General features: G+C 41.0%; 99 protein-coding genes and 1 pseudogene (1 of these 100 cut by a window edge). 41 read left to right on the forward strand and 59 right to left on the reverse strand.

Annotated features, from left to right (window positions below; all coding sequences use genetic code 11):
* Nucleotides 1-144: 144 nt before the first annotated feature.
* The 17 genes and pseudogenes from AC1XUO_RS06330 to AC1XUO_RS06410 form a co-directional block, all read right to left on the reverse strand.
* The gene (locus AC1XUO_RS06330) at nt 145-1062 is read right to left on the reverse strand and encodes a helix-turn-helix domain-containing protein (protein WP_483328925.1); all 918 of its coding nucleotides are present in this window, start codon (nt 1060-1062) and stop codon (nt 145-147) included.
* A 13-nt stretch (nt 1063-1075) separates the two neighbouring features.
* Entirely contained in the window at nt 1076-1813 is a 738-nt protein-coding gene (locus AC1XUO_RS06335) for an SDR family oxidoreductase (RefSeq protein ID WP_483328926.1), read from the reverse strand.
* 11 nt (nt 1814-1824) lie between these two features.
* Complete coding sequence (locus AC1XUO_RS06340; protein WP_483328927.1) at nt 1825-2727, reverse strand: NmrA family NAD(P)-binding protein; 903 nt, start codon at nt 2725-2727, stop codon at nt 1825-1827.
* Between the two features lie 487 nt (nt 2728-3214).
* Nucleotides 3215-5092 (reverse strand): PAS domain-containing sensor histidine kinase, encoded by a 1878-nt coding sequence (locus AC1XUO_RS06345; protein WP_483328928.1) that lies wholly within the window; start codon nt 5090-5092, stop codon nt 3215-3217.
* A gap of 497 nt (nt 5093-5589) precedes the next feature.
* On the reverse strand, nt 5590-6294 hold the full coding sequence (locus tag AC1XUO_RS06350; protein WP_483328929.1) for a hypothetical protein: 705 nt from the start codon (nt 6292-6294) through the stop codon (nt 5590-5592).
* Between the two features lie 260 nt (nt 6295-6554).
* Entirely contained in the window at nt 6555-6788 is a 234-nt protein-coding gene (locus AC1XUO_RS06355) for a hypothetical protein (RefSeq protein WP_483328930.1), read from the reverse strand.
* A gap of 63 nt (nt 6789-6851) precedes the next feature.
* Nucleotides 6852-7016 (reverse strand): SDR family NAD(P)-dependent oxidoreductase, encoded by a 165-nt coding sequence (locus AC1XUO_RS06360; RefSeq protein WP_483328931.1) that lies wholly within the window; start codon nt 7014-7016, stop codon nt 6852-6854.
* A pseudogene (locus AC1XUO_RS06365) lies at nt 6992-7291 on the reverse strand (SDR family NAD(P)-dependent oxidoreductase); the annotation flags it as partial. The pseudogene AC1XUO_RS06365 and the gene AC1XUO_RS06360, both read right to left, overlap by 25 nt.
* A 78-nt stretch (nt 7292-7369) precedes the next feature.
* On the reverse strand, nt 7370-7804 hold the full coding sequence (locus AC1XUO_RS06370) for a Crp/Fnr family transcriptional regulator (protein ID WP_483328932.1): 435 nt from the start codon (nt 7802-7804) through the stop codon (nt 7370-7372).
* A gap of 175 nt (nt 7805-7979) precedes the next feature.
* Nucleotides 7980-8315 (reverse strand): hypothetical protein, encoded by a 336-nt coding sequence (locus tag AC1XUO_RS06375; protein WP_483328933.1) that lies wholly within the window; start codon nt 8313-8315, stop codon nt 7980-7982.
* A gap of 71 nt (nt 8316-8386) precedes the next feature.
* A complete protein-coding gene (locus AC1XUO_RS06380; RefSeq protein ID WP_483328934.1) occupies nt 8387-8860 on the reverse strand; it encodes a hypothetical protein in 474 nt (157 codons plus the stop codon).
* Between the two features lie 4 nt (nt 8861-8864).
* Entirely contained in the window at nt 8865-9371 is a 507-nt protein-coding gene (locus tag AC1XUO_RS06385; protein ID WP_483328935.1) for a hypothetical protein, read from the reverse strand.
* Between the two features lie 207 nt (nt 9372-9578).
* Nucleotides 9579-10046, reverse strand: a complete 468-nt coding sequence (locus AC1XUO_RS06390) for a DUF1905 domain-containing protein (protein WP_483328936.1) — start codon at nt 10044-10046, stop codon at nt 9579-9581.
* A gap of 125 nt (nt 10047-10171) precedes the next feature.
* On the reverse strand, nt 10172-10753 hold the full coding sequence (locus AC1XUO_RS06395; protein WP_483328937.1) for an HdeD family acid-resistance protein: 582 nt from the start codon (nt 10751-10753) through the stop codon (nt 10172-10174).
* Nucleotides 10754-10814: 61 nt separating this feature from the next.
* The gene (locus AC1XUO_RS06400) at nt 10815-13202 is read right to left on the reverse strand and encodes a phosphoketolase family protein (protein ID WP_483328938.1); all 2388 of its coding nucleotides are present in this window, start codon (nt 13200-13202) and stop codon (nt 10815-10817) included.
* A 3-nt stretch (nt 13203-13205) separates the two neighbouring features.
* The gene (locus tag AC1XUO_RS06405; RefSeq protein WP_483328939.1) at nt 13206-14408 is read right to left on the reverse strand and encodes an acetate/propionate family kinase; all 1203 of its coding nucleotides are present in this window, start codon (nt 14406-14408) and stop codon (nt 13206-13208) included.
* 175 nt (nt 14409-14583) lie between these two features.
* Nucleotides 14584-17235 (reverse strand): cation-translocating P-type ATPase, encoded by a 2652-nt coding sequence (locus AC1XUO_RS06410; protein ID WP_483328940.1) that lies wholly within the window; start codon nt 17233-17235, stop codon nt 14584-14586.
* Between the two features lie 216 nt (nt 17236-17451).
* On the opposite strand from AC1XUO_RS06410, the gene AC1XUO_RS06415 reads away from it, so the two are divergent.
* Nucleotides 17452-18465 carry an AI-2E family transporter gene (locus AC1XUO_RS06415; protein WP_483328941.1) on the forward strand — a complete coding sequence of 338 codons (1014 nt, stop codon included), beginning with the start codon at nt 17452-17454 and terminating at the stop codon, nt 18463-18465.
* Between the two features lie 152 nt (nt 18466-18617).
* On the opposite strand, the gene AC1XUO_RS06420 is transcribed toward AC1XUO_RS06415, so the two are convergent.
* From AC1XUO_RS06420 to AC1XUO_RS06435, 4 genes are all read right to left on the reverse strand, one after another.
* A complete protein-coding gene (locus AC1XUO_RS06420) occupies nt 18618-19631 on the reverse strand; it encodes a chemotaxis protein CheB (RefSeq protein WP_483328942.1) in 1014 nt (337 codons plus the stop codon).
* Between the two features lies 1 nt (nt 19632).
* Nucleotides 19633-22809: a chemotaxis protein CheB gene (locus AC1XUO_RS06425; protein WP_483328943.1), complete on the reverse strand. Its 3177-nt coding sequence runs from the start codon at nt 22807-22809 to the stop codon at nt 19633-19635.
* A 353-nt stretch (nt 22810-23162) separates the two neighbouring features.
* Entirely contained in the window at nt 23163-23951 is a 789-nt protein-coding gene (locus AC1XUO_RS06430; protein ID WP_483328944.1) for a helix-turn-helix domain-containing protein, read from the reverse strand.
* Nucleotides 23952-23983: 32 nt separating this feature from the next.
* Entirely contained in the window at nt 23984-24940 is a 957-nt protein-coding gene (locus tag AC1XUO_RS06435; RefSeq protein ID WP_483328945.1) for an SDR family oxidoreductase, read from the reverse strand.
* A gap of 488 nt (nt 24941-25428) precedes the next feature.
* On the opposite strand from AC1XUO_RS06435, the gene AC1XUO_RS06440 reads away from it, so the two are divergent.
* On the forward strand, nt 25429-26823 hold the full coding sequence (locus tag AC1XUO_RS06440; protein WP_483328946.1) for a purple acid phosphatase family protein: 1395 nt from the start codon (nt 25429-25431) through the stop codon (nt 26821-26823).
* 15 nt (nt 26824-26838) lie between these two features.
* A complete protein-coding gene (locus AC1XUO_RS06445; RefSeq protein WP_483328947.1) occupies nt 26839-27192 on the forward strand; it encodes a hypothetical protein in 354 nt (117 codons plus the stop codon).
* 63 nt (nt 27193-27255) lie between these two features.
* Here the strand turns inward: AC1XUO_RS06445 and AC1XUO_RS06450 are convergent, their stop codons facing one another.
* On the reverse strand, nt 27256-28062 hold the full coding sequence (locus tag AC1XUO_RS06450; RefSeq protein WP_483328948.1) for an alpha/beta fold hydrolase: 807 nt from the start codon (nt 28060-28062) through the stop codon (nt 27256-27258).
* Between the two features lie 194 nt (nt 28063-28256).
* On the reverse strand, nt 28257-28997 hold the full coding sequence (locus AC1XUO_RS06455) for an NUDIX hydrolase (protein WP_483328949.1): 741 nt from the start codon (nt 28995-28997) through the stop codon (nt 28257-28259).
* A 226-nt stretch (nt 28998-29223) separates the two neighbouring features.
* Here AC1XUO_RS06455 and AC1XUO_RS06460 point away from each other — a divergent pair, with 226 nt between their 5' ends.
* Together AC1XUO_RS06460 and AC1XUO_RS06465 are read left to right on the forward strand one after the other, a co-directional pair.
* Nucleotides 29224-32679, forward strand: coding sequence for a ThuA domain-containing protein (locus AC1XUO_RS06460; RefSeq protein WP_483328950.1), 3456 nt, complete (start codon nt 29224-29226; stop codon nt 32677-32679).
* Between the two features lie 73 nt (nt 32680-32752).
* On the forward strand, nt 32753-33127 hold the full coding sequence (locus AC1XUO_RS06465; protein ID WP_483328951.1) for a hypothetical protein: 375 nt from the start codon (nt 32753-32755) through the stop codon (nt 33125-33127).
* 120 nt (nt 33128-33247) lie between these two features.
* On the opposite strand, the gene AC1XUO_RS06470 is transcribed toward AC1XUO_RS06465, so the two are convergent.
* Nucleotides 33248-33712, reverse strand: coding sequence for a response regulator (locus tag AC1XUO_RS06470; protein ID WP_483328952.1), 465 nt, complete (start codon nt 33710-33712; stop codon nt 33248-33250).
* Nucleotides 33713-33982: 270 nt separating this feature from the next.
* Here AC1XUO_RS06470 and AC1XUO_RS06475 point away from each other — a divergent pair, with 270 nt between their 5' ends.
* From AC1XUO_RS06475 to AC1XUO_RS06485, 3 genes are all read left to right on the forward strand, one after another.
* Nucleotides 33983-34162, forward strand: coding sequence for a histone H1 (locus AC1XUO_RS06475; RefSeq protein ID WP_483328953.1), 180 nt, complete (start codon nt 33983-33985; stop codon nt 34160-34162).
* Between the two features lie 196 nt (nt 34163-34358).
* Complete coding sequence (locus AC1XUO_RS06480) at nt 34359-35729, forward strand: glycoside hydrolase family 28 protein (RefSeq protein ID WP_483328954.1); 1371 nt, start codon at nt 34359-34361, stop codon at nt 35727-35729.
* Between the two features lie 613 nt (nt 35730-36342).
* The gene (locus tag AC1XUO_RS06485; protein WP_483328955.1) at nt 36343-38904 is read left to right on the forward strand and encodes a TonB-dependent receptor; all 2562 of its coding nucleotides are present in this window, start codon (nt 36343-36345) and stop codon (nt 38902-38904) included.
* Between the two features lie 137 nt (nt 38905-39041).
* Here AC1XUO_RS06485 and AC1XUO_RS06490 read toward each other — a convergent pair whose 3' ends face one another.
* The 4 genes from AC1XUO_RS06490 to AC1XUO_RS06505 form a co-directional block, all read right to left on the reverse strand.
* The gene (locus AC1XUO_RS06490; RefSeq protein ID WP_483328956.1) at nt 39042-39233 is read right to left on the reverse strand and encodes a hypothetical protein; all 192 of its coding nucleotides are present in this window, start codon (nt 39231-39233) and stop codon (nt 39042-39044) included.
* Between the two features lie 35 nt (nt 39234-39268).
* Nucleotides 39269-39658, reverse strand: coding sequence for a response regulator (locus AC1XUO_RS06495; RefSeq protein ID WP_483328957.1), 390 nt, complete (start codon nt 39656-39658; stop codon nt 39269-39271).
* On the reverse strand, nt 39655-40707 hold the full coding sequence (locus AC1XUO_RS06500) for a helix-turn-helix domain-containing protein (protein ID WP_483328958.1): 1053 nt from the start codon (nt 40705-40707) through the stop codon (nt 39655-39657). Before AC1XUO_RS06500 ends, AC1XUO_RS06495 begins: the two co-directional genes overlap by 4 nt.
* Nucleotides 40708-41069: 362 nt before the next feature.
* Entirely contained in the window at nt 41070-42836 is a 1767-nt protein-coding gene (locus AC1XUO_RS06505) for an ABC transporter ATP-binding protein (RefSeq protein ID WP_483328959.1), read from the reverse strand.
* Nucleotides 42837-43067: 231 nt separating this feature from the next.
* On the opposite strand from AC1XUO_RS06505, the gene AC1XUO_RS06510 reads away from it, so the two are divergent.
* Nucleotides 43068-44312: a hypothetical protein gene (locus AC1XUO_RS06510; protein ID WP_483328960.1), complete on the forward strand. Its 1245-nt coding sequence runs from the start codon at nt 43068-43070 to the stop codon at nt 44310-44312.
* A gap of 263 nt (nt 44313-44575) precedes the next feature.
* On the opposite strand, the gene AC1XUO_RS06515 is transcribed toward AC1XUO_RS06510, so the two are convergent.
* The 3 genes from AC1XUO_RS06515 to AC1XUO_RS06525 all read right to left on the reverse strand — a co-directional run bounded on the left by AC1XUO_RS06515 (nt 44576) and on the right by AC1XUO_RS06525 (nt 46521).
* The gene (locus AC1XUO_RS06515; protein ID WP_483328961.1) at nt 44576-44968 is read right to left on the reverse strand and encodes a GreA/GreB family elongation factor; all 393 of its coding nucleotides are present in this window, start codon (nt 44966-44968) and stop codon (nt 44576-44578) included.
* A 169-nt stretch (nt 44969-45137) separates the two neighbouring features.
* The gene (locus AC1XUO_RS06520) at nt 45138-45467 is read right to left on the reverse strand and encodes a hypothetical protein (protein WP_483328962.1); all 330 of its coding nucleotides are present in this window, start codon (nt 45465-45467) and stop codon (nt 45138-45140) included.
* A 79-nt stretch (nt 45468-45546) separates the two neighbouring features.
* Nucleotides 45547-46521, reverse strand: coding sequence for a hypothetical protein (locus tag AC1XUO_RS06525; protein WP_483328963.1), 975 nt, complete (start codon nt 46519-46521; stop codon nt 45547-45549).
* 454 nt (nt 46522-46975) lie between these two features.
* On the opposite strand from AC1XUO_RS06525, the gene AC1XUO_RS06530 reads away from it, so the two are divergent.
* Nucleotides 46976-47302 (forward strand): hypothetical protein, encoded by a 327-nt coding sequence (locus AC1XUO_RS06530; protein WP_483328964.1) that lies wholly within the window; start codon nt 46976-46978, stop codon nt 47300-47302.
* Nucleotides 47303-47442: 140 nt separating this feature from the next.
* On the forward strand, nt 47443-48345 hold the full coding sequence (locus AC1XUO_RS06535) for a metallophosphoesterase family protein (RefSeq protein ID WP_483328965.1): 903 nt from the start codon (nt 47443-47445) through the stop codon (nt 48343-48345).
* A 101-nt stretch (nt 48346-48446) separates the two neighbouring features.
* On the opposite strand, the gene AC1XUO_RS06540 is transcribed toward AC1XUO_RS06535, so the two are convergent.
* Nucleotides 48447-50894 (reverse strand): TonB-dependent receptor, encoded by a 2448-nt coding sequence (locus AC1XUO_RS06540; protein WP_483328966.1) that lies wholly within the window; start codon nt 50892-50894, stop codon nt 48447-48449.
* A gap of 272 nt (nt 50895-51166) precedes the next feature.
* On the opposite strand from AC1XUO_RS06540, the gene AC1XUO_RS06545 reads away from it, so the two are divergent.
* Nucleotides 51167-52288, forward strand: coding sequence for an AraC family transcriptional regulator (locus AC1XUO_RS06545; RefSeq protein WP_483328967.1), 1122 nt, complete (start codon nt 51167-51169; stop codon nt 52286-52288).
* Between the two features lie 128 nt (nt 52289-52416).
* Nucleotides 52417-54288: a serine hydrolase domain-containing protein gene (locus AC1XUO_RS06550; protein ID WP_483328968.1), complete on the forward strand. Its 1872-nt coding sequence runs from the start codon at nt 52417-52419 to the stop codon at nt 54286-54288.
* Between the two features lie 87 nt (nt 54289-54375).
* Here AC1XUO_RS06550 and AC1XUO_RS06555 read toward each other — a convergent pair whose 3' ends face one another.
* From AC1XUO_RS06555 to fucP, 3 genes are all read right to left on the reverse strand, one after another.
* Nucleotides 54376-55392: a zinc-binding alcohol dehydrogenase family protein gene (locus AC1XUO_RS06555; protein ID WP_483328969.1), complete on the reverse strand. Its 1017-nt coding sequence runs from the start codon at nt 55390-55392 to the stop codon at nt 54376-54378.
* A 72-nt stretch (nt 55393-55464) separates the two neighbouring features.
* Nucleotides 55465-56253 (reverse strand): SDR family oxidoreductase, encoded by a 789-nt coding sequence (locus AC1XUO_RS06560; RefSeq protein WP_483328970.1) that lies wholly within the window; start codon nt 56251-56253, stop codon nt 55465-55467.
* A 43-nt stretch (nt 56254-56296) separates the two neighbouring features.
* Nucleotides 56297-57550: an L-fucose:H+ symporter permease gene (fucP, locus tag AC1XUO_RS06565; RefSeq protein WP_483328971.1), complete on the reverse strand. Its 1254-nt coding sequence runs from the start codon at nt 57548-57550 to the stop codon at nt 56297-56299.
* Between the two features lie 155 nt (nt 57551-57705).
* Between fucP and AC1XUO_RS06570 the strand changes: the two genes are divergently transcribed.
* Nucleotides 57706-58590 (forward strand): AraC family transcriptional regulator, encoded by an 885-nt coding sequence (locus AC1XUO_RS06570; RefSeq protein ID WP_483328972.1) that lies wholly within the window; start codon nt 57706-57708, stop codon nt 58588-58590.
* Between the two features lie 69 nt (nt 58591-58659).
* Entirely contained in the window at nt 58660-59574 is a 915-nt protein-coding gene (locus tag AC1XUO_RS06575) for an RpnC/YadD family protein (protein ID WP_483328973.1), read from the forward strand.
* 100 nt (nt 59575-59674) lie between these two features.
* On the opposite strand, the gene AC1XUO_RS06580 is transcribed toward AC1XUO_RS06575, so the two are convergent.
* Nucleotides 59675-60544 carry a tetratricopeptide repeat protein gene (locus AC1XUO_RS06580; protein WP_483328974.1) on the reverse strand — a complete coding sequence of 290 codons (870 nt, stop codon included), beginning with the start codon at nt 60542-60544 and terminating at the stop codon, nt 59675-59677.
* A gap of 314 nt (nt 60545-60858) precedes the next feature.
* On the opposite strand from AC1XUO_RS06580, the gene AC1XUO_RS06585 reads away from it, so the two are divergent.
* A complete protein-coding gene (locus AC1XUO_RS06585) occupies nt 60859-63837 on the forward strand; it encodes a glycosyltransferase family 117 protein (RefSeq protein WP_483328975.1) in 2979 nt (992 codons plus the stop codon).
* 64 nt (nt 63838-63901) lie between these two features.
* On the opposite strand, the gene AC1XUO_RS06590 is transcribed toward AC1XUO_RS06585, so the two are convergent.
* The 4 genes from AC1XUO_RS06590 to AC1XUO_RS06605 all read right to left on the reverse strand — a co-directional run bounded on the left by AC1XUO_RS06590 (nt 63902) and on the right by AC1XUO_RS06605 (nt 66847).
* Nucleotides 63902-64339, reverse strand: coding sequence for an SRPBCC family protein (locus AC1XUO_RS06590; protein WP_483328976.1), 438 nt, complete (start codon nt 64337-64339; stop codon nt 63902-63904).
* A gap of 41 nt (nt 64340-64380) precedes the next feature.
* Entirely contained in the window at nt 64381-64698 is a 318-nt protein-coding gene (locus AC1XUO_RS06595; protein ID WP_483328977.1) for an ArsR/SmtB family transcription factor, read from the reverse strand.
* Nucleotides 64699-64870: 172 nt separating this feature from the next.
* The gene (locus tag AC1XUO_RS06600; RefSeq protein ID WP_483328978.1) at nt 64871-65497 is read right to left on the reverse strand and encodes a YiiX/YebB-like N1pC/P60 family cysteine hydrolase; all 627 of its coding nucleotides are present in this window, start codon (nt 65495-65497) and stop codon (nt 64871-64873) included.
* 24 nt (nt 65498-65521) lie between these two features.
* Complete coding sequence (locus AC1XUO_RS06605) at nt 65522-66847, reverse strand: cytochrome P450 (protein ID WP_483328979.1); 1326 nt, start codon at nt 66845-66847, stop codon at nt 65522-65524.
* Between the two features lie 59 nt (nt 66848-66906).
* Between AC1XUO_RS06605 and AC1XUO_RS06610 the strand changes: the two genes are divergently transcribed.
* Both AC1XUO_RS06610 and AC1XUO_RS06615 read left to right on the forward strand, forming a co-directional pair.
* A complete protein-coding gene (locus tag AC1XUO_RS06610; protein ID WP_483328980.1) occupies nt 66907-67572 on the forward strand; it encodes a class I SAM-dependent methyltransferase in 666 nt (221 codons plus the stop codon).
* 190 nt (nt 67573-67762) lie between these two features.
* The gene (locus tag AC1XUO_RS06615; protein ID WP_483329569.1) at nt 67763-67852 is read left to right on the forward strand and encodes a DUF3817 domain-containing protein; all 90 of its coding nucleotides are present in this window, start codon (nt 67763-67765) and stop codon (nt 67850-67852) included.
* 129 nt (nt 67853-67981) lie between these two features.
* Here the strand turns inward: AC1XUO_RS06615 and AC1XUO_RS06620 are convergent, their stop codons facing one another.
* On the reverse strand, nt 67982-69172 hold the full coding sequence (locus tag AC1XUO_RS06620; RefSeq protein ID WP_483328981.1) for an esterase: 1191 nt from the start codon (nt 69170-69172) through the stop codon (nt 67982-67984).
* A gap of 440 nt (nt 69173-69612) precedes the next feature.
* On the opposite strand from AC1XUO_RS06620, the gene AC1XUO_RS06625 reads away from it, so the two are divergent.
* Complete coding sequence (locus AC1XUO_RS06625; RefSeq protein ID WP_483328982.1) at nt 69613-69762, forward strand: hypothetical protein; 150 nt, start codon at nt 69613-69615, stop codon at nt 69760-69762.
* A 56-nt stretch (nt 69763-69818) separates the two neighbouring features.
* Here the strand turns inward: AC1XUO_RS06625 and AC1XUO_RS06630 are convergent, their stop codons facing one another.
* Nucleotides 69819-71147, reverse strand: a complete 1329-nt coding sequence (locus tag AC1XUO_RS06630) for an acetyl-CoA hydrolase/transferase family protein (protein WP_483328983.1) — start codon at nt 71145-71147, stop codon at nt 69819-69821.
* 421 nt (nt 71148-71568) lie between these two features.
* On the opposite strand from AC1XUO_RS06630, the gene cysC reads away from it, so the two are divergent.
* On the forward strand, nt 71569-72174 hold the full coding sequence (cysC, locus tag AC1XUO_RS06635) for an adenylyl-sulfate kinase (RefSeq protein ID WP_483328984.1): 606 nt from the start codon (nt 71569-71571) through the stop codon (nt 72172-72174).
* Between the two features lie 82 nt (nt 72175-72256).
* Here the strand turns inward: cysC and AC1XUO_RS06640 are convergent, their stop codons facing one another.
* Nucleotides 72257-73105 carry an SDR family oxidoreductase gene (locus AC1XUO_RS06640; protein WP_483328985.1) on the reverse strand — a complete coding sequence of 283 codons (849 nt, stop codon included), beginning with the start codon at nt 73103-73105 and terminating at the stop codon, nt 72257-72259.
* Nucleotides 73106-73340: 235 nt separating this feature from the next.
* Nucleotides 73341-74252, reverse strand: a complete 912-nt coding sequence (locus AC1XUO_RS06645) for an AraC family transcriptional regulator (RefSeq protein WP_483328986.1) — start codon at nt 74250-74252, stop codon at nt 73341-73343.
* A 240-nt stretch (nt 74253-74492) separates the two neighbouring features.
* Here AC1XUO_RS06645 and AC1XUO_RS06650 point away from each other — a divergent pair, with 240 nt between their 5' ends.
* The gene (locus AC1XUO_RS06650; RefSeq protein WP_483328987.1) at nt 74493-76421 is read left to right on the forward strand and encodes an AAA domain-containing protein; all 1929 of its coding nucleotides are present in this window, start codon (nt 74493-74495) and stop codon (nt 76419-76421) included.
* 145 nt (nt 76422-76566) lie between these two features.
* On the opposite strand, the gene AC1XUO_RS06655 is transcribed toward AC1XUO_RS06650, so the two are convergent.
* The 4 genes from AC1XUO_RS06655 to adhP all read right to left on the reverse strand — a co-directional run bounded on the left by AC1XUO_RS06655 (nt 76567) and on the right by adhP (nt 79861).
* Nucleotides 76567-77268, reverse strand: a complete 702-nt coding sequence (locus AC1XUO_RS06655) for a tryptophan-rich sensory protein (protein ID WP_483328988.1) — start codon at nt 77266-77268, stop codon at nt 76567-76569.
* Between the two features lie 89 nt (nt 77269-77357).
* Nucleotides 77358-77603 carry a FixH family protein gene (locus tag AC1XUO_RS06660; protein WP_483328989.1) on the reverse strand — a complete coding sequence of 82 codons (246 nt, stop codon included), beginning with the start codon at nt 77601-77603 and terminating at the stop codon, nt 77358-77360.
* 117 nt (nt 77604-77720) lie between these two features.
* A complete protein-coding gene (locus tag AC1XUO_RS06665; RefSeq protein ID WP_483328990.1) occupies nt 77721-78560 on the reverse strand; it encodes a universal stress protein in 840 nt (279 codons plus the stop codon).
* A 266-nt stretch (nt 78561-78826) separates the two neighbouring features.
* Nucleotides 78827-79861, reverse strand: a complete 1035-nt coding sequence (gene adhP / locus AC1XUO_RS06670; RefSeq protein WP_483328991.1) for an alcohol dehydrogenase AdhP — start codon at nt 79859-79861, stop codon at nt 78827-78829.
* A gap of 354 nt (nt 79862-80215) precedes the next feature.
* Between adhP and AC1XUO_RS06675 the strand changes: the two genes are divergently transcribed.
* The 14 genes from AC1XUO_RS06675 to AC1XUO_RS06740 all read left to right on the forward strand — a co-directional run bounded on the left by AC1XUO_RS06675 (nt 80216) and on the right by AC1XUO_RS06740 (nt 94137).
* Nucleotides 80216-80983, forward strand: coding sequence for an Ig-like domain-containing protein (locus AC1XUO_RS06675; protein ID WP_483328992.1), 768 nt, complete (start codon nt 80216-80218; stop codon nt 80981-80983).
* Between the two features lie 95 nt (nt 80984-81078).
* Complete coding sequence (locus tag AC1XUO_RS06680; protein ID WP_483328993.1) at nt 81079-81984, forward strand: magnesium transporter CorA family protein; 906 nt, start codon at nt 81079-81081, stop codon at nt 81982-81984.
* Between the two features lie 119 nt (nt 81985-82103).
* Nucleotides 82104-82952: a ThuA domain-containing protein gene (locus AC1XUO_RS06685; protein ID WP_483328994.1), complete on the forward strand. Its 849-nt coding sequence runs from the start codon at nt 82104-82106 to the stop codon at nt 82950-82952.
* A gap of 63 nt (nt 82953-83015) precedes the next feature.
* Complete coding sequence (locus tag AC1XUO_RS06690) at nt 83016-83693, forward strand: response regulator transcription factor (RefSeq protein ID WP_483328995.1); 678 nt, start codon at nt 83016-83018, stop codon at nt 83691-83693.
* A complete protein-coding gene (locus tag AC1XUO_RS06695) occupies nt 83690-84943 on the forward strand; it encodes a sensor histidine kinase (RefSeq protein ID WP_483328996.1) in 1254 nt (417 codons plus the stop codon). The genes AC1XUO_RS06690 and AC1XUO_RS06695 overlap by 4 nt, the downstream gene beginning before the upstream one ends.
* Before the next feature lie 170 nt (nt 84944-85113).
* Complete coding sequence (locus tag AC1XUO_RS06700; protein WP_483328997.1) at nt 85114-85494, forward strand: hypothetical protein; 381 nt, start codon at nt 85114-85116, stop codon at nt 85492-85494.
* A 463-nt stretch (nt 85495-85957) separates the two neighbouring features.
* The gene (locus AC1XUO_RS06705; RefSeq protein ID WP_483328998.1) at nt 85958-87472 is read left to right on the forward strand and encodes a Do family serine endopeptidase; all 1515 of its coding nucleotides are present in this window, start codon (nt 85958-85960) and stop codon (nt 87470-87472) included.
* Between the two features lie 84 nt (nt 87473-87556).
* On the forward strand, nt 87557-88120 hold the full coding sequence (locus tag AC1XUO_RS06710; protein ID WP_483328999.1) for a DUF4136 domain-containing protein: 564 nt from the start codon (nt 87557-87559) through the stop codon (nt 88118-88120).
* A gap of 105 nt (nt 88121-88225) precedes the next feature.
* Nucleotides 88226-89671, forward strand: a complete 1446-nt coding sequence (locus AC1XUO_RS06715) for a hypothetical protein (RefSeq protein WP_483329000.1) — start codon at nt 88226-88228, stop codon at nt 89669-89671.
* 234 nt (nt 89672-89905) lie between these two features.
* Entirely contained in the window at nt 89906-90583 is a 678-nt protein-coding gene (locus tag AC1XUO_RS06720) for a response regulator transcription factor (protein WP_483329001.1), read from the forward strand.
* Entirely contained in the window at nt 90580-91845 is a 1266-nt protein-coding gene (locus AC1XUO_RS06725; protein WP_483329002.1) for a sensor histidine kinase, read from the forward strand. Before AC1XUO_RS06720 ends, AC1XUO_RS06725 begins: the two co-directional genes overlap by 4 nt.
* A gap of 72 nt (nt 91846-91917) precedes the next feature.
* The gene (locus tag AC1XUO_RS06730) at nt 91918-92745 is read left to right on the forward strand and encodes an HAEPLYID family protein (protein WP_483329003.1); all 828 of its coding nucleotides are present in this window, start codon (nt 91918-91920) and stop codon (nt 92743-92745) included.
* Between the two features lie 60 nt (nt 92746-92805).
* Nucleotides 92806-93246, forward strand: coding sequence for a PepSY-like domain-containing protein (locus AC1XUO_RS06735; protein WP_483329004.1), 441 nt, complete (start codon nt 92806-92808; stop codon nt 93244-93246).
* A 261-nt stretch (nt 93247-93507) separates the two neighbouring features.
* A complete protein-coding gene (locus tag AC1XUO_RS06740; protein WP_483329005.1) occupies nt 93508-94137 on the forward strand; it encodes an HD domain-containing protein in 630 nt (209 codons plus the stop codon).
* 89 nt (nt 94138-94226) lie between these two features.
* On the opposite strand, the gene zwf is transcribed toward AC1XUO_RS06740, so the two are convergent.
* From zwf to tkt, 5 genes are all read right to left on the reverse strand, one after another.
* Complete coding sequence (gene zwf / locus AC1XUO_RS06745; protein ID WP_483329006.1) at nt 94227-95741, reverse strand: glucose-6-phosphate dehydrogenase; 1515 nt, start codon at nt 95739-95741, stop codon at nt 94227-94229.
* Nucleotides 95742-95767: 26 nt separating this feature from the next.
* Nucleotides 95768-97201, reverse strand: a complete 1434-nt coding sequence (gene gndA / locus AC1XUO_RS06750; protein WP_483329007.1) for an NADP-dependent phosphogluconate dehydrogenase — start codon at nt 97199-97201, stop codon at nt 95768-95770.
* Nucleotides 97198-97827 (reverse strand): HAD family hydrolase, encoded by a 630-nt coding sequence (locus AC1XUO_RS06755; protein ID WP_483329008.1) that lies wholly within the window; start codon nt 97825-97827, stop codon nt 97198-97200. The genes gndA and AC1XUO_RS06755 overlap by 4 nt, the downstream gene beginning before the upstream one ends.
* A gap of 8 nt (nt 97828-97835) precedes the next feature.
* Nucleotides 97836-98936, reverse strand: coding sequence for a transaldolase (gene tal, locus AC1XUO_RS06760; protein ID WP_483329009.1), 1101 nt, complete (start codon nt 98934-98936; stop codon nt 97836-97838).
* A 105-nt stretch (nt 98937-99041) separates the two neighbouring features.
* On the reverse strand, nt 99042-101054 hold the full coding sequence (gene tkt / locus AC1XUO_RS06765; RefSeq protein WP_483329010.1) for a transketolase: 2013 nt from the start codon (nt 101052-101054) through the stop codon (nt 99042-99044).
* Between the two features lie 468 nt (nt 101055-101522).
* Here tkt and AC1XUO_RS06770 point away from each other — a divergent pair, with 468 nt between their 5' ends.
* Nucleotides 101523-101954 (forward strand): response regulator, encoded by a 432-nt coding sequence (locus AC1XUO_RS06770; RefSeq protein WP_483329011.1) that lies wholly within the window; start codon nt 101523-101525, stop codon nt 101952-101954.
* Between the two features lie 315 nt (nt 101955-102269).
* Here AC1XUO_RS06770 and AC1XUO_RS06775 read toward each other — a convergent pair whose 3' ends face one another.
* Nucleotides 102270-103445 carry a Gfo/Idh/MocA family protein gene (locus tag AC1XUO_RS06775; RefSeq protein WP_483329012.1) on the reverse strand — a complete coding sequence of 392 codons (1176 nt, stop codon included), beginning with the start codon at nt 103443-103445 and terminating at the stop codon, nt 102270-102272.
* A gap of 372 nt (nt 103446-103817) precedes the next feature.
* Between AC1XUO_RS06775 and AC1XUO_RS06780 the strand changes: the two genes are divergently transcribed.
* Nucleotides 103818-105080, forward strand: coding sequence for an Hsp70 family protein (locus AC1XUO_RS06780; protein ID WP_483329013.1), 1263 nt, complete (start codon nt 103818-103820; stop codon nt 105078-105080).
* A gap of 124 nt (nt 105081-105204) precedes the next feature.
* Here the strand turns inward: AC1XUO_RS06780 and AC1XUO_RS06785 are convergent, their stop codons facing one another.
* Nucleotides 105205-105510 carry a hypothetical protein gene (locus tag AC1XUO_RS06785; RefSeq protein ID WP_483329014.1) on the reverse strand — a complete coding sequence of 102 codons (306 nt, stop codon included), beginning with the start codon at nt 105508-105510 and terminating at the stop codon, nt 105205-105207.
* Nucleotides 105511-105761: 251 nt separating this feature from the next.
* Here AC1XUO_RS06785 and AC1XUO_RS06790 point away from each other — a divergent pair, with 251 nt between their 5' ends.
* The 3 genes from AC1XUO_RS06790 to AC1XUO_RS06800 all read left to right on the forward strand — a co-directional run bounded on the left by AC1XUO_RS06790 (nt 105762) and on the right by AC1XUO_RS06800 (nt 112462).
* A complete protein-coding gene (locus AC1XUO_RS06790; protein ID WP_483329015.1) occupies nt 105762-111149 on the forward strand; it encodes a S8 family serine peptidase in 5388 nt (1795 codons plus the stop codon).
* A gap of 179 nt (nt 111150-111328) precedes the next feature.
* A complete protein-coding gene (locus AC1XUO_RS06795) occupies nt 111329-111964 on the forward strand; it encodes an outer membrane beta-barrel protein (RefSeq protein WP_483329016.1) in 636 nt (211 codons plus the stop codon).
* 117 nt (nt 111965-112081) lie between these two features.
* Entirely contained in the window at nt 112082-112462 is a 381-nt protein-coding gene (locus AC1XUO_RS06800; RefSeq protein ID WP_483329017.1) for a glyoxalase, read from the forward strand.
* Nucleotides 112463-112477: 15 nt separating this feature from the next.
* Here AC1XUO_RS06800 and AC1XUO_RS06805 read toward each other — a convergent pair whose 3' ends face one another.
* Nucleotides 112478-112867, reverse strand: coding sequence for a DoxX family protein (locus AC1XUO_RS06805; protein WP_483329018.1), 390 nt, complete (start codon nt 112865-112867; stop codon nt 112478-112480).
* A gap of 487 nt (nt 112868-113354) precedes the next feature.
* Between AC1XUO_RS06805 and AC1XUO_RS06810 the strand changes: the two genes are divergently transcribed.
* Nucleotides 113355-113720 carry a DUF488 domain-containing protein gene (locus tag AC1XUO_RS06810; RefSeq protein ID WP_483329019.1) on the forward strand — a complete coding sequence of 122 codons (366 nt, stop codon included), beginning with the start codon at nt 113355-113357 and terminating at the stop codon, nt 113718-113720.
* Here AC1XUO_RS06810 and AC1XUO_RS06815 read toward each other — a convergent pair.
* The 3 genes from AC1XUO_RS06815 to AC1XUO_RS06825 all read right to left on the reverse strand — a co-directional run.
* Nucleotides 113717-113905 carry a hypothetical protein gene (locus AC1XUO_RS06815; RefSeq protein ID WP_483329020.1) on the reverse strand — a complete coding sequence of 63 codons (189 nt, stop codon included), beginning with the start codon at nt 113903-113905 and terminating at the stop codon, nt 113717-113719. The genes AC1XUO_RS06810 and AC1XUO_RS06815 overlap by 4 nt on opposite strands.
* 71 nt (nt 113906-113976) lie before the next feature.
* Nucleotides 113977-114450 carry a Dps family protein gene (locus tag AC1XUO_RS06820; protein WP_483329021.1) on the reverse strand — a complete coding sequence of 158 codons (474 nt, stop codon included), beginning with the start codon at nt 114448-114450 and terminating at the stop codon, nt 113977-113979.
* 139 nt (nt 114451-114589) lie between these two features.
* Nucleotides 114590-115343, reverse strand: the 3' portion of a protein-coding gene (locus tag AC1XUO_RS06825; protein ID WP_483329022.1) for a Gfo/Idh/MocA family protein. It continues 623 nt past the right edge of the window; the window shows 754 of its 1377 coding nt (coding positions 624-1377); its start codon lies off the right edge, out of view; it ends in the stop codon at nt 114590-114592.

Below are 115343 nucleotides of genomic sequence, written 5' to 3' on the forward strand. Positions count from 1 at the left end.
CATGACTGTGTCCTGTATAGTGTTTTAAACTAAATCATACCAGTTTTTACGAAGTAAGTTCACTTTCCAGTCGTCTGGGTTTTCTTCAAAGTATCAATTGTCAAAAACCACTGTTGACGATAATGATTGTCTGTTTGCTTTTCATCAGTTAAATGTCTGTCTGAATTCCAGCGGAGAAAGTTTGGTTTTTGTTTTAAATAACCGGCTAAATGATTGTGGGAACTCAAAACCCAATTGATAAGCAATTTCTGAAACTGATAGATTGGAAGCAGATAGTTTTTCCTTTGCTGTTTCAATAAGTTTATTGTGAATATGTTGCTGCGCATTTTGTCCCGTAAACGAACGCAGCAGATCGCTTAGATAACTTGGCGATATGTGTAATTGTTCCGATAGATTTTGAACCGTAGGGATTCCTGACATCATCGATTTTTCGTTGCTGAAATATTCGCTTAAAATCTCCTCGAATTTTTGTATCAAGTCGTTATTAACGGCTTTCCTTGTTATGAACTGGCGTTTGTAAAAACGATTTCCATAATTCAATAATAACTCAATCTGCGAAATGATGACATCCTGACTAAAATCGTCTATTCTGCTGTTTAACTCATCATCGAGTATCGCGAAAATGGATAAAATGGTAGTTTTTTCTTTTTCTGATAAATACAATGCTTCATTTGCAGCATAAGAGAAAAAGCCGTATTCCTTAATTTTCTTCGCCAGAGGGTAAGACAAAAAGAAATCAGGATGAATAAGTAACAAATTACCACTCGCCTGGTTACTGCCGGGGCTTTCGAAAATTTGATTTGGGGAAGTGAAAACCAAACCACCTTCTCCAAAATCATAATAGTTTTGCCCGTATTTTGCTTTCCCGCAAGTATTTGTCTTGTAAGCAATTTTATAAAAATTCAATATAATTGAGCCGGGCAATACATTTTCCGGAATTATCATGTCCTTCAAATCAACGAAACTTATCATCGGGTGCAGGGGCTTTGGCAGCCCGAACACCCGATGGAAATCTGTTAAAGATTCGAATTTATAAAACGAATTTTCTTCTTTTTTCATCATGCAAGTTTACGATTTACCAGGGACATTCTCCTGTTTCGGGGTTATGTTCTTCGCTGATAAATTTCCCTGTCGGTCCGTCTTCTCCGATCATGGCATATTTAGCAATGCGTGAACCTGCTTCCTGAACCGTCCCTGTCCCGCGATGACCATTAAAATCGGTTGCCACAAAGCCAGGACAAACAGCATTTACCTTAAACTTTGTGTCTTTTAATTCGTAGGCCAGGTTGATGGTATACATGTTCAGCGCTGCTTTTGATGCAGGGTAAACTGCGGCCTTGTGCGTATAATATTTCCAGGTAGGGTCGCAGTGCAAGGTGAGCGAGCAGTCACTGGAAGAAACATTGACGATACGTGGTTGCGGCGATTTTCTTAACATATCAATAAATGCCTGTGTAACTCGCGCTACACCATACACGTTGGTTTCAAATACCTGTTTAAACTGGTCAATACTTGCTTCCAGAGCAGCTTGTGGCCAGCCACCGTTGATGCCGGCATTATTGATCAGCGCGTCCAAAGCTTCTGTTCTTTTACCAATTTCAACACGAGCTGTTTTTATAGATTCATCATCAGTTACATCAAGTTGTATGGCTTCCACATTGGATAAACCTTCAGCTTTTAACTTTTCTACCGCTTCCAAACCATTATCAAAATTTCTGCTTCCTAAAAAAACAAAGTATCCGTTTTGCAAAAGTTGCCTTGCTGTTTCGTAACCGATACTCTTATTCGCTCCTGTAATCAATACGTTTTTCATTTTTTCATTTATTAATTGTTATAAACCAGAGCAAACTGTTTTACAAAATCGGTAAGTTTTGTTTTGCCAAACGTAGGTTTATGGCGATAAAAGTCTTCAAATAATAAACCACTGCGCTGACTTGCCTGCATTTCGACCATGCCGCTGGCAATTTTCGGATTCACACCCATCGCCAACATTCCATCCAACATCTGTTCATCAGAAATTTCCACCCATTTCAGATCCGGTTTCCCGATCGCTTCTCCTAAAATTTTGGCAATCTCATTCGGCGAGGCTTCATCGCTCGCTATGTAACGAACCGTTCTGCCCTGAAAAGGCAATTCCATTTCTTCAATTATTACAGATGCAATATCCAACGGAGAAACCCACGGCTCTTTTTTATCACCACCGTAATTAGAGATAATGGCACCCTTTTCTTGAATGGTTTTCAGTGACCTGAATAAATTGGTGTAGAAACCAACGGGGCGCATGAATTTGATGGAAACGTCATCGGGAAGCTGTTTCAGGATATTTTCAACGTCATAATGAGCCGAAAGTGATCCATATCCGGTTGCGCTATGCGCGCCCACACTGCTTAAATGGACAATATTTTTTACGCCGGAAGCTATAACTGCTTTTTTATAGTTATGGGCAATTTCATGAAACCCGGCCATGAAATCAATGTCTTTGTCGAAGATGCTGCCGATGCCTTCCCAGGCTTCCATAAGGTAGACGATATCTGCTCCGGTAAACGTTTTGGTAAGGAAATCCGCATCCTTCATCGATCCGATGGATGCTTTGGCTCCTAACGCTTCAATGTCTTTTTGTCTTTCGGTTTTACTGCTGATAACCGTTATAACATGTCCTTTTTGGACCAGTTCTGCTGTAAGCGGTTTTCCAATGTTCCCCAAGGAACCTGTGATTACGATGTTCATATTTCTGATTTATTTCCTTGATGCAAAGTTCAGCAACAACTCAAAAGCAGAAGTAACCTAATCGAGGGGATTCATAACGAAAATGAGGATCAGAATTAATAGACTAGTCAGGATATTTTCTCCTATTAGTAGCCCATGTCAGGTTCTTCTTTGAAATTAATATGTGGTTCGGTCTGGTCGAAATTGGCACTGAACTTTTAGCATATGCCACCATTCCGGCGCCGGTTCCATGGATTCCGGATGTCGCTTTTGTGTTTAGAAACTTGTATTTGTAAATCGTGGAAAATGTTCGATACCCGGCGTCTGAACTCGTACCTTCCGATCTGATTTAAATTGGATTGCTTGATAATGGATACAACCCAATCCTTTTTTTCTTGTCCGTAGGATGTGTCCTATACATCTTTCCATTTTTACAAACCAATTTTTTTCAACAAGGCCGGTAAGTATCAAGATTCTTTTTTGCTGAAAACAAATGCTTTTTTAATTTTCAAACCGGTAATGTAATTGAAAACGTAGTTCCAACATTTTCCTCGCTACGTACTTCTATTTTGCCACCCATACTCTCAATTTGATTTTTGGTTAAAAACAGTCCCACGCCTCTTGAGTCTTCATGCTGGTGAAAGGTTTGATACATTCCGAACAATTTATCGCCATTTCGTTGGAGGTCGATACCCAGTCCATTGTCTTCAAATAAAATAGTTACCTCAGATTCTGTAATTTTTACATCAATATTCAGGTAACTTTTTCTTTCATCGCTTCGGTATTTTATGGCATTCGATAATAAATTAAGTACAATACTATCAACATACGCTGGTACGCCCTTAACATCTATTTGCCAATCTATTTTGTTATTTATATCAATCCCAGCCTGTGTTATCTGCATATTGAGGCTTTCAATATTTTTTTGGATAACATCATACAAATTAATTTTTGAAACCTTTGCCTCGGTTATATTGACCTGAACCACCTCGGTTAAATCTTTCACTGTCTGTAGTAAATTCGCCGCACCCTGTGTGGCCAGCACAACCAATTCGTTGCTTGCTAGGTCCGGATATTCAAGTTTAAGTATATCTAATATGCCTGAGATTCCGCCACTGTGTGATCTTAAATTGTGCGATACAATGTAGGCAAAATTTCGCAGCCTTGCATTTTGCTCGTTGGTGATAGTCAGCAACGATTTAATTTCATGCTCTGTCTTTTTTGATGCCGAAATGTCAATAATTTGAGAAATAAAATAGAGCACCTCACCCTCTTTATTTTTCACCATTGATACGGCCAGAAAAATGTGAACAATATGGCCAAGTTTGTGATAGTATCGTTTCTCTAATTGATAATGGCTTCTTTTCTCCTGCACTAATTCTTGCAGAAGGTTTAGGTCTTCGTCCAAATCTTCGGGATGAGTAATATCTTGAAAAGTGAGTTTTGATAACTCCTCTTCGGAATAGCCTACAATGTCGCTAAGTTTTTTGTTTGTTTTAAGCCATTTGCCATCTGAATCTAACAGCGCCATGCCGATGGCGGCATTCTCAAAATTTCCTCTAAAAGCTTCCTCGCTAATTCTGAGTTCTTCTTCTTTTTTCTTTCGCTCGTTAATATCCTGGTGGGTTCCATACATCATCAATGGTTTGCCATCTTCTGTCCATTCAAATACTTTACCGCGATCAAACACCCAAACCCATTGCCCGTCTTTGTGTCTCATACGAGCTTCAAAATCGTAATACTCAGTCTTTTTTTCGAAGCACTCATTTAATCGTCTGCCGGATTCCGCTAAATCATCCGGGTGAGCTAATTTTATCCAGGTTTCTATACTTATTGGTTCCAACTCGGCAAGGGTATATCCCACTATATTCGCCCAACGCTCGTTAAATAACGTTTGACCCGTTTGCACATTCCATTCCCAGGTACCCACATTGGTTCCTTCTATTAACGATCTGTATCGTATTTCTTTTTTCTTGAAATCTGTAATGTCACTATGTACGCCCAGCATACGCGTTGGTTTGCCTTGTTCGTCTCGCATGACTTTCCCTTTGCATCTGATCCAGACGGTGTATCCTTCTTTGTGCCGATACCTGACGATTTGGTCGTATGGATGGATGTCTTCAGCCAAATGTTTTTGAAAATTATCCATGGCAACTTGTAAATCGTTTTGATTAATAATGTGTTGCCACGCACTTGGCGAATGAGGCATTTCATTCGGGTGGTAACCTAAGGTGTGCCAGAATCGAGGGTTCATCCACTCGTTTTCGGGTTTTTCCAAATCCCAATACCAAAGCCCATCCAAACAATTATCCTGAATAAAATCAAAAATTTGTTCGTTGTTTTTAATGGAATTATAAAGCTCAGACTTTAAGTAATTGTCATTCATCAATGGAATCTGGTTTTCTGTCTTAACGATGAGTTTTAACGTGTTTGGTAATGGTTTTGGGCTTTGCGTAATGGCGGGAAATAGAAGCACAAAAGCTGATGTAATTACTAAATTTCAATTGAAAACTACTGTTGAATTTTGACCTTCAGCCCGCCTGACGCATAGCGGTTGATAGCGATTCGGGCTTATTCATCCACGTTGAATGGTCAGTTTAGTTTGGTTACCATTTTAGCTTTTTAATTCTCATATGTTCTGCGGGTCCAAACCTGTCAAAAACGTAATGAACAATTTGAACGTTTTTCAGTCGCCACTCATAATTATTAAAACCTTCATTTCTTTTTGTCTTCTTTGAGGGCTGGCCAAATGAATTTGTAAAAGCGTTCTGAAAAAAACAGTGCTTAATTTGATTCGAAGTACAAAGCTTCATTTAAGCACCGAGCCCGCTTTTTTGCCAAATTTCTGTTGGCCGCTCATTGTTTTTTCGTTCGTTTTATTTTCTATTTTAATAATTGTCTGATTGATGTTAAATGTCCAAATAAAACAATTGGAACAATAAATGTCGGCAACCAACTGAATGGAAAATTCAATATTGCAATATTCGGTTGGTCAAAAGCAAATTTTTGAATTGGTGAAGGAGCCGAAAATAAAGCGTTCACAACAATATTTGCTAAAAGTCCAAGGCAAATAAAATTCCATAGTAAAATTCTTTTTCGGCTCAGTTTTGTTTTTGTCAGTCCAAAGTACGCAATAAGTGGCGCAGAAATTCCAGCAAGAATGTCAAAGTTGCGCCCTTCAAAAGTCATCAGTTCTGGAATTGCTTTGTTGAGAAAAAGCCAAAACAAAATTATCTCTACTGGTAATCTCACAATGTTTAAGTAAGTCAAATTTTTAAGTGGTAAACTGTCAATAAATTGTCTGCCTTTTGAGGTTGCGAATAATAAAATAATTGTCAAAATTGTTGGCAGAATTCCTGTCAATATAATTTTGGGTGGAATAGTGTTTATGTCAGAGTTGTAAACATTTTTTAAAGTCAAAACCGCTTGAATTGTCAACCAAATTGTCAAACCGATAAAAATTGGCATTGCTTTTTTTCGTGTCAGTTCAGAATTTGAGTTTCTAATTGTCCAAATAAAAAGGAATAAAGTCGCAACTGTTGTCAAGCCAAAAGTCAGTGGAATGTATGCTGGCAGATTTTCTATCATTAATTATTTCCTGGTTTTTGGCGTTTCGCAGTATACTCACAGCCAGCGGTTTGGAACGGTGGAATTTTGATGGGGAATTTAATGAAAAAGCCTGATTAATTAAAGGAATCGGTATTATCTGATATTGACGCTATGCATTTTCATCATGCCAAAATCATTTTAAAAAATGAGCACATATTGCTGCAAGCAGGATATTTTTAAATGTCGCCCCACTTGCAGCAGTAAAATGTTTCAAACCGCTTTTTATCGTGTTATTGAAATTACCACTGACTTTGATTGCCTTCTTCCTTAATTTCTTTACTGAAAAATTTCCATGTCTCACCATCCGCGTCTAATAATGCATATTTAGCTATAAAATCTACGGCGTCTTCAATACTTCCTTTACCTCTGTGTTGGTTAAAATCCGTAGCAGTGAAACCAGGATTAACAACATTAATCTTGAAAGCGGAATCTTTTAATTCATTCGCCAACGGTATGGTATAGGCGTTTAGCACTATTTTTGATGGACCGTAAGAAGCGCCTTTTTAAGCATCAAATTCCCAGTCAGGGGCACTTTGCTAAGTCAGCGAAGACAATCCAGAGGTGACATTGAAAATTCGTGGACTATCTGATTTTCTCAGCAAATCGAGAAAAGTTTGAACGACATTGATCGTACCAAAAAAATTGGTGTCAAACGTTTTATGGATGTCGTCAATGTCCGCATTTGAGGTATTTTGCGGCAATGCCTGCCGATACCTTCATTGTTGATCAAAACATCTAAATGCTCACTTTGTTTTTCAATCTTGTCTTTTGCTTGAAGAATTGAATTTAAATCTGCTATGTCCATTTGAACAACTTCCAGAATTTCGTAGCCTTCGCTTATTAATTTCTCAATTGCGTTTTGACCGTTTTTCATATCCCGTATTCCTAAATAAACAAAGAAACCGTTTTTAGAAAGTCGTTTTGCGGTTTCGTATCCAATACTTTTGTTTGCTCCGGTGATCAATGCAGTCTTCATTTTCTATTCGTTTGAATTGTGAAGTACAAAGCTTAGAATGAGATTTTGGGCTGTATTTGCCATTTGGCAAAAAACAAATCAGATGCTTATATTTTTCCTGATTCTGCTTAACGAAGATTGTGTAATGCCCAAATAGCGAGCCATATACGACAAGGGAATCCGGTTGGCAAGTGTAGGAAATTTTTCAAGAAAAGACAGGCATAGAACGGTTGCATCCTCAGCCGGTATGGGGCTGATTTTATTTACCTTTTCCACCAATGCCTTCGTCGTGATTTGATTGATGATATTATCCCAGCCAATAATAGTCAGAGAAAATTCCTGCAATATTTCTTTCGTAAAAATCAAAAGCCTGCAACCTGTTACGGCCTGTAAATATTCAGAAGACGGAATATTTTGATTGTAGCTGTTGAGATCCAGTACCAAATTATTGTCGTCAATAAAATATTTTGTAATTTCTTCGCCTTTGCTGTTGTAATAACAAACCCTGAAAATGCCTTCCACCAAAAATGCCACTTCCCTGGGGATTTTTCCCGCCTCGGAAAAGTAGTTGTCTTTTTTCAGTTCAGTAGCCTATGCCTAACTTTTTACCAACTCAATTTGCTGTTGGTTCAAGTGTCCAAATTGTAGTAAATAATTTATGAGTGCTTCTATTACCGCAAGTTAACAAATGTCGTCTGGTCGTGATTTGTCATTTGGCTCTGACATCATCGCTTTTAGCATTAATATAAAAGTATCCTAATGCAGCATCTGGTTTGGTTCCATCAACAACTGATTTCTTTTCATCTCTTAATTGCCACTTGTTTGAGTTTCCATAATTGAAACCTAGAATGTCTCCGAAAAAGGTATTTATAAATCGCGGTTTTATTGCTTCTTCTTTTAAGCTCTCAATCTTCCCCGATTCTAATTCCTCAACTAATTCCTTGATTAATAAAGTAATTCCACGAATATCCGTAACACTTGAAAGTCTGAAATCAGAAGTATAGTGTGATAATAGATTGTCAGAAAATATAAGTGTATAACTCATTTATTTTTGGCTAACCTGTTTAGTGATTTTTGCGCTTGGTTGTTGCTATATATAACAATTGATACCTCTTGCTATCCCTCAGCAGAAATCAACAAATTACGATAATCATATTTTCGATAATCGTTACTTTTTTCCTTTTCTTTATTAATCTCGATTAACTCATTTTTGACTTCAACCCTTAACCAATACTCCGGATCTAAATTTGAGAATGAGCTCAATTTTAATACGATGTTTGCATTTAATTTTCTTTCTCCAACCAGGTATTTATGAAGATTACTATCCTTCATTTCAAATAAATCTGCCAGTTTTTTTTGAGTTACGTTAAATGTTTTAAGATATAATTTTACAAAGTCCAAAACCCTTAACCTGTCAGAAATGTGGTCGGATTCAATATAATCTTCGATTCTGTATTGTATAGCCAACAATTCGTTTCTCAACTTTTGCTCTTTTGATTGTTTTTCTGAATGAGAAGTGATAAATTCTTTTAAAGACTTTATTTTATCATCATTCCAAATTTCTGTGACCTCAATTTCCTTGTTTTTCATGATGTTAGTTTAGAAATTTTGTGATTAATTGTTCACCAGCCTCGGGACTTATGACCATTGTTTTGTCTCTCCATTTCAATGCTCCGTATTTTTCACAATAAACACCCATCAATTTTAATTCGTCTTCCTTATTTTCTTCCATAACCTCGAACGCTAGCCAGCCCTTGAAATGTTCCAAACCATAAATGAAACTTAGTCTGCATGCAAATGCTATTAGGCATCCTGCAACATGATCGTGTATTTTAGTTTTGCCTTTGTTGTGAGGGGCAATTTCAATATATGCCATATACGGTTCAACAATCTCTCTTAATTGAAACGTGAGACATCCCTCAATAATTTTCGGGGTCGCTTCTTTGACTAAGATATAGGTTTGAAAACCAGCTCTTTTTGAATGTTTTTTAAAGTTAAAACGCCAGCCATCGGTTATAGATGGTAATGATAATCCAGAGGGTTGGATTATTTGCGCCTCAATTGTCTGCCTATCAGAAATTCTGAAAATCTTTACTTTCATTCTCAATAGATCTGATACGAAGATAACGAAAATTATACAAAATGTATAATAGTATTTTAAAAACCTTTCACAGTCCCTTGGCCGGATTATGCTCGATATATTCTTCTGGCGGAATTGCAAGTTTTCCTGCTCCCCGCAATCTTCTGGAAAAGTTTTTTAAAAATTTTTGATGTTGTGATTTTGCTGATGTCACTGACGGAACTCTGCTTAACCATTATTTTTACTTAACTGGTCGACGAATTTCAAAATCATCTTTATTTGTTTGTCTTCGGATTTCTGAAAAGTAATTTTTTCTATAGTTTGCTTTCTATCATCTTCTGATAATTTCTTGAATGGTTTTAATACACCCGATTCTTCGAAAGCCTCTAAAATTTCCTTTCCTGTAATCTGATTTGCTAATGGCAGCAGATAAAGTGTTACTGTAACAATGTCGCCACCACTTTTGTTTATCGCTTTTCTGATTTTCTCATTTATTGAAATTAATTTGTCTTGTCCTGTTATGGTAAACAAGTTTATGCTTTCAATTTTATATTCGTCAATTGTACCCGAAACCTTTAACGAACCCCATTTTCCTACTATATGTTTTGTGTCAGGAATTTGAATATGGTACGTCCAGGCACCTTTGCCAGGTTCATATTTCAATTCAAGTTTTTGGTCTTTTACTAAATATTCCATTTGGTCGGGGTTGTCTTTAGGCTATCCGCTCCTAAGTGAAACATACAAAAATAATCTCGGACGTTTGGTATTTTTCTGTGCTGTTACAATTAACAAGCGAATATTTTAAGCCAATAATATCCGAATTACTTCAGCTTCCGCCGATCAAGCCAGCCAACCCTGTTCCGGACCAACCAGCCAAAGTGCAGGTAGAATATACCAACCGTGAACAATGCGGCGGCGGTCCAGATCACCCGTCGATCTTCTCCAAAGATGGGGTTGTAGATATTGATGATCGAGAAGAAGGATCCCGTTACGGCCCAAAACAGCAGCCAGGGCCATTCTGGATGGCCTCTTTTCTTCACATAAACCGACCTTCCGATCATGACTGCATTTCGGATCAGCAGCCAGAACCCTGCTAAAAGTGGCAATGAAATGGCAGCGAGTATCGAATTTGTAAAAAATAATACCGCCAGGATCAAATCTAACGTCGCACCTGTCAGATACCAGCCCCAGCCGCTGAAGCATTTACGATTAAGTACACAAAAAGCAAGTTCCAGCAGACTTGTTATAAAAAGCAAAGCTGCGAAAATGATACTTATCTGGTCATAAGTCAAGGACTGGTTTATAGCGACATAAATGCTGAAAACAATTATGCAGGTTCCTGAAAGCAGGAACATCCACCAGTGGTGAATGAGATGTGTTTTTTCTTCAATAATATCTTGCATTATGGCTGATCCCTGTCGGAAGTTTTGTTGAAAAATTTATTGGTAATTATTAATTTCCTAGTTAATCCAAATTCCATTTCCAGTTGAGAATTTCAGGCATATCCTCGCCGTGCATCTTAATGTAAGCTTTGTGGTCGAGCAGCTTGTCGCGGAGATATTGTTTGGTATAGGCGCCTTTCGCACCCAAACCTGGCAGTCGGTCAATGACATCGCTTACGAGATGGAACCGATCCAGATCATTAAGCACCACCATGTCAAACGGCGTAGTCGTTGTTCCTTCGCCCTTGTAACCACGCACGTGCAGGTTTTTGTGATTTGTCCGGCGGTAGGTGAGGCGGTGGATCAGTAACGGATATCCATGAAAAGCGAAGATAATGGGTTTGTCTTTGGTGAAAAGAATGTCAAAATCCCGGTCATTTAAGCCGTGCGGGTGTTCGGTTTCCGGTTGAAGTGTCATCAGATCTACCACATTAATCACCCGAACTTTCAATTCCGGTAATTGTTCCCTGAGGATCTGTACAGCTGCAATTGTTTCGAGCGTGGGCACATCTCCTGCGCAGGCCATCACCACATCCGGTTCAAAACCTTCATCATTGCTCGCCCACTTCCATATTCCCAGACCAGCTGTGCAGTGTTTGATCGCGGCATCCATATCAAGCCACTGTATTTCAGGCTGTTTTCCGGCAACGATCACATTGATATAATCCCGGCTTCTCAGACAATGATCTGTGACGGAAAGTAACGTATTGGCATCCGGCGGTAAATAAATGCGGACGATATCAGCCGTTTTATTGGACGCCACATCCAGAAATCCCGGATCCTGGTGACTGTTTCCATTATGATCCTGTCGCCAGACATGTGAAGTCAGCAGGTAATTCAACGAAGCAATTGGTTTACGCCACGGCAGATTTCTCGAAACCTGTAACCATTTCGCATGTTGATTAAACATCGAATCGACGATGTGAATAAAGGCTTCATAACAAGAAAACAACCCGTGCCGCCCTGTCAACAAATAACCTTCCAGCCACCCCTGACAAAGGTGTTCACTCAATACTTCCATTACCCGGCCATCGGGCGAAAGATGGTTTTCGCCGGGAATTATTTCGGCGGTAGATGTTCGTTCAGTGATCTCAAACAAATGAGAAAGGCGGTTGGAAGCCGTTTCATCCGGCCCGAATATTCGGAAATTACGCTCGTTCCAGTTTGCTTTCATCACATCCCGAAGAAACCCGCCCATAACCGAGGTAGATTCGGCGGTAACATTTCCCGGCGCTGTAACGGCCACAGCATGATCTTTAAAATCCGGCATTTTTAAGTTTACCAGCAGGGATCCTCCATTGGCACTCGGATTGGCACCCATTCTTCTATTGCCTTCGGGAGCCAGTTCGGCAAGTTCTGCGATCAGTTTTCCGTTTTCGTCAAAAAGCAGTTCCGGGTTGTAACTTTTCATCCAGGTTTCGAGCATTTGCACATGCTCAGGTTTTGCGGAAAGCTCGGCCAGCGGCACCTGATGTGCGCGCCAGGTGCCTTCAATTTGCAGTCCGTCAACCACTTTTGGGCCAGTCCAGCCTTTGGGCGTGCGGAAAATAATCATCGGCCAGACAGGACGTTTTTTATATCCATAAACCCGTGCGTCGCTTTGGATCTGCCGGATTTCTTCCACCACGATATCCAGCGTTTTAGCAAGCAATTCGTGCATCGTATCGGGATCTGCACCTTCCACGAAATATGGATTATACCCATATCCACGGAAAAGCTGTTCCAACTCTTCTTTTGGAATCCGGGCCAAAATAGTAGGATTGGCAATTTTATAACCGTTCAAATGCAGGATCGGCAGAACGGCACCATCATGCACAGGATTCAGGAATTTGTTGGAATGCCAGCTTGTTGCCAGTGCACCGGTTTCCGCCTCACCATCGCCGATCACACAGGCTGCGATCAGGTATGGATTATCAAAAACAGCGCCGTATGCATGGACGAGCGAATAACCCAACTCTCCTCCTTCATTGATAGATCCTGGCGTCTCCGGTGCAACATGACTGGGTATGCCACCGGGAAATGAAAACTGTTTGAAAAGTTTTTGTATCCCGTTTTCATCCTCGCTGATATTGGGGTATACTTCGCTGTAAGTGCCTTCCAGATAGGTATTGGCAACTAATCCGGGCCCACCGTGCCCGGGACCAGCTACATAAATAATATTCAGATCGTATTGTTTGATGATACGGTTGAGGTGAACATAAATAAAATTCAGTCCGGGCGTGGTACCCCAATGACCGAGAAGTCTTGGCTTGATGTGTTCAAGCGTCAGCGGTTTTTTGAGTAACGGATTGGCATATAGGTAAATCTGGCCTACGGACAAATAATTGGCTGCCTGCCAGTAGGCGTTCATTTTTCGTAACAATTCGGGCTTCAAAGTTTTTTCTCCAAGACCGGTTTCTTCATTTTCCATAATTTATCGTTTGTTGGCGTAATTTAAAACCTGGCTGACGAGCCGGGCGATCATTAATTCTTCGTTGGTTGCAATTACCCGTACTATCACTTTTCCGGTTTCGGTTGAAATAACCTGCTCGTTTTTCTGATTCAGTTTTTCATCCAGTTCAAGGCCTAAAAAGCCTAGATCCAGACAAATCCGGCTACGGATTTCAGGAATATTTTCTCCGATACCTCCCGAGAAAATGAGGGTATCAACACCGCCCAGCACAGCGGCAAATGAACCGATTGATTTTTTTACCTGATAACAGAACATTTCTATCGCTTCGGCTGCACGGTGGTCAGCAACTTCGGATTTAATCAATTCCTGCATATCTGAACTTGTTTCGGAGATACCCAAAAGTCCGGATTCGTGATTGACCAGATGGTTGAATTCTTTGGGACTCAGTTTTTTAAACTGCATCAGATACCAGGCAACACCGGGATCCAGATCGCCGCTGCGGGTTCCCATCATTACGCCGGAGGCTGGAGTGAAACCCATGGTGGTATCAATACTTTTTCCCTGTTTTACAGCAGCCAGACTAGCTCCGTTTCCAAGATGTGCCAATATCACTTTTCCGTTGGCGGATTTTTTGCCTGCCTGGTTTTCAAGCTCCTGCATCAGGTAAGCGTAGGAGAGGCCGTGGAAACCATAACGGTGAACATTTTTTTTGATAAATCGACGTGGAATCGGAATCCGTTTTGCAACAGCAGGCATTTCAGTATGAAATGAGGTATCAAAACAAACGATCTGTTTTAAATCCGGATGTTTTTTGCTGAAAAGTTCAATCAGCTTGATTTCCTCTGGCAAATGTTCCGGATCGTAAGGGCTGATGTTTTTGAGATAATCAAGTAATTCAGGAGTGATTTCCTGTGTGTCTGTGTGTTGCATACCGTGCACAATTCGGTGACCGATGGCAGAAACTACGGAAAATTCAGGCCGGTTTTCAAGCCAATCGATCAGAAATCCAATGGCGTGTTCAAAAGTATTTTCCTGGATTTTAACAGTTTCAGTATTATCAGAAGTGCTGTTAGTCAATACCGGTGCCGTCTTTTGACTTCCAATATTCCTCAGCTGTCCGGAAAGAATTAGCGTTAGTGCCTCCCGGACTTCGTAAAAGGCAAATTTGATACTTGACGAACCTCCGTTGATGGTCAGGATAGAACCGTAATTTGCTGTTTCCACCTCGTTGCCTATTTAGTTTTCAAAAATATGAACCTCAATCAACTTCCATTTAGGTAATCACTGAACGTCCTTTGGATGCCAATTTCACTTGTCAAGAAAAGCAAACGGCAGGTGTAAAATGTTATAGATTTTTTGTTAAAAGTTACATCTATCACAGATCATAAAAGCACTATCGCTATTTTATCGGGAAAAATATCCGCGCGCTCTGTATTACAAAAACAGGAATAATCCCGGCAGCTAAAATTAATTCAAGTGCCCGAACGTCAAGTATTTGAAGCGATAGTATTTGGCGGAAAAATGGTACATAGTACGTAACAAACATGACCAGAATACATAATGCAAGTGCCATCCAGATAAATTTGTTCCTTGTAATTTCATTATTAAAAAAACGAAGCTTGCCTGAGTACATGTTAAATACATGCAGCAGCTGTGCCAGAGAAAGTGCATAAAATGTAATCGTATTTCCTTCTTCCGGACTATATCCCAGTTGATTGATGGCATACCAGTAAACTCCCAGTACGGAAATGGTCATAACCAGGGCGTAAAAAACAATTCGTTTCCAGTCGGCCATTTCCAGAATCGGTTGTTTAGGGTCTCTTGGCGGAGATTTCATCAATTTTTTATTATCCTTTCCAACGCCGAGTGCGAGTGCGGGAAAAACATCTGTAATGATGTTTATGAAAAGAATTTGCAGCGGAAGGAGTGGACTTCCCACATTAAGGAAACCGGCAAAAGTAACTACAAAAATCTCACTCATGTTACAGGACAAGAGAAAGACGATAAACTTTCTGATATTTTCAAAAATGACACGTCCCTGTTCAATCGCATGAACAATAGAGGCGAACGAATCATCTTTTAAAACCATATCCGCAGCTTCCGCCGCAACGGCTGTCCCGCGCAGGCCCATTGCAATGCCTATATCTGATTTTTTTAACGCGGGCGCATCATTCACCCCGTCGCCGGTCATGCCGACAATGTCTCCCTGTTTTTGGTAAAAATCGATCATATCCAGTTTTTGGGCAGGATTTACCCTTGCAAAAACATGGCAATCCATCATTTTTTTCTGATCCTCAGCGGATGAAAAATCGAATGATTCAAGGTCTTTCCCGGTCAGTACCAGTTTCTCATCTTCCCCAACCAGATTGACCTGTTTGGCAATTTTCAGCGATGTCGCAGGATGATCTCCAGTCACCATAATGACCTTGATTCCAGCCTCGTGACAAGCTGTTAACGATTTAATCACTTCCTTTCGCGGCGGATCCAGAAATCCGATCAGACCGGCGTACGTCAGTTTTTCATCTTTTGTGAAATTTTCGCCTGGTTTGTTTTCCGTTTCCCGGTATGCGAAAGCAAGTGTCCGAAGTCCGTCCGCAGCCATGAGCTCAGACACTTCGAGTTCTTTGTCCCGGTCTTCCTGACTGTTCCAATGGCAAAGTGCAGAAACTTCTTCAACGGCTCCTTTTACACCAATAAAATATTTAGTTCCAACCTGATCCAGCGTTGCCATCATCCGCGTATCAGAGCTGAAAGCCTGTTCAGCCTGGCGATTGTAATCCTTATGCAACTGATGCAGATCGATGCCGGCGGCACGTGCATAGGAGAGTAGTGCGACTTCCACAGGATCACCCAGTTCTTTCCGATCTGATTTTTTGGAAGTCAGTTGTGCATTATTGACCAATGCGCCGATCCGGGCTAGCATTTCAAATTCTATCGAGTGAAAAAGCTGTTGATCGCCCTCCGTAACTGCCAGATTTTGAACACCTTCATGTTTGGTTTCGATTTTGACAATAAAATCTTTTCCAGCCGCACGAAGCGTATGTACTTCAATTTTATTCTGGGTGAGCGTCCCGGTTTTATCAGTAAAAATTACGTTCGTACCGCCCAAAGTTTCAACGGCTGACAAACGTTTTACGATCACTTTTTTCTCAGCCAGTCGAAGCATTCCGTAAGCCAGCGCAACCGTTGCTACCACCGACATACCCTCCGGAATAGCCGCAATGGCCAGTGCGACTGCCGTTTCTATCAACTGTTTAATTTCTTGTCCTCTTAACAAACCGACGATTAAAAATAGCGTCGCCATACCAAGCGTGACCCAGATCAGTACTTTTCCCAAAGAATCCAGTTTTGCTTCCAGTGGTGTAGCCGTGCGTTTTGCCTCGCTCACCATCGTGGCGATCTTGCCCAGTTCAGTGGCCTGCCCAATACTGGTTACGACTGCTTTTGCATTTCCGTTGGTGATGGCCGTTCCCTTAAATAGCCGGTCGTGCCTGTCGCCCAGTGGCGCGTCTTCGGGGGATTTGTCGGTAGTTTTTTGGGAAGGAACAGATTCGCCTGTTAATGCAGATTCGTCAATGTTCAGCTGGTTGACTTCCAGGATAAGCGCGTCAGCAGGTATCAGATCTCCCGCTTCCAAAAACAGGATATCACCGATTGTTACCTGGTCGGATGGAATTTCAGTAATCTTTTTATCGCGCAGCACCCTGGCCGGCGTAGTATCCAGTTTACGCAAGGCTTCCATGGATTGACGCGCGTTGTATTCAAGTACAAAACCGGTGATTGCATTGATCAGAATAACCGCGATCACGGCAAAGCCTTCGATGGTATCTCCCAGGAAAAAGGACACGATCGCCGCTGCTGCCAGAATATAAACGATTATACTGTTTACTTGCCTCAGAAGGATGGACCAAATACTTTCCGGTTTTACCTGTTCTAACTCGTTGAGGCCAAACTGCTGAATCCGCGCATCCGCTTCTTCGGTGGTCAGTCCGGTTTTTATATCCGTTGCAGAAAGTTTTTCAGACTTCCCGGAGGTATTCTGGAGGGGCATATTTGACATCACCTTAATTAAATTTATAGCTTCTTTGTCCAAATTAAACAAACCCTGGCACTTTTTTAGGATAACTTGTATTACCTTTTGAATAATTAAATCATATCACGTAGAGAAATAGTAACTGGATTTCAATATTTGTAGTTGATATACCAACAGATGTGACGTTCCTTGATAAAAAGCTATTATTTTATTGTGCATTCATTATCAATAACGATGCCAACTTTCAACAATCAGGTCAGACAAATTGGATTACTGGTCATTCTCACATCTTTGGGTTTACTGCTTTTATTTGAACTATATGGTTTTCTTCCCGGGTTCTTGGGGGCACTTACCTTATATATTCTTAGCCGCGAGTGGTACCTTTCCTTAACCATCCGGAAACATTGGAACAAAGCGGGAACTGCGATGCTGTTTTTGGTTGCCTTTCTCGTTGGAATTGGTTTGCCCGCCTCGTTTGCAATCCATTTAATTTCATCAAAAGTCAATGTGTTAATCAATAATTCTGATCAGATCATCGTGGTTTTTAAATCTGCTTCTGCTCAGATCAAACAGTGGACAGGCTTTGATCTTCTGACTGACCAGAGCATTGGCGAAATACAAAAACTGATTACGAATTTTATTCCTTCTTTCCTGAACAGTTCTGCATCCGTGGCAGGCAATCTGCTAATGATCCTTTTTCTATTCTTTTTCATGTTAACCCATGGCACTGAAATGGAACGGAAGATTTCCGGGATTATACCACTAAAAGAAGAAAATGTTGAAGTACTTGCCGTAGAAACCAAAAACATGATCCGGGCCAATGCCCTGGGTATTCCATTAATTTCCATCATTCAAGGTCTGTTTGCCATATTTGGATACTGGATTTTTGGTGTCCAGGACTATTTATTGTGGGGTTTTATTACGGCCATTTTTGCGTTTTTTCCTGTTGTCGGTACTGCCTTGATATGGATACCGCTTATCATTTTTTTATATGCATCCGGTGAAAGTGGAAAAGCCATTGGCCTGGCGATTTACAGTATTGTTGTGACAGGTAACGTTGATTATCTGGCACGTGTTACTTTGCTTCAAAAAATTGGTAATGTACACCCGGTTATTGCTGTTCTTGGTTTAATTGTCGGGTTGAAATTGTTTGGTTTCTGGGGTTTTATTTTTGGCCCGCTTATGATCAGTTATTTTCTGTTATTGGTCAGGATTTATGCCAGCGAGTTTGGCTCGTTGAATAAGTGAAGTTAAAGTAGTAGCGGTAGGTTAGAATACTATGATTGTTATCAAACTTTTGAATTTCATTATCAGTCCGTTGGTTATTAGCTAATCCGTGGCAGCTAGTTGCAGGCGGCATACATTTCGATTATCTAATATTAACTTAAACCTATCTCCGTTCAATAAGCCATATCGGTATCATGACTTTGTAAATCGGCGAGAATCGTTTTAAGTGTGTCAATGTGCCGCTGCATTTCATCTTTTTTTTCATATTGTGCATGAGACAAGGATGTATATCCTTTCAGTGCATAGTCTACTTCCAGTTTTCGAAGTAAATGTTTACGTTCTTCCATCATCCGCAGGGCTACCCACAAAGTGGTACTCGCTGTTTCCGCTTGTTTGACAACCAGATCACGTTCTGTGTAAGCATGACCAATGTGACATCGGTACCGGTTGAGAATATCACCTTTTACTGCCCACAAATTACCCCCGCAATCCGGGCAGGCAAAGACACTTTTTTCTGCAATTTGCTCAACATCATCAATACCTACTGCGGTTTTTTCAGCTATTTGTGATTCCAAAATCACTTCCCGGGGTGCTGGTATAGTTGATCCTCTGTCGAGGCTGGTTATGTGGCTCACCAAACCACCCATTGCGCTAAGCTCACTCACGTAGTCTACCTCCATATTATTGATCACAGAAAGGGGCATGTCCGGGTATTCAGCATGATTCGGGTCCTGAACAACACAAATTCCACCACTTCTTTTAATTGCCCACATGCCTGAGGTCCCGTCGTCAAGCATACCGCTTAATATAATACCAACAGCATGTGAGGTATATGCAACAGCGGCTGAGCGAAAAAGTACGTCAATAGACGGCCGAAACCGATTTTCCTGAGGACCTGACCCAAGCAGGATTTTACCATTTTTTACCAGTAGGTGGTGGTTGGGTGGGGCTACGTATATATGGCCTTTTTCAATTTCAGCCCCGTTTACTGCCATACTGCAATTCAGTGTGGTTACCTTATTTAACCGGTGAACTACAAAATCGCCAATCCCTTTTCGGGATAAGTGTAGGACAACACAATAGGCGGCATCTAGTCCAATCGGCAATGACTGGACCATTTCGGCAAGTGCGTTCAAACCACCGGCTGATGCACCAATGACGATAATAAATCTGGGGTGGCTTGACATGTTATTTGTTTAGGTAGATTGTAAATTTACTGCCCTTATCCGGTTCACTTTCAACAGCAACCCTGCCGCCTGATGCGTTCACTATTTTGTTGGTCAGGTATAGTCCAATGCCCTTGCCATCGCCATCGGTATGCAAGCGGATGTACTTATTAAAAATGGTATTCAAATGATGCTGGTCTATTCCCATTCCGTTATCCTCTATGGATAGGATGGTCTGATTTGCTTCTTCCATAATTTTAACCAAGATAACTGGTTGTCTGTCAGATCGATATTTAATTCCGTTTGCAATCAGGTTGTACAGAATACTTCTAAGATTTTTCTTGGAAAAGATGATCTGATTCACCTGAACATCCCGTATGATCATTGCTTTATTGGATTTAATACGTTCTGTGAGACTCCATTCAATGTTGTCCAGCATGTCATTTATATCTACCGGCTCAGTTTCAAGCGCATTGTTCTCAATTTTAGCGACGACCGCTATTTCGCTGATTAGGGAGCGGAATTTTTTGATCGAGCCATTGATGATCGGCAACACTTCTTTTATTTCCGGGTCGCTGGTATCGATAGCATTCATCAGCGAAATACTTCCTTCAATGCTGTTTAGTGGATCAAGTAAGTCATGAGACGCGGTATGGACAAAATTATCAAGGTCTGAATTGATCCGCAGCAATGCCTCATTTTTTTTATCAAGTTCCTGCTGAATCTGTTTGAGTTCAGTGATATCATTGAAAGTGATGATCGCACCAGAGGTTTTATTGCTGATTTGTTTGATATAAGGCATAGTCATGACCTGAAACCATCTGCCATCCTTCGTCTCAATTTCTTTAGTGATGACCGTGTCATCTGATAATACCGACATGCTGTCTTCAATGATTGTCTCGGTCTTGAAATTCGTTGAGATATTGCCAAGCGGCCTTCCCAAATCGCTGTCAAGTAGATTGATTAGTTTAACAGCACCTGGTGAAAATTTGATCAGCCGCAGCTGTTCGTCAATGAAGAGTTGCCCGTTGATATTGCTTCTGAAATAGTTATTTAAGTCATCGTTAAGCTCTAAAAGCTCTTTATTTTTTAATTGATAATCCGAATTAATGGTATGCAATTCTTCGTTTATCGACTGCATTTCCTCACTCGTACTTTGCATTTCCTCATTGGCAGAAAGAAGTTCTTCATTGAAAGACTGCATATTCTCATCGAGTGAATACAATTTTTCATTTGAAGCCACGAGCTTTTCCTTCATTTCTTTCACTTCCTGTTCCAGACTTTGGGTATACTGGTTGAGGTAAATTTCTTCGTTAAAAACATGCTGGTCACTTTCAGTCGCGTCTTCTCTAATTTCCTCAGCAATTCGCACGACTAAAAAACCGTTGTTGCGGCCTTTGTAAATCATCGGGCTGATTGTTAAAGTCACGCTGGCAATTTGCTCTCCCTGTTTTATTTTAATCCCTTTGACCGAAGCGCTTTCTTTGTTTTGCACAACTTTATTGATAATGGCATTGTAGGCTACAGCCAAAGACGGCGGAAGCAGCTCGCAAAAGTCAGTAGTCATGATTTTCTGAAGCAGGAATTTTGTAGTGTCCCCATAAAACTTCAGAATCTTCTCATTTTGATCGATGCAGATAACAAGTTGCCCGAAATCCTTCATCAGAGTCTCATTGACAGCATCGCCAAGTGTCCGGTCCGGTGCCTTCTGGTTTTGGTCCTGAGGTTGGGTCAAATCTGCCCGCTTTTTATAGGAAACCTCAGGAAGCGAAAATGATTCAAATCTAACAGTTTGGTTCGCCTCCTCATTTTTGTAGATTTTAAATTTTTTACTGACCACTTTCAGACTATGCAGAATTGGCAATGGATTTTCACTTGAACCTAAAAACAGAAAACCATGTCTTTTAAGCCCAAAAAGAAGCATAAGGTAAATCTTCTTTTGAAGTGCTGGCGTCATATAAATCAAAACATTCCGGCAGCTTATAAAATGCATATTACAATAAGGCGGATTCTTTACCAGATCATGCTGGGCGAAAATAACCATTTTACGAAGTCCAGGCCTGATCTTGTAATCCTCACCTTCTGCCTGGAAAAAAGTATTTAGTCGTTGCCCGGATATTTTGGACACCGTACTGGCTTTGTACAAACCTTTACTAGCCTGAGCCAGAGCGTCATTATCTATGTCCGTAGCAAAAATCTTCACCACATGGTCATTAATCCTTTCTCCGAGCTGTTCACTAATCAGCATGGCCATTGAATAGGCCTCTTCACCGGTTGCGCATCCGGTAACCCACATCCGTATTTCCTGATTTGGAGCTAAATCCTCGAGGATCGCAGGAATTACACTGGTTTCAATAAAGTTAAAAGATTCCGTATCCCGAAAAAAACCGGTCACACTGATCAGGAAATCCTTTGCAAGTACTTCCAATTCCCCAGGATTGGCTTTTATAAATTCTATATAACCACCCAACTCGCCAAAGTTATTGGAAGCTGCCCTTCTTTTTATTCTTCTTAAAATGGTAGAATGTTTATAATCCGAAAAATCAAGGGGTAATTCGTGGTTGATAAGCTCAATAATTGTACCTACCTGCTCCTCATCATGAATTCCGATGGCTAGTAAATCCAGCTCCCTTTTCACATAGTCTTCTATCACAGGAGGCATCTTTTCAGGCTCTAAAATGAAATCCACCATTCCGGTAGCGATCGCGTTAGCTGGCATACTGTGGAATTCCGTGCCTTCGGGTTCCCTGACAATCACCAGTCCGCCTGCTTTTTTTATAGCTTTAACCCCATTGGTTCCGTCAGATCCGAGCCCGGAAAGTATCACCGCAATTGCCTTAGGTCCATAATCTGCGGCAAGTGACGTGAAAAATGTGTTTATTGTCATGTGTGGACCGCGGTCGTCCTTCTTATCGGTTAAATATAGGCTACGACCACGAACGGTCATGAATTTGTCATTTGGAATAATATATACCTGATTTACCCTGATTAACATACCATCCTCTGCTTCCTGCACCACAAGTTTGCTATGCCTGGAAAGCAGTATAACCATGTGACTCTTAAATTCCGCAGATAAATGTTGAACGATGATATAGGAAACCCCATCAGAAGGAGTGTGGTCAAAAAATGTATTGAGTTCATCAAGGCCGCCAGCAGAAGCGCCAATTGCAATGATGTGATGCGGTTCTGGGTAGAACATATTTTTACGGATATGGTTATGAGACAACAAGGTAGGACATTTTCCTGCCGATCTTGAATTAATAAAGAAATCAAGGATGAGTCTTCGCAAAGGAATGGCTCAACAGTTAGCCATGTGTATTCATACCCTAGCTATTTTCGTGCCAATCCCTAAAGTGTAAAATATTATAAAGGCTTAATTTATACTAATTCTGAGATAATAGAACGAAAACGGTCTATATATACGAATGGTGATGATTTATATTTTTTCGAGATTTAATAAAAATTTAAGAAGTCAGTCTTGAACAACGGGATTTGATTATCTCAAACATTGGCTTAATGGCAATCTTGTATGATTATGAACCTCAAACTGGGTCATGGATGCAGAACTTCCGATGGGGTTCGGCCAAATTCTTTTTTAAAAACAAATGAAAAATGCGACAGGTCCTCAAAGCCGACTTCGAGATAAACATCACTGGGCCTTTGTTTGTGCTGGCTTATCTGAAAATAGGCTTCTTCCAGTCTTTTCTTTTTCAGCCAGTTTCCGGGATTATTCCCAAAAGTTTTTTGGAAATCACGTTTGAAGGAAGATAAACTTCTTCCGGTTAAAAAAGCAAAACGTTCCAGGTTGATGTTAAAACGGAAGTTGCGGTTCATATAGGCTTCGAGATCGATTTTTTCCGGAATACCAAAATTGAAGAATACGTTGGCAAGGTCCGTGTCAGACTTCAATAAAATCATCAATAATTCTTCTCTTTTTATATCAGCAAAAGTCGTGTCCAGCTGCAAATCCCCGGTGTAGTAAGGTTCCAGAGACAGAATATAATTCTTGATCAGTTTGTTTTCCGGTACAAACAGAAATGAGTCGTTTTGATCTGTGGGTTCAATGGAAAATGGGTGTCGGTGTAAAAATTTTTTTAAAAACGACTCGTCCAGTGTAATAATTATCTTCTCAAATTCGTCCTTATCTTTATACTTGGTATAACGTACAAGATGGTTTTTCCTGGCAATACAATAATCGCCAGGAACCATCTGATAGTTTTTGTGACCATCAAAGGCCTTCATCGAACCTTTCAGTAAATACAGAAAAAAATGTTCTGGTATAAACTGTTCAGGCGAGATTTCCGGGCCCAGATGGCAGGATTGAATATCGTTGAATTTCACTTTTCAGCGCTTGATTTTGCTTGCGAATTTAACTAATTATACAGACTATCAACACTTGCAAGGATCGCAGATTCTTTGCTTGCCGGGTGCCAGTCAAGTGTTTCCACTGCTTTCTGATTTGACATTTGTGTATAATACTTTTCATCCGTAGGCTGCATCTCTGCAATATTAGCGGCTAATTCAGGACGTTCTTTCCTAACAAGCTGCGCCACATCGTAAAAACTGAACGAACCTTCGGAAGTTGCCAGGAAGCGTTGTCCATTAGCCTGTGGATGCAACATTGCCTTGATATGAAGATCGGCGACATCGCGAACATCTACCACGCCAACTGTAAAAGCCGGACTTTCAGTAGCCGAGCCACTGATGATTCCTTTCACGATCATATCCAGCGAAGCTGATGAAATATCACCCATCACAGGACCGAATATACCCACCGGGTTAATCACAGCCAGCTCCATATTACCGCCTTCCGTTTCAATAAAATTCCAGGCTGCTTTTTCTGCTATAGTTTTTGATTTGATATAGGGCATAATTGGGGCCTGTTCGTCGGTCCAGTCGGCTTCGGTGAAAACGTGGTTTTGGGGATCTTTGCTATAACCAATGGCTGCGAAAGAGGAGGTAAGTACAACCCTTTTTACACCGGCATCCCGGGCCGCTTTCAAAACACGCAATGCTCCGTCCCTGGCTGGAATAATCAGCTCATTTTCATCTTTTGGTTGTTGCGCAGGAAATGGCGATGCGATGTGTAGAACATATTCACAGTCAGCCACAGCCTCCTTCCAGCCTTTATCGCCGGTTAATTCAGCCTCATAAAAAGATAAATTAGTAAAATCGATGATGCCTGTTTCTGCCAATGCGTGAAGTATAACCTCCTTTTTGGATAACGAGCGGAGTGTTGTTTTTACGTTATAACCTTGTTGTAATAATTGTAAAATGGTATGGATACCGACAAATCCGGTTCCGCCTGTTACTAATACGTTGTTGTTCATTTTGTTCTAAATTTTAGAATTGAAAGTTGATCCCGGTTTCTGATTCAGCATAATCCCGGAGTTGTTTAGCCATTGATTTACTATGATGCAAAATTCGACAAAGAATGGTTGCGCTACTTTGTTGTAAAGGTCAAATTTTCTTTGTTGTCAGGGTCAGACCGGGTGGTGTGTATTGGGGCGGCTGGTGATCAAATTCACAATCTTTTTTTAGCCTGAAATCGAAACCATCGTTCAGGGAAGAAGTAGGCTTATGATATCATGTCTAGTATTATGTGCGTCAAAACGATGTCACTATTTTTTGAATAAGATGTCATTTTGATAACAATCGCTTTTGTTCAGACGATGGACGTTTCTATTAATTTGAGTAAATGTAAATTGGAGTTGCCGCTTGCTAAAAGTGTGTTTATTTCACATTTTGTTAATCTGATTTTTGGTGGAACTTACTTAGATTCGTCTATTATTGCACCTATAAACGCTACCTTTTCAAAATGCAAGCATATTTCAAGCCCCTTCTTATCGTATTTTTAGTAACAAGTTTATTATCTTCAAATGCCCGCGCCCAGGCGAATAAATCCTACCCTGCGTCTTTATTCCCAGACCGTGTTATATTAGGTTTCAAAGGAAATCCTGCTGTATCACAAGCGGTAAACTGGCGCACCGATTCGACCGTGTCAGAAGGTGTTGCAGCCATACATGAAGCAGACCCTTCACCGGATTTCCCTAAAAATGCCCGCATAATAAAAGCAAAAACCCAGCAAGTTTCGATCGATGGTAAGATGGTAAATTATCATGAAGCTGATTTTACGGATCTGAAACCGGCCACTCAGTATGTCTACCGCGTGGGTAACGGGACGCAATGGAGTGAGTGGTTTCATTTCAAAACGGCTTCGGACAAAAGTGAACCAGTTTCTTTTCTGTATTTCGGAGATGCCCAAAATGACATTCGGTCTCTTTGGTCCAGAACGATACGCGGTGCTTTCGCGACGCTTCCGAAAGCCGATCTGATCATTCATGCGGGAGATTTGATAAACCGCGCCAATGTTGATTATGAATGGGGTGAATGGTTTGAGGCAGGTGGCTGGATCAACGGGATGGTTCCTAGTTTGTCAGCGCCGGGAAACCACGAATATTATAAGGATGCCAACCAGATCGGCGTAATTTCCAAACATTGGAGGCCACAATTTGCCTTACCCGAAAACGGACCCGAAGGGCTTGCCGAGACTTCTTATTTTATCGATTATCAAGGCGTAAGATTTATCTCGCTTAATTCTCAGGAAGCCATAAACAGGCCGGAGGTCATGGACAAGCAGGCCGACTGGTTTGAAAAAACGTGTAAAAACAATCCAAACCGATGGACGGTTGTTTTTCATCATCATCCAATTTATTCAACTGCAGACGGGAGAGACAACAAAACGTGGCGCGAAAGAATGGAGCCTCTTTACAAAAAATATCATGTCGATATTGTTTTGCAGGGACATGACCATACCTATGCGCGTGGCATCAATATCCCGCTTGGACAAAGCAGAAAAAAACCGGACGGTCCGATTTATGTTGTGTCGGTCAGTGGTCCTAAAATGTATGAGCTTGGACTGGAAAACTGGATGGACAGAGCGGCTTCAAATACACAGCTTTATCAGGTCTTACATGTTGATCATCACAAATTATCCTTTAAAGCTTACACGGTAAACGGTGATACCTACGATGCTTTTGATTTGCTGAAAGACGCGAAGGGAAAAAACACTTTGGTTGAACTGGCACCGTCTCTTAAAATGCAGGAACGCCTGGACCTGCCGGAAGATTTACAGAAACGTTTTAAAGAAGCAGATCTGAAAGAATACAATGAGCGCTTTTTGAAATATAAGCAAAGGAAAGCGGTTAAATAATCAACAAACCATAAAATGAAAAGATTTAAAGTTTATAAACATCCGAACGGAAGATTGATTCAAGTGATTATTGAAGGGAATTTGTCGGAGGATCTTTCGAAGGTATCGATTGATATTGATGTGTTGATTAAAGATTCCCAGGACGAAGATTTTCATGCTGTGATAGGCGAAAGTCATCCAAAATACTGGAAACTGAAACGATTGGGGCCTGCGCAAATCAAAGCTATGCAAATCAAATACAGCGGTATATCAGCGAAACAAATCCGGTCGGCCGTGAAAGAGTATGAGCAAAATTATGGTTCATTTTCCCTGACTCCGAAGCGTACCATGATGCCAGGCACATGGGTGTGTGCTAATTTGATGTGTTGAAACGTTGATGAAATTTGGGAAATATGAAATATTATTTTCACCCGATCTACTTTTAAGTATAAGCTAATCATCCCGAAGGAATTTTTCGATAAGCGGTGCAACGAATGTAGTGTCTTTGTCGCCGCTGATCGTAGTAATTTCTCCGATGTATTCACCATGTCCGCCAGGAATAATAGCCAGATCACATCGAGTTATTAATCTTGACATTTTTAAAACATGCTCAGACGTTGCTACATCAGCGTCACCGTTGATCAAAAGAACGTACGGCTGAATCGACTTGATGTCGTCATCGATAAAATCTTTAAATTGGATCATTCTGTTCGCGCATTTCTGATACATATTCATAAGTTTGGATCGATCCGGATTGACCGCAAGGAAGGCATCTTTGTACTGCTGCGGCATTTGATCGAAGGTGCCGTTTTCCATAAATTCCCAAAATTGCGGAAATGTGCCGTCCCGTTTCAGAAGCATAGATCCGGCAATCACTTTCCTGCATATTTCAGGATACCGGATCGCAATCTTGAGAGCCGTATTTGCGCCATTGCTAAATCCGAAAAAATCAGCCTTTTCTATTTTCAGATTATTAAGCAGTGTGTAAACATCGTCTGCGTCCTGTTCAAAACTTAGTTCTGTGTCTCTGTCATTTGTACGCCCGTGCGCCTGTAATTCCACACAGATCAGCTTTCTGAAAGTTACCAGCTTTGGGATCATGCGTCCAAAGGTAGTTTGAATGGTGGATCCGCCGCCATGAATCAATACAAGCGGTAATCCCGCCCCATATACTTCGAAGTACATTTTAATACCATTAACATCGGCATAGCCACTTTCGAATTTTGTCGTGCCGAAAGTGGTAGTTTTTTCTATGTTCATTGATTGCAAGGTTTTGTTTGGGCGTCAGGCGGTTAAACTTATCGTCGTTAAAAAAACGACAGGTATCCCTTTCATATTTCACAAAAATTTAAACCAAATTTATTGGCTTGCCGCGAAATCCGGCGTGGGTTGTTTACGAAATCATGCGGGGTATTTGGAATAATTTATCCTGTTTCGCAGCAATTGATGCCTGTTTATCCGGATGCGTTCAAATCTTTAATTTTGTATAAAAAAGGAGCTTTGTTGGCCGCACCTGTATACTTTTTTTCCAGACGTTCCAAAACATTCATATCAAGAATTTTCTTCTGAAAGTTGTTCCGCGCAAATGTTTTATTAAAAATGGATTCATAAAGTTCCTGGGCATCCTTCATCGTAAAGGTTTCAGAGAGCAGGTTAAATGCCAGAAGTTTTTTATCCAGATTAAGTCTCAGGCTATCAAGTGCTTTGGAGACAATGTCATTATGGTCAATAATCAAATCCGGCAATTCGTATACATTACACCATTGAATAGTCTTATCCAGATCTGTTTTTGTCGGAATCACCTTTTTGATATCCACGAGCGCATAATAGCCTATGGACACAAATCGCTTGGTGAACCAGTCGTACTGATCTTTATTTTGTTTATCGTCGACAAGCATTTGCGGATTCAATCTGATCAATTCATCAAGAAAAATTTGGCTATTCCGGGCCGCTTTTCCAAAAACATAAAACTGATCCAGATAAATTTCGCTGATACCGGTACGTTCCCTTAGCGTTCTGCTGGCTGCGTCGTCGATATCTTCGTTCTGATAAACAAAGCCCCCTGGAAGAGCCTGGAAATCTCCGTTAAAATTGAGTGTTGAAACCAGTACTTTTAGTTTTTTTTCCTCATATCCGAAAATTACGCAATCGATCGAAAGTTGCTGAATAAAATCCTGTTCACTTATGTTATGCATGTTATATCGCTTCTGTTGTTGTTACGAATCTCTCTTTCCTGATCTTGTTCTAAGTGTAATCCCTGTCAAAGAAAAGCTTTTATTCTGGTCCGACAATGCAAAACATATTTTTATGGAAGATTGTACAATGTAAATTTAAAACATAAAAATAATTATTGTCTAGCTTGTAGACAATAATTAAAATTTGTGATACTTTTGACAATCCATAACTTAATTCTTCTTCAAGATGCAGGTAAAATCTATACTTTTTAGGCTCATATACCTGGGCCTGTTTTTATTACCGCAATATTCCTTTGCACAAAAGCCTTCGGTCAATATTCTTGTATTTAGTAAAACAGGTGCTTTCAGACATGCTTCGATAGATGCCGGAAAAAAGGCACTGGCGAAAATGGCAACTGAGAAGGGCTTTACGGCAAGTTTCACAGAGGATGCCACTCAGTTTAATGATAAGAATCTTAAAAAGTACAATGCTGTATTATTCTTAAATACCACTGGCGATATCCTGAATGATGAGCAGCAAATTGCTTTTGAAAGGTATATCCAGGCCGGCGGAGGTTACGTCGGCATCCATGCCGCTACGGATACGGAATACGGCTGGCCGTGGTATGGGAAATTGGCAGGCGCTTATTTTCTGGATCATCCTATGACGCCGAGCAATGTGCAAAACGGCAGATTTATTGTAACTGAAAAAAATCATTGGTCCACACAAGGTATGCCGGATGAGTTTGAGCGAAAAGATGAGTTTTACAGCTTTAAAGACATCTCTCCGAAAATCAATGTCGTCCTGAAAATTGATGAAAAAAGTTACATAGGAGGGAAGAATCCTGACTTTCATCCGATTAGCTGGTACCAGGAGTTTGATGGCGGTCGTTCGTTTTACACAGCAATGGGTCATACGGATGAAACATTCTCAGAACCTATTTTCCTGAATCACCTATTGGCAGGAATAAATTATGCTGCCGGAGGGGATGCTCCGAAACCGTTGGACTACAAAAAATCCAGGCCAGAAGAAAACCGTTTCACAAAAGTGATCCTGGAAGAAAAATTGGATGAACCGATGGAATTGAGCGTTTTAAACGATGGCAGGATTCTATTTATTCAGCGTAAAGGAGAGGTGCGGTTGTATAATACAAAAACGAAGGAGTTGAAAACCATTGCGAAAATTCCTGTTAGCGTGAAATATAAAAATAAACAAGGAAAGGAATCAATGGGTGAAGACGGGTTGCTTGGGCTGAACAAGGATCCGAAATTTGCACAGAATCACTGGATATATCTTTACTATTCCGTTCCTGAGGAGCCAAAAAATGTGTTGGCGAGGTTTGAGCTGCGCGGTGATGAACTGGTGATGGAATCGAAGAAAGTCCTTTTAGATGTAGCAACGCAACGTGAAGAATGCTGCCATACGGGAGGTTCAATTGCGTGGGACAAAGCAGGAAATTTATATCTTTCGACGGGAGATAATACTAATCCACACGGCTCCAATGGTTTTAGTCCAAGCGACGAACAAGAAGGAAGAAGTGCCTGGGACGCACAAAAATCTTCTGCGAATACGAACGATCTTCGTGGGAAAATCATACGTATAAAACCGCAGGCGGACGGCACTTATACGATCCCGGACGGAAATCTTTTTCCAAAAGGCACCCCAGATACCAAGCCGGAAATTTATACAATGGGGCATCGAAATCCATTTCGTATTTCGATCGACCAAAAAACAGACTACGTATACTGGGGGGAGGTCGGCCCGGATGCTTCTAAACCAGATTCTGCCAGAGGTCCGGCAGGTCATGACGAGGTAGGGCAGGCGCGAAAAGCAGGTAATTTTGGCTGGCCTCATTTTGTTGGTGATAATAAAGCGTACACCAAATATGATTTTAAAAATAAAAAATCACTGGATCGTTGGGATGAAAACGCACCTTCCAATACCTCACCAAACAATACCGGGCTGAGGGTGTTGCCTCCCGCACAAAAAGCGTTCATCTGGTACCCTTATGCAGCGTCCCAGGAATTCCCGTTGGTAGGATCAGGCGGAAGAAATGCTATGGCAGGTCCCGTTTTTTATGCCGACCAATTCAAAAATGCGCCTGGTGTTTTTCCTGATTATTACAACGGCAAACTGCTCGCTTATGACTGGATGAGGGGTTGGATCATGGCCGTGACGATGGACGGCAAAGGCGATTTTGCCTCAATGGAGCGTTTCATGCCAAGTTATAAATTCTCCAATCCAATGGATATGGAATTTGCCGAAAATGGCGATTTGTATATGCTTGAATATGGTACAGGCTGGTTTTCTGCAAACAATGACGCGCGGCTGGTCCGGATTGAGTATAACGGAGGAAACCGTAAACCTCAGCTTCAAATCAGTGCCAACAAAATGGGGGGAGCTGCACCCATGACGCTCAAACTTAGCTCGAAAGGCACCGCCGATGCAGATGATGACGTGCTGAAATATGCCTGGAAAATTTCATCAAAAAATGGTTTTCAGAAAATTGTAAATACACGAGACGCAAGTTTAATACTTACCAAAATAGGTGTTTACAAGGCCACATTAACAGTAAATGATGGAAAAGGTGGAATCAGTTCGCAGTCGATGGAGGTTACTGTTGGAAACGAACCGCCGGTTCTGACGCTGGAAATGCCTGGTAGTAACAAATCATTCTATGCGGCTAATAAGCCATTTAGTTATGACATCAAGGTTAATGACAAAGAAGACGGCTCATTAGGAAAAGGTATCGATCCGGAGCAGGTAGCCGTTAACATCGACTACCTTGCGGAAGGTTTTGACAAGATCGCCGTGGCGCAGGGACACCGTTCCGCCGATGCCAGTGCTTTATTTGCAAATGGGAAAAAACTTATTGAAGCCAGTGATTGTAAAGCTTGTCACAGTGTCGACAAAAAGTCAATTGGTCCTGCTTATCGGGAAATATCTGCAAAATACAAAGGTGATAATTCGGCCGTGGAAAAACTGACTAAAAAAGTAATTTCCGGAGGTGGCGGAGTGTGGGGCGAAACTGCCATGGCGGCGCATCCGCAGTTGTCTGCCAGGGATGCTTCTGAAATGGTCAAGTACATTCTGAATATTGGTAACGAAAAACCAAAGGAAAAATCATTGCCTTTGAAAGGAACATATGTTGCGAAAGTGCCATCGGGAGACAAGGGGAAAGGAGTCTTTATTGTCAGAGCGGCTTACGAGGATGGCGGAGCAAGCGGGCTTCCGTCTGTCAGATCCGAGCAGTCTTTTGCGCTTAGAAATTCAAAAATGGATGTGCACGGCTTTGACGACTATGAAAACATCATGAAGATCTCCAACAACGGGATGAATCTTGCGATTGCTTCCAAGCCGGGCTCTTACATGGTTTTGAAACAAATTGATCTGAATGCTATTTCAGAATTACAGTTACAGGCAATGGCCCCAAAGGCACAGCTAAACGCGGCAGGTGGAAAAGTTGAATTGCGGATGGATAGTCCAACCGGTGCCTTAATTGGAGAATCTGCTGTATTGGAACCTTCGGAGGCGCTGGACTTCAAACCAACGTTACTGACTGTACCTGTGAAAAATCCATCAAATTCGGTAGGCAAACTACATGATCTGTACCTTGTTTTTGTAAATCCGAAGGCCGAAGAACGTTCGTTGCTGATTGTGATAGGCGCAGAATTCAAGCTTTTGGAAAACACGGAACGTTAGTTTCCTTTTACGTCAAATTTAACATGTGTTATTGAACTGGTAAATATCTTAATCAATTTAAAAAACTGAAATAATGAAAAAAATTAATCTAGTCTGGCTGTTTTTACTATTGGGTATTGTTTTTAACAGTAATTCTCAAACTGCTGCACCCGCTGATTTTTTTGTCGGTAAGTGGGAGGTAACCATTATCGGTACCCCCAATGGAGATTCTAAGATGATCGTGGATCTGGAAAGAACAGATGGCAAGCTGACCGGGCAAATGTCGAACCCGGCGGAGCCAACTGCTGAAAAAGCGCCTATCACCGTTGATGAAAATGGAGATTTGATAGACCTTGCATTTAATGCACAAGGTTATGATGTTACGATAAACCTGAAAAAAGTAGATGAGGACAATTTGAAAGGAAGTCTGCTTGGTATGTTCGATGCAACTGCAAAACGTGTGAAGTAATATTTAAACCCGTGCCCCGGCTATTTCTTTATTCTGTGTTGAATGGTTTGCTTTTTCAGCCATTTAACACAGAATAAATTAATAATGACGGTGTCTGAAAAAGACTCTCTGAAACTTCGGTCAAGGTTTATTAATTCGTAACCATTTTCCGTCACTGCTATCTTCAATCTCTACTGATTTTTGCTGTCCATTTATGAAAAATGAGGTCAGCTCACGTGCTATGCTTTTAAGATCTTGATAATTGGCTGGCTTTGTATAAAAAGTATTAACGCCTGCCTTGTAAGCGGATTCAATTAAGTCTAAATTATCAGCCGTAGACAACATGACGACAGGGATATGATCCAACGCCGCGTTTGACCTGATATACCTCAGCGTTTCAATGCCGTTCATCTTCGGCATATTCATGTCCAGTAATATTAATGAAGGTTGATCAGCAGAAGTAAGCTCAATCTTTGCAATTAATTCCTCTCCGTTTTCGCAAGAGATGATTTTGATACACTTATCGGCCGAATGCACGGCCTCAGAGATAAGGAGCATGTCATCAGCATCATCTTCAACGATATAAATTGTTTTTCCGTTTAACATATCCGAGGGGTATCAGCTGCAAAAATAGGAAAATTTGGCAGGTGGTCAAATGGCCAACATGAATAAAGCACTATCAATAGGTGGCCCGACGACATCGATATGTCTCAAAAAAGCACCAAAATCTCTAAACTTATCGTAAAAATGGGGTCAGAACCCTTAATTTAACGAATTTGACTGCAAAATATAGTTAAGAGTTAATTAGAAAATACTATTTTGCGGCCGGATTTAATTAAACCAATTTATTTTCACAACAAATACGAAAACCAGTCTATGGAAAAGTACGAACAAATTAAGCAGCTAGTTACAGAAGCAGAAGGAGATTTTAAAGCATTTTACGAAAAAGGAAATAAGGCTGCGGGAACAAGAGTTCGCGGTGTTATGCAGCAATTGAAGGGACTTGCTCAGGAAATCAGAGCTGAGGTTACTGAGAAAAAAGGCGAATCGAAATAATCAGTAAGATAACAGTTCAGAAGAGGCCACTGGAAACAGCTGGCCTCTTTTGCGTTAAGAGCGGTCAGCTACGGCTCAATTATTGTCACGATAAAACAAAATTGCTGACGATGTAGGTGGAGAAAATTGAGTACTGCGTCAGATTAAAGAGTGATCCTCCAAATGCAGGATCTTACGCCGGCCACCAATCATTCAAATGAAATATAAACGACAATTTTTTCTTCTGGTTATTATGCTTTTTGTCCGGTCACAGATTGTTAGCGGACAATATGGGCCGGCAACTTCTGCGAAACGGACCAGTGCAAAGGTGCTGATTGATATCAGGAAATTCGGTGCAAAGGGAGATTCCGCTACAATGAATACAAAAGCGATACAGAAAGCTATTGACCAATGTGCGCAGAAAGGTGGCGGCACTGTTCTGATCTCCGGCGGAGTCTATTCGTCAGGAGCTATTTTTTTGAAAGAAAATGTCGAGATCAGGGTGGATAAAGATGCCAGGCTTAGGGCGGTAAATGGACTTGAAAATTATCCTATTTTAAAAAATACCAGGATTGCCGGAATTGAAATGGACTGGCCATCGGCTTTTATAAATGCAATTGATGTCACGAACGTAAGCCTCAGCGGAGAGGGAACTATCGATGGTTCAGGATATTACTGGTGGGAGCCATACTGGATTAAACGCGATAGTTTGTTGAAAACGGTTCATCCCGATCTCATCGACTGGTACGTCCCGAGACCTCGGCTAATTATGTTTGATAAAGTTTCCAACGCACGGATCAGCGGACTCAGGCTTCGGAATTCCGGTTTCTGGACTGTTCACATCTGTTACAGTAAAGCCGTTGAGCTTCTTGATCTGGATATTTACAATCCTGTTTTGGAGGAGGGAAAACGCGCTGCCAGCACAGATGGAATTGATCTTGATTCAAGCAGTGATATCATCATTCGTAATTGTACCATTTCGGTGGATGATGATTGTATTGCAATTAAATCGGGGAGGGGCTCCGATGGACTCCGCATCAACATTCCCACTCAGAATGTTATTATTGAAAACTGTATTTTCAAGAAAGGTCATGGTGGCGTTTCTATTGGAACGGAGACCGCAGGTGCAGTAAGGAATATCCTGATTCGGGACTGCAAGGCTGACGGGAATGAAGCGGCTATCAAATTTAAGCCGAGGCCCGGTAGGGGTGGTACGATTGAAAATATCATACACCAGGGATGGGAAATAAAAAATGGAAATGTGGCAATCGAATATTCATTACGCAAAGTATCCGGAGAAGATTATGTAGATGAGTGGCAGAAGATAAAGGTGCCTTTCGAAAAAGCAACACCCCGATACCGAAATATATCAATCCGGGATGTCAAAGCAACAGGTATGAAAAAAGCCATTAGTTTCCTTGCCTGGCTTATGGCCCATGCTGAAAATGTCGTTTTACAGGATATAACAATTCAGGCTGATCAGGCAGGGAACTTTCAGCATGTCGACAATCTCGTACTCAAAAACGTAACTTTTGATTCGCCCGGAAACTCTATAAAGTTTCAGGATGTGGTAAACCTTGTTCACTGATTATTGGGCTGCCTACCAGCCTAATAGCCGGCGGAGGTATATTGCTTTTTCTATCCTTTTAACGATCTCTCTTTGGTCTTATGAATTTGACAATGCTTCATCAACCGTTTTATTTCAAATATACATCGCGCTGGAAATTGTAATATCCCGGTATTCGCTAGATATTGTTTTGCGTAAACCTTGTCAGTAAGCAAGCTTCGCCAACAAAAAACGCGGCAGATTTTTTATCGAATTCTATTTTACTGCCATTTATCGACTGCTCGGTCATTTTGTTCTTGTTGCGGGCAAATATGATATAATTTATCAAATCGCTTAAAATCAATAAGTTGAAATATCTATTCGTGTATTAAAATTCATCCTTAAAATTTATTTAAATAAAAATCCAAATTTTTATACCCTACTAGGTCTATATACTATATAAAATTTAATACATTTGCTTCACGTAAACAAAACATGATTTTATGAAGTTACTATTTCCTAATCTACTGTCCGGTTGTTGTCACGGCCTCACATAAAAAAATAATGGATTAAGATAAATCCAGACTCGAATAAATACTGGTTTACTATCCGCTCAAATAATCTTTTAAATACAGATACCACCAAATACAAAAGCATGAAACAAGTTTTAAAATTGGCTGCCCTTTTAGTTTCGATCTTTTTTCCATTATTTTTATCAGCACAGGATCCGACGATCAATGCAACGGTATCGGGAAAAATCCTGGACGCGAAAACTGACGAAGCGCTCATAGGAGCGACAGTCACAATCAAAGGAACAACCAACGGAGACGTGACTGACGCAAACGGCGAATTCAGTCTGGTTACTGGTCAAAAATTACCTTTTACGCTGATCGTGTCCTATATCGGTTATTTAAAGAAGGAAATGCTGATCACAGACAGCAAAGTTGAAATTAAACTCGATCCGAATAACACACAGCTGGAAGACGTTGTTATTTCCTCCCGTCGTCGTCAGGAATCTGCTCAGGACGTACCTATTCCGATATCCGTTATCGGCGGAACAAGGGCTGAGGACGCCGGTGCGTTCAATGTAAATCGTCTGAAAGAACTGGTGCCAACTGTGCAGTTATACGCCTCCAATGCGAGAAACACGACGTTAAATATCCGTGGTCTCGGTTCTACTTTCGGCTTAACAAACGACGGCGTTGATCCGGGTGTCGGCTTTTATGTAGACGGAGTTTACTATGCTCGTCCTGCTGCGACTGCCCTTGATTTTATTGATATTGAGCGTGTTGAAGTACTTAGAGGCCCACAGGGTACCCTTTTTGGTAAAAATACAACGGCAGGAGCTTTCAATATTACCACCAGAGCTGCGAGTTTTACTCCGGGAGCAAATTTTGAAATGAGTTACGGTAATCTGGGTTTTATTCAGGCAAAGGCCTCGGTGACCGGCCCAATAAGTAAGAAATTGGCGGCTCGTCTGTCTTTTACAGGCACGCAGCGAAACGGCACATTTTTCAACCTTCATACGCAGCTACCGATTAACGATATCAACAATATCGGCGTAAGAGGGCAGATTCTTTACACCCCAAGCGAAAATGTAAATATCACGGTGATCGGGGATATTTCAGATCAAAAACCTACTGGTTACGGATGGCCTGTGGCTGGAGTTGTGCCTACCAAAAGAGCTGCGTATCGTCAGTTTGACGCTATCATTACGGATTTGGGATACACACTTCCATACAAAAGTGCTTTTGAACGTAAGGTTGATCTGGATACGCCTTCGAAAGCAGATAATCAATTGGGAGGAGTCTCGGTTAATGCCGATATAAAAATTGGCAAAGGAACGCTGACGTCAACTTCGGCTTGGCGTTACTGGAAATGGACTCCCTTGAATGACAGAGATTACATTGGATTGCCTGTATTTACGATTTCCTCAGGTAACTCGAAGCATGATCAGTGGTCTCAGGAAATACGTTATTCAGGAAGAATTTCTCCAAAATTAAGCGGAGTCGTTGGTGTTTTTGGCCTTTGGCAAGACTTAACCTCGGATCCTGTTCAGACAGAAGAAGCAGGTTCTGCACAATGGAGATTTGCCCAAAGCTCGACAAGCGCGCTATGGAAAACACCTGGATTATTTGACAATTTTGGTATCCGTACAACAAACCGGATCAAAAGCACCAGTTTAGCAGTATTCGCACAGGCGGACTGGGTTATTACAGATAAACTGCACCTCTTGCCAGGTATTCGTTACAATTATGACAAAAAAGTAGTTGATTATAATAGGGTTGCCTACGGTGGCTTGCAAACGACGGACCCTGCATTACTAGCCTTAAAAAATGGTGTTTACAGTAACCAGGCCTTCAATACAGATTATTCGGAAGGAAATTTTTCAGGACAGCTTTCTTTACAATACAAGGCAGCCAGCAACTTAAACGCATACGCAACTTACTCGATTGGATATAAGCCAATCGGAGTTAATGTGGGCGGCTTGCCAACAGCCAACGGCCAGGTACTGATTGATCTGGCCAACGTACAACCTGAATATGTGGACCATAAGGAAATTGGTTTTAAAACCAGACCTTCCGGCAATTCGGTTCTGAATCTTACGGTATATCGTTCAGACATAAAGGATTATCAGACACAGGTACAAACTCCGGAACCAGGTGTTAACCGCGGTTATCTGGCCAACGCCGAAAAGGTACGGGTGCAAGGAGCAGAATTAGATGGAAATATTCGTTTTGCAAATCTTACGCTGAATGCAGCTGTTGCTTACACAGATGGCAAATACGTACGTTTTGAAAATGCGCCGGTACCTTTGGAAGAAGTGGGTGGCGCACAGGCATTTAAGGATGTTTCAGGTGGCAGGCTCCCGGGTATTTCTAAATGGTCTGGTTCGATTGGCGGCGAGGTAGTGGTTAAGGGAAGTTTTGTTGGACTTAAAGGTAATTATTTTGCTGCCGTTGATGAGTTCTTGCGTTCAGAATTTTCTTCAAGCGCATCGCCGTCGCAATATTTAAACATCAATGGCTATGGTCTTACCAATGCACGTATTGGTTTCAGAGCTTCCAACGGACTGTCGTTCTTCTTATGGGGCAGAAACCTTTTCAACAAGAATTATTACGAACAACTTTTGGCTGCTCCGGGAAGTTACGGACAATATGCAGGCATCGTTGGTGATCAGCGTACCTATGGTGTGACAGTAAGATTTACATACTGATTTTTACATTTGTTAAACAAAAAATCATCAGCGAGCCATGTTCGCTGATGATTTTTTTTTAACGGGAATCCAGTATTTAATAATTGTATTGCCCCGGTGATGGCATGGTTCGTTTTGATACAGTGATCATTTGAAATTTACCTTCCTTTCCTGTTTTCTTGCACACCCTTACCCGGATGGAAGTCACCTGCAATCCATCGCACAAAATTTTGGGTATTTGTGATGTAAATTTTTTTCGTTAGCGGTTTCACCGGCGACGCTTCAATTTCCTGCGCATAACGGTGTAACAAATTTTCAATAACATGGAGTGTTTCTGAGTTCGTTTTCATCATGTAAGATTTGAGGGTAAGTTTGTGTTGAAAAATTAGTCCTGTTCCATACCAGATGCGGTGCGGATTAGACTGATAAAGGCTGCCGGTTCAGACTGTTTTGATAAAAAATAATCAGCACCGGCAGCCAGTATATGTTTGATACTTGCAGAATCGTCCCTGCCCGAAAATGCTATAATCTTCGTCAACGGCCAGTTTTGTTTAAGAATTACAGCCGCCTGAAAGCCGGTCATCACAGGCATTTCCATATCCAGAACAATAACGTCGGGTTTTTGTTCGGATTGATACATTTTGTCGATGCAGTCTTGTCCATTTTCTGCTTCAAAGGTAATTGCAATGTTATTGTTTGTCAACATGTAACGTGTTGCAAACCGGACCATTTCGTTGTCATCTACGATTGCAACATTAAAAATTGAATTTTTCATAGTATCGTTGAGGTTAAAATTTCATTGGGGAGTTTGCCTGTGTATCGTCTAAACCAAACTGAAAATGTACTGGATTTTTTAAAACCAAGGACAATCGACAGCTCTTTGATGGTCATCTCTTTACGTTTCAAAACGTCGTATGCGTATATCATTTGTGCCTTTCTAAAATATGCCAGCGGCGTCACGTGATATACCATTTTGAAGGTAATCTTTAATTTGCTCGGAGATATATGAAACGCTGCGGCAAGCGCATTTATACCTGGAAATTTGTCTTGTATCTTACCTTCAAGCTCATGAACAATCCTGGCCATCAGTTGTTCATCTGATGACGGTATTTTTGAAATGGCAGAATCCGGCGTAGACAATTTAAAGAAAAGATTGGTGAGTTCAAAGGCACTGGTTGTCAGTGAAAGAAGACTGTTAAAGTCCGAACGAGAATACCTTAACAAGTATTGAAGCCTGTTTAACGCCATTGCCTCACCATCCGAAATGCTTCTGATCTGCCCGTTGTTTATGCTACTATCAACATCATTTAACAGAAACACCGGAGCGTTGCTGGCAGACAAATTCAAAAGCTTTTTCAAATAGGTTTGTGAAAAAACCAATCTGTAATTTATGATAGACACATTTTTCCGGACATAAATTTGATATGTTGTAGAAGGATTGCTAAATATTGTAATATTCTTTACCCACTTAATATCATTGCCATGCTGATAGCCCAGTGTACTTCGGGTTTCGAAGTAATTTATTGAATAATATAAATTTTTGGAAGTTTTTGGTTGGTAGATGTAACAGGAATCTAGTGTTTGTTGTGTTTTTAATGAGAATACCCAAAAGCAATTATTGATCTGTTCAAAATAAATTTCTGAATGATCGTATTGCGAATCAGATAAATAATCTTTCTGAACCGAAGAATTATTTGAAGATTCGAACTGAAGACATTTTATATATTGCGCCGGCTCCATCCCACGCAGGAGCACCTTTTGAAATCGTTTTTTCATGAAAATTGCCATGCCGCCTGGCAATTTATTTAAAGCTGTTCGGGGCATCACGCTAACTATTTAACAACCTTGGGTTTTAGGACTGGCAATGTTAGTGAATTATATGACTCCAAAAAGACATAAATTGTACCTGATAAGACAATATGATGACCGTAAAGTAAATATCTCGTCTTTACTGCATATTTTTAAGAATAATTATTATTATTTCTATCAAAATTAGATAAACCTAAGTCTTGGACTTCAAGTATAATGAAAATATGTACGGGAAATTCGGAATTTATTCCTCTGTTTGTTTAGGTAGTCACTTCAACTGGTATAATTTTTTGTGTAAACGTTTGATACCGGTTGTTATTTACGTTTGAATTTACTGTAAAGGAAGTTTTTGTCTTCAAAAAAATACAGTTTGGAAGTCATTCCTGTTCATATTCTGATTGAATTCGCCTTTCTCCAATTTGTTGACGCCACATGGCATAATATAATCCCTTTTGCGCAAGCAAATCCTGATGTGACCCACTTTCAACAATTTTACCCTTTTCAAGCACATAAATTACGTCAGCATGCAGGATCGTTGAGAGACGGTGAGCAATCAATATGGTCATCTGTTCCCGATTGGTTGATATATCCCTGATGGTGGAGGTAATTTCCTGCTCAGTGAGTGAGTCCAATGCAGAGGTTGCCTCGTCGAAGATTAGTAACCTGGGGCGTCTTAAAAGTGCACGGGCAATTGAAATTCTCTGTTTTTCACCGCCGGAAAGTTTCATGCCATTTTCCCCTAGCACGGTTTGAAGTCCTTGCGACGCCTTGGCGATAAGTGCCGTCGCAGATGCTTTTTCAAGTGCTTCTGCAATTTCGAGGTCTGTTGAAGATGGGTTTGCGTAAAGTAAATTTTCGCGGATGGTTCCGGCAAATAATTGCGTATCCTGAGTCACGAATCCAATTTGTCTTCTTAAAGGATTATAACGTACGGTTGATGAGTTGTCTTCATTAAAATAAATCGCGCCTTCTACGGGCAGGTAAAGACCGATTAATAGTTTAACAAGCGTAGACTTTCCAGATCCGGAAGGCCCGACAAAAGCGATGGTCTCGCCAGATCTGATACTAAATGAAATATCGTCTATCGCATTATAATCTGCTGTCTGGTGTTTAAAAATCACACGTCTGAATTCAAGATTTGTCAGAGGCCCAACTTCAACCGCGTTTTCTGGTCGTTGTTCAATGGGCTTATGCATGAGCTGATCAAAAATCCTGACCGAAGCATCAACTTCTCTGAATTGGAGGATAAGATTGCCAAGATCCTGCAGAGGTCCGAAGATGGCCGTGGAGATAAACTGCATGGCTATAAGCTCACCCGTGGTCAGAACTTTTCGGAAAATGAGCCAGAGCAGGATGAACAGGATGGATTGTTTGAGAAGATTCAGCGTTGCGCCTTGCAGAAAGGTGAGTATCCCTACTTTACGCGCCTTGAACATTTCCAGCTCAAAAATCTCTGCTGTTTCTTTGTTAAGTCTTCTGATTTCAGAGAATGTCAGGCCGAGACTTTTTACGAGTTCAATATTTCTCAGGCTCTCGGTAATTATTCCTGCCTGGGCGTTGGTTTGCTTATTGATACTGCGTTGAATACTCTTGATTTTTTTTGACAATAATCCTGTGAGTGATCCAAGCACAACGACGCCCACGACAAAAACAGGTATGAGCATTCCGTTTTTGTTGATACTATACCATAGCAAAAACCCAATCCCTACGACTGAAGAAAACAGAATATTGATAAAGGAAGTGACAAAACGTTCAGTATCCGTTTTTACTTTTTGCAGGACCGATAATGTGGTACCACTCCGATTTTCCTCAAATTCCTGAAACGAAAGTCGAAGCGTTTGTTTTAACCCGTCATTGAAAATGCTCATACCAAATCGGGCAACCGCTTTTCTGGTGAGATATTCCTGATAAGATTTTGCAAGTTTGGCAACAACAGCAATACCGACAGCAATTAAAAGCCAATAAATTACGCTGTTGACCAATTCTTTTTCGGTTAAATTTTTTGGGTTGCCGGCATAATCATCGACGATCCGTCCAAAAATCAGAGGATCAAGCAATGTCAGTAACTGCGCAGTTCCTGCCAAAAATAGAGATATGCCGATAAGTTTTTGCTGCGGTTTAAGATATTTCCAAAGTGTTTTCATAACCAATCCTGTGGAGCTGTGTTTGCGGAATCACTCTAAAATTCTTGTTCCAATGGTGTACTTTCTTTTTATATAAAAGAGATTTCAGGCATACGATGCAGTCCCGGTAAACGTAAATATTTAGAAATGAAGAAAATAAATAATGACGATGCGTAGGAGATTAAATATTAATTCTATTTACTTTGTATCGCAAAGTACTTTTATAAACTGAAAATGCTATTCTTGTTTGTTATGAAAGAGGAAATTTTAGAGAATCTCGAAAATCCTGCCCAGCTTGAACGGCTGTATCGGTCAGACAAATCGGACTTCAAGCGAACATTCATATCGCTTTATCCGCAGCTTTCTGACAATAGTCTTGCTGGTTACTGGAATGAACGCCTGAATTATGCGGGCGACGACGTATTTTGGGGAAGTAATGCTGAATGGGTAAAGGTAATTATCCTCTCGCTTGTGGCAGGCCTGATTGCAAAACTCCCGGTTTTACTTTCGGTTAATGCGGATTTTTTCTATCCAAGAAATTTAGGTTTTATCGTTTTCCCGGCACTATGTGCGTACTTTATTTGGAAAAATAAGGTGCAAAAAACCAACGTTGTTTTGATTTTCGGGATGCTCATATTTGGTGTGATTTATATCAATTTTTTACCGGACGTAAAAAATAGTGATACTTTAATTTTGTCCTGTATCCATTTCCCACTGAGCTTATGGGGGGTGCTGGGTTTTGCTTTTGTCAGGCAAACCGGAAATGATACAGAAAAAAGGCTGGAGTTCTTAAGGTATTGCGGTGATCTGGTCGTTATGACGACATTGATATTGCTGGCCGGAGGGTTGATGAGTGTCATCACCGTTGGTCTTTTTGAGCTCATTGGTTTTGATATCAATAAATACTATTTCGACTACGTAGCTATTTTCGGCCTATCTGCCGCCCCGATTGTCGGTACGCATCTCACGCAAACGAATCCCCAACTGGTTGGAAAAGTTTCGCCGGTTATTGCTAAAATATTCAGTCCGCTGGTCTTAATCATGCTGGTTATTTACCTGGCGGCCATTGCATACTCTGGTAAGAATCCATACAGTGACAGAGAATTTCTACTGGTTTTTAATGCCTTATTAGTGGGCGTGATGGCTATCATCTTTTTCTCTGTTGCTGAGACTTCAAAGATCACTATCAATCGTATATCTGTGTGGGTTCTTTTCTTGTTATCGGTGCTAACGGTTGTTGTAAACGGTATTGCCATTTCGGCGATTCTCTTCCGGATATCAGAATGGGGGATAACACCGAATAGGGCAGCGGTTCTTGGTGGAAACGCACTTATTTTAATAAATCTGATTCTTGTGACCGCGAAACTTTTCGAAGTATTATCGAATAAATCCACGATCAAAGGTGTAGGGAAAGTTATTTCGCAATACCTCCCCGTCTATATAATCTGGGTACTGATCGTGACTTTTGTTTTTCCATTTTTATTTGAGTTTAAATAAAGAGTTTTCACTTAGCCTCAATTAAAAAGGCTAAGTGAATTTTATTCTTGTCAACATTTGAATTGCAATAGCAGATTTCTAAATTGAATGGGTGAATATGCAGAAAGCGATGTAAACTGCAATAATAAAAATGGCACATAACAAGGCCGAGCCCGTCGCTTCCGCCGTTCTTTTTCCTTGTTTTCTGAATGCCTTTTTATACATAATATTGATTGTTTTGTTGAAGTATCCGGGTTAGATAGCCCTCGCCATTTTACCCAGGTTTATTCATTCGTCTGGACCACATCAAGCACTTCAAATTTTTTCATACCTGCCGGCATTTTCCATTCTACTGTTTCTCCTTTGCAAAGACCAATCAGGGCTGAACCCATGGGCGTGAGCACAGATATTTTCTTTTGATTAATATCAGCAAAGGCGGGCATAACAATGTAAAATTCCATTTCCTTATTGGATGTTAATTCTCTGACCTTCACATAAGAATTCAGCCGTATACTGTGTGCCGGTAATTCATCATTCTCGACAACAATTGCCCTGTTCAGTTCGTATGACAGCGACATTTCACTTTCTTTTGCGCTTCGCGGAAAGCTTTCTGCATATTGTTTCAGCACGCGGAAATCATCTTCTCCTAATATGACATTGTTTTTCAGGTTATTCATAATCAACTCCTTTAATCTGAAATTCTTTGAAAATTATTGAATATCAGTGGTTAATATATTTTTTAGTTATTTTTTGAGGCAATCAGTACTATTCATTATTTTCAAAATCCGAAATGCAATTTTCCAAGCTGCATAGCATCGAAAAAGACTTAAAGGGTTTCAGAATTATTTAAGATTTTTGAAATGCAGACCAGAACTGACATAAAAAAAAACGGTCTTGCCGTGACACACCTTCATTCCCTTTTGCTACACGAAACAAAATTCTTGAAAAGCGTTTTGTTGTTGTTTCATCCACAGAAATCGAATTTTCGAATGCTTTTGGGAATTTCGAAAGCCAGCTTAGCTGATCCAGTAAAAATGTATTCTCACGAATAAAATTGACGTAGACGGAGATATCCGATTCTTCGTTTAACCGACGAATATTGTTAGTGCCAGACTTTTGAAATACATTTTCAACTTTTAATAAGGCCTGGTGGATTTCCGCTGATCCTGTTTGCATATTCATTATTGTTATGGTTCTTAGTTGTTGATGAAGTCTGATGGATCAAGGTTTGCTGTCAATGATCCTTAAAAACATTTTATGCGAAAGAGCTGACTGCGATTTGATGAAAAACGCGTTCGTCCAATTTGTACCGATCGTTCAGCGTAAGGCTGCTGCGTGCGTTGAAAAGTGCATGATTAACTGCGTTATACATGAGCCAATAGGAGATATCTGTTCCTAAAAGCCGCTGTTCAAGTCGCATGCGCTCATGAGCTTGCTTCGCCAGCTGAACCGGGATTGGTAAGGATTTAAAGATATTCTCATCAGCCTTACGTACTGTTCGTTGTTGTAAATGCTCGTAAACAGTTTCGGTAAGTGTAGATTGTTTAGGGACCTGATTGGCAAGCATTTGGCGCAGCTGTTGTTGAAAAAGCTCTGGACTTAACCGACTGTGGTGAATTTTTCGCTGGTTTCCCTCATCTTTCTTTGCTTTGACAGCAGGCAGACTTTTGCCTGTTTTCTTTTTCTCTTTTCCAGGAGTACCCTGCGTCAGCCAATTTCGGTAATCAGATAATTCTCCAAAAGAATCCGCCCAGCCCATCAGCCCATTTTTACACAGATCTCTGTATATGCTGCTCCCAGCTGCGGCGGTATTATCCATCATCGCTGTAAGTGTTTGGCCCTGGATGGTAAACGGCGTTTTTCCATTATAGCTATTTGTTAGAATAATGCTCCTTTGCACGCGCTCGCCGCCGATCGAAACCTGCTGCGGAAAAATGATACTAATACTGAATTCCCCCGTGGAGGTATGTTTAATTTGAAGCGTATAGTCGGCAAACAATTCATCAACTACCTCTTTAATCAGTGTATTAGAAATGATAGCGTAATCAGCACTCTGGATGCCAAATACAGTTTTCCTTCCGCCCAAAGGTTGTCCTACAATTAGTTGCTGGCGATCGGTTGCGATTATGTCATAGTCGGGTAAAATATCTGACAGCCATACAGGATTGACTGGATAACAGATGTCTTCCCAGCTTTCGGTCATGTATGGTTGCGCACTTAGGTAAGTCATAATAAAGGATATTTTTTACAGTTGTAAATTTACAATTGTATTTTTAATAAACAATGTTTTATGAAAATTACTTACAGTCTTTGTGTGGACTTTGTAAGGAAAATTGAGGTCAGATCATGCAATGAGGATAGGAGAGATAGGCAATGTTTCTTCGGAACTGGTTACTTGCTATTTCAAACACCATAATAGGAATTGTCTTTTACTTGAAAATATTTAAGTTATTTACAGATTTTGGACATTCTGGATTCTTATCAATTTAAAATTTTAAGTGCAAGTCAGAAAATATCAGGTGTTAGATTTCACCAACATTGCTGACAGACAGACGAATAGAGGTTATCTCAAAATTATTAATATTAGAATCAGTTCACGATTTCTTAATTTTGCATACGTTTTTATACTCACCATAGTATAGGATGTAACCCTGGAAATTTTCATGGTGCTGAACAACTAAATAATGACTGATTTTACGAATTCGATTGCTGAGGAAATAATAGAAAAACGACCGGTTAAGTCTCACAGATATTACGCAGTTTATGACTGTTGCGTCACCAACCACGTACCAAGCTGGGACCTTGCATTTATCGAAGAACGGTTTTGCGATAGCAATATTCGGGAAAATGTTGCTGTTGACGAAAAACATTTTTCATCTTTAAGCGAAGCCAAAATCTATGCAAAAATCCATTTTAATTCGGGAGCGGAATATTTTTCCCTAAATCAGATCGCTAGTCCGGATAACATTTTTTACATTATTTTAGACAAAATCAGATATCAACTGGCGTAACTTCAAATTTCCAAAAGCCAAAGATGATTTTTGCTGATAAGATCGCAGATCATAACCATAACAAAACCTTAACAGATAAATAAGGTCCGATTTTCACTAATCATCTACATTTGCAGCCATTATTTTCACCAAAATGCTGCATGGAAAGAAGGTCTGCACTTAAAAATATCGGAGGATTATTTCTGGCTCCGTCTCTGATTAAGGAAGTTTCAACAAATATCGATAAACCCGTTTTAAGGGTTGCGCATATTACTGATGTACATTTGAAAAACGAATTTGGGGTGCCGGCAAAATTCACAAAATGTCTTCACCACCTTCAACAGCAAACGCCTAAGGTAGATCTTATCCTGAATGGAGGAGATATTGTTTTTGATATGAACAAAGAAAATATCAAGACAATCGAAGATCAGTGGAAGTTATACAGCGGCATTTTAAAGTCTGACAATAATATCCCGGTTCGTTATTGTCTCGGTAATCATGACATTTGGTGGAATGAAAATAATAAGGGGCAGGCGGTTTATGGAAAACAATATTCGCTGGACCAATTGCAAATGCCTAAACCTTATTACAGCTTTGAACAAGCAGGCTGGAAATTTATTGTTTTAGATAGTGTCCATCTTGACATTGACAATACCTGGTATATCGGCAAGCTTGGCGACGAACAATTTTCATGGCTTGAAAATGAGCTCAAAAATACAGATGCCAAGACACCCGTTTTGGTACTTTCTCATATCCCGATACTCACGGCCACACTTATGATTGAAGACAATATTGTCAACAAATGGCAGATGCTGGGCGGGGATATGCACACGGACACTTCCAAAATAATCAACCTTTTCTATCGCTATCCAAATGTGAAACTTTGTTTGAGTGGGCATATCCACTTACGTGACAAGGTTGAGTACAATAACGTGACGTACATCTGTAATGGCGCAGTAAGCGGAGCCTGGTGGGAAGGAAATCGCAGACAAACTGCTCCGGGTTATGGCGTTTTAGATCTTTTTGCTGACGGCCATTTTCAGGAGCGTTATGTAAATTATTAAGATTTTTCTGATCCGAATAAGTGAAAAGCAGGAATTATGCCCAAAAAACGTTTTTGCATGAATTGATTTTAGCCGTAAACCACGAAGATTTCAGGCTTTTATCATCCACCTGTTTTAACATTTTTTTGATCGTTGTTGTTAATTTTCCGTGCATTCGCGGTTTTAAATAAATCTCCAAATTCCCAGTTCAGTGAAAGTCTGAATGAACGCATCAGGTGGCGATGATGAGAAGTAGATTCGAAATCTTGTGCTTTTACAATTTCACTCCTTGATAAATAACTTCCAAAAGGACTTACCGTTGTGAGGCTCATTGTCAGTTTTTTAGCAGGGATCTCTTTTTTTGCTGAAAAACTGTAATAAAACCAGGACGATTCAAATCCTTGTAAGGTGACGCTTTTAGCATCATAATCGCCATAAAACTGAACGCTGTAATTATCTGGAAGTTTCAAGCTGCTGTTCACGTTGATTCCCCATGCCACACCATCATTGCTGATTTCAAGAGCACCGCTCCGGTATTTTGCAAAACGAACATTGGCATTACTGTTTATTTTCCACCCCGGAAGCAAAGCCAGTGAAGTTGAGAAGTTAATTCCATACTGCGCGTTTGAAGCCAGGTTTTGCATGGTTGAAGTCGCGACACCGTTTTCACTAATTTTTACAATGGTTTCAATGGAATTGTTCGTTTTTCTACCAAATAGTGAAAAATTCAGGAACAGGTCTTTATCCGTTTGAAGGGCATAGGTAAACTCTGCCTGATTAACTTCTTCCGGTCTTAAATTGGGATTGCCGGTTGAGATATTGTTGGGGTCCAGGCTATTGAGATTTGGATTTAAATCCCATAACGAAGGACGGGAAATGCGTTTTGTAAAACTTAATGTCAGATTATTATTTGTATTGATTTTCCTGAAAAAGGTGGCACTAGGCACGAAATTCCAAAAATCATTTGTGAATGAATTTTCCAGATTACGTTGTTTTCCTTCAATAAAAGTCCCTTCGATTCTTGCGCCCGCATGTAATGCCCAGCCGCTGCTCCATTTCAGTTTGATCTGGGTATATGCAGCCAGCACGTTTTGATTAAAATCGAAAACATCTGAACGGGATAAAACTGGGACAACATTCTCGTTCTGGCCATTGGCACTTTCCTGAACATCGTAAACCGTTCCACCATTTCTTAGTATCGCCTTCAAACCACTCTCCAATGCTTGTTTTCCGGATTCAGCCAGCGGAAGGATATAGTCGCTCTGGAAAGTCCATTCGTTACTATTTGTTCGGTTGTTGTTCAATTCAAGGTAAAGCGGGATTTGTTCAATGTTTGTTTGCAGCGCGTTGTAATTGAAAACATCCACCGAACGGTTATGCTGCATCATTAGATAAAGCTCTTCACCAGGTTTTTTGAATTTGCGCGTGTAGCCAAGATTCAGGTCTATCCCTTTGCTCGGCGCATCTGTCCTCGCACGCTGTTGGAAAACGTTTATTAAGGTACCGTTTGGTGAAAGTGTTTTGTTCGTTTGTTCTTTATTCTGCGGCCACTTTCCCAGCCATCCATTCATAGAAAAATTAAAAAGATTCAGTGAATCCGGAGCAAATTCTATCTGCACATCACCAGAGCTGTGCGGATTGGTGTTATCGCTGGTTGCCTCCTGTAATAATCTTCCTTCAACTTTTCCACTTTCTAACGTACTCCGTTCCAAAATTGCTAATTCCTTACTTCTGAATCTATGGATATGAAGTGTTGAATTCATGGTCCATTTATCACGGTTAACCGAAATTCTGGGGTTTAAAGCCTGTTCCAGATTTCCTCCGACAAGCTCCAGAGTTCCACTGATTTCTTTCTGACCCTTTTTTGTGATAATATTGATCACTCCGGCAGCTCCTTCTGCGTCATACCTTGCAGAGGGGCTTGTAATTATTTCAACAGACTTGATTGAACCGGCGGGCATCATATTTAAAGCGTCTCCCGGGTTACGTGCCATTTGGCCGGAAAATTTCCCATTGATTAAAATTCTCAGGTTGGCATTGCCACGCATGGTCACATTTCCTGCCGCATCAACATTCAGAATGGGTGCCTTTCGCAGGACATCAGCCGCAGTTCCGCCGTTGTTGCTGATATCTTTTTCTGCATTGTAGATCAGCATACCAGGTTGCTGCTCGACAAGCTGTTTGGTGCCTGTAATAATAACAGTATTCAACTCATTCGCGCCAGGTTTGAGTAATATTCTGCCAAAATCAAAAACGGGTTTTTCCGGGCTAATTGCAAATGGCAAACTTTTCTGACTGTAACCAATCAAGGATAGATTTAGTAGGTATACTCCAGGACTAATGTCGGTAGATTTGAATAATCCATTCTCGTCGGAATAGGTGATAGCCACCACTTTCTGATCAGTGTCAACCATACTGATCGTCGCGAATTCAATATTCTTTTTTGTTGAAGAGTCTATAATAATGCCCTGCACCACAAATGAATTAAAAGATTGTGCGAATAAGGGTTTATAAATGTTTGCCAAAAGAAAAATCAGGCCCGGAGCAAATGATCTATAAAAAATTTTCATGGCTAATATCGTATGTTTTAATTGGGGGTAATTTGAATCAAATTTTTAGTCTACCAGAAAGTGTCCTTTCCTATGGGTAGCCTTTCTCCATTTTGAGTAGCGTAAGTCCTATACTACCGAAGCAAGGAGCTGAAGAAAATCTGTTGAATGATGCTAATAGCTTGCTTGTCACAGGTAATTGAGGATAAACCGATCAATCATGGGTCGAGATTTTGAGCATCAGTATTTTTTTTCAGAAATTGCCTGGAATCTAATGGACGGAAGCCACGAATATGTTAGACCCTCTACTTATTGGCCTTGCCACAGGCGGAGCATTTCTGCTCTCTTTTCTGCTTTTTACAAACCCAAAGAATAATAATATCAAAGCAAACCGGTGGTTAGCAGCTTTTGTGTTCACTTTTGGCTGCGCGATGCTGGAAATTTTTTTGCATAATCTACATCTGCAAGCCAGTCATCCTGCTTTCCTGGATCTCATCGAAGCGAGCCGTTTCTTATCAGCCCCATCGCTGTATCTAAGCGTATTGTTTTTCACAGCTGCAAACCGAAAGTTCCAAAACCAAACGCTTTTGCATTTCGCACTTTTTCTGGCTGTCATAGTTTTGCGAATACCGCATATGACAACAGGAGAAAATTTCAAATTTCCAAATGAGGTGTCAGGTAGAATTGTGCTTACATTTTTTAGAATTGCTCTTCCGCTTCAAACTGTAATTTATTGGTATTTGTCATATCGGAAGCTGCAAAACCATCAGCAAAACATTGAGCAGGTAGCTAGCTTGACTGAAGAAATCGATCTTTCATGGCTTAAATATTTCCTATGGATTTTAGCTGCCGTAGTGCTCATCTGGCTTAATCTTGCCATTTTTAACTTCACATTCTTATACGATTACACACCTTTTTTTTATTTTTTAAGCGTCTATTTTCTAGCTTATTTTGCACTAAAACAAAAAGAAATATACCCTTTTGCAAAAGCAGCTCTGGACGAGTTGGATATTGTCATTGCCTCAAACCGGAGCGTCAAGGCTGAAAAACAGAAAAGATTGTCGGAAAGTCAGTCGAAAATTTTGAATGAGAAGTTAGAAAAGCTGATGATCTCAGAAAAATTATATCTGGATAACGAGCTCAGTTTGCCGGTCCTGGCGCAAAAAATGGATATTTCCATTCATGAATTATCCTACCTGATCAATGATGTGCATGGTGAAAATTTCTTTTCGTTTGTGAATAAATACAGGATAGAAGAAGCAAAACACTTGCTGCTTTCTGAAAAATATGAGAAACTCAATATTTTAGGTATAGCTTATCAGGCCGGGTTCAATTCCAAAACTACTTTTAATACGTCCTTTAAAAAGGCAACCGGAAAGTCACCCAGTGAATTTGTGCAGTCCGCTGGACGATAAGCCTTTCGTATTAGAATAAATCCTTTTCTATTCTGTCAAATCCGTTCAACTGTATCCATCCGAACATCATTTACACCAATTCTGCTCTACTTCGGGTCAAATATTTTTCAATTAAAATCTGAAAACAAATGACTCGTAACATTGCTTTTTTTGTAGTTGCTTTTACAATTTTATTCACTCAGTTTTTGGTGAATGTACCGTCTTTTGCGCAATCGTCTCCTCCTAAATCAATCGGCGAGCTAAAAGAAAAATTAATACTCGAAATGCGAAAACAGCATATCGCCGGAATGATGTTTACCATCGTTAATCGGGATTCCGTTTTATTTTCCGGGGGACTTGGTTATGCTGATCTTGAAAAGAAAACTGCCGTAACAGAGAAGTGTCTTTTTCGTGGCGCCTCGATTACCAAACTTTTTGTGGCTTTGGGAGTATTGAATTTAATAAAAGACGGAAAATTGACCGTTGACACAAAATTAAAAAATTTAGCTCCTGAAATCCCTTTTGAAAATAAATGGGAGACTTCAAATCCGGTTACGATTGGCGAGTTGATGGAGCATACCACCGGATTCAGCGATAAGTCTCCGTTTGAAGAATACAATTTTTCAGGAAAGGATTTCAAGGGGATCAAAGCATTAGAAGTTTTTGAACCCTTTATGAAGTCGAGATGGAAACCAGGTGAAAGACATACTTATTCCGGTGTAAATTATGCCATATTAGACTATATCATCCAAAAAGTTTCTGGGGAAACCACCTCGGAATATCTTAGGAAAAAGGTATTTCAGCCTCTGGGAATGCCTTATGCCAACGTTAAATTGACAAGTGATGGTTCAGGTTATTATAGCAAGGGATATGTATGGAAGGAAGATTATTTTCATCCCGTGCCACATCAGCCCGCTTTCAATGCCGGGTATAGCTCGTTAAATATTAGCGCCATTGACTTTGCGTATGCGTTGCGGGCGTTTTTAAACGATTGGAAAACCCCTTCCGGACAATTTCTTTCAAGAGATATTTTACAGGATTCTGAGATACCGCATACCTATTTTTCTGCGAAAGCCGGGTTGCAGAATACCTATGCGTATGGCAATGAAGCGTTCAACCTGAACGGACACAGCTTCCGTGGACACAAAGGAGCGATTGGCGGATTTTTGTCAGCTTTTCTTTACAGCCGCAAACTTGGATTAGGTTACGCATTCGCAATTAATACGCATAACGAAGAATTCTACCGTTATGCTGATCATCTGATAAGTGAATTCGTTTTGAACCAAGTTGTAAGGCCAGTAAATATCGCTACTTTTCCATTGAACGAGGCAGTCGCTGAGCCATATCCCGGGTATTACCGGCTAAGTAATCCCGGTCAGTTGTTTACAGGTTTTTTGGAAACGCTTATGAATACGATCGTTGTAGACTACGAGGGTAATGACTTGTCCGTTAACATACTAGGTCGCGGTAAAATGATTTGGCGTGCAACAGACAAAACCGGTCTCGTATATAAAAACGAACATTCTTCTTTACCACAAATTCTTTTTTTAAAAGACAATGATAATAATCAAGTGATCACAGACGGGACACTTGTGTTTGAAAAAACCAGCCTGTTTGGCGCCTGGGTGCCGGTTGTCCTATTTGTTTTAAGCCTTCTTGTGATGGCCAGTGCATTGATTTTTGGGATAATAAATCTATTTTTTTGTTTTACTGGTAAAGTACCAAAACGGCAGTTGCAAGTTAGAGTCCTGCCGTTGATGTCAGACATCGGGCTTTTGATCATTGCAATTTCGCTCAGTCAGCTTTTTGAATATATGAAACAGGCAAAATCTACCGAATTTCTTTTCGCGGCCTGGTTAGTTGGGAAATGGCTATTCGCATTAAGCACGCTGCTGATGTTGATTCTGTTGATACGTAGATGGAGTTGTTTGACGAGTAGTGTACTGAAAGTGTATCTCTTTTCAATAATTTTCTCTTCCCTTTACTTGTGTATGCTTTTCCTGCTTAATCACTGGTATTGAACGCAATGACCTGGTTGGAGGGGTTATTGCAGTGAATGCTAAAAAAGAAAGTCCGGAAATTTTACCGGACTTTCCCTAATTCTCAATTTAGTTAATAGAAACCATTGCCTTAATTACACCATTTTCAGGATCGAGCCAGCTTTCAAAGTGATCCATCACTTCTCCAAACTGAACGCTGTGTGTGATATAATTTGTCGGTTCTACAAGTCCGGATTTCATACTGCTGATCACATGTTCAAAATCCTGACGCGTGGCATTTCTGCTGCTCATAAGGGTTGCTTCCCTTTTATGAAATTCAGGATGGCTAAAAATGATTTCGCCCTTTTGCAGTCCGATTAAGGCATAGGTTCCCCCATGCGCGAGATATGCGAATGCGCCATTGATCGCTTTTAGATTTCCCGTTGCATCGATAATCACAGTCGGCATATCGCCATTCGTCAGCGCACTCAGTTTTTCAATAACATTTTCCTTCGCAGCATTTACCGTGTGACTGACTCCAATTTTTTGTCTGCAAAACTGTAATCTTGAATCGTTTATGTCCAGTGCAATGACGGTTGCTCCTGCTATTCTGGCAAATTCCATCGTGCCAAGTCCAATAGGTCCGGCTCCAACAACCAAAACCACATCTCCTGGCTTAACACCAGCTCTTCTCACACCGTGTGCACCGATTGCGAGCGGTTCAACCAAGGCAAGCTCGTCAAAACTCAGTCCTTCTCCATGAACCAGGGAATAGGAAGGGACGGAAAGATATTCAGCCATTCCGCCGTCAATATGAACACCAGAAACTTTAATGCTGGTACAGCAATTAGGTTTCCCGGAACGGCAGGCGATACATTTTCCACAGTTGAAATATGGAACAAACGTTACAGGTTCACCAATTTCAAAACCTGGTGCGTCATCCATCTCAACAATCTCACCGGCGAGTTCGTGGCCCAAAATCCGCGGGTAACTAAAAAAAGGCTGAGTTCCTTCAAAAGCGTGCAGATCAGTGCCACAAATACCAATTCTTCTGATTTTCAGCAAGGTATGTCCGGGTGTCAAAACTGGCTTTTCAGCTTTCTGATATTCGAAATGTCCGGGAGTCGTGCAGACAAGCGTTTCCATTTAGTGGAATGATAAATTGAAATAAAAAATTAAATGAGCTGGATTTAGTGCGTTTTAGCAAGTTATAATGCGTCAGGAATTTGCCAAAGCTCTGTCCAGATGAACATAACCGCCGTCTACATAAAGCAATTGTCCGGTGGTATGGCTTGATTTCTCAGATAATAAAAATGCAGTAGTGTTGGCCAACTCTTCTGAGGTTGTCATCCGGTTTTCCAGAGGAATATTAGCGACAATCGATTTTAATTTTTCTTCCGGATCCGGAAGTGTTTGGATCCAGCGTTCGTAAAGCGGTGTCCAGCATTCTGCCACGACAATAGCGTTCACTCGTATGCCATATTTTAATAATTCAACTGCCCACTCGCGCGTCAGCGCATTTCTTCCACCATTTGCAGCAGCGTACGCAGAAGTTCCGCCTTGCCCTGTATCCGCCGTTTTGGAAGTGATATTAACAATCGAACCCTTTGATTCTTTTAATGCAGGTAGGGCATAATGCGCCATCAGGTAATAGTGTACGAGGTTTTTATGAAGTGATGCTATAAAATCTTCATAGTTACCGTTTTCTAAACCCACGCCGTCGTTGACACCTGCGTTGTTCACTAAACCGTCGATGCGGCCAAATTTTGCCAAAACTTCTTGAACTGCTTTTTCAGATTCTTCCGGCTTTGTAAGCTCGGCCGAAATCTGAAAAGCGCGAAATCCTTTGGCTGTAATATTATCTACCACTGTTTGATTATCCGCCTCGTTTCTTCCAACGATCACAGGTACAGCTCCTTCGGAAGCGAGGACCTGTACAATGCCTTCACCTATTCCCTTGGCACCTCCGGTAACGATGATAATTTTATCTTTAAGTTTTAAGTCCATTGTCTATAACTGAATAATTTTTTGAATGTATAATTTAAGGATATCAATGCGATACGCCAAGCGTCACATTTTTTACCGAATTATTTTTTATTGCAAAATATAACACAACCAGGAAGCATACCGCCGGAACGATGTAGGCCGTTTGGATGGATGATAAATCAGAAACCCAACCCATGATTACAGGGAAAATTGCGCCTCCGACGATGGACATAATGACAAGCGACGAGCCTATTTTTGTTTTCGCTCCCAAACCTCGAATGCTCAATGCGAAAATCGTCGGGAACATGATCGACATGAAGAATTCAACACCTACAAGGGCATAAACAGAAACCATACCCGAAGTAATAACGGCAACAATTAAAAGCGAAATATTGAGCACGCTGTAAATAGCCAGCAAACGTGGAGGAGAGATAAAACGCATCAAATAAGTGCCAATAAACCGGCCAATCATAAAACTCAGTAGCGCGCCCGACAATAAGTATGCTGCTGTTTTTTCATCAATTCCGGCAACCTTATCGGAAAAACGGATAAAAAAGCTGCTTACACATACTTGCCCCCCCACATAAAAGAATTGCGCGATAGTCCCTAAAATAAGGTTTTTCTCAGCAAAAATTGATCCTTTTGCCTGCTCTTCTGTTTCGGTTTCCTCGACAATTTCCGGAAGTTGTGTTTTCCAGATCAAGACGGCTACTATTAAAACAACAATTCCGATAACAACAAAAGGAATTTGAACAGAAGCGGCTTCTTCCGATAGATAATCATTAAGTTGCTGCGCAGACATCGATTGAAGTTCCTGCTCGGAAAGCGTTTTTCCGGACAAGATAAAAGCACCACCCATAAGAGGTGCCAGGAATGCTGCCAGTCCGTTGAAGGATTGTGCAAAATTTAATCGCTGTGTGGAAGTTTCAGCGTCTCCTAACACAGTGATGTATGGGTTTGCAGCTGTTTCCAAAAGAGTCAGCCCGCTTGCAATGATAAACAATGCGATCAGGAAAAATCCGAAATGACGCAGCTCAGCAGCAGGATAAAAAAGGAAGGTGCCAAATGCAAAGAGAATAAGACCCAGTGTTATTCCGGCTTTATACCCGAACCTTTTCATGAAAAGCCCTGCTGGTAATGCAATCAGAAAATAGGCAATGTAAGAAGCAGAATCGATAAGTGCAGACTGAACGTCTGTCAACTGGCAGGCCTTTTTAAGATGCGGAATTAAAATTGGATTCAGATTCAGTGCAAAACCCCACAAAAAGAATAGTGAAGTGATAAGAATAATAGCCAGACGGGTTTTGCGATCTGTCATGTTCAGGAATAGGTTTAGTGGTTTAAGGAGCTTAAAATTAAACAATGCAAAGGAATTATATTTTATTATAAAGAATTGAATCTTATTTATCCAAGTAATAAGATATATTAACATGTTTTTCTTTTTGAGCCATTAATAGGGGTATAAATAGCACCATGAAACCACAGCTGCTTAGAGTGCCAACGGCACCGGCTTACTCATTTAATGTGCGGCAGGATCTTGTTCCGAATCTAAACAATCGGTGGCATTATCACCCGGAGATTGAGCTGATCCATTTTCACAGGGGAGCCGGAACACAATTTGTGGGGGACAGTATCAAACGTTTTGCATCTGGCGATATCGTTCTGGTCGGCGCGAATGTTCCACATTATTGGCGTGACGACGACGGAGACATTTTGCATCACAAAATGCCGAAACCTTATTCGACCGTAGTGCATTTTACTGAAAACTTTTGGGGTGACCGATTCCTTGAATTGGCCGAGAATAAGCCTTTGAAATTAATTCTGGATAAGTCGAGAAGAGGTTTGATGCTTACCGGGGAAGCAAAAGATCAGGTCGCAGGATTGTTGGCTAAAATGCGCCTGGCGGAGGGAGCAGAGCGGATCATTTTGTTGATGCAAAGTTTGCTGGCCATTGCAAAGTCGGAAGAATTTGTTTCGCTCTCATCCGTTGGCTTCCAGTTTGACCTGTCCGAATCAGAAAATGATAGGATTAATGCCATCTATGATTACACGCTTTCTCATTTCAAACAGAAAATCAATCTTGAAGAAATCGCTTCTGTGGCAGGAATGGTACCCAATTCGTTTTGCCGGTATTTTAAGGCGCGAACCGGTAAAACCTATTCTCAGTTCTTAAACGAGATACGAGTCGGGCATTGTTGTAAGTTATTGATTGATAACAATGTAAGTATAAAGCAACTTGGTTTTGAAAGCGGATTCATGAATTTTAGCTGTTTTCACAGAAGGTTTAAGGAAACTACGGGATTGAGCCCTCAAAATTATCGTCAGCTTTATACCCACAAACATCCGAAGTTAGTTTGAAGAAATGGTTGCAGTGTAATTTTGTTTTTTGTAGGTTTAGGTACACACACTGAATCTACAAACTCGTAAATGAAAAGAAATGACACACTTTGGAAAGGTATCCTCGAAAATATCTTTGACGACTTTTTACATTATTTTTTTGGAAATGCAGACAAACTTTTTGATCTGCAGAAAGGATTCGAGTTTTTAGACAAAGAACTTGAACAATTGTTCCCGGCAGATGAGCTCGAAGCACCAAAGTTTGTCGACAAACTGGTCAAGGTTTTTTCTAAGTCCGGGCGCGAAGAGTGGGTGCTTATCCATATTGAGATTCAGGGATATCATGATCAGGATTTTGCCCGGCGCATGTTTACGTATTTTTACAGGATTCTTGACAAATACGGAAAACCGGTAACCGCTATAGCAATTTTTACGGATAGCAATAGGAGGTTTCATCCTAAATTTTATGAATATGAATTTTTAGGAACAAAAAATATTTTTCAGTTCAACACGTATAAAGTAATTGAGCAGGATGAACAAGAGCTTATGCAAAACGAAAATCCTTTTGCAATCGTCATATTGACTGTTCTGATCGCGCTGAGAAAAAAGAATTTGAGTGATGAAGATCTTTTTAAGCTGAAATACTCACTCGCTAAAAACCTGCTGGAACGGAAAATTGGCAGAAAGAAGATTGACGATCTGATGATATTTCTGCAGCGTTATGTAAGCTTTGCGGATCCGGAATATAATGTTAATTTTGATAAGGAAATACAGGTAATAACTAAAAGCCAAAACAATATGGGCATCAGGGAATTAGTGCTTGATCTTGCAAAAAAGGAAGGGTATGAAAGGGGTATTGCTATCGGGAAGGAGGAGGGCAAGGAAGAAGGGAAAGAGGAGGTCGTTAAAAATCTTCTTAGTTCCAAGCGATTTACAATCGCGGAGATTGCCAATTTTGCCAATGTGTCGGAGTCATTTGTAGTTGAAATAAAGAAGAATTTATAAAATCTCAATTGTGATTTCTACGTCATTCTTGAATTAGAAAAAAATCTACCTTACTTAACTCAGAAAAAATTCTTCTAACAGATTCAATAGTTACCCAATATCAACCTGCATTAAGCGCTTTTTTGAAAAAGGCACCAATAAAACTGCCGGCAAAAGTAAGAATACAGCTACCATAAAGGCTGAAATTTTCAAGTTCCACTTTCCCCGAACTTTCGGGAATATCCGTAAATACAAAATAGCCAACGAGCAAAAGTAAACATTGCGAAATCGCCAGGATCCATCCTCTGACAGGCTCAACAAAACCGATGGAAATGGAGGAAACGGCGGCGAGCAGATATGGAAGGTGAATACCTTCAGCATCTTTAATGGATAAAATAAGAATCACGCTGGTTGCCAGGATCAGAATTGAATTAATTGCAAGTCGCTTATCTACAAGAGGAATCTTGGGCTGTTCAAGATATGGTCCTTGTGCCAGTTTTTGTTTTAAGATATCTGCTTCTTTAAAAAAATCTTTTTGCGCTTCAATATCATTTCCCAGCGATTGCCGCGTTTTCCCTCTCCAGTGATATGGCACCTGATTTTGATCACCATTATACAAAACTGCTTGATCGAAAGATTCCAGTGCTTCGTTAAAATGCTGGCTTTCAAATTCTAATTTGCCTTTTTCTAAATGTATTTCCGCCCGTGTGCCGTCGTAACTTAGTCCCGTTACCATGTCTTTTCGCGCAGCCGATGGATCACCAAGTGATTTGTAGCAGAGGCCGCGATATAGGTATGCAGAACTTGATTTTGGTTTTGACTTAATTCTGGCATCAAAGTATTCAAAGGCTTGCGTGATCTGATTGTCTTTGTACAAATTTATCCCATCTGCCAAATCCGCTGCTTCTTTTTCAGCTTTGGTTCTTAAATCCGCATAGTTTCGAAGGTAAAATATATAGGCAAAAACTGCCAGCACTACTAAAAACTCCATACTTAGGTAACGGTTAAACTCAGATCAAAATATTGCAAATCGCTTTAAAGAATAGATGAGAAATTATGAAATCTCAATTTTATAAACGCTTTTGGAACGAAAAAGTGCCTGAAATTTATCTCCATCGTTAAAGAATGTTAAACAAATACATTCTGCCCGAATCGTTAACCTTTTTTAAGAGAGCATATCGAACGAGCTATTTTTGATTCCATAGTTTTGGTCAGCTAATTTCTTTCACAACCGTTTTATTATCAGCGAAAATTTTGATACCGGAATTTTGAAGATAATATAATGCCAAAACATCACATGAAAAAATGATCACTTTCAAACGAATTAACAATTTCGCTGGCTGGCTATTGTTCGGAATAGCCTTTCTTACCTACCGGCTTACTATCGAGGAAACCGCCAGTTTCTGGGACTGCGGTGAATTCATCGCCTGCGCTTTCAAATTACAAGTTCCCCATCCGCCCGGAGCTCCGTTTTTTTTGTTGATTGGGCGTCTATTTTCGATGTTAGCCTTTGGAGATGTGTTGAAAGTGGCATTTTGGGTGAATATGGTATCTGTGCTTTGCAGCGCTTTCACGATTCTTTTTCTGTTCTGGACGATCACTTTGCTCGTTAGAAAGCTGGTTGGAAAACCTGATAGTGCGCTGGAAGTAAGTGACATAATTCTTATTGTCGGCGCTGGAATTGTAGGTGCCTTGGCATACACATGGTCAGATTCTTTCTGGTTTTCGGCGGTAGAAGCGGAGGTTTATGCGATGTCGTCTTTTTTTACTGCGATTGTAATCTGGGCTGTTTTTAAATGGGAGCGAATTGAAGATCCTGCCGAAGAAAATCGCTGGCTTATTCTGATTGCTTATCTGACTGGAATTTCTATTGGTGTTCATTTATTGAACCTCGTAACAATTCCCGCATTGGCACTTGTTTATTATTTCAAAAAATATCCAAAACCCAGTTTTACGGGTATATTCGCGGCCTTTGTTAGTGGAATGGCCATTTTGGGATTAATCAATTCGGGTATCATCCCGGGACTGCCAACCCTGGCTGGGAAATTTGAGATCTTTTTCGTCAACACTTTTGGCTTGCCTTACAAAACTGGCATGTTGATCTTTATAATATTCTTTCTCGGCTCGCTCGTTTGGGCTATTGGATATGCGCATAAACGAAACAAGGTGTTACTGAATACCGCCCTTCTTTCCTTAACTTTTGTGCTGATCGGCTACGCTTCATATCTCACTGTTTTAGTAAGATCGGAATTCAATACGCCAATTAATGAAAATGACCCAAGTGATATATTAAGCTTTGTTTCTTATTTAAAAAGAGAACAATATGGAAGTCGGCCTTTACTTTACGGACCATCGTTTACTTCCAAACCAATTAGCCAGAAAAAAGAGACCCCGGTTTATAAAAAAAAGGATGGAAGGTATGTTATTCAGGATTATCGATTTGACTACAACTATGAGCCTGGAAGCAGTATGATTTTTCCGCGGATGTACAGTAATCAGCCAGGACATCCGCAGCTTTATCAGCAAATGACCGGTTTGGTTCAGGATCAGAAACCGACAATGGGCCATAATCTTTCATTCCTGTTCTCGCATCAGCTCGGGCATATGTATTGGCGGTATTTTTTATGGAATTTTGCCGGGCGGGAGAGCGATGTGGAAGGCGCCGGCACTTTGCTTCCCTGGGATATCACCAAAACTTTTCCTTCATCCATTTCTCAAAACAGGGCGCATAACAATTTTTTTATGCTGCCGCTTTTTCTGGGTTTGGCTGGCATATTAGTGCTTTATAAAAAAAACAGGAAGGATCTGCTGGTATCCGGTCTGCTTTTTTTTCTTACCGGCGTAGCATTGGTCATTTACCTGAATTCCCCTCCGGTCGAGCCGCGGGAAAGGGATTATATTTATGTTGGGTCATTTTATATTTTCTGTATTTGGATTGGCCTGGGAGTCGTTGCTGTGGCTGACGGACTTCGGAAATTGGTAGGAAATACTTCGAAAACCGCTGTTTTGGCTAGTGCTTTCTGTCTGGTGGTGCCTGGGATCATGTTGGTCAAAGGATGGGATAATCATGACCGAAGTAACCGATATCATTCCGTTGATTTTGCAAGGAATCTTCTCAATTCCTGTGCGCCCAATGCGATATTATTTACGGGTGGTGACAATGATACATTTCCTCTTTGGTATGTGCAGCAAGTTGAAGGATTTCGGACGGATGTGCGGGTCTGTGTCCAAACTTTTCTTGGGGCGGACTGGTATATCAAACAATTAATGCGAAAAACCAATAAATCGGAAGCACTGCCTTTTTCACTTGATACCAACAGTTATGCATTTGGCAAGAATGAGTATGTTCCATTTTACGAAATCCCTAGCGTTAAATCGGGCATCAACCTGAAAGAGTATCTGGAACTGATTAAACAGGAAAACAAGGCGATTCAGGTTCCGCTTATGAGTGGTGATATGGCATCGATTCTGCCGTCATCTATCCTTTTCCTTCCCGTTAATGCTAATGAAGTTGGAAAAATGAATATTGTCAAAAAAGATTTTGTACCGCTGATGTCTGACTCAATGAGCTGGACGATTGGTAATAAGGATCTGTACAAAAGTGATCTGGTGATGTTAGATATCATCGCGACCAACAACTGGAAGCGGCCAATTTATTTTTCCAGCACCATGGGAAGTTCGAATAGTCTTGGCTTAAAAGAATATATGCAGCTTGAAGGATATGCCTACCGCTTACTTCCGGTCAGAGTACCAGGTGCGGAGGATGGGTATGTGAATTCGGATCTGATGTACGAGAATATGATGAATAAAATGGCCTGGCGGGAGGTATATAATAAAAGTACGTATTACGATAATACCTATCTTGGAGCTCCGGTCGCCACAGCAAGAATTGCATTTTTACGGCTTACCAATCAGTTATTGGCAGAAAACAAAAAGGATAAGGCGAGGAAAGTTCTTGATAGGGCACTTGCGGTCATGCCAGACAGTAGCATTCCCTATGACCAGATTTCGTCTAATTTTATCGGTCCTCTTTTTGAATTGGGTCAAAATAAAAAAGCGCTTGACACCGCCAGGGCAATGGCAGTTCGCGCAGATGAAAATCTTGAATTTGCAAAGAATAACGGGTTGTCAAAAAGCCAGGATATCCATTCGGACCTTTACATTTTGCAGACAATCGTGAGGGAATGTCGTCAGGCAAAACAAGAAACGGTTGCGACGCAGTATGAGGCTATTTTCAGAAAGCACATGATTGCATTTAATTTGTACAGTGAGGGCTCAGAATAAGTGATAAGTAAGCAAGAAAAACCATATAGCAATTTCACGTTATATGGTTTTTCCTTAGATTCAATTATTTCTCAACAAACTCTTTTAAAATATTGCCAATTATTTCATTCCACCCGGCAGCAAAACTTTCACGTTTAAAGTCGCGCAGATCCGGGAATGATTCAAGGCCTTCATGCGTCAGTCTTATTTTTGTTTTGTCTCCTTCCGGAAATAGTTCAAAAGTTACAATCGAGTCGCCGGGATAATCTTTGTACCGCCAGCTGTACGCGAGCTTCCGTTCAGGATCAACAGACGTTACAACGCATTCATGAACGTATTTTACTCCTTCATTTTCTGCCGGGAATTCAAAAGCAAAGCCGACCTCTGCTTTGAAATCTTCCAACTGAAAATACCATTGCTTCATTTTAGCATTGTCGGTGATTGCCTGCCACACCCTTTCTGCGGGTGCATCATAGATCCTTTCAATTACAAAAGCTTCATACTTAGGTCTGGTTGTGTCCATCGTTAGAAATTTTGAAGGTTTAAATGAAAAAAATTCTAATCTTAATTATCCTGAACAAGAAAATCTCCCAGTGCATCCAATTTGTCAGACCAGAATTGCTGGTATTTTGCTGTCCAGTCAGAGACTTGTTTCAGCTTTTTCAAATCAGCACGGATATGTTTTTCACGTCCCTTTTGTTTTACAATGAGTAGCCCGCACTCAGTTAAAATTCGAATATGTTTCGCGACGGCCGGTCTGCTCATCTCGAAATTATCCACCACAGCATTCAGGTTGAGCGACTGATGGGCAACCAGATTGATAATCTCCCGGCGGGTCGGGTCTGCTATGGCCTGGAAAACGTCACGTCTCGGTATATTCATAGGCATTTATAGGTTATGCAGGAAAGTGCGACTGACAGAAGCTTCTTTTATAGAATTCCATAAGATTCTGATAAATGAAACCATTCGGTTCCAAATTTAATGAAACCGAATGGTTTTACAATAGAAAAATATAAAACTTTTTATTTCGCTGTTTTGATTTTAAAAACGAATATCATGGATTCATTATGATGATCTTGGAAGACGTGGAAATGCCGCCAGGATTGATACCCGGCATGGCTTCGGGAATATCCATATTCAGCTTTTTGTAATATTCAATCCAGACGGGAAAGAATTGATCGCTTCCCGGTTGTTTGAAAGTCATCGGTTCCAATATGAAGAAATCTTTTCCTCCGTTTGCCTGTTTGAACGCATCATAAATTAATTCGGAGCAATAATATTTTTTGTTATCATACAAAAACTCGTCGTCATAGGGGACACCTAATTCTTTGAGCGCAAACGCCACTGCGCCTTCTGCTACTTTTGAATATTTTTTCTCGACACGCCCAACCAACATTGGATTGTTGCTTCGCGTTAGGAAAATGTCAAGTGGTGTAAGCTGTACTTCCTTACCGATTGCTTCAATGATAAAAGTGCTATCCTTCTGAACCGAAACCAAACCTATATGAGAAAAATGCTTTCCGCCATAACTCTCGGTTACCTGCTCAATCGCGTCGCATAATGGACCACAGTCAAGATCCTGAAAAATAAAATCTCCCGTTTTTAATTTAATGTTCGAAGGAATTTGAGCTTGTAAAACGAACGGCGCAAATAGCGCAAGTGCAAAAACTATTTTTTTCACAATTTGAATGGTGTTTGTCACCTATTATTTTATAAAAAGTTTGATACCATTAACTGATTTCAGGACGATCTGCGGATAAATTCCAACTTTGTGCGCCGGATCGATTTCAAAATCAAACCGTTTGATCAGTGATGCCAGAATCAGCTGCATTTCCATCATCGCAAATTGCTGCCCGATACAAAGTCTCGGGCCCGCTCCGAAAGGCAAATAATTAAATTTCTCGCGATTTTTAACCTGCTCCGGACTGAAATTTTCAGGATCAAAAACGAGCGGATTGTCCCAGATGTTTGGATTGCGATGCAGTTCATAAATGGACATCATGATGGAAATTCCCTTCGGAAATGCCTGTGAATCGACCTCATCGTCCGTGAGTGCCTCTCGTGTCATCGTCCAGGCAGGCGGAAATAGGCGCATACCTTCTTCGATGACTTGCCGGGTATATGACAATTTCATTAGCTGATCAAAGGTTGGAACCACGTCAAATATTGCTGCCTCTCTACGCATTTTTGCGACAATTTCAGGCTGTTTTGCCAATTCTAAAAGGAGCCAGCTTAGTCCAGTCGCGGAAGTTTCGTGACCGGCAGCGAACATCGTTATTGCCTCGTCTCTGATCTGTTGGTCGTTCATCCGCGCTCCGGTTTCTTCATCCAGACTATCGAGTAAAAGTTGAAGCAAGTCATTTCGCTTTTCTCCGGAGTCATGTCGCTGACGAATAAATTCAAAAACGAGTTTATTAAAGTAAGCGATATCCGTTTTAAAACGACTTTTTTCGCCGTTAATGGCCATCAATGGAATTCGGTAGGGCCTTCTTACACGACTCACCAAATACTTTTGCGTCCGGTTGACCTGGTGGTAGATCTGCATTTTATCCTCATTAGAAATATTTCCGAACAAAGTTCTCAACGCTATATCCGCCGTGATTCCCATCATTTTCGCATCAATATCTACCGCTGATTTTCCGCGAAATTCTTCCATCTCATCAAGAAATGCGACTGTGATAGTACCCATCGTGACGAACAATTCCTGTAACCGCTCGCGGTGAAAAGCGGGTTGAACCAGTCGGCGTTGTCTCAGCCAAAAATCGCCTTCACTTGTTACCAGCCCGTTTCCAAGAACCGGATTCAGCATTTTTGATGAGCTGCCTTTTTTATAATTTTTATTTTTGGTAACGAGTATATGTTTGAAAAACGCAGGGTCGCGACTTACTAAAATCTCGCGAAAAAGTTTCAAACGGAAAGTATCGCCGCAGGTATCAAAACCTTTTCTGATTGCAAGGAGCGGATCTTTCGCAAAAATAAACGGCGCCTGGATACCGAACCGGGCGATTTTAAATTCAGGAACTGGAGACATCAGATTTTTTATTTCAGAAAAATTATGAAAATTGTCTACGTATAAAAAATGGTTTGAAAATGAAAAAAGAATGGAGTGAAGAAGACTTAAAAGAAATTGCCAGTCAGCTGAGTAATCCTGTGGGAGAAGCAGGAATCAAAACCGGCGAGTTTATGAACCTCAGCAACGCAAACATGATTCGACGCGGTTTTGAATTATTAACGATAAAAAAGAATGATCGCATTCTGGAAATAGGACCAGGCAACGGTTTCCACGTTTCGGAACTGGTGAATTTTACGGACGGGGTTGAATATTGCGGCGTTGATATTTCGGATACTATGATAAGCGCAGCCCAGAGAACAAATCAAATTTTAATAGAGAGAGGAGCCGTTTCTTTCACAAAATCGGATGGAAATATTTTGCCATTTTCTGATAATTATTTCGATAAAATAGTAACGGTAAATACAATCTATTTCTGGCAAAACCCAGCTGCTTACGGAACGGAAATTATGCGGGTTTTGAAGCCGGATGGTGTTTTCAGTCTTGTGTTTTCTGATAAAAATTTCATGTACCAATTGCCGTTTACGAAATATATATTCACTTTATACGATAAAGATCTGGCCCATGATCTTTTAATGAATTCAGGTTTTAAAGTTTTGGAAACTGTTGAAGAATTAGAAACGATTCAGAATAATACCGGAGAAAGTATCACGCGTCCGATTGTCATTATAACTGCAACAAAATAGCGCCGTTTTCAGCAGTAAGTTGGCTTCTGAATGCTGCATAAGCAACAGGTTTAAAGCGCTGGTATTCTCCAATATAAACAGTCATATTTCAGCTTCAATTAAATAGCATAAAGCGTTTGGTTTATAATCGCATCTAACTTTCCCAGCTTGTCAAGAAATAGGGGAGCGTCAGATCAAAAGAATTGGAGAGATTTTTGGGCCAATTCACGGCATGTTGTTCCTGCTTTTTATTATCAATACTGTGCGCGTCGGTATCGGATATAATTGGAAATTTAAGTAAACAACCTGGAAAGGATTGCTGATCTGTTTTATTCCGATCGGCACATTTTATATTGATTGCAAAATATTGAGCGGGATAGATATTATTGAGATTGGTTAATGGATATATTGCAGAGACACAACTCAATGCCTACTTTTTCTTCCACAGATTCGGTAACAATTTGTCATTTAGTAAAAGCCGCCAAGTTCCCCAATCGTGTGCGCCATCTCCGCCGATGAAATATTCATGATTAATGCCATGTTTTTGAAGCGTTTCATGTGTTGACGCTGAGCGTTTTCCGACATTCTCATTCACCTCGCCATTACCAAGTCCCACCAGCAAATAATCAACTTTCTCTTTGACTTTCGGATCTGCAAAAAATTTGGGGTTCATTTTTTCTGTTTCCATATCACCCGCGCTGAGGATACCAAAAGAGCTGAAAAGATCAAGATCATTCATTCCAACCATTTGCGTATGTCTGCCACCCATCGAAAGACCAGCCAGGGCTCTGCCTTTTGGATTTTGGATGGTACTGTATGTTTTGTCTATAAAAGGAACTATCTCATTTCTAAGTTCTTTTTCAAAAAGCAGATAGGTTTTTTCAAGATGCTTTGGATCACTACGGTGCAGAACCTGATTATTGGGCATCGCTATGATCATAGGGACCATCTTTCCTTCGGAAAGCAAATTGTCTGCAATAAAATTGGCACGACCATCCAGCGTCCAGCCTGATGCCAGTTCGCCACTGCCGCCCAAAAGATAAAGTACAGGGTATTTTTTCTTCGAATTATAACCGGGCGGTGTATATACGAACATTTCCCGTTCTCCATTCAAAACTTCTGAATGATAAATCTGACGGGTGACAGTTCCGTGCGGCACTTTTTTTGCGTCATAATACGCCGGGCCATCGCCATGGACTACCACGTTGCTATATCCAGGCTGGTTGGACGAGCCCGTGATCGTATTGTTAGGATCTACAATCGAAACCCCATCAAGAATAAATCGATATACGTAAATATTTGGTTTGACAGGGCCTACGGTGAGTGTCCAGATACCATCATCACCCTTTTTGAAAGGTATTGGATCTTTCGCTTTTAATGCAAGTAAAATCGGTCCGCCGGTTAACATGACTTGGTTTGCCTCAGGTGCTTTCAAGCGGAAAGTGATGGTATGGTCGTCGCGCACGTCGGGCGAAACAATATTTCCCCCATAAGGTACAAGATTTTCTGTGTTTTTTTGCGGATTCCAATCGAGGTTTACATTCGCTTGCTGAGCGTAGGAGAGGGTAGACGCCGCAAAAAGCAGTAGCGCAGGTATGGAATAAAATCGTACTGATCGCATCTCAAAAATCGGACAGGTGAAATGATTTATTGACTCCCGGGAGCCATCATTGGGTAAAAGGTTTGTGTTCTATATTAATTACTCAGAACATTCAATAAATTTATGTCGTCGTATAAACACAGGCGGAAATACTTTCAAGTATGTTGTAATTCACAAAAAGTTTTATTTCTGATCAGAGAAAATCTATCAGGAGATGTATTTCGATTACTGAAAAAAATAAAAAAAACTACGTTATGGTGTTTCGCTGCCCGGACTGCTTCTTTTGCTTAAATGCCTGAAAATCCGTTTTTTGTTGTCATTGACTATTCCTTTTAAATCTATGCAGGAGCCATTGTCCTTGTTTTTACCACCCTAGGTATATGGCTGTCATTCAGACAGACAAAGCGGAAAACTGAAACAATCGTTATAGAAAAGTAGATGTCGCCGAGATCAGTTCCAAAATGGAAGAGATGGCCAGTTATAAAGAGATGAACAAGAATCCTTTGTTTGAAATTCTACTCACCTTTGCCGAAGTGCTTACAATCGGGCGTATCGTTTCCGCGATCACAGCATTGATTCTTAAAAAGCGATTGGCGGATAACCAAAGTTAATTTGCCAGCTATGCGAAGATATTATTTATCGAATAGCTGGCAAATTGATTTATTAATTAAGGATGAAAAACGCGGTCTGATATTCCAGTAATCGAAGGGCGATTGTAACTTCCAAACCGATCACAAAATGCTCTTTCTAAATTTTCACGATGGTTTGGGTGGGCGATACTGATCAACGCACGGGCGCGTTGTTTCAGGCTTTTTCCGAACAAATCAACAATTCCAAACTCTGTCACTACCCAATGGATGTGGCCACGTGTCGTCACCACTCCAGCTCCTTCTTTAAGGAAAGGGACGATCCGGGAAACGCCATTTGAGGTAACAGACGGCAAAGCGATGATCGGTTTTCCATCGTCTGAAAGAGATGCACCACGGATAAAGTCCATCTGCCCGCCGATGCCGGAATATTGATAAGTTCCCAGAGAATCTGCACAAACCTGTCCGGTGAGATCCAGTTCCAGCGCGGAGTTTATCGCGGTGACTTTCGGGTTCTGGCGGATAATACTGGTGTCATTTACATAGCCGATATCCATCACACGAACGGCAGGGTTGTCGTTCACAAAATCATAGAGTTTTCTGGTGCCGACCATGAAAGAGGTGACCGACTTGCCCCGGTTCAGTTTCTTCATACTATTATTAATCACACCGCTCTCAATCAATGGAATTACCCCGTCTGACAACATTTCTGTGTGAAGCCCAAGATTTTTGAGGTGTCCGAGATTTTTCAAAACCTGATCGGGTATGGCGCCGATACCAACTTGCAGTGTAGCGCCGTCTTCCACAAGTGATGCAATATTTTTGCCTATCTCAATTGTTGCGCTTTTGGCGTTAAATGAATAATCAACCTCCGGAAGCGCAGCCTCGTGCCAAACCATCGAATTTATTTTGCTTAAATGAACAAATCCGTCACCATGCGTCCTGGGCATATTGGGATTGACCATCGCGATAATGTGTTTAGCATTGTCTACCACCGCCCGGGCGATGTCCACAGACGTACCCAATGAGCAGAAACCATGAGCATCCGGCGGCGAAACATGGATCAGTGCTACGTCGATCGGTAATCTTCCCGTTTTAATTAACTGTGGAATCTGACTAAGAAAAATGGGTACATAATCTCCGTAATCGCTGTTCACTACGGCTCTGGTATTGGCGGAAACGAATAATGAATTGAAGAAAAAACTTTGTTGATGAACGGGATTGTTAAAGTCCACTTCGCCAAGCGTTGTGATACTTACGAACTCGATGTTTTTCAGTTCCCAATGTCTGTGTTGCAAGGCTTCGATTAAATGCGCCGGTGTTGCGGCACTTCCGTGAATAAAAACACGATTTCCGGACTTGATATTTTTGACCGCCTGCTCAGCGGTTATGTATGTTAAAGGTAGCATTTGAAGTTTTTTTACGTTTTGTAAACTCACATAACAATTACACGGAGGCATTGATTAACGAGGAATTTTAATGTAAATCTCCTCCTTTTATGCCCGGCACTGAATGACTTAAAGAGGTATAAAATGATGACGCTAGTCAGTTTTTATAACGGTGTTTTGCTAAATTGAATTCAATCTCAATACAATAATTTTAAGTAAAATAAACCTGGTCTTCTCTTTGTGATTCAAATCATACTTACAACAAAGTTTGACTTTAAATGCTTGCCTATTTTAATCATAAATTTAGTTGCTGCGTCAAATAGTTTAAGAAATTTTTCGCTCTTATAGCTTATACAATGTTTGTCATTTGAGTCAAATTTATTAGTGAAGCTTTTGGGTTGATTACTGGTTTAGCCATACATTTCAATTATTCAATAGGCTTATGATTATTCAATTTTGTGGCTTGTCCGGGGTTGGCAAAACAACACTGGCTCATGAAGCCAAAAGTCAGCTTTTCCTGAATGGTATTTCCGTTGAAATCGTTGATGGCGATATTTACCGCAGCAAAATATGTAAGGATCTGGGTTTTTCAAAGGCCGACAGGAAGGAGAATATTCGGCGCTTGGGTTTTATAGCAAGTCGCTTTTCGAGCCATGGAATTGTGGCGATCATGAGTGTCATTAATCCTTATAACGAGACAAGGGCTGAACTGAAAGCGACTTACCGAAATGTGAAAACGGTCTTTCTGGATTGTTCTGTTGAGACTTTATTTATCAGGGACACCAAAGGCCTGTACAGAAGAAGTCAGCTTCCCGAGCAAGATCCTGAAAAGATAAGTAACCTTTCAGGAGTTAATGATCAATTTGAAATTCCATTAGAAGCGGATTTATCTCTGAATACGGATCTACAAACAATCGAAGCGTGTACGGCTGATCTTTGCCGATTCATCATTCATGAGCTGAAATTACTTAACCCGGAAATTCAGTTTCCTAATATCCGAATGAATGAATTTGATGAAATAGGAAAGCAACCCAGGATATCGAAGTAATGATATACCCTGAGTTACTTGGTTAAATGAACTGTTTTTTTAAAGGATCACTCCGGCGTGATATGGGATTTCATCTATAAAATCAATTGTCAAAATTTGTTGAGGTTGCTAATTCCTTCCAGCTTTCAAGATCTGTCTGAATCGTCTGAATTTTTAAATCGGCCATGTTATAGGCATCCTGACCAAGAAAAAGATGGACCGGAACGATATTTTCGGCGGCGATCCTGATCAGAACTTCTGCACCTTTTTCAGGGTCTCCAGCCTGATTTCCATTGATTTCATTTTCATGTGCTTCCTGTCCTGCACGGACTTCTTTGTATTCGCTTATCGGATTTGCCGGAACCGTAAGTGATTCTTTTGATAAAAAGTTTGTACGGAAATAACCGGGATAAACGACAGTTGCACTGATACCGAAAGACTTAGCTTCTGCGGCCAGTGATTCTGTGAATCCTGCAACTGCAAATTTTGTGGCGCAGTAAATTCCCCAGCCTGGAAAGTTTCCAAAAAATCCACCCACTGAAGCAATGTTGAAAATCTTGCCAGACTGCTGTGCTCTTAAATGAGGCATTACATACCGGATCACATTCAACGAGCCAAAGACATTAACATCGAAGTTTCGACGTGCTTCAGCATCAGATAATTCTTCCAGGGAACCAACTTGTCCGTAACCGGCATTGTTCACGATAACATCAATTTTTGTGAATTGAGCAATGGTCGCAGAAATTGCATTTTTCACACTTTGTTCATCCGTCAGGGTTACTTCCAGAGGCAGGAAATTTTCTGACTGTTCGCTACCTGTTGCTTTAATTAAATCCTGTTTAGTTCTTGAAGTCGCAGCTACCTGGTGTCCAGCTTTTAATAGTTGTCGCACCAGAACTAATCCCAGTCCCTTCGAAGCACCTGTAACGAACCATACCTGTTGATTTTCCATTTTTGTTGTTTGTTTAAATTTGTAAAACAAAGGTATATCGGAAGGCTCCGGTGCTGCTTGCGGCATCCAAACCAATCATTACAAAATTCAAACAATGAAAACTTTATGGGCTGGATTTGAGATTTGATAAGTAAGGTTTGATAAGTACGCTTTTGTGACGCGTCTATTTTAAGTATAAAACAAAAAAATTGCCAGCTCTTTGACGAACCGGCAAGATTTTACTTTACGCATAGCGTTAAATGCTCCTGAATGCCGAAGGAGTTGTTGCTGTTTGTTTTTTGAAAAAATTATTGAAATGAGCTGCCTCTTCAAATCCCAGACAATAGCTGATCTCGGCAATATTCCAGTTCGAATGTTTGAGAAGTGCTTTTGCTTCATTGGTAAGTCGCTCTGCTATATGATGCGATGTGGTTTTTCCGGTTGCCGCTTTCAAGGCACGGTTGAGGTGGTTGACATGCACTGATAATTTTTCTGCAAAGTCCTGAGCAGAACGCAAGGTAAAACGCTGAGAAGGCGATTCTATTGGAAACTGACGTTCGAGTAACTCTGAAAATATTGATGCGATCCGGGTATTGGCATCTGTGTGCTGATGCAAAATTTCGGTTGGTTCCATCTTCAAAGCATAATGAACCAGTTCGGTTACATAATTTCTTATGAGGTCATATTTAAACCGGTAATCAGAATCCAGTTCATCGATCATTTTTATGAAAATTGCGCTGACGTGTTCATCCTGCTCAGGTGTCAGCGCATAGGAGGGCTTGCTTCCGGGAAGAAACATGGGCAAGTCACTGATCCCGCCACGCATTTTTTCTGTGAAAAAGAATTCTTTAAAAATGCAGAAATAACCTGTTGCTTCCTCGCTTCCGGCTTGAGTCTGAAAAGTATAAGGGATTTGAGGATTAAAAAATATCAAAGTACTTCCTTCACTTTCAACCGTTTTCTCTGCGTAATGATAAAGATATTTTCCTCTGACCAGACTTATTTTAAAAAAATCACGACGACTATATTTGACCGGCGTTCCGTCTTTTCCGGAACAATCCTCTAATCTGAAAACATTGAAATGCCCGAGTTCCTGTTGCAGGTTTTCCGGTAAGTGGTTGAATTTATGCTTATAAAATTCCTCGATCGTTTCTGTATTCGTTTTCATACCTTATTGAGGTCTTTTTGTAAAATCTGCACCAAATTGTCTCCCTGGTATATTCGTCAGTCAGGGATTATATGCTCCGATGATTTAATATCCCAGCTTACAAAATTACTTATTCGGATGTGTTTTTATTTACAAAAAACAAACGGATTGTTGTAAGATTCAAACAATATAAGTGGGCTTGATCACCCGTTGAGCGCAAACCCTGACGCGAAAAATTTTGTGATTGATTACCTTTGTCTTATGGAGTATTTTAAAAAGCTGCTTGAACTGTTGAAAATCGAGCGGGAAGAAGACCGCCAATCCTACTTGAAACTTACGGAATCAACCTCAGTGTCAGAGCGCAGGGCGAATGGAATTGCCTGGTATCCAATTGCGATCAGAGGTTCGGAAATTGGCCGGGGAGATTATTTGACCGTTGAAGTAGAGCGTACCACGCATCAGGATGTTTCGCATCAGCTGCGTTTTGGGATGCCTGCGGTATTGTTTTCAAACCATGAACCAAAAAAAGACAGGGTAGAGGGTACTATCACCCATCAAAGCGGAAACCGGTTAAAGATAACGCTGCGAACGGAGGAGTTGCCAGACTGGTCCAGGGATGGAAAATTAGGGATCGATTTGCTTTTCGATGACAATAGTTATGACGAAATGCAAAACGCGCTAAAATCAGCCTCTTTCCTTGAAGAAAGTACTGGAGAGGGCCGTTTGATCAGGATTTTGACTGGACAAAAAGAACCCACTTTTAAACCTGAAATCGCTTTTAACGTTGCGCCTAAGCTGAATGAATCACAGCAGTTGGCGGTCAGTAAAATTTTGACGGCAAATGAGTTGGCGATCGTGCACGGGCCTCCCGGTACAGGTAAGACTACGACGCTTGTAGAAGCTATCAAAGCATTAATCAAACAGGATAAAAAGCAAATCCTGGTGGTAGCCCCAAGTAATACGGCCGTCGACTTATTAAGTGAAAAGTTATCGGACCAGGGGTTAAACGTGCTTCGCGTAGGTAATCCCGCCCGTGTTTCAGAACGCCTTATGGCTCTTACGCTGGACAGTAAAATGACAGGTCATGCGAGCATGAAAGAAATCAAAAACCTGAAAAAGCAGGCGAATGAATTCAAAAATATGGCCCATAAGTATAAGCGGAGTTTTGGCAAATCTGAACGTGATCAGCGAAAGGCACTCTTTGACGAGGCTCATCGTATCATGAAAGATGTTGGTAAAGCGGAGCAATATATTATCGACGATCTGGTATCCAAAGCACAGGTTATCACAGCAACCTTGGTAGGCGCTAATCATTACACAGTAAGAAATTTGAAATTTGAAACGGTTGTCATCGACGAAGCCGGACAAGCGCTGGAACCTGCATGCTGGATCCCGATTTTAAAATCACAGAAAGTGGTTTTGGCTGGTGATCATTGTCAATTATCACCAACGATAAAATCGGGTGAGGCGGCGAAAAAAGGTCTGGCAACGACTTTGCTCGAAAAATGTGTATCGCTCCATCCTGAATCGGTTGTGCTGCTCGAAGAGCAATACCGTATGAATGAATCTATAATGGGGTATTCGTCGGGCGTTTTTTATGAAAATAAATTAAAAGCTAACGCGTCTGTTGCACATCATTTGTTATTTGAAAACGACGTGCCGCTTTTATTTATTGATACGGCAGGGTGTGGTTTTGATGAAAAACTGGAAGGTACGAGTTCTACAAATCCGGAAGAGGCATCCTTTCTTTTCAAACATTTACAAATGCTTGTTGGTGAATTGGAAAATCAGCCGGAAAATGGAGTTGACAATAATTTTGTCGCAAATTTTCCTACGATTGCGGTTATTTCTCCTTATAAACAACAGATCAATATTTTAAAAGATCAGTTGCTTCACGCGCCGGTGCTGAAAAAATACGGTGAGAAAATTTCGGTAAACACAATCGATAGTTTTCAGGGACAGGAGCGCGATATTGTTTATATCAGTATGGTGAGAAGTAATCCGGAAGGGGAGATTGGCTTTTTATCGGATATTCGACGAATGAATGTCGCCATGACCAGAGCAAGAAAAAAGCTCGTGGTGATAGGCGATAGTGCGACGCTTTCAGTTTTGCCGTTTTATACAGATTTCATCTCTTACGCAGAAAACCTGGATGCTTACAAAAGTGCCTGGGAATTCGCTGACTTATAAATTAACAAATAAGGCACAGGTAATTTTCAAGCCTGTGCCTTTACTCCTTATTCATGCTGCTCTAATTGAATGAAATCGCGTTCCTCTTTCATTTTCTTTTGAAACACTGCGAGCAAATATGTCGTCAATGTTCCGGCAAGGATACTTATTTCTTCATTCTTATCTTTTTGTTAACAGCAATTCCTGTTAAAGCCGCGATTAACGCAAGTAAATAATAAGGATCGTTCAGGCGATTGGCGGCGATGGCGCCAATACCGGTGGTGATAGGCAACGCACACAATGCCCATTTTTTTGCATCTTCCTGATTCCTGGCAAAACCAGCTTCCTGGACAAGCGTAGTCGCGCTGACAGCAGTAGCCGCGGTTAGCCAGCCAGTGTAGATACTGACTGATTTCCGTAGAATATTCTCCGGTCCGTAGACTTCCGTAACCCCGATTTCAAGCGCGCGGTGCAAACCGATTGCGGCAGGCAACATACTGATGGTTGTGACTGCTGCGCCTATTCTGCTTGTCTTATCAGATTTTGAAAAGAAATATCCAAACACGCCTGTCAATAAATAATTGAGCCGTAACCAGGGCTGGGCTTTTCTATATCGCGGATTGGCCAGTTGTGAGGGCAATGCCTGATGGATTGCCAATGCAACGGTTCCTGCATAAATGGTGGACCAAACGATTCCAAAAGTTGCTTTGGCTGGTGTCACCAGATTTTGATCAACTTTTTTCTGACGCTTTTCGTCAAGTGATGACGCAACGATTTTCTTTCTTGGACGGCTAAAAAAATAGGTGCCGATGATCCCGCCGATCACAATTGCCGCGGTGGCGTAACGTCCGGTTTTGTTATCTTTCATCTTGCTGGTTTGAAGTATAAATCATGACAGAACGCATAATTATTATGCCACATCAAGCTACAAAAAACAAATCGGACGAAGATTCAATTTTAGTTTATTTCGATCACTTTTTCACTGCAGTATCGCGACTTTCCTTCTGACCAGTTCAGTTGGACGCGCCAATATCCTTTCGACAGATTCTCGGTTGAAATCACATATCGGGACTGCGACGCAGACGAGATTGGGAAACTTAACGATTCGTCCACCATTGAATTTCTAATGAAAGTGATCTCTGCTTTTAAAAAATACAGCGGTAGAACGAAAGCAATCTGATGGGTTGCAGCTTCATAGGTCATGGCATCGGAGTTTTAGGGTTGAAGTAATATATTTCGATATAAAAATAATTACTACTACAAATTTAAGCTATGATTTCTATCACGTCTGCAAGGGATTTTAGACAGAGATATAAACTGCTAACTTACTTTCTCTGCCTTTCTGGGGGTCTTGGAAGTGCTGCATGTCCAAACCAAAAGGCCTGCATGGTTGACGACATCGGCGGCCACACTTGGAGCGTAAAGATGATTTAAAGTCCGGTTCCCATGGGTCGCCATGGCGATCATATCTGCGTTTATTTCCCGGGCGAAATCAATAATCCCGTGTTTTACATCTTCACTATTTCGTACGTTCACGGTAAAATTTGACAGCAGGTAATGTTCAGCGAATTTATTCAATTTTTGCAGTGAGCTCTTATCATTTTTGCCGCCCCCTGTATTTATACGTAGCAGGTGAATTCTTGCCCGAAACAATTTTTGAAGTTCTTTTACTTTCTCAATGATAGTACTGTTTTCAAAATTTAGCGAGACAGGAAAAATAATATTGTGAAGCGATCTGAGCGCGGTATTAGTTTTGACTGCGAACACAGGAATGGGGGAGGTCCGCACAATTTTTTCAATGTTTGAACCCATAAAAAACTCATCCCAACCACGTGAACCGTGTGTGCCCATGATTATGAGGTCAATTTTTTCGTCATCAATACTACTCAGAATTAGCGGCGTAATTTTCCCCGGACGAAGCAGATGAGTTACCTTAACCCGATTTGTTGTTTCCTTTTCAAGTAGTGTTTTGAATTTATTTTTGTAATCTGCAATCTGTAATTTAAGATTTTCTGTTTCGATGAAATTATCGCCGTCAAGTTCCTTCAGAACAGTGAGAAGCATAATCTCTGCATCCTGCACCGCAGCAATTTCCAGGGCAAATTTAAAAGCCGTCTCCGCCTGGTATGAAAAATTACAGGGTACTAAAATCCGCTTCATGACAATAGAACGTGTCTTTAATTTTAATGAAATAAATATGAAAATCTAAATCCTATCTAAACCTACAAAACACCAATCTACGTAATTTCTATTCTTCCTATGAGATGATTTTTAGGTTATGTTCCGATTTTAAATAGCGAATTACAATAAATTCAGGCAGAAACAATATAAACAGGTGAAACGAACCAATACAAATTCACTGAAAGCACAACTGAAAATTCAGCCTGTGCTTTCAGTGGATATAACGTAGGTGGTGGTTTTTAGTTTTACTGATCAGCGATTTTCATGACAACGCGCCCCTCAATTTTGCCAGCCTTCATATCATCAAATACTGAATTAATATCTTCTAATGCAGTTGTATGAACGGTAGCTTTCACTTTCCCCTCTAACGCAAACTGAACTGACTCCTGTAAATCCTTACGCGTTCCGACAATTGAACCCCGGACAGTATAGCGATTTAATACCGTTTCGAAAATTGGCAGATCGAAACTTCCCGGAGGCAATCCGTTTAGTGCGATGGTACCTTTTTTTCTTAATACAGAAATTCCTTGCTTGAAAGCAATAGGAGAAACGGCCGTTACTAGGACGCCATGCATTCCGCCGGTCTCTTTTTTGAGATAAACACCCGGATCTTCTTCCAGTGCATTAACGGTAATATCGGCTCCCAGTTTTTTAGCCAGATCAAGTTTATCCTTGCTGATATCAATCGCGGCAACATGCATGCCCATCGCTTTTGCATATTGAACAGCAAGGTGGCCCAAACCGCCAATACCGGAAATAGCAACCCATTCACCAGCTTTTGTTTCTGTCTCTTTCAAACCTTTGTATACCGTAACACCCGCACATAAAATCGGTGCCATTTCAATCATATTCGTGTTTGAAGGTAAGTGCGCTACATATCTCGCATCAGCTATGACATATTCAGCATAACTTCCATCGACACTGTAACCTCCATTCTGCTGCGTGTCACACAGAGTTTCCCAGCCCGTGATGCAATATTCGCAGCACCCGCAAGCACTGTAAAGCCAGGGAACACCAACGATGTCACCTTCTTTTACACCTGTCACATCCGGACCAAGCGCTACCACGTATCCAACTCCTTCATGACCGGGTATCAGCGGAAGTTTAGGCTTAACCGGCCAGTCACCATCCGTTGCGTGCAGATCAGTATGGCAAACTCCACTGGCAATTACTTTAACGAGTACCTGATTTTTGCCGGGTGATTTTACCTGCATTTCTTCAATTTGCAGAGGTTTACCGAATTCCCGGACAACAGCGGCTTTCATGGTTTTTGGAAGCATAACGATATTGATTATTTATGTTTTGTTTTTTAGGTGACGTAAAGTTCGTCTAGTGGGGAAGTTATAAGTATGACCGTCGTCACATAGGTCGGTGACTGTCGTCAATTGACGGGCCTGAATACCGAAAATGTTAGATTCACTTATGAGTGCCTTTTCTGACATTGCACGGGCAAATACCTCTCTGTGATCTTCCAGGATTGTTCCAGGGAAGCCAAGGAATTTGTTAAGACAAAGAAGGTTTCTAAATAAAATAAATCCATTGGCAAATGAATTTGTATTGCAATTATCCAGCGACTAGTTTTTTGACGTAATTATTTATATTATTACATTTCTTCATTTCCTAACATTTTCACTATGAGAAAATTATCCTTGTTTTTACTTCTGGCTATATTATCGGTTGCTTGTTCAAAGGACGAGGATGCTGAGCCAGCTACTGTTTTGAGTGATATCGACTTGAAATTGCATTTTGACGAGACGCATCAATATACCCTGAAAAAAGGTACGGAAGCAGTGAGTGCTACGAATTTCAAGTGGACATCAAGTGATACGCTTGTCGGCAGGATCGATCAAAGTGGCAAATTCTCAGGCCGCCGGATCGGGCAAACGACAATTAAGGCGGTATCGACGGATGGTAAAACAACTGTTGAATCGAAAGTGACCATCGACCCATACAGCACTTTATGTACGGAACCGGTTTTAGACTTTAATTCGAACCAGGCAGCGATTAAAGCTAAGGAGAAGCGTGCGCTTGTGGGAGAGGATACCTCTGCAATTGAATACAAAGGGGAAAATGCCAAGCTGAGAGGAGTTGCTTATCTTTTTACAAAAAATGCACTGACGCATTCGTTGCTCGCCTTCACTGAAACCCAGGTCGTAGCCGATGAGGCAGTCAAGTTTTTGGCTGAGCGATATGACTATGTGGGAGAGGATCAATCGATTTATTATTTTACTAACAATAAAGTCGTCGTTGGCTTTCTGGAAGAAGAACAATTAGGTTTGGTCGCGATTTATGTGCCGTTTTCGTCGGGTGCTCTTCGGACCTCCGCTTCCTACGAGCAAAACTTGAAAGCAGTCTTTAAAAACGAATTGAAAAGGATTAAGGCAAATTTTAAAGGTATTTAAATGCTGGAATAATAGTTGTATAATTTAAAGTCAGGTAGCGGAAATGGGAAACATTTCAGCTACCTGACTTTTTTTGTCGTAAACTTATAAAATTCATGATTCAAGTACTTGCAGAAAAACCTGATCACCCTTTTGAATGGCTGGATGTTACAGATCCGGATCCGGATGAATTGCATGAAATTGCCAAAAAATATAATCTGCACGAATCCTCTGTGAATGACTGCATGCAGCCGGATCATCTTCCGAAATATGAAATCGTTGGCAATGAAGGTGACATTTTTATTATTTTTCGAATGCATACTGAGGAGGTTACAAGTCAGGCGGACACTGTTCGGGAACTAACAGACAAGGTATCCATTTTCTTGAAGGAAGATCGGATTATCACTATTCATAAAAAACCATGGCCGCAGTCGGAAGAAATTCAAAAAGAGTATTTGCAGTCTGAAAATTGTAAAACGACACACCATATTTTGAATGAAATTATCAAAACTGGCCTTGCAACGTATGACAGTCACGCTACACATCTGAACAGAGAAATTGAAGTTTCTGAGACGAGCATGTTTCTTAAAAATAGAAAAAGTTCTCTGCTGGAAAAGTTGTATTATCTAAAAAGAAAGGTTGATGTGACGCGTCGAATCCTGATTTTAACTTTTGAGATTGTGGACAAAATCGACAACCAGCCAGGGAATACCTACACAAGAGATACACGGGATTTGTATGTAAAACTGCACAGTATTTACGATACACTTTTTGAAAATACGAATCATCTTTTAAATATTTATTTCTCCTTATCGTCGCAAAGGACCAACGAAACAATCCGCGTTTTGACCATTTTCTCGGTTTTCTTTATGCCTTTGACCTTCATCGTTGGCGTTTACGGGATGAATTTTGAATTTATGCCTGAGCTGAAAATGAAATTTGGTTATCCGGGTGTGATGCTGCTTATGGCAGCTATCACGGTGGGAATTTATTATTGGTTTAAAAAACGTGGCTGGTTGTAAACGAAGGGAAAATGCGGATGAACTTGTTTTAGATATAATCTATTAAATTGCAAAACCTGGCCATTCGTTTTGACAACGCTGCTCTGTGTTCCTAAACTTAAATGAATAGAAAAAATACGATGAAATTTTCAATCAATCGAATTGCGCGGTTGGCCACTTTTTTATTCTTATTGATAGCTTTTTATCCCTCAGACTGCTTCGCGCAGAGCAAGAAAGCAAAATTCAAAGTGGTAGCTTTTTATACCGCCAAAAACGATCAGGCACATATCAGTTATGTGCACGAGGCAAACAGGTTTTTTCCAAAAATTGCACTTGAAAATAATTTTACTTATGATTCCACTTCGGACTGGAGCAATCTGAATGCTGAATTTCTATCGAAATATCAGGTAGTGCTTTTCCTGGATACGAGACCGGAGGCGCCTGCACAGCGGGCAGCTTTTCAAAAATATATGGAAAATGGTGGTGCCTGGATGGGCTTTCATTTTGCTGCGTTTGCACTGACTCCGTCGACCTATAACCAGGATTGGGACTGGTATCATGAAATATTTCTTGGTTCCGGCCAATATGCCAGCAATACCTGGCGACCTACTTCTGCGATTCTTCGTGTGGAAGATTCCAAATTTCCAGCCACAAAAAATTTACCGATGACATTTAATTCCTCTCCGAATGAATGGTATCGCTGGGAGCACGACCTCCGAAAAAATCCTGATATAAAAATTCTTTTATCAATCGATTCAACAAGTTTTCCTTTGGGTACCGGACCAAAACAGCATGAAATCTGGCTAAGTGGTTATTATCCGGTGGTGTGGACGAACAAAAATTTCAAAATGTTATATTTGAATATGGGGCATAATGACATTGACTATGAAAATAAAACGAACAAAACTTTGTCGTATACTTTTGATAATCAGATTCAAAACAAACTGATCGTTGACGGACTATTGTGGCTTGGAAGCGTGAAAAACTAGTATTTTCAATAAGTACAGAATTACACCAGAATTGGTCGCTTTTTTTGTACAAAATCTTAGGTCATGAAGCTATTACTCATAGAAGACGAGCAAGCGCTGGCTACCAGTATCCAGAATTATTTCCAGCGCGAAAATTTCATTTGTGAATGGGCGAATGATTATGAATCGGCGATCGGGAAGATAAATATTTATAAATACGATTGTGTCCTGGTTGATATTATGCTTCCGGACGGAGACGGTTTGAATGCAGTCAGGGAGTTGAAAAAGAAATTTCCTGAGACGGGCATCATTATCATTTCAGCAAAGAATTCGCTTGATGACCGGATCGAGGGTCTGAATCTGGGTTCGGATGATTATTTGACGAAACCTTTTCATTTGTCTGAGCTAAATGCAAGGGTCCAGGCGGTGATAAGACGACGGAATTTTCAAGGAAATCAGCAGATCAGGTTTGGGAAAATTGTGATCGAACCACAAGAGCATTTTGTTTCTGTGGATGATCAGGAAATTATTTTGACACGGAAGGAATATGATCTTTTGATATATCTGATCGCAAACAAAAACCGCGTGTTGACAAAGGAATCTATTGCTGAACATCTTTGGGGAGACGACGCTGACCTGATGGATAATTTCGATTTTATTTACACCCATATTAAAAACCTCCGAAAAAAACTGATGGACAAAGGTTGTCCGGATTACCTTCGTTCAATTTATGGTGTTGGTTATAAGTTTAGCGAACAATGAAATTATTAGTCCAGATCCTGCGCTATCAACTGGTCACGTCCATGGTGGTCCTTTTTTTAGGAGCAGGTTTGTTCTATGTATCTGTCCGGTATCTGGTTGATCGTGAAGCTAATAAGGAATTATTTCAGAGCCAGGTGAAAGTTCGCTGGCAGTTAAAACATCTCGAAACTTTACCAGTATACATATTGCAGCTCGGAGATAGTTTACAGCTGGAACCTGTGCGTTATCCGGGAAGATCCTTTATACGGGAAACGTCAATGCTTAATTTGGCTGAAAATGAAGTACAACCATACCGACAGCTGGTTTTTTATGAACGGGCTCTTGGTCGATGGTATCGCGTGACCATCAGTAAAATGTTACTGCAAAGGCAACATCTCATGGAAGCTGTGGTGATGACTGTAACTTTTATTGTAACCCTGATGCTGGTTTCACTTTTGCTGTTAAACAGCTGGCTTTCAAAACGATTGTGGAAACCTTTCTATAAAACGTTGGGGAAATTGGACGACTACCAGATTCAGCAGCATGAAACTTTGAGATTTGAACCACAGGAAACGCTGGAATTTGATCAGCTGAATCAATCTGTGACACATCTTACGAGCCGGGTAACCACTGCGTATCAAAACCTGAAAGAATTCACTGAAAATGCGTCTCACGAGATTCAGACGCCTTTGGCTGTTATTCTTTCTAAAATTGAAGGATTGTTTCAGGATGAGTCACTTACGGAATCGCAATTGATCGCATTATCGAGCGTAAGCGAAGCGGCGAACAGATTGGGGCGTTTGAATCAGGCATTATTATTGCTTACCAAAATAGAGAACCGACAGTTTTTAGCTGGATCAGATCCTGTAAATCTGGTGCCGATAATCGACAGTAAACTCCGAGATCTGGAAGATTTGATTGAGCAAAGAGAGTTAAGTATCCAAACGGACTTGCAGCAGGTCGGTCCGGTAATGCATCCGGCACTCGCAGAAATTCTTGTAAATAATTTATTGACAAACGCAATTCGCCATAACGTTGAAAAAGGAAAGATTATTATTATCTTACGCGAAAGAATGTTATCAATAAGAAATACCGGCAAACCTCTGAATGCGAATCCTGAGCAGCTTTTTGAACGTTTTCGCAAAGAAAGTATGTTATCTGCTTCACTGGGCCTTGGTTTGGCACTAGTAAAAACCATTTGCGAAGTGAACGGGCAGAACCTAAAATATGACATAGACGACGAATGGCACATTCTGACCGTGAGTTGGTGATATAAAGATTTTTCATGGCTAATAACAAAGGAAAGGGGGAGGTTTTTAACCTTCCTTTTTTTTGTTAAATATGCTCATTTAGAATATCTTAATCGAAGTTGTGGTAGGATTTTGGAGGGCATTAAATATTTTGTAGTTTTTGGAAATATTTAAATTTAATGCTGGAAATCATGAGCGAGAAACCCAAAGAATTAAGGGAAGATGAAGTAGCCTATGGCGGATCGGAGTATGTTCGGGATGGTATAAAAATTGGCATCAAGAATACAGTTGGCTCAGTAGAGAATATTTCTTCGGGCGGAAAAAGGATGATTAGAATGGAAACGGCAAAGGATAAAAAAAATGAAGCCATTACTCAGGGCAGAAATGCAAATACCGGGCACTCGATAAAAAGAAATGAAATTTCTGGTGAATTTATTGCTGCCAATAATGATAAACCTTTTGCAGGTGTTAGCGTCCGGAAAAAATTTAGAGCTGCGGCAAACCCTTCGATCACAAAGGAAATGGCGAAACTGGCAAAGAGAGCAGTGCTTGCTGTTTTGAACCATAACTGAGTATCAAATTAATGCGGGTCGGTCAAATCCCGGATATTTCTGATCATCCTTTATCCTATGATTTCCGGGTCGACTCTGTAATTGGTATTGCAAAGGACATGCTGACCCTAAAATCGAGCAGCTCCCACCTGATACCGTACCCTCATTATTTTGAGCAGAAACCCAATCAATTTTCTGGCGAATTACCTGCTATCCGTAGTGCCATGAACTGGTCTAAGGGTAGTTTACTGTTGCCGGAGTTTTCCACTCTTGCGTCTTCATTTATTTTCGCCAGTTTTTAGTTTTTCTTCAATTTCTATCAAACTTCAGAATCTCTTCAGAATCCCCACAAGATTACAACAGGATCGTGTTGCAAATTTGAATTAACAATCGTGGTAAAGGCGCAGAAAAGAGTTTCAGCTGGACTACTTGTGGACACTCCACGGTCAGTTATTCATCTATCAACATATTAAATTTTGTAGTCATGTTCGAAAAACAAAATATTAAAAAATTAGCTCCTGTTGCTTTGGCGTTTGCTTTTTTAGGCGGTACTTCTTTCGCAGCTTATGAACACTTCCATAAATCAGATACACTTACCAACTGGGTTGAAACCAATATGCCGGTCGTCAAAGCCAGGCTGGATGACAAAAGTGCGGGAACTAATGTGGCAATGATTCCTGCTGATTTTTCATTTGCCTCCGAAAAAGCGACAGCTGCTGTTGTGCATATTAAATCCACAATGAAAGCAGAAAGAAATGTGAGCCAGATGGAAGTCCCGGATGAATTGAAGGACTTTTTTGGCGGTCGCAGCCCTTTTGATCAGGACGCACCGCAGGGAAGAGGAAGGGGTGAAAAGCCACAAGCTTCTGGTTCAGGTGTGATCATTAATCCGGATGGTTTTATTGTTACAAACAACCACGTGATCCAGGGTGCGGAATCCCTGGAAGTCACGCTTGCGGATAAGCGGACATTTAAAGCAAAAGTAATTGGTTCGGATCCAAACACTGATATTGCGCTGATCCAGATCGAAGCGAAAAATCTGCCCGCTTTATCTTTTGGAAATTCAGAAAATGTGAAAGTGGGTCAATGGGTTCTGGCCGTTGGGAATCCATATAACTTAACTTCCACTGTAACCGCAGGTATAGTCAGTGCCAAAGGACGCAGTATTAATATTTTGGGAGAAAATTCAAAAGCTCCGATTGAATCTTTTATTCAAACTGATGCGGCCGTAAATCCCGGAAATTCAGGTGGCGCGCTTGTTGATCTGAACGGTAATTTAATAGGGATCAACACTGCAATTGCCAGCCAGACAGGATCTTATGCAGGATATTCATTTGCCGTTCCTGCCAGTATTGCCCATAAAGTCGTTGAAGATCTTTCAAAATTTGGTTCGGTGCAGCGTGGTTATCTGGGCGTAGGCATCAGTGAAGTGGACGGTGCAAAAGTTAAATCTTTCGATTTGAAAGTAAGTGATGGTGTTCGGATCGAAAATTTTTCAGACCAAAGTGCAGCACGTGACGCCGGGATAAAAGTCGGAGATGTCATCACTAAAATTGACGCACATGATGTCAACAGCGTTGCGCAATTGCAGGAAGCGATCGCACAGCATAAGCCTGGCGACAAAGTTTTGGTGACTGTGAACCGCGAAGGCGCTGATACGGAAATTGCCGTTACCTTAAAAAGCAGTTCAGGAACTTTGGTTGCAGAAAAATCAGTACAGACTTTGGATAATCTGGGAATTGAATTGCAGGATCTTACTACTCAGCAAAAAAGAGCGTGGGATGTTGAACAAGGCGTGCAGGTGAGCCAAATTAATGCAGGAAAAGTGCGTCAGAATACTGACATGCAGGACGGATTCGTTATAACTAAAATAGATAAAACACCGGTAGGGAACGTGCAGCAGGCAATGAAAGCATTGGAAGGTAAAAGAGGTGGGGTAATGATTGAGGGGGTTTATCCGGGAAGTCAGGAAACACAATATTATGCGATTGGTTTGTGATGTTGGCCGGGCGGGCTTTGTGTCCGCCCCTACACGAATGCTATGTTTATTTTTTTAAATCGTAAAAATTTAATCATCGTAAAAATGAAAAAGAGCCTGATTTTGTTGGGATTGCTTACCATGTTAAGCAGTGTGGTTTTTGCTAATACTTCGCAAAGGGAAGTATTTAAAAGTGCTCCGGTTAAGACATATAACTGGATTGTACCGGACATGAAGACGAATCAAAATCCAATGTATAGCAGCACCTATTCCCGGCAGCGGATACAACGGGCGTTCGATGAGGCTTTGAACGGAAAGGGGCTGGTGAGAGAAACGAAAAATCCGGATTTCCTTTTGCAGTTCCATACGTATACGCAGCGTGTTCGTAGAAATTATTATGGAGGATACCCGATGATGGGATATCCCGCGATGGGCTGGGGGAGATTTGGGTGGGGAATACCTTATGGCGGTTATGGTTACGGCGGATTTCCTTCTTCAACGAGAAGCACAGACGGAACGTTGATCCTGGATGTTGTCGATGCGAAAACCGGAGAAATTGTTTGGCAAAGAGCTATTTCGGGTGATGTGACCAATCCCAATAACCTGGATAAAAGAATAAACAAGGGGGTCAGAAAGCTGATGAAAAGCTTCCCAATTCGTCAGTCTTAGTAATTGATTAAATACTGATCTAAACTACAAAATTTCAACAGAATCGTGTTGTAATTTTAAAATGTTAAAGGTTATCAGGTAGTTTAAATTTTAACAAAACGACTCATGAAATCGCATACAGAAGGTTATCCCAGCGAAATTTTAATCGGGAAATATGCCTCTAATAATCGCTTGTTTACAACTATTTTTGCCGGACTGGCAATGTTCACTTTTTCATTTACAGCATATAGCCAAGACCAGGGGTATAACAGTCAGCAATATGAAAACCGGCAGGCAGGACCGGTTGAACAAAGCATCATTCCAACGATTGCGCCTTACAGTGAGGATGTACGAAATAACATTCTGATTGCCACGCAATATCCGGAAGTTTTGGAAAAGGTGGCGCGTATTAGGGAATATACAACCCAGGGGTTTCAGACAACCATTCAGGGATATTCTCAGAAAAAACAAAACTGGTTTTACGAGATTTCCCGGTATCCGGAATTGATGCATACGCTGGCGACTTTGCCTCGGAAACAGTCGAAAGACCAAATTTATGGCGTGCTGAATAATCCTTCAAAAGAATTGCAGGAAGCTGCCTGGAAACTTTATCGCAGTCACCATAAAGATCTGTTAGTAGTTGACAATTTGAATCAGCGAGCCATAACGTCTTTCTCAGACTTGATCAGACCATTAAATTCTGATGCTCAGGACGCATTCAAGGCTTTGCAGGAAATGCCGGATGTTTTGTCCATTCTGAATGATCATAACGATTTAACCGCTCGTTTAGGGGACGAATATAGAAATGATCCGGAGGGTACGCGTCTAAAACTTGCTGATGCGCACGATAAGATAGAAGCCGAAAACAAACAGGATCTGGATAATTACAAACAGGAATTAGCGCAGGATCCTCAGGCCCAACGTGAATACGACGAGGCGGCCCAGCAATACGCGCAGAACAAAGGATACAGCTATCCTGCACCCACAGGCGATAAGGTGATCAATTATTACAACAATCCATATTCGTATTGGTTTGGATATCCCTCTTGGTATGGCTCAGCCATGTGGTACCCCGGTGCGTTCGGATTTGGTGGAGGCATGTATTATGGAATGGGTTTGTACGGATATGGTTTCCCAACACTCGGTTTTTCGTCATGGTTTTTTGGCGGAGCTTATCGGTATTATCCTCATTTGTACCGGACTTATGGCAACTATTACCGCAACCATTATATTTCGCGGGGGCGTTATATTTCCCCAAGAAATGGGTTCATAGGAGCAGCAGGACGACATTACAATCCTGAAATGGGAGCGCGGTCGAACTGGTTATCTTCGCCAGGAACTTATAACAATGCTCCTCGCAGTTATTCGCGGGGATCGCGTACAATGCAGAGACAAGGCGCCTACAACAGAACTTACAGTGCGCCAAGAACATATAACGATAGCCCCAGAAGTTATAACAATGGTGGAAATAATTTCCGGAGTCGTTCTAATGGCGGAGGGTATAGTCGCGGTTCTTATGGCGGCGGTGGGTCCAGAGGCGGTGGAGGCGGTGCCCGTGGAGGACGTAGATAAGGATTTGTTGCTGAAAAAATAGGTTTGAGAATGGAAGTAGGTAGTCACTTTGGGGCTACCTATTTTTGTGTAGTACTATTGACTGACCCTAACCTAAGATTACTTGGGAAGTTGAATTTTCCAGAATCTAATTTACTCTTAAATCACTTGCGGAAATATATTGATGTTATCAATTTTTTTTAAAAACAGGTTTTTCCCAATTCTTTCCAGTTTTGTTTTTGATATTTACGGGTTATGAAAATACTGATTATCGAAGACGAAACTGAATTGATGGAAGTAATCCGTCAGTCTCTGGAAAAGGAAAATTTTCGTGTGGAAACTGCGGAAGATTTTGGCAGTGCACTGGACAAGATAATAGCGTTTGACTACGACTGTATTTTGCTGGACATCATGCTGCCAGATGGCAGTGGACTTGATATTTTGCAAGAGTTGAAAAACCTGAATAAGTCTGATAATGTGATTATTATTTCTGCAAAAGATTCGCTTGACGATAAACTGAAAGGCCTTGAACTGGGTGCCGACGATTATCTTACCAAGCCGTTTCATATCGCAGAGTTAAACGCACGTATAAAGTCCGTTTTACGCAGAAAAACTTTTGGTGGGAGAAATACGGTCGAGTTAGCCAATGTAAGACTGGATCTGGATGACCGTACTTTACAAATTGACAATCAGCCATTGCAATTGAACCGCAAAGAATTTGACATTCTCAACTATATGGTAGTTAACAAGAATCGGTTGGTAAATAAAACTTCACTTGCTGAACATGTGTGGGGAGATCACATGGATGAGGCGGATGACTATGAATTTATTTATTCACAGATCAAAAATCTTCGTAAAAAACTGAAAGAAAGTCGTGCCGGTATAGAGATTCAGGCGGTGTATGGATTGGGTTATAAACTGGTTGTAGTATGAAACTGCTAAATCATACTCTAAAGTATTTGTCCATAACGTTATTCGCTATCATCAGTATTTGGGCAGCAATTTTCTATATCAACATGCTCGATGAAGTATATGACAGTCTGGACGACGGATTGGAAAATTATAAACTTCTGATTATTAAAAAAGCAGAGGAAGATTCCAGTATTTTGAACAAAAAGGAATTCGCAGAAAGTAATTATGAGATTCGTGAAATACCCGAATCTGTTGCAGTTCTAAGGAGGGATGTCCATCAGGATACGCTCATGTATATGCTGAATGAGGAAGATTACGAGCCTGTCAGAATGCTCACTTCGGCGTTTGCCCTTAACAATAAATTTTATGAGTTGAAGGTAATTTCTTCTATGGTGGAGGAAGACGATCTGATCGAAGATCTTCTTTATTCGTTGATTTGGCTGTATGTTGCGATGATCGCAAGTGTACTGGTTGTCAACAATTTTATGCTGAAAAAAACCTGGAAACCTTTCTATCTGCTTTTGGATCAGCTGAAACAATTTAAGCTAGGGAAAGATCCCATTGTTACCCCTGTTGAAACTCAGGTCAAAGAATTTAGAGAATTGAATGAGGCTGTTCATTTATTGCTCAACCGCACGCTCGAAACTTATCAAGGGCAAAAACAATTTATCGAAAATGCCTCGCATGAGCTCCAAACGCCACTTGCGATCAGTATCAACAAACTTGAATTATTGTCTGAACGAGAAGATCTGACTGAAAATAACCTGGTAGCCGTCGGGCAAGTGATACAAACCCTGGAACGTTTGAAACGGCTCAATAAATCCCTTCTTTTGTTATCAAAAATCGAAAACAAACAGTTTCGGGATCACGAGCAGGTTGATATCAACGCAATCTTTAAAAATCTGATTAACGAATTCTCGGACTTTGCAGACTTTAGAAATGTTCGAATTTCTCTACGGGAAAACGGTCAGTTGGATGCTGATTTGAATAAAGATCTCGCAGGAATTTTCATTACCAATTTCCTGAAAAACGCAATCGTACATAATCATGAAAGCGGAACTGTTGAGATCGTTATCAATAGGAATTCTTTCACAATCTATAATTCGGGAGCCGAAGTGGCCCTGGACGCGGAGAAAATGTTTGAGCGTTTTCATAAAAAATCGAATGAGAAAAATAACACCGGGCTTGGACTGGCGATCGTGAAGGCTATTTCCGATCTGTACGGATTATCGGTTATCTATAATTTTGACGCAGGACACCAAATGACGGTAACCTTCAACTAAAAATTGAAGTATTTCAATTACCAAGTCTTTCCGGTTTTGACTTTTAACATTGTGTTATCAAACGTTAAAAGTATGAAACACATCATCAAAATTATTCTGGCGTTGGTAACCTGTTCAGCAGCATCTGGACAATCTGATACTTTGTCAAGACTTCCGGATAAAATTCACCATGCAGAGCCATTATACATCGATCTGATTCGGGACCTGGGTGCACGAAAAGGTGAAAAAGAACTGAACGTGGGCTGGGGTATGGAAGATCAGAAAGGGTTCGTTGCGAACACAGGATTTATGGAGTACGAATTTTCTCCGGTGAACAGGTTAGGGTTGGAAATAGAGGTTCCGTTTACATTTTATAAGCCCGAATTTGAACATCAAAAGGGAGAGCCAGCTCCGAGAAATAGAGTGGAAGGTGTTAAGCTGGCATCTCAATATACATTTTTGGTCGCCCCAAAATACAACTTATCGATGGCGATTGGATATATTCATGAATTCAGAATGCATTCCTTCTACACGCTGAGACAAGGTTCGGCACCTTTAAAAGGACACAGTATGAGTCCGTTTTTTGTCGCAGCCAAACGATGGGGAAAACGTATTCACTCGATGATATATACAGGTCCGGAATGGGAATTCACGTCGGGTGAAAAAAAATCGGAACGGTATTATCAACTCAATGCAAGTATGCATTACCAGTTGTCGAAGGAAGGGAATTTCATCGGTTTGGAAATTAATCAGGAGTATGCCGGATGGAAAGCTGCAACTGTGGTAAGACCGCAGGTGAAATTGATGATAACCTCAAATCTTGCACTTGGTTTGGTGACTGGAATTCCTGTAAATTTAGATGATCATGGTATTAGTTTCCTGGCCCGTGTGATATTTGAGCCTCCTAGAAAAAGAAAGTGAAGGATTCCAGTTTCTTTCCGGAATCGAATATTTATTTTGTTTAAATCAAATTCTAATGATATGAAAAAGTTACTTTTTATTGCCGTCGGTATGTTTTACACATCCGTTAGTTTCGGTCAGGATCTAAAAGAAACAGAGGTACCCTCCGTGGTGCTAAACACATTTAAACAAAAATTTCCAAAAGCGGTTGATGTTGAATGGAAGTTGAAAGCAGAAATGTTCAAAGCGGAGTTTGAAATCGGGAAAGATGATCATGAAATATGGCTGGAAAAATCCGGCAAGATTGTCAAACACAAGGAAGAAATAAAATCGGAGCAGCTTCCGAAAGAAGTTTTAGCGTCAATCAATAAGGACTACAAAGATTACAAAATTCACGATTCGAATAAGACCGATAACGCGGGTGTGGTTACTTACAAGGTTGAACTTAAAAACCCGGGATCTGAACTAGATATTACCTACGACAAAAATGGAAAGTTGATTAGTAAGAAGGTCGATAATTAATTAAAAAAACCGTGGTTGCCAAACAAATTAAAATCTGGTTAGAAAATTTCGTGTTTATCTATTGTAATGACATCTTTTTTCGGAATTTTAGACTGGCAACAGTAGATTGAAAAATTTTTTCTTGACAAGTACGTTCTGTATTCATAAATTCAAAAAGAAATACAGTTTTCGCTGCACATTGGTACAGGATTTGTATAAATATGATATGGTTTTTCAGAAGAATAACGTACATGGTCGGAGGTCGATTTTTATTTCCAGAATATGAAATACAGGGAAATTCTAGATGTGATTGAGCAACATGTAAAGCAGTTTTATGACGCGAAGGAGGATTCGACCCTTACCTTCCATAATTATGCTCATACGCTGGATGTTGTCACGCATGCCGCGAAAATGTCACATCATTATGGATTAAATGATAGAGATACTTTTATCGTTGTTGCTGCCGCATGGTTTCATGATACCGGATATTATACAGGCGAACCAAGTGGTCACGAGCAACGCGGCGCTGACATGGCAGCAGGATTTTTAAAGAATGTAGGTGTTGAACAAGATCTTATTCTGGAAATCCACAGGTGTATCATGGCAACCGTGATGCCACAAAAACCTGAAAATCTTTTGCAGCAAATTATGTGTGATGCTGATTTATATCACTTCGGAACCGAGCAATTTTCAGAAAGAGATATGCTTATGCATGAAGAAGTTGAACGAAAAATGGGCTGCAAAATTGATAATGGAAAATGGCGAAAAGCGACGATCTGCCTGCTGGAATCACATTTTTTTAAAACCGGATACGGACGTGAATTGTTGGAATTTGGGAAAAGGAAAAATCTGGAACGACTAAAACGTAAGGAGGAAAGAGGAATTTTAATGAAAGCACAGACGCCCAATTAATATAACAGAACGTGATCTTTTAAGTAATTGATAAAAAATAGGGGAGAGCTCATCAGCTTCTCCCCTATTTTTTTGTTCATTATATCGAATTATTTCTTGCTCTTTATTGGCAATGTAAACCAGTGAAAACCGTCTCTCGCGATAAGCGCTTCGGCGATTTCCGGTCCCCATGAATCGGCAGAATAATTTGGAAAGTTCAGACTTTTTCGTCCTTGCCATGCATTTAAAATCGGCATGATCAACTCCCAGGCAGTTTCAACCTGATCGCCACGCATGAATAGCGTCTGATCTCCAAGCATGGTGTCCAGTAGCAAAGTTTCATAAGCTTCCGGAGCCTGTTCGGTATAGGTTCCCTTATAATCAAAAACCATGTCAACAGCATTCAGGTACATATCCAGTCCCGGACGCTTCGCCTGAACCTGCAAACGTATGCTCATTTCCGGCTGAATACTGATGATAAGGCGGTTTTGCTGCCAGCTTTCATTTGCTTCTTTCGGGAAGACAAAATGCGGCACATCTTTAAACTGGATGGTGATGACAGACGCCGATTGATGTAACCTTTTTCCGGTACGTACGTAGAAAGGAACTCCCTGCCAACGCCAGTTATCTACGAAAAACTTGATTGCGGCGAAGGTTTCGGTATTCGATTCAGGGTTGACTTTTGGTTCCTCGCGATACCCCGGTACTTCCTGTCCTTTCATCCAACCACTACCATATTGTCCCCGAACTGCCGATAAACGAACATCCTCCGGTGTAAATTTTCGCATCGCTTTTAATACATCTACTTTTCTATTGCGAATTTCGTCTGCGTCAAAACTCACCGGGGACTCCATCGCAACAAGGCAAAGCAGTTGTAATAAGTGATTCTGGATCATGTCGCGCATAGCACCCGAGCCGTCGTAATAATCACCACGTTCTTCAACGCCAAGTTGTTCGGTTACCGAAATTTGTACGTGCTCGATATAATTTCGGTTCCAGATCGGTTCCAGAATCGCATTGGCAAAACGGAAAGCCATAATATTCTGTACCGTTTGTTTCCCGAGATAATGGTCGATACGATAGATCTGTTTTTCGTCAAAAATCCCTGAAAGAAGTTTATTTAACGAGACGGCTGAGTCAAGGTCATGACCGAAAGGTTTTTCGATGACGATTCTCGTTTTTTCAGGATCAGACGCCAGATTACTTTTTGAGATATTTTCAGCAATAATCGGGAAGAAATTTGGAGAAACCGCCAGATAATAAATCACGTTGGCTTTCTTTCCCCATTGAGTATTGTGCGTTTCAATTCTTGAACCGAATTCTTTATAAGTTTCATGGTCATTGATGTCTGAAACCTGGTAAAAAATATGCTTCGAAAACTCTGCCCATTTATCGTCTGCGGCTTTTCCGCTTCTTGAAAACGAATTTATCCCTTCGAGAATTTTTTCTTTAAAATCGTCATCAGAAAGTGGCGTACGACCTGTGCCTATGATGGCAAAATCATCCGAAAGCCAGCCTTCCAGAAAGAGATTGTATAACGCCGGTGCCAGTTTACGTGAATTTAAGTCGCCGGTACCACCGAAAATAATAAATATTGTCGGCTGTGATTTAAGTGTTGAATACATGATGTCGTTGGTTTACAGACAATTTTCTAAATTTCCGAACCATTTTTCGGAACCCATTGTGTATGGAAAACACCTTCTTTCCCAATAAGTTCATAGGTATGCGCGCCAAAGAAATCGCGTTGTGCCTGAATCAGGTTTGATGGCATTCTTTTGCTGCGGAAGGCATCGAAATAGCTAAGAGATGCAGCGAAAGCCGGAACCGCAATACCGGTTGCCACAGATTTAGACAAAACTGACCTGATTCCCGGTATCGTTTCATTCACTAATTTTGCAACGTTTTCGTCAAGCAAAAGATGTTTCAATCCGTTGTCCTTCTCGTAGGCGTTGTAAATCTCACTCAAAAACAATGAACGGATGATACATCCCCCACGCCAGATTTTAGCAATCTCTGACAGATTCAAACCATAATTGTATTCATCTGAGGCGTTAGACAGCATCTGCATACCTTGTGCATACGTGACGATCATGCTGAAATAAAATGCCTGTTCAAGCTCTGTGAGGAATTTGTCTCGATCTACATCGAAACCACCCTTTTCCTCCGAATTATATAATAGAGAAGCTGATTCGCGGAGTGCTTTGTATTTAGACAAATCCCGCATGGCAACAGCCGTGTCAATCGTAGGAATCGGAGATTGCAGATCCATAGCCGCTTGCGAAGTCCATTTTCCTGTTCCTTTTGATCTGGCCTCATCCTTGATGTCGTCTAGAAGCAAGTGGTCAGAACCGGGCTCTTTGTATTTGAAAATATCAGCGGTAATGTCTACCAGAAATGATTGCAGGCGGCCTTCATTCCAGCTGGCAAAAACTTTCTGAATATCGTCTCCTTCCATCTTCAAGCCATTTTTCAGGATTTCGTATGTTTCGGAGAGCAACTGCATCATGCCGTATTCAATACCGTTGTGCACCATTTTAACAAAATGACCGGCTGAACCTTGTCCGATATACGCGACACAGGGAACACCATCTACTTTTGCAGCGATGGCTTCCAGTATCGGCTCCATCACGGAATAGGCTTTTTTATCGCCCCCTGGCATGATACTCGGGCCGCGTCGTGCACCTTCTTCTCCTCCGGAAATACCCATGCCAAAGAAATGTATGCCAAGATTTTCAAGGTATTCAACCCGTCGGTTGGTATCTGTGAAGTGAGAGTTTCCTCCGTCAATCAAAATGTCGCCTTTGTCCAGAAGCGGCAATAGCTCTTCGATGACACTGTCAACAATTTTCCCTGCCGGAACAAGCATTGTGATTGCGCGAGGCGTGGTCAGGCTTGCAACAAATTCCTTGATATCGCTGAACCCTTTAACCTTTATATTTTTGCCCTCTTCTTCAAGCAAAGCACCCTTTGAAGCATCTTTGTCATATCCGGCGCCTGCAAAGCCATGGTCACCGATGTTAAGCAGTAAGTTTCGGCCCATGGTACCCAGGCCGATCATACCAAAATTATATTTTTGCTCACTCATGATTGTGGGAATTTTTCTCTTTTAAGACCTTCAAGAATTTCTTTCGTAGACTCGAAACTGGTGTGATGAAAGGCGCGTATTCCTAGTTTTTGAGCCGTTGTCGTAAACATGATGCGGTCATCAAAATAAACACATTGCGACGGGGTGGCCTGCGCGATGCCCATAGCAAGGTTAAATATTCCCGGATCGGGTTTCCGCATTTTTACTTCACAGGAAGAAATAAAAGCGTCAAAACAATCGTGGAGTTTAAATTTTCGCACACGATAATCATTTAACTCCTTGCCCTCGTTATTGATAGAAATAACGCGAAAACCACAGTTTTTCTTCCATTCTTTCAGCCATTTAAGCATATCCGGCAATTCAACAGACTGAGCGTATATAAATGCTTTGAAATCTTCTCTTGCAAAATCGCGCGGGTGATTAAAAATAACAGTGTCGAGATATTCGTCAAGTGTTATGCTTCCAATTTCATACACATTGAATATGAAATTGTGCAAGACATTCACTTCTTCGTAATCGAGACCGAATTTTTCTGCTGCAATTTTGCGGGATTCGTGCCCCCAGCCATTGCTGAGGAGCACGCCACCGATGTCAAAAAAGAGAATTTTAAGATCAGTACTTTCCATTATTGCTTTTAGTTGACTTTGGATTTTTGGTCTTCAATAGCCTGTAATAATTTCTCAAAAGGCTTATTAAATTTATCAATTCCTTCGTCTTCCAATTGTTTGGTCACTGCGTCGATATCAATACCAGCCGCTTTGATTTTTTCCATGATTTCTGTTGCACCTTCCAGATCGTCTTCCAGACGGCTTGCAGGATCGCCGTGATCACGGTAGGCTTCCAGTGTCTCCAACGGAATGGTATCCACTGTGTCAGGGCCGATAAGCGCCTCAACATATTTTGTGTCTTTGAAAGCAGGATTTTTACTGCTGGTACTTGCCCAAAGCAGACGTTGTGGAACGGCACCTTTATCAGCCAGTTTTTTCCAACGTTCGGTACTGAACACGCGTTTATAGATTTCGTAAGCCTTTTTAGCAGAAGCGATTGCCACTTCACCTTTAAGCTCGCCCAGTCCTTTTTCATCGAGCATTGGATCAACAAGAACGTCAATACGGCTCAGGAAGAAACTTGCAACGGATGAAATTTTATCAATTGGCAAGCCTTTTTCAGCTCTTTCTTCTAACCCTTTAATATATGCCTCAGTAACTGCTTCGTAACGATCCAAACCGAAAAGCAACGTAACATTGATGTTCAAGCCCTCAGCAATTGCTTTCTGTATAGCAGGAAGACCAGGTTCAGTTCCCGGAATTTTTATCATAACATTTGCCTTATCAACCGCTTTCCAAAGTTCAAGCGCTTGTTTGATCGTTCCTTCCGTATTTAAGGCAAGGAATGGCGAAACTTCAAGACTTACATATCCGTCAGCGCCTACAATTTCTTCATCGTAGACCGGACGCAAAAGGTCACATGCACGTTTTATATCACTTACAGCAAGGCCAAAAAATATTTCCTCGTTTGTTTTATCCCCTTTTGATAATGCGCTGATGTCAGCATCATAATCTGAGCTGCTGCTGATGGCTTTTTCGAAAATCGCCGGGTTGGAAGTAACGCCTCTTACGCCATCCTCTTCAACCAGTTTTTTTAATTCACCGGTGTTAATAATCTTACGGTCAATGAAATCCAACCAGATGCTTTGTCCAAAATCGTGGATCTGTTTTACTTTGTTACTTGCCATAATTAACTGTTATTTGAATTAAAAATACCTTTTACAATTTATTTACATCAGGACGAGAAAAATGTGGTTCTAACCTTAGCAGAACCACATTTTTCTCGTCGCGCCTTACTTATCCAACAAAGCTTTTGCCTTAATAATTACATTTTCGACCGTAAAACCGAAAACTTTATATAATTCGTCGGCGGGCGCGGACTCTCCAAATGTTGTCATAGCAATGATGTCACCTTCGTCAGTCACATATTTATGCCATCCCAGTGAAGAGCCTGTTTCAACAGCCAGACGTTTTTTGATCGCTTTCGGCAAAACCTGCTCTTTATAGGTCGCATCCTGCTTTTCAAATAATTCCCAGGAAGGCATACTCACCACTCTCGCCTCAATCCCTTCTTCTTTCAATTTTTCCTGCGCCGACATGATCAATTCAACCTCCGAGCCTGTTGCAATTAAAATTAGATCCGGTGTCTTCTCTGAATCAGAAAGAACGTAAGCGCCTTTTTCTAATTGTTTTGCATCACCGTATTTTGTCTGATCTAAAATTGTTAAACCCTGACGTGTAAATACCAATACGACGGGACCGCCTTTATGTTCCAAAGCAACCCGCCAGGCCTGTGCAGTCTCATTAGCATCTGCCGGGCGAATGACAGTCACATTTGGAATCGAGCGAAGTGATATCAATTGTTCAACAGGTTGATGCGTCGTCCCGTCTTCTCCCAGGCCAATACTGTCATGCGTGTAAACAAATATTGGTTTGATCTTCATAATTGCCGCCAAACGAATAGGAGGGCGCATATATTCAGAAAAGATCAGGAACGTTGCTCCGAAGGGGATCAACCCTTTAGTAAGAGCCATTCCGTTTAGCGCTGAACCCATCGCATGCTCGCGGATCCCAAAGTGGAAATTTCTTCCGTCTCTTTTTTCGGGTGTGAAGGAATCAAATTCTTTAAGATTGGTATCGGTGGACGGAGCCAAATCGGCTGCACCGCCAATTAAACCTGGTATACTCGCAGCGATAGCGTTGAGTACTTTTCCTGAGGCCTGGCGGGTAGCCATTTTTTTGTCAGCGGCTTCGAAAACGGGAAGTTTTTCTAACCAGCCCTTTGGCAATTCTCCGCTGCTTGCCAGTTCATATTCCGCCGCCAGATCCGGGAATTTCTCCTTGTATTCACTGAAAAGCTCGTTCCATTTTTTTTCGAGTTCGGTTCCTTTTTCGCCGGCAGCTTTGTAGTATGCAGCGACTTCTTCGGGCACAACGAAGGATTTTTCCGGATCGAAACCGAAAAACTCTTTGACCAGCCTAACCTCGTCTGGCCCAAGCGGAGAGCCATGTGAACCAGCGGTATTTACTTTATTCGGACTGCCATAAGCGATCTGCGTGCGAACTTTGATAAGGGAAGGCCGGTTTTTCTCTCCCTGCGCATTTCTAACTGCAATATTGAGGGCACCGATATCATTGCCATCTTCGACTACCTGCACATGCCAGCCATATGCCTCGAAGCGTTTTGCTACATCTTCTGTAAAAGCAATATCAGTAGCCCCTTCAATCGAGATATGGTTGTCGTCATACAGATAGATGATGTTTCCTAATTCTAAATGTCCCGCCAGCGATGCGGCTTCAGAAGTGACACCTTCCATCATATCGCCATCACTGCAAATTGCGTAAACATTGTAATCAAAAATTTCATAACCCGGTTTGTTATACCGTGCTGCAAGATGTTTCTGGGCGATTGCAAAGCCAATGCCGTTAGCAAAACCCTGACCTAACGGACCTGTGGTAACATCAATTCCCGGTGTAAGACCGTATTCCGGGTGTCCGGCAGTTTTACTATTAAGTTGTCTGAAATTTTTAAGGTCGTCAAGTGAAAGATCGTAACCGGTCAAATGCAGGTAGCTGTATTGAAGCATACAGCCATGACCTGCGGATAAAATAAATCTGTCGCGGTTTGGCCAGTCGGGATTTTTCGGGTTGTAGTGCATAAAATGCGACCATAAAACATGAGCCATCGGAGCTGCACCCATCGGCATTCCGGGATGACCCGAATTTGCCTTTTGCACTGCATCAACAGATAACAATCTTGCGGTGTTGATGCCTAGTTGTTCAATTTCCTTCGTATCTGATCCCATTTTTAGTTATTCAATTTGATTAATTATATTGGTAAAATCGATAAAATGGCCATTTTCCAGAATAGAAGCATGGTTTTAAAATTCATTTTATCTACATTGTTAGAACTGATTTTATTGTTCTATCAAAAAATTAAGTTACCAGACTTGATTTGGAATTTCAATCCCGCCCGGCAAAGGGTTTAGTATAACATTTATGCCAATTAGTATATTCCGAGTCTCTTTATATTGAATTTTGAAGTTATTACAGGTTTTTTTACTGTTTCTAACAGTAATCAAAATTAGATTTTAAGGCTTAGATCTGAAATGGCTGTTTTATGGAATTTGTTGTATACTACTTGTTTTATCCTCCGTTATGACAATAAGCAGCCGGCAAGTTCATAGCAGGTAATTTTGAAAAAACCTCGAAACCTTGTAAATAGTAATTAGTTACGATCTTTGTGGTCAGTTTAAACCAGTTAATTTTGAAATATGTCATTGAAGGGCCCAATAATTTCAATTGAAGACGACGCAGATGATCAGTACCTTTTGAAAAGTGTGCTGGATGAGATAAAAATACCAAACAGCGTTCATTTTTTTAACAATGGGCTTGAAGCGCTTCAATACCTGCAAGTTACAACCGAGCAGCCATTTCTGATCCTGTGTGATATTAACATGCCAATTATGAATGGCCTGGAATTACGTCAAAAAATTGACGACGACGAGTATTTAAAAAAGAAGTCAATTCCATTTGTTTTTCTGAGTACGTCCGGAAGTCCGAAGTTGGTGGAGGAAGCTTACGCTTCGACCATTCAGGGTTATTACCAGAAGGCGAGCGGTTTTGACGCTTTCAGGAAACAGATCGAATTGATCATTGCATATTGGAAATCTTGCCTGCATCCGAATAATTTCTCGGCAAAATAAATCTAGAATTTTTCAATAGATCAAATGCGGTTTCTAAATTTGCCAGGAGTTGCGTTTTGTTCAAAAATTAAAATACACCTGGTAAGTTGTTCGAATTCTTTGTCCATTAAATGAATATCCGCGACTTCCAAATTTTCCTGTATGGGATATGGGACCAACTACTTCTTTCGCAGAATTAATAAATTATTTGACGATTTTCTGAGCAGCCATCCGAGTGCAACTTGTACAGTCATGGCGTATACGGGTAAGAAGAAACAACTGAATCTATAAACCGGGCTGCGGAAAGTTAACGAATCCGCAGCCCGATTTAAGAATCTAGACTGTTAGTTTCACCAATTGCGCTTGTTTCTGAGCCTTCAATGATAATTCGGTCGCCAGAAAACAATGCTCTTGAGACATCGCTGTTTCGGTTCTGTTCAAAACATCGTCTACAAGCTGTTTTCCGTAAGGCAGCGGTTCTTTGCTGCAATCAATATATTGTGTTTCTTTTTGTGTTACCAAAAATAAGTGATTCCCACCATCGCGTCCGGCTATATCGACGTTCTTACGAAGCTCAATAAATCCTTCTGTTCCCAAAATGGTTAATCGCCCGTCACCCCAGCTTTTCAATCCGTCCGGCGTAAACCAGTCTACCCGGATGTAGCCCGTGCCACCATTTCCCCGAATCATACAATCGCCAAAATCTTCGAATTTTGGATACTGAGGATGGCTGACGTTTCCAATCTGGGAGGCAACAATTTCTGCTTTTGTTGACCCTGTAAAGAACAAAAATTGATCAAACTGGTGAGATGCAATATCACAAATGACACCACCATACCGTTTTGCATCAAAAAACCAGTCAGGTCTGGAGCTCGCTGACATGCGGTGAGGCCCAAGTCCGATGGTCTGGATTACCTTACCGATAGCACCTGATTTCACAAGTTCTCCTGCTTTCACCGTTGCCCGGTTTTCGAGGCGCTCACTATACATAATAGAATAAATCCTGCCCGTTTCCTTTTGAACTTTACGAACCTGCGCCAGTTGTTCCAGTGAAGTAATTCCGGGTTTATCAGCCATATAATCCTTCCCGCTTTGCATCACCCGAATGCCGATCGGAGCCCGTTGATCAGGAATCGCTGCGCTTAATACAAGCTGAATTGACTTGTCATTCAAGATGTCTTTCTCGTTTGAAACAAGCTTTGCATTTGGATATCGTTTGCCAAAAGCTGCAGTAAGGTCTGCTTCAGCAGCATAGTATGCGACCAGTTCTCCACCCCCACGAATGACAGCTTCAACCTGACCGTATATATGACCATGGTTCATCCCGATCACTGCAAATTTTATTCTGCCGGGCTCCACAATTTCTTCATCAATTACTTCCGTTTTAACGGTTCCCATGTCAATAGTCTTATTCCTGGCTTCGGCAGGAAGAGAGGACATCATCATCATTCCTGCTGCGGTACCTACCGTGCTGCGGATAAACTCACGTCGGTTTTCTTCGTTTTTTTTCATTTTGGTAAACAATGGGACGTATGTCTTTTCTGAAAAACAATTTCTATGTAACAGGAAGACTTAACCCGCAGTTAACTACCCTTAAAACGTCTTTTAAATGTTCATATTCTTTGAAATAATGAGACGAGGTAAATTGTTGTTGGATGATTTGTGGCGGTTGAAAATAAGATATCACAGCGGAAGCTTACACGTTATCGACTGACATTACCCAGCCCTAAGCGAAGAAGTAAGGTTTAACTTTTACCTGCCAGAATTGAATGGCTGTGAAAATTTTAGAACTATTATTCAAATCCTGCTAATAATAATGCCGTTGTAAATTGCAAAGTATGATAAATAATCGGAAATTGCGCCCCCAAATTTTTAAAGATAATAATGACCAGTATCTCCTGCGGAATCGACTTCGGAACTTCTAATTCAAGTATAGCAATAGCAAATCAGGGTAATGTTCATCTCGTTGAGGTAGAAGGTTCAAGTACAACAACACCAAGTGCCATGTTTTTTCTGCGTAAGGGTAATGTACCTTTTTATGGAAGAGCGGCCGTGAATATGTTTCTGGAAAGAAATCCAGGCAGATTTATGCGCAGCCTGAAACGTGTTTTAGGAACTCCGGTAATGCGCCAGGGAACCATGGTAAATGGAGAATTGATGCGTTTCAACGAGATCATAACTTCTTTTTTACAAAATTTAAAGGATAAAGCTGACGCAGAAGCAGGGCAAGAGATTGAAAGCGTTGTAATGGGTAGGCCCGTACATTTTGTGGACGGTGACAGCGCGGCGGACGGGAGAGCAGAAGCGGAGCTAAAAGCCATTGCCAAGCAGCTTGGATTCAAAAATGTAGATTTCCAGTTTGAGCCCATTGCAGCTGCATTTGCGCATGAGATTAATGTTTCGGGTGAAAAATTAGCAATCGTTGTAGATCTGGGCGGTGGTACTTCTGACTTTACCGTTATTCGTTTATCCAATAAATACATCCATAAAGCCGATCGGACATCCGACATTCTTGCCAATACCGGTATCAGGGTTGGAGGAAATGATTTTGATAAAGATTTAAGTTTAGCCGCGATTATGCCTGAGCTGGGCTACAGAAGCACTTATGGTGCCAAAAATCTGGAAGTGCCTCTATATCATTATTTTGACTTGTCGGAGTGGAGCAAAGTTAATTTTTTGTATACCACAAAAATAATTTTCCAGACAAAACAAATCCTGTTTGAAGCACATGACAAAATTCGTTATAAAAGACTTTTGCAAGTGCTGGAACAGGAAACCGGGCATACGCTTTTAGCTGCGACGGAAGAGACAAAAATTGCATTGACGTCACAAGCTGAGTATGATGCACCTTTTGACTTTCTTGAAGACGGCCTGACAACAAAAGTAACGCGGGAGCAGTTTGATGCGGCTATTTTTCAGAAAATTGAAAAAATATCGAATTCAGCTTTGCAATGTTTGTCTGACGCCGGGGTTCAAAAGGAGGATATTGATCTGGTAATTCTTACGGGAGGTTCCACGGAAGTTCCGCTGATTCAGTCAGAATTTAAAAGACTTTTCCCAAATGCTGCGTTGGCCGATGAAAACAAACTTTCCAGTGTGGGGCTCGGTTTGGCGTATGATTCTCAAAACAAGTTTGGCAGACCCTGATTGCATTATCAAACAGAGCTTCTTTTGGAGCTCTGTTTTTTATATACTTCAATAAAAAAAACCGGAGCAAGCTCCGGTCGTATCAACGTTGAGTAAAGAAATTGATGTTTTTATTACTTGAAATTTATTCTACGTTACGCCCGTCTTTATCGAGTTTGACACGGGCCGCCTCTTTGCCCTTTTTTACAGACAAATCATAGTACTGCGTCTTATCGTCAGCCGTTACCAGAAAAGCTTCAACTACTTTCCATCCGGCAAATGCTTCACTGCTTATAGTCGCTTTAACTGCGGCTGGTAAATCCTCAGGTTTAACTGAAACTTTGTCTTGATTAATGTTAAGTTCCGTTTCAGTTTGTAAGACTGGCTTCGCCTGAACGGAGGCAAAAGATATTAGCGTTAAGGCTACGGCCGATGTTATTAGCTTTTTCATAATCTGTGTTTATTTTATTAAATCAGTATTACTGTGCCCTTGCACGTACTAATTCCCTAATAGGATTATGCCGGACTATTTAATAGGCTGGACGTCAGTGTTTTGCAGATATTGATTTAGTGAAAAGTTGTTTACTAGATACCCCAAGTTGTTGAATATCTCTTCATTGAAATGATTGATATACGGCATTGGAATATGAATTTATTTATTGAAATTAGCCTTTAATGAAGTCATCACTTTTTCACACTACTATGAGATCAAGACTACTACTCAAAATGCTGCTGTTCTGCTTTGCCATTTCTTTTTCTGCACGAGCCCAAACAATGGAGCGGCAAAAGCTTATTTTAAAAAACGGCTCATTGACTCCGGCGAATAATGTCGACCAGGCCAGCCTTCGGGCGCTAAGCAGAAAGCTTGTCCCGTTCAAGAAAAAGGTATTTGTTATCATTCAATTTGAGCAAATTCCGTCAGCGTCACAGCGTGAGCAATTGCAAAAAGAAGGGATATCGTTGTTGGATTATGTTCCCAACAACGCCTATACGGCGACTGTTACGGGTTCACTGGATGAAACAGTATTAAAAAAATCCGGCGCTCGATCGGTCATTTCTCCGACACCAAAACAAAAAATGCAGGTTGCTCTGGCGAACGGTACAATCCCGGAGCATGCAAAAAGTGTTGACGGCTTTATCAGTGTATGGGTGAGTTTTCTGAGATCTTTTTCAGCCGAGGAAATTACTGCTGCTTTGAAAGAGGACGGTTATCAAATTACGTCGGACGTCTATAAAAATTATCAGGTTCTGGAAATCCTGCTTCCCGAAAAGCGATTGATGGAGTTGGCAGAGTTGCCGTATATACAATATATCCAGGCAAAACCAAAGGAGGACAAACCCGTTAACAACCACAGCATTGTTAACGGGCGGGCAAATGTATTGGGCTCGTCCATTGGCGAAAGCCGGAATTTACGTGGTGAAGGAGTGGTGGTAGGTGTTGGTGACAATGCTGACCCGATGCAGCATATCGATTTGACGAATCGGATCATCAACAGAATGGCGCTGGACTCCGGTGCGCACGGCGTTCACGTGATGGGAACATTGGGCGGTGCCGGAATCGTGACGGAGAAATACGCAGGTTATGCGCCCAAAGTAAAGATGATCGCCCAGTTGTATTCCAATATTCTGGCTTATGCCCCGACCTATGTTCAGGATTTTGGGATGGTTATTACCAATAACTCGTATGGGAATGACGTCTCAAATTGTTCGACTTTCGGCGACTACGATCTCACCTCAAATATTCTTGATCAACAGGCATTTCAAATGCCGTATTTACAACACGTATTTGCTGCGGGAAATAGTGGAGCCACAAATTGTGCGCCCTTCACGAATGGTTTTGGAAATGTCGTCGGAGGTTATCAGGCAGCTAAGAATGTGCTTACGGTGGGAAATACTACAGCAGAAGCCATTGTTAATTTCAGTTCAAGTAAAGGCCCTGTATCGGATGGAAGGACCAAGCCGGAAATTTCTGCCCAGGGAACGCAGGTTGTTTCATCCTATGCAGTAAATAATGGGTACATCAATTCTAGCGGCACAAGTATGGCTGCTCCTGCGGTTTCTGGCGGATTGGCACTCTTATATCAGCAATACCGCAAACTGCATAATCAGGAGAATCCTAAAAATGGGTTAATGAAAGCGTTGATTTGCAACGGCAGTGTAGACAAGGGTAATGCCGGTCCGGATTATCAATTTGGCTTTGGCTGGATGAATCTGCTACGTTCGGTTAAAATGCTGGAAAGTAATAGTTATAGAAATGCAACAGTCGCGAATTCAGCGGTAAATTCCTTCGATATTGTGATTCCTGCAAATACCGCGCAGGTAAAAGTGATGCTCTACTGGAATGATCCAGCGGCCTCTATTTTGGCAGCAAAAACCCTGGTGAACGATCTGGATCTTACCGTTGAGAATTCTTCGGTCGTGACTTTACCAAAATTATTGGATCCGAGTCCTGCAAATGTAAATATCCCAGCTACGTCAGGAGCTGACCATATCAACAATATGGAGCAGGTGATCATCAATAATCCGGGTGCCGGTACTTATACAATTCATGTGAACGGGACTGCCATAACGCAAGGCGTGAATCAGGAATATTTCGTGGTTTATGATATTGTTCCTGCTTCAACAACGTTGACTTATCCGATTGGAAAGGAGCGTCTGGCACCAGGCGATGGCGTGTATATCAGTTGGGATGCATTCGGGAACACCTCCAACGAATTCAGGGTTCAGTATTCCAAAGACGATGGGGCTACCTGGAATGATATTCCCGGAAACTCGCTAAGTACTAATTCTCTGATCGCCTGGACAGTTCCAAACGATGTGACAGACAAGGCCAGGGTCAAAATTATTGCTACGGCCACCGGCGAGGAAACGATAAGTGAAACTTTTACTATTATGCGCGCGCCATCACTAAGACTTGCAAATGTCCAATGCGAAGGTTATATCGCACTGGAATGGGATGCTGTCGCCGCTGCAACCGATTATGAGGTGATGCTTTTGCAGGGCGACGAAATGGTTTCTGCGGGGGTTACTTCCAACTTGAATTACACATTTAATGGCTTATCAAAAGAGGATACCTACTGGTTTTCTGTGAGAGCCAGAGTAAATGGGAACCCGGGGCCAAGAGCGAATGCGTTGTCACGCAAGCCTGACGCTGGTAACTGCGCAGGAGCAATTTCCGATAACGATCTTATAATAGAAAGTATCGTATCGCCTGCGTTATCCGGGAGGCAGTTTACGCCGACAATGTTTTCTGCAAATACTCCGATTACCATTCGAATAAAAAATCTTGATGACCAGCCGTCTTCTGGTGATGTGGCACTTAGTTATGCTGTTAATAACGGCATCGTCAATAGTTTCACAGTTCCTTTGTTAATAAACGGTGGCGCGACTTTGGATTACACTTTTCCGGTTCAGGAAAACTTTTCTGCGTTAGGGGTTTATTCGATTACTGCAACAGTTAGTAAAACGGGAGATCCGGTAACATCAAATAACTCCATTACTAATATTTTTAAACAACTTCCCAACGCAGCTTTGACCTTGCCATTTTTTGACAATGTTGAGTCTGCATCGGTTCAAACTCAAACTGATGGTTTGACAGGACTGGAAGGTGCTGATCGATATGATTTTACAAATAATTCCAAGGTTGGTCGCTTACGAACTTTTGTAAATTCTGGTATGGCATTTTCCGGAAGCAAAGCTTACAATTTAGATGTGGATCGCTTCTTTCCAGGCGGTAACAGTAATTTTCTGGATGGTACTTTTAACCTGTCAAATTACAATTTAACGGACGATGTGCGACTTTACTTTCGGTTTAAAAACCACGGTCAGACAGCGCATCCGGATAATAGTGTTTGGGCAAGAGGGAATTATAACGATCCGTGGATACTGATTTACGATTTAGATGCTGAGCAAAATCCGGCTGACAGGCCGTACAAACTCTCAAAAAGTATAGAGTTAAGAAACTTTCTTCTGGACAACAATCAGAACTTTTCGACAAGTACCCAGATCAGATGGGGACAACATGGGACTAGAATAACAGCAGATCCTATCAGTGGGGCTGGATATTCGTTTGATGACATAACCCTGAAAGTTGAGACGGACGACGTTCAGCTGTTAAGCCTGCACAGTATCACCGAAAATAGTTGCGGCCTGGGTGCGCAACACCCGGTAACGGTCACCATTCGTAATAGTGCTGACAATGCAGTTAACAATGTTTCCGTATCATATAAACTGGGGAACGGTCAGGATGTTGTTGAAATAATTCCGGCAATTGCCGGCAAGCAAACGATCCAATATACATTCACGACAAGATTGAATGTGTCTGCTCAGGGACAATATGCTATACAAGTAGCTGTAAGTTTGCCAACTGATACTTATCCTGAAAATAACGTTCTGAATCTTTCTTTTTATAATAATACCTTGATTTCAGCCTTTCCATATTTAGAGAACTTTGAGAGTACTAACGGAAACTGGCATTCCTCCGGTGCAAATAACTCCTGGGCGTATGGCACACCTGCCTCAACGAAGATAAACGGTGCTGCCAGCGGTTCGAAAGCCTGGAAGACTAATTTGACAGGCAACTACAATAATCAGGAAACATCTTATTTGTATTCTCCCTGTTTCGACATCACGGGCATGGCAAATCCAACACTTAGTTTGAGCCTGGCACTTGATATTGAATTCTGTGGCCAGGAAGATTGTGATCTGGCTTTTGTGGAATATTCAGTCGATGGAAATACCTGGATTCGGTTAGGGGCAAAAGGGCAGGGGACAAACTGGTATAATAAGGTGGCAACTGACCAGGAGGCCTGGAGTGTCGAAAATTATACGCGTTGGCACGTAGGTACGATTCCTTTGCCCTTAACAAATGGAAATATTCGCCTCAGGGTAGTTATGAAGGCTGACCCCGGAACAACGCGCGAAGGAATCGCAATCGACGACGTACATATTTATGACAACAACGGAGGCATTTACGATGAGGGAACTACCTTATCTGCCGTTTCTCAGCAACCAGCAAACGGATCTGGCTGGATCGACTTTAAACAAAACGGAAAACTCGTTGCTTCGATAAACCCGAATGGGCAACAGATTGGGAACACCGGCGTTCAGGCATTCATTAACCCAGGCGCTGTTCGTAACGACGGAAGTCAATACTATCTCGATAGGAATATAACGGTCAAACCTGCCAACGCAAGTCTCAGTGCCGATGCGACAGTCCGTATTTATTTTCTGGATTCTGAAATTGAAAAGTTGATCAATGCTGCGGGCTGCACAAATTGCACGAAAATTTCGACCGCCTACGAGGCTGGTATTTCCAAGTACACAGACCCGGACAAGAGTAAAGAGGATGGAGAAATCAGCAACAATTCATCAGGTATCTGGTCATTCTTCGCTCCGGCCAATACGGTGAAAGTCCCTTATGACAAAGGATATTATGCGGAAATTAAGGTAAAAGATTTTTCGGAGTTCTGGCTAAATAATGGCGGAAACGATGACAATAATCCGCTTCCTGTTAAACTTATCAGTTTTAATGTCAGCAAACTCCCGGCTCTCGAAAATCCAGATAAGGTTCTTGTTGACTGGGAGACGTCATCTGAGACAAATGCAGATCATTTTGAAATTCAGCGGGCGGACGGTGATGAAGCATTTAGACTTAGTCGCTTTAATAGAATAGGAGAGGTCCGAGCCTTTGGTAATTCTGTTTCTAAGAGCGTATATAGCTATGTAGACAATCAGGCTGACAAATCCGGGAATTACTACTATCGTTTAAAGATGATCGATACGGACGAAAGTTTTGAATACTCTTCTGTAAAGTCAATCAGCTTCGATGCCATTGCTGACTGGCAGACATATCCTAATCCGAATCGCGGGAACTTTGAAATACAGTTTCAGGCAAGCACAGGTTCCGTGGTGTACGTGAACGTGGTGGATTTAAAAGGAAATGAAATGTATCAAAAGGCTTTAATAGCCAACGGAACACGACAAAAAATTTCGGTGGACTTGACAGATTTTCGGTATACGGCAGGTTTATATGTTGTTGAAATAACTTCTCAGGAACAAAAGAAAGTTTTTAGAGTTATAAAATTGTAATATTTAAATATTTGTCAGTCAGTCTTTTAATCTGGAAAGGGAATATTTCAGCGATTGAAATATTCCCTTTCCAGATTAAAAGAATATTAGAAGGCCAAAAAAAACCTTGGTTTCTCAACGAAACGCTATTCCTTCGCGTATCGGGTAAAAAAGTAGAGTAAATAAAATCAACAGAATTTATGAAAAAGTTATTTGGCCTGTCCTCCTTGCTATTATTAAGTTTCTTCTTTTCCGGAACGGCATCAGCACAAAAATCCCTGACGTTACTTGGTACTTACGGAAGCACAAACCAGCGCGATGATTCGGACGGGGCGTATGGTTTCGGAGCGCAATATCGCTATTTTGTGAAACCCAATATGGCAATAGGTTTGTCGGCTAAATATATCACAGAAGATATAAATCGTGAGCTTTCACTAAAAACGGTCAGGGGCAGGGCCACGAATGTTCCTGTTAATTTAATGGGAGAATATTATTTTGGTAGCAAAGGAATCAAACCCTATGTCGGTCTTGAAGTGGGTTTGAATATTCAAAAAATTGAAGGTTTCAATATTATCGTTGATAAATCTACCATCAGGCCAGGTGTTTCACCGAAGGTTGGGATTATCCTTCCCATGGGCAGGCGTTTACAGTTGATGGTTGAAGGTTCTTATGACATGGTTATCGGCTCGGCAAACTCAGTGAATGTCGATGCCACTAAAATCGGCAATGAGCTTTACTCAGTAAAAAACAGTAATCAGTCAATCACCGTTACAGGTGGTATCCGTTATATTTTTGGTAAAATGGAAAAGAAAGTCAAACCTGTTCCTGAACCATAATTAGAACCTTGTCACCAAATAAGAACCGGCAGTTTGATCTTATAGATCAGCTGCCGGTTTTTATTTGGTGATTTGTTTACGTTACTTGCAATAAAAGTGCTAAAATTAAAAATACGGATGCCTGAAAAAACCGATCTATTACTTTCCCTACGTCCTGTTGTCAAAACCGAGCCTGCAATTAATCCGGCGGAGCATTTCCAGAATGAGACGTTGCGTCCGATTTTGAAATTTCAAAATGATACTTTGATCCGCGTTTTCAGAAAATATGCGGCTGAGCGAAAGAACACATTTCACCAGTTGACCGAAGCTGATAAGAAAATGTACATTACCAACGCGTTAAGGCAAGATGTAAAACTCCATTCACTTTTAAAAGGTATCATCATTGGCCATTTTACAGAAGAAGAATGGCAGGTTTACCTGGAAGAAGAAACGGATATTAACCGCCGATTATCCAACCTCATATCGCAACGTCTTTTGAGTAATCTGGGAGCATTTTGAATTAAAATTCCGTATTCACACTGTTTTTTCTCCCAGACTTAGAGGGCCCGTTCCCAGGTAAGCAATGATAAGTGCGGCGCCGGTAATTGAAATGTTTTTCATGAACATTACCATGTCCATTTGTTTTTGCATCGGATCAGTCAGTGTCCAGAAATTATGCATGACAAATGTAACGGGGAGCATGAAAAGAATGAGCAGCCACGCTCCGTATCTGGATTTGTAGCCGGTTATAATACTTAGCGCACCTACAAATTCGACAATTCCGGATAATGGAACAAGTACGCTCGCCAGCGGAAGACCTTTTGCTGCTGCAAATGAGATGCTAGCCTCTGAAAAATGTCCGGAGGCAGATAAAAGAAAGATGGCGGAAAATAGAATCCGGCCTGTTAGAAGTAGATATTTCATGAGTTTTTTTTTCAAAACTACCGAAAAGAACTATCGAAAATATAGTACTATCCGTTTGTATAGTGCTATCCATTTGTATAGTCCCTTTTAACATGACTGTCCTAAGCATTAAAAAGGTATAACATCAGACAAGGATTAGCATATACCGAACGAAGAGATTTTAATAAAATAATAAACTAACTTTTCTCAAATTTATTTGAATCGAAATCACATCTTAATTTTGGGAGAGAATTTTTCTTTCATATTCCAGAAAATTTTTAAATGTCTCGTTGTCAATAATATATATGTAATTAAAGACGCCTGAAATGAGAAAGTTCGGGTAATTTTAGATAGGCTTTCATGCCATTATACTTCGGATTGTTACAAAAAAAGTATATAATTAGCTTGAAGAGAGATAAGTCGAAAAACTAGATTGGTTGTTATGGAAACTATTTTTAAATTTCCCTAGTTTTTATTTAGTCTAAGAACTGTAAGCCCTAACTATGATATGAGTACCGTACAGATTAAACGAATTTATGAACCAAAAGACGAAGCGGATGGCTTCAGAATTCTTGTGGATCGTTTATGGCCTCGCGGATTAAAAAGAGAAGAGGCAAACGTTGATGAATGGTTGAAAGGTGTTGCACCATCTGCCGATTTGAGAAAATGGTTTAATCACGACCCTGCGAAATGGGAAGAGTTCAGACAGGATTATACCTTCGAGCTTCGGCATTGCATGTCGTCTGTGCACGATCTGGTTGACAGGATAAAAAAACACAAAACCGTGACATTACTTTATGCGTCAGACGATGAGAAGCATAATCACGTCGTTGTTTTGGCTAAGTTTATCAATAATTTGATGCAGTCAAATTAATGTTTCGAGAGCATGTCTCTGATTTCTTTTTCGGTGCCGTAAACGAAATGTTTATCTCCATTATTAAGGATGATAAGGCTGAATCTGAAATCTGCATCCGGCACTATTTCCTGAATATCAGATTGGTCAATTGCGATTTCAGAATCTTCGTCTTCCTTTAATTTGAATTTTGGCACCTTGTTCATCCCGTAAGTGTAAAATATTTTTGGAATTAACTAAAAACACCGGGCGGTTTGTCCGGTGTTTTTTTGTTAGTTTATTGTATGTGAGCACGTAACATCCACGCAATTTTTTCGTGTTGTTCCATTAATTGCGTAACATAGTCGCTCGTTCCCGCATCCTTATGTTGATCAGCAAAGTTGTTAATATTGCCTCGAATGAATTCGATGATACTTTCATGATCCTGAAGCAAGTATTTTATCAGGCTTAAACTATCATTTCCACCTTCATACTGTTCGGTCAGATGACTTAGCTGCAAATAATTTTTAAGTTTAGCCGGAGCAAAATGGCCAAGCTGGCGAATCCTTTCTGCTACGCTATCAAGAATTTCTGCGGATTGCCCGTACAAATCTTCAAAGTAAACGTGTACGGAATGAAAATCAGGCCCCACAAGGTTCCAGTGTGCATTTAGTGTTTTTGTATATAGGATAAATTCGTCGGCCAATAATATGGCAAGTTGGTCAGCAACGACTTTTCTGTTTTCATCAGATATTCCAATTCCTGGTTTCATTGGTAAGGTAATTTAAGTTTAATAATTCAGTTATAAATAGTAAGCCCTTTTGACACTTTTGGGTTGCTAAGTTACGATAATGAAAACTACCATAACTGTACCAATCAGGGTCATTGATTTATATTTTACTAAAAGTTAATCACTTTTTAATTTTCATTTCGACAGGATCCCACTGGATAATTTTTTTCTTGAAGTAACTGTCGTTGCAGGCCAAAACCGGGGCGGCTGCGCGGAAACCAAAGACAGGATCTTCTACGGTTCCCAGCGTACCTTTTCTCACATTTTCAAAGAAGTCGCGGAAATGGTTTGCGTGTGCATCATCTTCTTTCGGCGCATCAAAGCGTATTTCTTTCACAGGATCTGCTTTTCTGGAATCGGCGGGATACTGTGCGTTATATTGTTTTTCGAATTCTTTTTGCTCGCTGGCAGAAAACGTACCGAAACTGTCATATCCACCATAACCCGGCGCTTTTGGCAGTTTCTTTTTGGTGAGGATCAGATTGTTTTCCGTAAATTCAATCTGGCCTTCAGTTCCAATGATGCGCGTATTGTTGGCCACTGCACCGGCGTTTGCAAAGTTTACGCGCAAAACCATTTGGAAATTTGAATGAAGTTCGGTTTTTGGATATTCCAGAATAGAAACAAGAACATCCGGTACGTCACGCCCGTCTTTCCAGTAACTCAATTCTCCTGATGAAAATATGCGTTCAGGTCCCATAGAGTTGGTCACAAAGTGAACGCCGGTGATCAGGTGAACGAATAAATCACCTGCGACACCCGTTCCGTAATCCTTATAATTCCTCCAACGAAAAAATCTTTTGGCATCAAAAGCGGTTTTCGGCGCATCACCCAAAAACGTATCCCAGTCCAACGTTGTCAACGACGCGTCGGTC

The sequence above is a fragment of the Dyadobacter sp. HNCC25DJ186 genome, from assembly GCF_056895235.1.

Bases quoted from the DNA above. Each gene is read 5' to 3' on its own strand.
- AC1XUO_RS06740 (WP_483329005.1), top strand. From the start codon at position 93,508: ATGAAATACAGGGAAATTCTAGATGTGATTGAGCAACATGTAAAGCAG.
- AC1XUO_RS06330 (WP_483328925.1), bottom strand. From the start codon at position 1,062: ATGATGAAAAAAGAAGAAAATTCGTTTTATAAATTCGAATCTTTAACA.
- AC1XUO_RS06660 (WP_483328989.1), bottom strand. From the start codon at position 77,603: ATGACCTATGAAGCTGCAACCCATCAGATTGCTTTCGTTCTACCGCTG.
- AC1XUO_RS06705 (WP_483328998.1), top strand. From the start codon at position 85,958: ATGTTCGAAAAACAAAATATTAAAAAATTAGCTCCTGTTGCTTTGGCG.
- AC1XUO_RS06515 (WP_483328961.1), bottom strand. From the start codon at position 44,968: ATGAATAACCTGAAAAACAATGTCATATTAGGAGAAGATGATTTCCGC.
- AC1XUO_RS06500 (WP_483328958.1), bottom strand. From the start codon at position 40,707: ATGCCCCGAACAGCTTTAAATAAATTGCCAGGCGGCATGGCAATTTTC.
- AC1XUO_RS06560 (WP_483328970.1), bottom strand. From the start codon at position 56,253: ATGGACTTAAAACTTAAAGATAAAATTATCATCGTTACCGGAGGTGCC.
- AC1XUO_RS06620 (WP_483328981.1), bottom strand. From the start codon at position 69,172: ATGCGATCAGTACGATTTTATTCCATACCTGCGCTACTGCTTTTTGCG.
- AC1XUO_RS06555 (WP_483328969.1), bottom strand. From the start codon at position 55,392: ATGGAAACGCTTGTCTGCACGACTCCCGGACATTTCGAATATCAGAAA.
- AC1XUO_RS06485 (WP_483328955.1), top strand. From the start codon at position 36,343: ATGAAACAAGTTTTAAAATTGGCTGCCCTTTTAGTTTCGATCTTTTTT.
- AC1XUO_RS06345 (WP_483328928.1), bottom strand. From the start codon at position 5,092: ATGAATGACAATTACTTAAAGTCTGAGCTTTATAATTCCATTAAAAAC.
- AC1XUO_RS06605 (WP_483328979.1), bottom strand. From the start codon at position 66,847: ATGTCTCCAGTTCCTGAATTTAAAATCGCCCGGTTCGGTATCCAGGCG.
- AC1XUO_RS06730 (WP_483329003.1), top strand. From the start codon at position 91,918: ATGAAACACATCATCAAAATTATTCTGGCGTTGGTAACCTGTTCAGCA.
- AC1XUO_RS06630 (WP_483328983.1), bottom strand. From the start codon at position 71,147: ATGCTACCTTTAACATACATAACCGCTGAGCAGGCGGTCAAAAATATC.
- AC1XUO_RS06795 (WP_483329016.1), top strand. From the start codon at position 111,329: ATGAAAAAGTTATTTGGCCTGTCCTCCTTGCTATTATTAAGTTTCTTC.
- AC1XUO_RS06800 (WP_483329017.1), top strand. From the start codon at position 112,082: ATGCCTGAAAAAACCGATCTATTACTTTCCCTACGTCCTGTTGTCAAA.
- AC1XUO_RS06525 (WP_483328963.1), bottom strand. From the start codon at position 46,521: ATGACTTACCTAAGTGCGCAACCATACATGACCGAAAGCTGGGAAGAC.
- AC1XUO_RS06665 (WP_483328990.1), bottom strand. From the start codon at position 78,560: ATGAAGCGGATTTTAGTACCCTGTAATTTTTCATACCAGGCGGAGACG.
- AC1XUO_RS06340 (WP_483328927.1), bottom strand. From the start codon at position 2,727: ATGAACATCGTAATCACAGGTTCCTTGGGGAACATTGGAAAACCGCTT.
- AC1XUO_RS06395 (WP_483328937.1), bottom strand. From the start codon at position 10,753: ATGCAAGATATTATTGAAGAAAAAACACATCTCATTCACCACTGGTGG.
- AC1XUO_RS06585 (WP_483328975.1), top strand. From the start codon at position 60,859: ATGATCACTTTCAAACGAATTAACAATTTCGCTGGCTGGCTATTGTTC.
- AC1XUO_RS06415 (WP_483328941.1), top strand. From the start codon at position 17,452: ATGCCAACTTTCAACAATCAGGTCAGACAAATTGGATTACTGGTCATT.
- AC1XUO_RS06695 (WP_483328996.1), top strand. From the start codon at position 83,690: ATGAAATTATTAGTCCAGATCCTGCGCTATCAACTGGTCACGTCCATG.
- AC1XUO_RS06385 (WP_483328935.1), bottom strand. From the start codon at position 9,371: ATGAAAGTAAAGATTTTCAGAATTTCTGATAGGCAGACAATTGAGGCG.
- AC1XUO_RS06420 (WP_483328942.1), bottom strand. From the start codon at position 19,631: ATGTCAAGCCACCCCAGATTTATTATCGTCATTGGTGCATCAGCCGGT.
- AC1XUO_RS06680 (WP_483328993.1), top strand. From the start codon at position 81,079: ATGATTCAAGTACTTGCAGAAAAACCTGATCACCCTTTTGAATGGCTG.
- AC1XUO_RS06510 (WP_483328960.1), top strand. From the start codon at position 43,068: ATGAAAGAGGAAATTTTAGAGAATCTCGAAAATCCTGCCCAGCTTGAA.
- AC1XUO_RS06805 (WP_483329018.1), bottom strand. From the start codon at position 112,867: ATGAAATATCTACTTCTAACAGGCCGGATTCTATTTTCCGCCATCTTT.
- AC1XUO_RS06495 (WP_483328957.1), bottom strand. From the start codon at position 39,658: ATGAAAAATTCAATTTTTAATGTTGCAATCGTAGATGACAACGAAATG.
- AC1XUO_RS06595 (WP_483328977.1), bottom strand. From the start codon at position 64,698: ATGAATATACCGAGACGTGACGTTTTCCAGGCCATAGCAGACCCGACC.
- AC1XUO_RS06470 (WP_483328952.1), bottom strand. From the start codon at position 33,712: ATGTTAAACGGAAAAACAATTTATATCGTTGAAGATGATGCTGATGAC.
- AC1XUO_RS06540 (WP_483328966.1), bottom strand. From the start codon at position 50,894: ATGAAAATTTTTTATAGATCATTTGCTCCGGGCCTGATTTTTCTTTTG.
- AC1XUO_RS06685 (WP_483328994.1), top strand. From the start codon at position 82,104: ATGAAATTTTCAATCAATCGAATTGCGCGGTTGGCCACTTTTTTATTC.
- AC1XUO_RS06810 (WP_483329019.1), top strand. From the start codon at position 113,355: ATGAGTACCGTACAGATTAAACGAATTTATGAACCAAAAGACGAAGCG.
- AC1XUO_RS06710 (WP_483328999.1), top strand. From the start codon at position 87,557: ATGAAAAAGAGCCTGATTTTGTTGGGATTGCTTACCATGTTAAGCAGT.
- AC1XUO_RS06815 (WP_483329020.1), bottom strand. From the start codon at position 113,905: ATGAACAAGGTGCCAAAATTCAAATTAAAGGAAGACGAAGATTCTGAA.
- AC1XUO_RS06490 (WP_483328956.1), bottom strand. From the start codon at position 39,233: ATGAAAACGAACTCAGAAACACTCCATGTTATTGAAAATTTGTTACAC.
- AC1XUO_RS06645 (WP_483328986.1), bottom strand. From the start codon at position 74,252: ATGAAAACGAATACAGAAACGATCGAGGAATTTTATAAGCATAAATTC.
- AC1XUO_RS06550 (WP_483328968.1), top strand. From the start codon at position 52,417: ATGACTCGTAACATTGCTTTTTTTGTAGTTGCTTTTACAATTTTATTC.
- AC1XUO_RS06640 (WP_483328985.1), bottom strand. From the start codon at position 73,105: ATGGAAAATCAACAGGTATGGTTCGTTACAGGTGCTTCGAAGGGACTG.
- AC1XUO_RS06650 (WP_483328987.1), top strand. From the start codon at position 74,493: ATGGAGTATTTTAAAAAGCTGCTTGAACTGTTGAAAATCGAGCGGGAA.
- AC1XUO_RS06725 (WP_483329002.1), top strand. From the start codon at position 90,580: ATGAAACTGCTAAATCATACTCTAAAGTATTTGTCCATAACGTTATTC.
- cysC (WP_483328984.1), top strand. From the start codon at position 71,569: ATGATTATTCAATTTTGTGGCTTGTCCGGGGTTGGCAAAACAACACTG.
- AC1XUO_RS06610 (WP_483328980.1), top strand. From the start codon at position 66,907: ATGAAAAAAGAATGGAGTGAAGAAGACTTAAAAGAAATTGCCAGTCAG.
- AC1XUO_RS06625 (WP_483328982.1), top strand. From the start codon at position 69,613: ATGGAAGAGATGGCCAGTTATAAAGAGATGAACAAGAATCCTTTGTTT.
- AC1XUO_RS06445 (WP_483328947.1), top strand. From the start codon at position 26,839: ATGAAAAGATTTAAAGTTTATAAACATCCGAACGGAAGATTGATTCAA.
- AC1XUO_RS06460 (WP_483328950.1), top strand. From the start codon at position 29,224: ATGCAGGTAAAATCTATACTTTTTAGGCTCATATACCTGGGCCTGTTT.
- AC1XUO_RS06735 (WP_483329004.1), top strand. From the start codon at position 92,806: ATGAAAAAGTTACTTTTTATTGCCGTCGGTATGTTTTACACATCCGTT.
- AC1XUO_RS06775 (WP_483329012.1), bottom strand. From the start codon at position 103,445: ATGAAAAAAAACGAAGAAAACCGACGTGAGTTTATCCGCAGCACGGTA.
- AC1XUO_RS06480 (WP_483328954.1), top strand. From the start codon at position 34,359: ATGAAATATAAACGACAATTTTTTCTTCTGGTTATTATGCTTTTTGTC.
- AC1XUO_RS06770 (WP_483329011.1), top strand. From the start codon at position 101,523: ATGTCATTGAAGGGCCCAATAATTTCAATTGAAGACGACGCAGATGAT.
- AC1XUO_RS06580 (WP_483328974.1), bottom strand. From the start codon at position 60,544: ATGGAGTTTTTAGTAGTGCTGGCAGTTTTTGCCTATATATTTTACCTT.
- AC1XUO_RS06700 (WP_483328997.1), top strand. From the start codon at position 85,114: ATGAGCGAGAAACCCAAAGAATTAAGGGAAGATGAAGTAGCCTATGGC.
- AC1XUO_RS06400 (WP_483328938.1), bottom strand. From the start codon at position 13,202: ATGGAAAATGAAGAAACCGGTCTTGGAGAAAAAACTTTGAAGCCCGAA.
- AC1XUO_RS06410 (WP_483328940.1), bottom strand. From the start codon at position 17,235: ATGCCCCTCCAGAATACCTCCGGGAAGTCTGAAAAACTTTCTGCAACG.
- AC1XUO_RS06520 (WP_483328962.1), bottom strand. From the start codon at position 45,467: ATGCAAACAGGATCAGCGGAAATCCACCAGGCCTTATTAAAAGTTGAA.
- AC1XUO_RS06655 (WP_483328988.1), bottom strand. From the start codon at position 77,268: ATGAAAGATAACAAAACCGGACGTTACGCCACCGCGGCAATTGTGATC.
- AC1XUO_RS06455 (WP_483328949.1), bottom strand. From the start codon at position 28,997: ATGCATAACATAAGTGAACAGGATTTTATTCAGCAACTTTCGATCGAT.
- AC1XUO_RS06350 (WP_483328929.1), bottom strand. From the start codon at position 6,294: ATGATAGAAAATCTGCCAGCATACATTCCACTGACTTTTGGCTTGACA.
- AC1XUO_RS06785 (WP_483329014.1), bottom strand. From the start codon at position 105,510: ATGAAAAAGCTAATAACATCGGCCGTAGCCTTAACGCTAATATCTTTT.
- AC1XUO_RS06545 (WP_483328967.1), top strand. From the start codon at position 51,167: ATGTTAGACCCTCTACTTATTGGCCTTGCCACAGGCGGAGCATTTCTG.
- AC1XUO_RS06690 (WP_483328995.1), top strand. From the start codon at position 83,016: ATGAAGCTATTACTCATAGAAGACGAGCAAGCGCTGGCTACCAGTATC.
- AC1XUO_RS06720 (WP_483329001.1), top strand. From the start codon at position 89,906: ATGAAAATACTGATTATCGAAGACGAAACTGAATTGATGGAAGTAATC.
- AC1XUO_RS06755 (WP_483329008.1), bottom strand. From the start codon at position 97,827: ATGGAAAGTACTGATCTTAAAATTCTCTTTTTTGACATCGGTGGCGTG.
- AC1XUO_RS06590 (WP_483328976.1), bottom strand. From the start codon at position 64,339: ATGGACACAACCAGACCTAAGTATGAAGCTTTTGTAATTGAAAGGATC.
- AC1XUO_RS06425 (WP_483328943.1), bottom strand. From the start codon at position 22,809: ATGTTCTACCCAGAACCGCATCACATCATTGCAATTGGCGCTTCTGCT.
- AC1XUO_RS06570 (WP_483328972.1), top strand. From the start codon at position 57,706: ATGAAACCACAGCTGCTTAGAGTGCCAACGGCACCGGCTTACTCATTT.
- AC1XUO_RS06505 (WP_483328959.1), bottom strand. From the start codon at position 42,836: ATGAAAACACTTTGGAAATATCTTAAACCGCAGCAAAAACTTATCGGC.
- AC1XUO_RS06475 (WP_483328953.1), top strand. From the start codon at position 33,983: ATGGAAAAGTACGAACAAATTAAGCAGCTAGTTACAGAAGCAGAAGGA.
- AC1XUO_RS06390 (WP_483328936.1), bottom strand. From the start codon at position 10,046: ATGGAATATTTAGTAAAAGACCAAAAACTTGAATTGAAATATGAACCT.
- AC1XUO_RS06535 (WP_483328965.1), top strand. From the start codon at position 47,443: ATGGAAAGAAGGTCTGCACTTAAAAATATCGGAGGATTATTTCTGGCT.
- zwf (WP_483329006.1), bottom strand. From the start codon at position 95,741: ATGTATTCAACACTTAAATCACAGCCGACAATATTTATTATTTTCGGT.
- AC1XUO_RS06715 (WP_483329000.1), top strand. From the start codon at position 88,226: ATGAAATCGCATACAGAAGGTTATCCCAGCGAAATTTTAATCGGGAAA.
- fucP (WP_483328971.1), bottom strand. From the start codon at position 57,550: ATGACAGATCGCAAAACCCGTCTGGCTATTATTCTTATCACTTCACTA.
- AC1XUO_RS06820 (WP_483329021.1), bottom strand. From the start codon at position 114,450: ATGAAACCAGGAATTGGAATATCTGATGAAAACAGAAAAGTCGTTGCT.
- AC1XUO_RS06435 (WP_483328945.1), bottom strand. From the start codon at position 24,940: ATGAACAACAACGTATTAGTAACAGGCGGAACCGGATTTGTCGGTATC.
- AC1XUO_RS06530 (WP_483328964.1), top strand. From the start codon at position 46,976: ATGACTGATTTTACGAATTCGATTGCTGAGGAAATAATAGAAAAACGA.
- AC1XUO_RS06440 (WP_483328946.1), top strand. From the start codon at position 25,429: ATGCAAGCATATTTCAAGCCCCTTCTTATCGTATTTTTAGTAACAAGT.
- AC1XUO_RS06575 (WP_483328973.1), top strand. From the start codon at position 58,660: ATGAAAAGAAATGACACACTTTGGAAAGGTATCCTCGAAAATATCTTT.
- AC1XUO_RS06790 (WP_483329015.1), top strand. From the start codon at position 105,762: ATGAGATCAAGACTACTACTCAAAATGCTGCTGTTCTGCTTTGCCATT.
- AC1XUO_RS06675 (WP_483328992.1), top strand. From the start codon at position 80,216: ATGAGAAAATTATCCTTGTTTTTACTTCTGGCTATATTATCGGTTGCT.
- AC1XUO_RS06335 (WP_483328926.1), bottom strand. From the start codon at position 1,813: ATGAAAAACGTATTGATTACAGGAGCGAATAAGAGTATCGGTTACGAA.
- tkt (WP_483329010.1), bottom strand. From the start codon at position 101,054: ATGGGATCAGATACGAAGGAAATTGAACAACTAGGCATCAACACCGCA.
- tal (WP_483329009.1), bottom strand. From the start codon at position 98,936: ATGGCAAGTAACAAAGTAAAACAGATCCACGATTTTGGACAAAGCATC.
- gndA (WP_483329007.1), bottom strand. From the start codon at position 97,201: ATGAGTGAGCAAAAATATAATTTTGGTATGATCGGCCTGGGTACCATG.
- adhP (WP_483328991.1), bottom strand. From the start codon at position 79,861: ATGCTTCCAAAAACCATGAAAGCCGCTGTTGTCCGGGAATTCGGTAAA.
- AC1XUO_RS06465 (WP_483328951.1), top strand. From the start codon at position 32,753: ATGAAAAAAATTAATCTAGTCTGGCTGTTTTTACTATTGGGTATTGTT.
- AC1XUO_RS06450 (WP_483328948.1), bottom strand. From the start codon at position 28,062: ATGAACATAGAAAAAACTACCACTTTCGGCACGACAAAATTCGAAAGT.
- AC1XUO_RS06380 (WP_483328934.1), bottom strand. From the start codon at position 8,860: ATGAAAAACAAGGAAATTGAGGTCACAGAAATTTGGAATGATGATAAA.
- AC1XUO_RS06375 (WP_483328933.1), bottom strand. From the start codon at position 8,315: ATGAGTTATACACTTATATTTTCTGACAATCTATTATCACACTATACT.
- AC1XUO_RS06780 (WP_483329013.1), top strand. From the start codon at position 103,818: ATGACCAGTATCTCCTGCGGAATCGACTTCGGAACTTCTAATTCAAGT.